Source organism: Marivita lacus (genome assembly GCF_014637725.1).
Lineage (GTDB): Bacteria > Pseudomonadota > Alphaproteobacteria > Rhodobacterales > Rhodobacteraceae > Marivita > Marivita lacus.
This window is the reverse complement of the sequence record NZ_BMFC01000010.1, coordinates 56,410-166,316: the sequence shown is the minus strand read 5'-3', so window position 1 is coordinate 166,316 and position 109,907 is coordinate 56,410. Positions and strand designations below refer to the sequence as shown.

Genomic DNA, 109,907 nt, shown 5'->3' with positions numbered 1-109,907 from the left:
ATGTCAAACGCTGTAGCAGGAAACGCTCGCGCTCCACAGTGGCGGTGAACCGCGCGTGGCTGGACCGTTCGACCCGTTCCTGGTGGTTTGTCGCAACCGCGGAATGCGTGACGATCGCCGGGCGATCCGGCGCGAGGTACGCCGTCACGAAGCGCCGCTGCGCGTCGAGCGCGGTCACGTTATAGCTCATGTGACAGGGGATCCGCTGCAGCACAGCCGCCGCCTCGTCCACGGTCGTGCAGGTTTGCAGGATGTAGCGCAGGATCAACGGGACGCCGAAGCCGTCTCCGATCTCCCTGCGTCCTCCAAAGGTCAGCGACAGCACAAGACCCGAATCGTTGATGCCATCCACCAGACCGAAGAGACCATCGCTGGTGCCGATGACACCCCGCCCGTTCCAGTTGGTTTTGAGCACGATGGCATCGAACGCCGCCGGGTCGTAGTCGTAATTGCGGACCAGCAGCGGCGTGTCGCCCGGCCAGACGGCCTGACTGCAGGCCGACAGGTAGCGCGGCGGGCAATAAAAGCTCAGGAACCGCGCGGCCAGATCGCCACCGCCCGACAGCGCGCACAAGCGGTCGTAGAGCTCTGCGATCTCGGGCATGTGCTGCACCAGCGCGCGTCGGCATTCGAGGTATGTCGGGCGTCCCGACATGCCATCCCGCGACCACCACGCTGCATAGGCGGGCCAGTAGGCTTGGAAGAGCCCGGACCAGACAGGACCGGGTTCATCCTCGGATATTGCGCGTATGACAAGACTCATACCGGTCTACATGATCTTGAATGCCGGCTCCTGCAAGGCCTGCGCCGACGGCAGCGGCCGGGCCGAGAAAGCCGTCTTGATCCCGTCGATCCATTTCTTCGACTTTGCGGTCAGCTGGAACCCCTGGGTCATCGACCGACCCCGTGTGACGAGAATGCCCAGATCCGCGCCTTCGTAGCGATAGTCACCGGGGCTGAGGATGCGCAGGAAAAACGCCTCGTCCTCGGTCTCGACCGCGCGGCGGTGATAGTCGAAACGATCGAACACGACCCGCCCGTCCGGCAACATCTTGTAGATGCCCGATTGCGGCGCATCCGTGATGATATCCACACTGTCATCGGTGTGCTTGATCACCATTTGCGACCAGCTGTCGATCATCTCCGGGTCGGACCAGCGGGAGTTCAGATCCTCGACATCGAGCTTGAACGGCTTCTTGGAAAACTCCAGCAGGTGAAACAGGAAAAGCGGCGCGTCCGCATGGGCAAAGGCGGCATGGTTGGTCATGGAGGACGCGCCCGTGATCCGGGGGTTCAACTCTCCGAGCCAGATATCGCCGGATTTCTTTTCGATCAGGAAATCGAGTTCGAAATAGCCCCGGTAGCCTTCCTTGCGCAACTGCTCGCCGAATTTGAAGGTCAATTCCCGCGCTTGCTGGCGGGTCTTGGGCGGAAAGGCGGTCGAGAAGATCTCGTTGCCGCACCAGCCCCCGCGATAGGGCGTCAGATCGTTGAAACCGACGAGTTCGGTCATCAGAGGTCCGACGATCGTGCCCTCGCTGGTCGCACAGGCCTCGATCGCAGAGCCGCGGCAGTCGATCCGCTTCATGATCTTGATCTCGCCCTCTCCGACGATTTCGTGCTCGTGCTTGCGAAAGTCGGCCTCGGACTTGATGAAGAAGGTGGTGTGACCGCTGTCCCCGAAGGCGGATTGCAGCACGAGGTCATGTCCGATGCCGGCTTTCTCGGTGATTTCGCGCAGATGGTCGTAGCTTCTGACCTCGCTCAGCGTGTTGGGCACCGAGGGCACGCCCGCCTTGTTGCCGATGCGCACGGTCTCGATCTTGTTGTCCATCGACGTGCGGAGTTTCGCCTTCGGAAACCAGACCTCGCCCCCCAGTTCCTTGACGAGGGCTTCGGTCTTTTCGTCGAACATCAGAAAGACGAATTTCGGATTTCCACCGCGCGACTTGACGTAGTCGACAACTTCCTTGTGCTGCAGAAGGTAGTTGTTGATGTCCTCGATGGACTGGAATTCGTCATGCGGCAATTCCGACGGGCACAGCACGTTCGGGTGCCTGCCGTCAAAGCAATCCATGTAGCAGATATACTTGAAATTCTTCACCCATTCGTCGAGCCCCAGCAGATTGAAATTCGTTGCGGAAACGAAATAGACGGGATCCTTGTTCGTGTGGAAATAACGACGGATTTCGGAGATGTTCTTGAGCGTCTTTTTTGGCATGTCTAGTTTCCTCTTCCAGATCCCGATATCAAATTTTCCAAAGCCTTCTGTGTGAAAATCCTGAGCCCGAGATCATGGCGGTATCCATGGATCTCGCTGACATCCAACGCCCCCATGAATTCCATGATCTCTGGGCTGATCACCTGTCCCGGCACAAGAATTGGAAATCCCGGCGGATAGGGAATGATGAAGGACGCGGAAACAAGCTCTTCGCCATTCCGCAGCCGTTCCAGCAAGGCTTCGCCGAGCGTCAGGTAATCGCAATTGTCTTCGTCGTAGGACAGGAAATAGGCAGAGCGGATATCACCCTCGGGCGTGATCGAACTTTCCCGAAACGCATCGTGAAAGCGGCTGAAGTCCGGCAAGGGTGGGACATGTTCCACAAGCGCGGTCACCCGATTTTCAAAAGACCGCCGTTCCATCTTGGATGCATCGTCCAGCAGGTCATCCAGATCATTGGCAATTTCGACAAGAACCTCGATCAGATAGGCGACCGAGGACCGCGTTGTCCCGATATTGGTCATGAACAAGACGGTATTTCGCGATGTCTTGTTGATCTGGATCCCGTATTTATCCATCAGGATCTTGGTCTTGAACGTGTCGCCATCCCAGCCGGTGCCGCCCACGGCAAGAGTGACCCGCGTGGGATCAAGGACGAATTCGTCCTTTGCCCAGATTTCCCAGATATCCGTCCAGCCGCGCCTTGCGTCGAAATAGCTGTTCGCCCCGCTGTCCCGGTATTCGGCCGGGATCATGTCTGCGACGGTCAAGACCCGAAAATACTTCTGCAGAAGCGGATTGCTGGCCACGGCCTTTCGGATCGCCATTGCGCTTTCGATCTGACGCTGGACGAATTCAAAGCCTTCAAGTTCGACCTGACGCCGCCCCACATCCAGCGATGCGATGATCTGGTAATTCGGCGACGTGGAGGTGTGGGTCATGTAGGCTTCGTGGAAGGCCTGTTCGACCTCGCCCTTGAAGTCCTGATCGTTGACGTGGATCATCGAGCCTTGCCGCAGCGACGTGAGCGTCTTGTGTGTCGATTGCGTCGCGTAGGCGCGGACGCGGGCGTCCGGCGGCGGCAAGAGCCGCGTGTTCAGCCAGACCTCCTCGTCGGCATTTTCCAGCTCCTTCTGCTGTTCGGCATAGGCAGCGGCCGCCTCTTCCGTCCTCAATGTCTCGCGCAAAAGATTGGCGACACCCATCGCGGTGCGTTGCCGGTAGGTCGGCGTGAAGCGCGCAAAGGCGAACCACGCCTCGTCCCACAGGAACACGAGGTCCTTCTTGATGGCGAGACATTCCTCCATCACCCGTTGAACGTTGTAGACCAGCCCGTCGAAGGTGCAGTTGGTCAGCAGGACCATGCGCACCTTGTCCAGCTTTCCGTTGGCCTTCAGATTAAGCAGAGTTTTCTTGATCTCTCTGAGCGGCACGGCTCCGTACATCGAGTATTCGTGCAAGGGATAGCTGTCCATGTAGACCACATTGGCGCCGGACAGAACCATTCCGTAATGATGCGACTTGTGACAGTCACGGTCGACCAGAACAATGTCGCCGGGCCGGACCAGCGACTGAACCACGATCTTGTTGCAGGTCGACGTGCCGTTGGTCGCAAAGAACGTCTGCTTGGAGCCGAACGCCCGCGCCGCCATGTCCTGCGCTTCCTTGATGGGACCGCGCGGCTCGAGCAGGCTGTCGAGGCCCCCGGATGTGGCCGATGTCTCGGCAAGAAAGATATTGGGGCCGTAGAACGCGCCCATGTCCTGAATCCAATGCGAGCGGGTGATCGATTTGCCCCGGCTGATCGGCATGGCGTGAAAAACGCCTGTCGGCTGCTTTGAATACTCCTTGAGCGCCGTGAAAAAAGGCGTCTTGTACCGGCGGTTGACGCCGCGCAGGATGTTCAGGTGCAGTTCAAGGAAGTCTTCCTGATTGTAGAAAACCCTGCGGCACCGTCCAAGATCCATGACTGCGATATCTTCGACGGATCGGTCCGTGATCAGATAGGCGTCCAATTCAGGCCGCACCTTGGCGATCAGTCAACAGGCCTCCGGACCGTAATCACCCGGCGTCAAGGCTTCGACATCTTCCTCGTTCCCGATCCGGCTGAGAAACTGCTTCAGGATCGGCAGCGCGTTCTCTGATTTCAGCATAAGCCCGGGGCGCACGATGACAGCCTGCACATTATGGTTGAACAGGATGCCCATAAGCGCGTCTTCGAGGCTGGGCACGATGACGGGCTCGTAGATGAACGGGTCTTCGGTCCGCCGGACCCGGTGCAGATTGTTGCGCAGGAATCGTTCCTGTTGTTCGTTGACACTGTCGACGATCAAGACCTCGAAATAGGGGCGTCCAAGGGCACGGTCCTCGGGGGCAAGCGCGCTTTCGTCCTCGTAATCCTCGTTGTCGTACTCATCACCGCCGATGGGAATGGTCCTGCGACGGTAGGCGCCAGACGTCAGCGCGCGCGCGACGCGCCGCACCGAGGACGAAAGATCCTCGATATTTCGCTGATCGAGCAGACGGCGCAGATGGTCGAACGCATTGGCCCCCGGAAAGGCCCAATAGAGCTCGATCGGGGCCAAGGCGTCGAACAAGGCCTCCGCGGCATGGATGAGCGTCTTTCCGCGACGGCCATCGACCCCCTGAAGCCTGAGCGACTCGGCTGTTTCACGCAGCGCGCTCCACCGGTCGGCCCGAAGTTGCGTGGCACTGTAGTAGTCGCCGATCGATGGCAGCTTGTCGTCTGCGGATTGTACGTTCATTCTTCCGTCCTTTGCTGACGTCGGCACGAAGCGCGCGTGCTGTGACCTGGAATTATTGTGTGCCGGACCTTCCCTTGAACATGGGCACTGCCGATGCGGCCCCTTGATCCGTGCCAAGCGCGGTCCTCGGGTCCAGTGTCTGAACTCCGGCGCGCGAGCCTTGGCCTGGCGTCGTCAGGGGACCGAGCGTCTTGAGATAGGCATCCGCACCGCTGGTCCGGTCATAGATCGAGAATTCCGCCTCTCGGTCGCGGAAGCTCTTGAGAACCTGTCCGAGCCCTTTCAGGCCCGTTTCGCGTTGGCGACGCACCACGTCGAGATCGATCTCGATCGGGAACATGTCTTCCTGCCCCCCGGATTGATGCAGCACCATGGCTGAAGGATCGACCACGATCGACTTGCCGACGCCCCCGGCGGCCAGACCGTTCACGGCAAAAACGTAGCATTGGAACTGGGCTGCGGTCGCGCGGGCGATGGCCAGTTCGGCATCACGGTCGGTGGTGCCGGTCAGCACCGGGTTCAGCAGAACCTCGACCCCCTGGCTGGTGAGCTGCCGTGTCGTTTCCGGGAACCAGATATCGTAGCAGATCGACAGACCGAAACGGCCCACGTCGGGCACATCGAAGATGCAGAACTCGGTTCCGGACGATATGCCCGCCTCGTAGGGCCGGAAGGGAAACATCTTGGAATATTTCGCAACGATCTCGCCCTGCGGATTGATCACGACGGAGGTGTTGAAGATGCGCCCGTCGGGCATTTTCTCGAACATCGACCCGGGGATCAGCCAAATCCCGTAACGCTGCGCATCCTCCTGGAATTGCGTCAGCACATCATTGGGAAACGGCTGCGCAAATTGATCCAGCGGTCCGTAAGGCGCGAGTTCCGAAAACAGGACCATCTGGGTCCAGGGGAACCGAGCCATGAGGATGTCGATCCGGTGTCGCATCGCCTCGACATTCGAATTGAGCGCCGCAACATGCATCTGGATTCCGGCGATTGCAAAAGGTGTCATTCGTCTGAAAACTCCACGTTCGAATACGCTGCCACCTGGCAGCCTGTGCAGGGAAAGATCACCGCACCACCAGCACGGGACGTGTCGCGTGCCGCACGACCTTGTCGGCGTTCGATCCGATCAAGAGCGTCTTGAAGTCGTTCGGCGGATGAGACGACATCACGATCAGGTCGGCGTGCATGTCGCCCGCGATCCGCAGGATCGTCTCGGCGATATGGCCATGGCCGACGTGGAGTTTCGCCTCGGGCACTTCAGATGCCGCGAAGTCGCCCAGTTGCGATTTCAGCTTTTCCATTGCGGTCTTTTCGAAATCCCTGGGCAGATAGGAGGACACCATCGCGGCACCCAGATCGTGCAGGATGGCGAGCAGATGGATTTCTCCGTCCGGTCCAGCGCATCGCTTGGCCATCGGCAGCGCGGTCTTCCAGCTTTCGTCGTGGGTCAGGTCGATGGGCATCAGGATTTTGTCGAACATGGTCTTTCTCCTATGCCGCTGCCGTCTGACGACGCTCGGCCCTGCCCCGCTGGAGCATCACGACCAGCGCAAGCAGGATCAAAGCCGGGATGAACATGAAGTATCGCGAGGGCTGCGAGACCGGTTTGCGCACCAGGTCGATTTCCTGATCCCAGTCCAGACCCGCTTCCGCCGCAGCGCTGCCAAAGGTCACGTTGTCGATGATCACCTCGTCGCCGTTCACGACATATTCCAGCCCGGACGCAATCAATCGGTCTGCGCCCGTTTCACCTTCGCCCACCGGCAGCAACGCGGAGAATGTCACCGGATCGCCAACCGCGTTCAATCCGCTGACCCGAAGCCTCAGGGTCTCGCCCACCTCGATGTCCATCGCGGCCTGTTCGATCTGCGCGGGCGGCAGGTCTTCGAAGGGCGGCGCGATCCTGTCCATCCAGAAACCCGGACGGAACAGGGTGAACGCGATCAGCAAGAGCGCGATGGTCTCGTAAAACCGGCTGCGCACGAGAAACCAGCCCTGAGTGGCGGCTGCAAAAAGCAGCATCGCAATCGTCGCCACGATGAAGACGAGTATCCCCTGCCCCCATCCGACATTGATCAGCAACAGATCGGTGTTGAAGATGAAGAGAAAGGGCAGCGCCGCCGTCCGCAAGGAATAGAAGAACGCCACGACCCCGGTCCGGATTGGATCACCGCCCGACACGGCGGCGGCGGCGAAACTGGCCAGCCCGACGGGCGGCGTCACATCTGCCATGATCCCGAAATAGAACACGAACAGGTGAACCGCGATCAACGGAACGATCAGGCCGTTCTGTTGGCCCAACGTCACGATGACGGGTGCCAGAAGTGCTGACACAACGATATAGTTTGCCGTTGTCGGCAGACCCATCCCGAGGATCAGCGACAGAACCGCCGTCAACAGCAGGATCGCCATGATATTGCCGCCTGACAGCACCTCGACCACATCCGCGAGGGCCGACCCGACACCGGTCTGGCTCACCGCGCCGACGATGATACCCGCCGTCGCCGTGGCGATGCCGATGCCGATCATGTTGCGCGCACCGGCCACCAAGCCTTCCATAAGGTCCGCGAACCCGGCCGAGACAGCCGCCGCGACCTTTCCCTCACCGCGCAAAAGCGCCATGAGCGGGCGTTGCGTGACCAGAATGAAGATCATGAAGGACGCGGCCCAGAAAGCCGACAGGCCGGGTGACAGGCGGTCGATCATCAGCGCCCAGATCAGGACAACAACCGGCAGGATGTAATGCAGACCCGACCGGACCGTCGGACCGGGAAGCGGCAGCGATGTCACCGGCGCGTTCGGGTCCTCCATCTTGAGCGGCTCTTCGCGCGACGCGACCCAGAGCAGCCCGATATAGACCGCGACAAGGCAGGCAAAGACCACGTAGCTCGCCGCGTCGCCGAAGGCCGGGCGCATCCACCCCATCAGGAAATAGACTGCAAAGCTGAGCGCGCAGATCGCCGCGATCATGAACGACGTGCTGATCAGCCAGGCCACCAGCGGCTTGGGCTCGACCGCGCGTGGCAAGCCCTCCATGCCCGCCTTCATCGCCTCGAGATGCACGATGTAGACCAGCGCGATGTAGGAAATCACGGCAGGCACAAAGGCGGCCTTGACCACCTCGAAATAGGGAATGCCCACGTATTCGACCATCAGGAAGGCCGCGGCCCCCATGACCGGAGGCATGATCTGGCCGTTGACGGAACTGGCCACTTCGACCGCGCCCGCCTTTTCCGACGAAAAGCCGACTCGTTTCATGAGCGGAATCGTGAATGTGCCGGTTGTCACCACGTTGGCGATCGAGGACCCGGAAATCAGACCTGTCATCGCAGACGACACGACCGCCGCCTTTGCAGGCCCGCCGCGCATGTGGCCCATCAGCGAAAACGCCACCTGAATGAAGTAATTGCCCGCCCCTGCCTTGTCGAGCAGTGACCCGAAGAGCACGAACAGGAACACGAACGAGGTCGAGACGCCCAGCGCGATGCCGAACACACCTTCGGTGGTGATCCACTGGTGGTTGACGACTTCGGAGAGGTTGTTGCCCTTGTGCGCAATGATACCCGGCATCATGGTACCGAGGAACGTATAGACCAGAAACACCGTGGCCACGATCATCAGCGCCGGCCCGAGCGCGCGGCGCGTCGCTTCCAGCAGCAGCAGGATGCCGATGACGGCAACAACATAGTCTTGCAGGATCGGCGCACCGACCCGCCCGGCGATCGCGTCGTAGAAGAAATAAAGATAAAGTGCAGAAAGTGCGCCAAAGACGGCAAGACCCCATTCCCAAAGCGGAATGCGGTTCTTGGGAGAGCCCAGCAGAATGGCCCCGATCAGGGCAACCGCCGGGATCGGAATCCACCAGATCGGCACACCTTCCTTGGAGCCGTAGATGAACAGGAACGTCAGAACGATCGGCACGCCGACGCCAAGCCCAAGCTGTGCAGGTGTCCGTGCTGCGGGATAGGCCGTGAACGCAAGCAGAAGCGCAAAAGCCAGGTGGAAGGATCGCGCCTCGGTGTCGTTGAAAACGCCAAAGCCGAACATGAAGGGAAACGGGGACGCGATCCAAAGCTGGAAGAGTGACCAGATCAGCGCCACCGCCACCATGAATTTGCCCACACCCCCCGAAGGAGATCGCCCGCCGGTGTCGGAGGATGCGACGAGTTCATCCAACTCCTCCTGATTCAGACCACCTTTTCCGGCTGCTGCGTTTTCGACGGCTGCGGCCCCGAACTGCTTGTCGTCACTCATGGATCGATGTCCTTGTCGTCGCACCGGTCGCGTCGAACGCGTCAGTCCCGAGGGCTGTTCGGCATTGGCCGACAGCCCCGATCAAGCGGGGCCAACTGGTCTCTCAATCGGAAATCATCATTCGATCCAGCCGCGCTCGCGGTAATACTGCTCTGCGCCCGGATGCAACGGTGCGCTGAGACCAGCCGAGATCATGTCCTCTTCGGCGAGTTCGCCAAAGGCCGGATGCAACCTCTTGAAGCGGTCGAAATTGTCGAAGACGGCCTTGACCACGGTGTAGACCACATCATCCGGCACCTCCGCCGAGGTCACGAACGTCGCCTTGACGCCGAAGGTTTCGGTGGCTTCGTCATTGCCGGAATAGAGCCCGCCCGGAATGGTTGCCTTGGCGTAGAAGGGGTTATCTTCAACCAGCGTATCAATCGCGTCGCCGGTCACATCCACCAGCCGCGCATCGACGGTCGAGGTCGCTTCCTGGATTGACCCGTTCGGGTGGCCGACCGTGTAGATGATCGCATCGACCTTGTTGTCGCCAAGGGCCGCCGATTGTTCGGCGGGCTTCAGCTCCGAGGCCAGCGCGAAATCTTCAGTGGAGCGGCCCATCGCGTTTAACACGACATCCATCGTCGCGCGCTGTCCGGATCCGGGATTGCCGACGTTCACCCGCTTGCCGAACAGGTCATCAAATTCGGTGATGTCACTGTCGGCCCGGGCCACGACCGTGAACGGCTCGCCATGTACCGAGAACACGGCACGCAGGTCCTGGAACGCGTCGCCTTCATATTCGGACGACCCGTTATAGGCATGGTACTGCCAGTCGGACTGGGCCACGCCCATGTCCATGTCACCCGCCTTGATCGCGTTGATATTGGCAATGGACCCGCCCGTGGAGGGCGCTGTGCACTTCAGGTTGTGCTCGGACGTGCCACGATTCACCAAGCGGCAAATCGACTGGCCGACGACATAGTACACGCCGGTCTGGCCACCTGTCCCGATGGTGATGAAACGCTCCTGCGCCGTCGCGGCTTGCGCACAAAGCGCCGCCGTTGCCGCCAAGGCGGTTATTTTCAAATTGATCATGTCTTTCTCCCAGTAGGCTCTTGTGTTTTTGTTGTCTCTGTCCGATTGGCCGAACAGGATACTCTTCAACAGGAACAGCTTACGGATGCCTTTCAGTCACTCGTGACGCGTCCGATCTGAGAACTGGTACCAGCGAGGCATCAAAACGACGGTGGTGTACACGCGCTGACCACAACGCACGGGGTGTCGCCAAGGTTCCGAAATCGATGCGGCAACCGGCTGTCGAAAAGATATCCGTCGTTCGGATTGAGCACCTTCACGTGGTCGCCCACCGTAACTTCGATCGCGCCGGAAATGACGATTCCGGCTTCTTCACTCTCGTGAACCAACATGCCGGGCCCTGTATCCGCACCCGGCGGGTATGTTTCGTGCAACATCTGCAACGCATGCAGCGACGCATTGCCAACCTGGCGCAGCGAAACACGTGAAGCACCTTCACTCAGACCGATTTCTTGCGGCGACAACTCGATGAACTCATCGGCACCATAAAAGAACTTGGGTCCGTTCGTTTCCTCGATCTCCGAGAAGAACTCGGACAGTGTCATCGAGACCGCATCGAGAAGCCGTTTCAGCGACGCAACGGACGGGCTCGTCTTGTTCTGCTCGATCAGCGAAATCGCGCCATTTGTCAGACCAGCCCGCAGTGCAAGATCCCGTTGCGAGAGACCCTTGCTTCTTCGAGCTGCCTTCAACTTGCCGCCGACATCCATCCGGTCTGTTACGTTCGCTGTCATCATGTGTTTAGAATTCTAAGCGCGCGCAGACGGGAGGGTCAACCCTTGCATTCCAGTTTTTCTCATGAATACTTCGAATCAAACTGCCACGATTGAAAAAAGCGGCAAACGAAGTACGAAAATACTAATCAAACGCTGGCCACGTACGCGCAGGACATGACCAGGACAAGAAGCAGGTGCGTGAACGGCACCTGCCCAAGAACCGGGCAGCCTTTCGCGATTTTCGGGCTAGGCTGTCAGCGCAAATGCAGAACCGCACTCCAGATCAGGACCCCGCCGAGATGTCGCATATCTTTCCACGTCACTCCAAGCTGAACGCGCCTGTGGCCGTTTCGGGCGACGGATGTTACCTGATCGACAAGTCGGGAAAGCGATATCTTGACGGATCAGGCGGCGCGGCCGTGTCCTGTCTTGGCCATGGAGACAGGGTGGTGATCGACGCGATCAAGGCGCAGCTGGACACGCTGGCCTTTGCGCATACGGGGTTCTTTACCTCCGAACCTGCCGAGGAGCTGGCCGATCTTCTGATCGAGCACGCGCCAGCGGGGCTGGACCGGGTCTATCTGGTGTCGGGCGGATCGGAGGCCGCCGAGGCTGCGATCAAGCTCGCGCGCCAGTATTTCGTCGAAAAGGGCGAACCTGAACGCGGCAAGCTGATCGCCCGCAAGCAAAGCTACCACGGCAACACGATCGGTGCGCTCAGCGCGGGCGGCAATGAATGGCGGCGATCGCAATTCGGCCCCCTGCTGCTGGATGTGAGCCACATCGACCCGTGCTACGAGTACCGCCTGCGCGAAGAGGGTGAGAGCCTTGAGGATTACGGGCAACGCGCGGCGCAAGCCCTGGAGGATGAGATCCTGCGCCTTGGACCGGACACCGTGATGGCCTTCATGGCCGAACCGGTGGTGGGCGCGACCGCCGGTGCTCTGGTCCCCGCGCCGGGGTATTTCGAGCGGATCCGTGCGATCTGTGACCAGTACGGTGTTCTTCTTATCCTCGACGAGGTGATGTGCGGCATGGGTCGGACCGGATCGCTGTTCGCCTGCGAACAGGACGGTGTGGTGCCGGATATCGTGTGCATCGCAAAGGGTCTGGGTGCGGGCTATCAGCCCATCGGCGCCATGCTCTGCACCGCCGAGATTTACGAGACGATCGCGCAGGGCACGGGCTTTTTCCAGCACGGGCACACCTATGTCGGACATCCTGCCGCGGCTGCAGGTGGGCTGGCCGTTGTGACCGCCTTGCTGGAGCGCAACCTGATCCCGCGCGTCCAGACAAAAGGCGAGACATTGCACGAAAGGCTGGTTGAACGGTTCGGCCAGCATCCCCATGTCGGCGATATTCGCGGACGCGGCCTGTTCCGGGGCATCGAACTGGTGCGCGACCGCGAGTCCAAGGCGCCGTTCGATCCGTCGCAAGGCATTGCGGGACAGATCAAGAAGGCGGCGTTCGAGGCCGGTCTGATCTGCTACCCGATGTCCGGCACGATAGATGGCCGGAGGGGCGATCACATCCTGCTGGCCCCACCCTTCATCATCGAGGATGCGCAGATCGACGAGCTGATCGACAAGCTGGACACAGCCATCGCGTCGGTGCTTTGATCACGGGCGCTGGATAGAAAACACCCGCTCACGACCTTGCCTGCCACGATTGTCGCAAAACATTCGCACCGGCATCACACCCTCTTTGCAATCTTGCGCAAGCAAGGCGCGCATGTCCCGCGGCTGTCGTCGGGGCTTTCCCAAGAACACCCCGAGGAATGTGACATGCTGAAGTTTCTGGTCCTGAGCGACCTGCATCTGGTTGACGAAAACGAGACATCCCACGGTCTGGACACGCATCTGCGGATGCAGAAGGCCGTGGACTGGATCAACGCCTATCACAAGGACGCGGATTTCTGCGTTCTGGCGGGCGATCTGGCGGATGTCGGCTTCAAGGGTGCGACCGACCCCTACCACCGGCTCAAGGCGCTGGTCGATCAGTTGGACATGCCCTGTCACATCACTATCGGCAATCACGACAACCGCGACACCTTTGTGTCGATCTTCGGTGAGGATCGCCGTGCCGAGACCGGGTGCATCGACAAGGTCGTCGATGCAAAGGGCTACCGGGTGATCCTGCTCGACAGCGTTGTCGAAGGCGACGATCATTCGCATGGCGGGCAGTTGTCGCAGCGCCAGCTTGACTGGCTCGAGGCGCGGCTGGCCGAACATGACGGGCCGGTTGTCGTGATCCTGCACCACCACGCCAACCCGCTGCACGTACGGGTCGACCGGATCATCCTCGAAGATGGCGAGGCATTCGCCAAGGTGCTCAAGACCCACAAGGATGTGCGGCAGGTGATCGCCGGTCACGTGCATTTCACCTCCTGCGGGCTGTGGCACGGCATTCCGTTCACCACGCTGGCAGGCAACCATTACAATGTGACGGTTCCCCTTGAAGTCAGCGCCAAGGTCGACCGGCTCTGGGGTCCGGCACAGATGGCGGTGGTTCTGGGCAACGCGGACCAGACACTGGTGCATTTCGACAATTACCTCGAAGGCAACGCCGTTCTGGGATGACCTGAAATCCGGCCCATGCCCCTGCGCGGGGCATGGGCCCTGCCCTGTTCGGGCACTGTCATGAATTCGAGTCAAAACTGTCTCGATCCGGATTCGAAATGTTCCGACAACATTCACCGAAGCGTCAGATGGCCGTCGCGTCGCGCTCCTAGATCACATCCGTGCGCCGCGAGCGCGACCCGGATTTCTTTATGGAGCATGTCATGAAATCAACCTTCATCAGCGTCTTTGCTGTTGCAGCCGCCTTTGGTGGCGCTGCCTCCGCACAAGACAGGATCGCGTTTGAATACTGGTACGGCCTTGGCGGGTATCTTGGCGAAGTGGTGGCGCAGACCTGCGACCGCTTCAACGAAAGCCAGGACACCTATCAGATCACCTGCGTGAGCCAGGACGGCTATGCCACCGCCGTGCAGAACACGATCGCCGCCTTCCGCGCGGGCAAGCACCCGACCATCGTGCAGTCTTATGACGCCGGCACCGCCGACCTGATGATGTCGGGCGAGTTTTATCCGGTCCAGCAGATGATGGCCGATTTCAACATCGAGATCGACTGGGACAACTATTTCCCCGGCATTTCCAACTATTATGCCGCGTCGACCGGAGAGCTGATCTCCATGCCGTTCAACTCGTCCACGCCGGTCATGTACTACAATATCGACGATTTCGCAGCTGCGGGCATCGACACGCCTCCGGCCACATGGGAAGCATTCGAAGAAGCGCTGCGCGCCCTCGAATCCGCCCAGCCGGAAAAGTGCAACTACGGTTATGCCCCGTCGACTTGGGTCGACCTGGAGCAGTTCTCGATGGCGCACGGTATTCCGGTCGCCTCCAAGAACAACGGCTATGACGGTCTGGACGCCGAGTACGTCTACAACACGACCCAGCACGTGAAGCACATGGAAGACATCAAGCGCTGGCTGGACGAAGGCCTGCTTGAGATCAAGACAAGCCAGGGCGGCATCAACTCGCGCGACGCCTTCGCTCAGAACCAGTGCTCGATCTATTTCGGCTCCATCGCGTCGCACGCCACCGTGCATGCCTCGGCTGTCGACGGTCTCAACTGGGACGTCGCCATGATCCCGGTCTACGAAGGCTTCGAACGCACAAACACCGTCGTGGGCGGCGCGTCGCTCTGGGTTCTGTCCGGAAAGACCGAGGACGAGTACCGCGGTGCAGCTGAATACCTGAAGTTCCTGGCCACTCCCGAAGAAGAGAAGTTCTGGGTGTCCAACACCGGCTACATCCCTGTGACCAAAGCCGCGTTCGAACAGCTGACCGCCGAAGGCTTCTATGACAACGCACCCTACAAGGGTCGTGAAGTCGCGATGAAGTCGCTGACCTATACCGACCCGACACCGCTGACACGCGGCATCCGTCTGGGTGGCTTCATCCAGGCGCGCGCCGAGTGGGTTGCCGAGGTCGAAGCGGCCCTTGCCGGCCAGAAGACCATGCAGGAAGCGCTCGACACCGCCGTGGCCCGTTCGAACGAGGTGCTGCGTCGCTTCGAGCGCACGTACCGCGGCAAGCAACTGCCCTGATCGCCGACACCCTGCCCGGTTGACGGGCTTTGAACACCGCTCCGTCCCGAATGTTTCGGGGCGGAGATGTCCTAACGGGGTCGAGCCATGCGACGCGCCTATTTCAAGAACAACTGGATCGCCGCGCTGGTCGTGGCTCCGCAGCTTCTGATCATCTTCGTCTTTTTCTACTGGCCCACCACGCAGGCGCTTTACTGGGCATTCACCTTCGAACAGCCCTGGGGCGGCGGCAACGAATGGGCCGGGTTCGAGAATTTCCGAATGATCCTGACGGACGACCGCTACTGGCAATCGATCCGTGTCTCGATCGTCTACGCGGCGGGCGCCACCATCCTGTCGATGGGCATGGCGCTGATCCTCGCGGTCTTTGCCGACCGGCAGTTGCGCGGCTACAAGTATTACCGCATCGGCGCGATCTGGCCCTACGCGGTCGCAGCCCCTGCGGTAGGTCTGGCGTTCCGGTTCATCTTCAACCCGTCCGCCGGGATCATGTCCTACGTGAACGCGGCCTTTCCCGGCTTCTGGGATCCGATCCTGAACGGCGATCACGCGCTCTTGATGGTCATCATCGCAGGTGCGTGGAAACAGGTGGCCTACAACTTCATCTTCTTTCTGGCAGGTCTGCAATCCATCCCCCGATCCCTGATCGAGGCAGGTGCGATGGACGGCGCCACGGTGCTGCGCCGGATGGGCGACATCCAGTTGCCGCTGCTGGCACCCACGTTCTTTTTCGTGCTTGTCATCAACATCACCGACAGCTTCACCGACAGTTTCGGCATCGTCGACACCATGACAGGCGGTGGCCCGGCCCGCGCGACCAACCTGATGGTCTACAAGATCTACGTCGATGGGTTTCAGGGCCTCGACTACTCGGGAGCGGCGGCACAGTCGATCATCCTGATGTTCCTCGTGATCGCGCTGACCGTGATCCAGTTCCGCTACATCGAACGCAAGGTGCATTACACATGACCCAGGCCGATCTTCCCCTTGCGTCTGCCGTGCGCGACCCCGATGCCCGCATCGCCAGCCCTCTGCGCAAACGCCGCGCACCGGGCATGGTGGAAAACACGCCGCTCCTGAACATCCTGACGCACCTGATCCTGCTGTCGGGCATGATCATCCTGCTCTTCCCGATGTATCTGGTGTTCAACGCAGCCACCCTGAGCCTGCAGGAGGTGAACGCCCAGCCTGCGCATCTGCTGCCGGGTGACCAGTTCTGGAACAACATCCGCGAGGCGTGGGTCACGCGGGATTTCGGGCAGAAGTTCCTGAACTCGCTGATCGTGGCCCTGGGTGTCGTGACCGGCAAGATCTTCATCGCCTGCATCACCGCCTTTGGCCTCGTGTTCTTTGACCACAGGCTGCGCATGCCGATTTTCTGGGCGGTGTTCATCACGCTGATGCTGCCGCTCGAAGTGCGGATCGTGCCGACCTACGCGGTGGCCGCCAATGCGCTGCAACCCTTCCAGACGATCCTCGACTGGACAGGCATCAGCTGGCTGATCCGGACCGTGTCGGGGATCGAGGTGGCGCTCGAATGGAACATGCTCAATTCCTACACCGGGTTGATCGTGCCACTGATCGCCACCGCCACGGGCACGTTCCTCTACCGTCAGTTCTTCCTGACCATCCCCGATGAACTGGTCGAGGCGGCCAAGATGGATGGCGCAGGCCCGCTGCGGTTCCTGGCCGAGATCCTCGTGCCGCTGTCGCGCACGAATATCGCGGCACTTGCCACCATCATGTTCGTCTACAGCTGGAACCAGTACCTCTGGCCGCTGCTGATCATCACCGATCCGAGCTACAGCGTCGTCGCGGTCGAGCTGGGCAAGCTGGTGCCCGACACCAACACCACCGGCGGCGCTATTCCCAACTGGCACATCGCCATGGCGGGCACGCTGATCGTGACCGTGCCGCCGGTGATCGTCGTCATCTTCATGCAGCGCTGGTTCGTGCGCGGCCTGATCAACACCGATAAATGAGGGCAACAGACATGGCCAAAATCGACATCCGCCAGGTTCGCAAATCCTATGGCAAGGACGAGGTCATCAGCGGCGTCGACCTGACCGTGAACAACGGCGAATTCGTTGTGATCCTCGGGCCTTCGGGCTGTGGCAAGTCCACGCTCCTGCGCATGATCGCGGGGCTCGAGGACATCTCGGGCGGCGAGATCTCCATCGGCGGCACCGTGGTCAACGACCTCGAACCGCGCCAGCGCGGCTGCGCGATGGTGTTCCAGAACTACGCACTCTACCCGCACATGACGGTGGCCGAAAACATCGGCTACGCGCTCAAGGTGGCGGGCATGAAGAAACCCGAGCGGTTGGAAAAGGTCCGCACGGTGGCAAAGTCCGTGGGCCTTGAGGAGTTCATGGACCGCAAGCCGGGGCAGCTTTCGGGTGGTCAGCGCCAGCGCGTCGCCATGGCCCGCGCCATCATCCGCGAACCAGCGGTGTTCCTGTTCGACGAACCGCTGTCGAACCTCGACGCCAAACTGCGCGTGCAGATGCGCCACGAGATCCGCCGCATCCACAACCGGATCAAGGCGACATCGGTGTTCGTGACGCACGACCAGCACGAAGGCATGACGCTGGCCGACCGTATGGTCATCATGAACAAGGGCACGATCGACCAGGTCGGCACCCCCGAAGAGGTCTACAACCGCCCGGCCACGGTCTATGTCGCGGGTTTCATCGGATCGCCCGCGATGAATTTCCTGTCCGGTCAGATCTCGGCGGAACAAAGCGCCATCGTTCTGGCCGATGACAGCCGCGTCGAGATCGCCAGCGAGCACGCCCGCGCCCATCCGGGCGCGCTGGTGCAGCTTGGGCTACGCCCCGAAGACCTGACACTCTGCGCGCCCGGATCGGGGCACCTGTCTGGCACCTTCGATTTTTACGAGGAGCTGGGATCGGCAGGGCTCTATCACCTGATGATCGAGGACGTGCCCTTCTCCGTCCTGTCCTCGGCCAAGCCGCGCTTTGCCCATGGCGATCCGATCGGCGTGCTGGTCGATACCTCGCGCGTGCACGTCTTTGCTGCCAAGGACGGTCGCCGCATCGACACAGAAGCCAGAATCCCACAACAGATGGAACCCGCGGAATGAAACTCGCCAGCTACAACATCCAGTACGGCAAGGGCAAAGATGACCGGTTCGACCTCGACCGCATCGTGTCCGAACTGGGCGATCCCGACCTGATCGCGCTGCAAGAGGTGGAAACCCACACCGCGCGGTCCGGCATGGTGCATCAGGCCCACGAGATCGCCGCCCGCCTGCCCCACATGCACTGGGTCTACGGCCCCGGCATCGACCTTGACGCGTCAGAAATGGTGGACGGCAAGCCGGTGCACCGCCGCCGTCAGTTCGGCAACATGGTGCTGTCGCGCTGGCCGATCCTGTCGATGATCAACCACACCCTGCCCAAGATCGCGCTGCTCAACACATTCCACCTGCAACGCACGCTGGTGGAATGCGTGATCGACGCGCCCTCGGGTCCGCTGCGGTTCTGTTCGGTGCATCTGGATCACGTCTCGACCGACACGCGCCGCGATCAGGTCGAGTACATGTGCAACCTGCTGCTGCGCGGACATGAACGCGGCGCCAGTGCCGGGGGCATGGTGAAAGACCCCGACTGGAACGACCGCCCGATGCCGCCGCAACCGATGACCGCGATCATCATGGGCGACATGAACTTTGAGCCGGGCGGACCGGAATACACCCGCGTGGTGGGCGACCTGTCGCAGATGCACGGCCGCACGATCCGCGCGCATGGACTTGCCGATGCCTGGACATTGGCCGGTTACCCCGAAGCCGATGGCGACACGATCCCGCGCGAAGGGCGTGGACCGCGCCGCATAGACCATTGTTTTGTCACCACGGATTTGGCACACACAGTGCAGTCGATGGAGATCGGAAACGACGCCCAAGGGTCGGATCACCAGCCGATATTCGTGACACTCGACCTATGAGGATCTGATGCGCGCACATCCGCTCGAAGCCGTCCGTGCGCGCATCGCCGATTTCAAGGCCGTCTTCGCCATCCCCGCCTTCGCCACCTATCAGGCGGGCAACGTGATCATGACCACGGGCTTCTGGATGCAGCGCATCGCGGTGGGCTGGGTCACCTGGGAACTGACAGGATCCGAGGCCTGGCTGGGCACGGTGGCCTTTGCCGAACTGTTCCCGTCGCTGCTGACCGCACTTTGGGGCGGATCACTGGCCGACAAGCATGATGCACCCAAGATCATGTTTTGGGGCCAGATCGCGAGTGCGGCTGTGTCGGTCGCTCTGGCGCTGCTCTATTTCACCGGAACGCTGATGCCCTGGGCGATGGCGGGCATGATGGCGGTGCTTGGGGCTGTGTCGGGCGTGCTCTTGCCTGCGCGCCTGTCGATGGCACGGCATCTTGCGCCACCCAAGCTGCTGTCCTCGGCGCTGGCGGTGAATTCGACCGGGTTCAACCTGTCGCGCTTTCTGGGTCCGGCATTGGCGGCGGGGCTGCTGGTGCTGGGATCGGCCGGGCTTGTGTTCACCGTGTCGGCTGTGGGGTTCCTCGCGCTGTCGATAGCACTTTACCGCATCCGCAACGTGCCCTCGCAGACCCAACGGGTGCCGTCGAGCCAGCCGGTGAACATGGTCGGCGTGATGCGCGACCTGATGCACACGCCACTGATCCTCGGGGTGTTGATGCTGCAACTGGCGCAGGGCCTGCTGATCCGTCCGGCAAGCGAACTTTTCCCAGCCTATGCCGAAGTGGCGTTCGGGCGCGGCGAGGTGGGGCTTGGCTTGCTCAACGCAGCACTTGGGATCGGGGCGATCATTGGCGCGCTGTTGATGGCCAAGGCGCAGGACGGGCGCGCGGCATTGCTGCAGATCCTGACCACCTCGGCTGTCTTCGCGCTGTCGCTGCTGGTCTTTGCGGTCACGTCCATCTTCTGGCTGGCTCTGGCGGTGCTGCTGCTGCACGGCGCGACCATGTCCTCGTCCAACATCGCGGCACTGGCCTATGTGCAGCTCGAGGCACCGCAGGACAGGCTCGGTCGCATCCTGAGCCTGTATACAATCATCTTCCGCGTCGGTCCGGCCCTTGGCGCGTTCCTCTTCGGGATCACTGCCGAGGCAAACGGCCTGATGACCACAGGTGTCGGCTTTGCCCTTGCCGGGTTGCTGGCGACCGGGGGGCTTGCGCTTTTCATCCTCAAACCACGGAATCAGTACCAATGACCGATGCCAGCCGTGCTTTCGCCTACCTGACCGGAGCCCTGAGCGACGGCGTCAGACCCGACGCCGTGGGCCGGAAATTCACACCCGACGGCCAGCCCGTGACCTGCCGGGGCAACACCGCGATCTGCCATGTCGACAAGAAGTCCCACGCATTTGCGGCCCTCGTCGCGGCGCAGGACAGGCTCAAGGGCGGTCCACTGGCGGACGGGTTCACCTTTCTGCCGCCCGAGAGTTTTCACATGACGATCTTCGAGGGGGTCATCGACTACATGCGCAGCGCCAACCGTTGGCCGGGGCATCTGCCGACCGATGCGCCGATTGATACGGTGACCGAAGATTTCTCCGCACGGCTGCGCAATATCGGCCTCGCGCAACGGCTTCAGGCCAGCCCCATAGGTATTTTCGGCGGCTTCAGCGTGCAGATGACAGGTGCCGACGCCAGCGAAGAGGCGTTGCTGCGCCTGACCCGAGACCAGTTGCAGGAAGCGACCAACCTTGTCCGCCCGGACCACGAAACATACCGTTTCCACATCACGCTGGGCTACAACCTGCGCTGGTTCTCAGCCGAGGAAGCAGGAGCGATCATCGCGCTGTCTGATGAGGTGGCGCAGGAGCTGGTGGCGCGCGCCCCGCGGATCACGCTTGGCCCGGTCGAGTTCTGCGCGTTCGACACCATGCACCATTTCGAGACGCTCCATCGGATCGATTAGACATTCAGCGACGCGCAGCCATGCAAAGTGCCCGCGATTTCAGCTTTGCGCGACAAGCTGGTAGCCCGGTGCGGCGACGGATTGCACGGTGGTGATCGGATCGGCCCCGATCCACGTCGTCCGTTCGATGACGAACAGGGCGCTGCCCAGCGGTGCTGCCAGATACTCGGCCGTCGTCCCTTCGGCGGTGATGGCCGAAAACCGTACATCCACACGGGAATAGGGTTTGTTGCGCACCAGCCATTCATTGGCGCTGTGCTGCGCCAGATCGACCTTCAGAATCTCGGGCGTCGAGGTGGTATCGACCCAGCGATCCTCGAGGATATAGGGCCGGTTGTCGGCAAGGTGCAGCGCCCTGACCCGCAGCATCTGCGCCGGGGCCTGAAGCCCGAAGCGTGCCATGACGGCGCGTGGCGTCTGTTCCATCTCGCGGCTGATCAGCTGGTAATTGTACTTGGCGCCACGGTCCTCCACCTCGCGCCGGGTGATCGGAATATCAAAGGTCGCGCGGGTGACGGGGTCGGCCCTGACATGGGTGCCGCCCTTGCGCTTGCGTTCGACCAGCCCGGACAGTGCGAGATCCTGCATCGCCCGGTGCACCGTCGTGCGGGCGCAGCCCAGTTCCTGTGCGATGTCCTCGTCCCGCGGCAGCCGGTCACCGGGCGCATAGGTCCGGTTCAGGATGCGGGCGCGGACCTGATCGCGGACATCTGTCCAGGAAAGGCGCGTGTCGAGGGTCAAATCTCGGTCTCCAGCCGGTTCATCGTTGCCTTGTATCTTGTCACGATGGCGTCGCGACGGACATGGCGACCGTCCTGCACGACATGGCGTCCGGCGCTCCAGACGTCGCGGATACTGGCCGCTCCACCGCCGCCGAACACCAGCGAGTCGAGCAGCGCATCCCCCCGACGGTTGCAGAGCCATTCGGTGTCATCGTCCAACCCGATCAGGTCGGCGAACGCGCCCGCTGCGATCCGGCCACTGTCGCGCCCGCCCGCCTGCGCCGCGCCAGCAGTCGCGGCGTCGAACAGCACCCGCCCGGTTGACCTGTCCCGTGTCGCCAAGGCCGCACGCGAGCGGTCGCGCAAGCGTTGCGAATATTCCAGCGTCTTGAGCTCGTCAAAGAGTGAAATATGGACGTTTGAGTCTGAGCCAAAGCCCAACTGCCCCCCTGCCTCCAGATAGGTCGTGCCGTTGAAGATTCCGTCGCCGAGGTTCGATTCCGTGATTGGGCACAGCCCAACAACTGCACCCGACCGAGCGAGGGTGATCGTCTCTGCATTCGTCATCTGCGTGCAATGGATCAGGCACCAGCGCGCATCGACGCTGTGATTGGCCAGCAGCCATTCGGCCGGGCGCGCCCCCAGATGGGCCAGCACCTCGTCCACCTCGGCCACCTGTTCGGCCAGATGCATGTGGATCGGACCCGTGGCGGCCTGCTCCACAATGGTCCGCAGACCCGCCGGATCGACCGCGCGCAGCGAATGGGGCGCGATGCCTATGACATGATCCGCAGGCCCCTTGGCAATCGCCGCCGCCGCCTCGGCATGCAGCCGCAGGAACCGGTCGGGGTCATTGCCGAACCGGTGCTGACCGCCGTTCAGCGGGCGCAGGTCGCATCCGCCATACTGGTAGAGCACCGGCAAAAGTGTCAGGCCGATGCCTGCAGTCATGGCGGCGGCGATAATCCTGTCCGACATTTCGCTAAGGCTGTCATAAGGCGTCCCGCCAACGGCATGGTGCAGGTAGTGAAACTCGGCGACGGCGCCGTAGCCTGCCTCGAGCATCTCCATGAACACCTGCGCGGCAATCGCCTCCACATCCTCTGGCGTCAACTGGTCGAGGAATGTGTACATCAAGCGCCGCCAGTTCCAGAAGCTGTCTTGCGGGTCGGAGCCGCGCGCTTCGGTCAGACCGGCCATGGCGCGTTGAAAGGCGTGGCTGTGCAGGTTGAGCGGCGCGGAGAGCAAGACCGGCGTCCGATGCGTCGGCGGTTTGGTGAACGGCCCAACGGACCCGATTCGACCGTCAGGAGTGATCGTCACCTGCAGATCAGCGTGCCAGCCTTTTGGGGTAAGAGCCTGATTTGCGTGGATGACCTGCACGCCAATCCCTCCATTGACATTTTTATGTAGCTACATATTAATTTTATGCAGGATGTAACGCAAGAGGAACCGATGGCGACGCATCATGTCATTTGCGGGGGAAGCGCCGCCACCATGACCGGCGCGGGCTATGGTCTTTTGGAAGACGCCGCCATCGTCATCGCCGGTGACAGGATCGCATGGGTCGGGCCTGCCGCCGATCTGCCGACGGAGCATGCCGCGCATCCGCGGCGCGACGTGTCTGGTCGGCTGATCACGCCTTCGCTGATCGACTGTCACACCCATATCGTGCATGGCGGCAACCGTGCGCGCGAGTTCGAGATGCGGCTGAATGGCGCCAGCTACGAAGAGATCGCCCGTGCCGGTGGCGGCATCGTATCGACAGTTGCTGCGACCCGTGCCGCGTCAGAGGACGCTTTGCTGCGCAGCGCCCTGCCCCGGATCGACGCGCTGATCGCGCAAGGTGTCGGTACGGTCGAGATCAAGTCGGGCTATGGTCTGGACCAGCAGACCGAACTCAAGATGCTGCGCGTCGCCCGCGCGTTGGGCAAGGCGCGCCAGATCCGGGTTGTGACCAGTTTCCTTGGCGCGCATGCGGTGCCAGCCGGGATCGAAGCGGATGCGTATATCGACGACATTTGCATTCCGACGCTGCGCGCGGCCCATGCCGAAGGGCTGGTCGATGCAGTGGACGGGTTCTGCGAGGGAATCGCCTTTGACACGGCGCAGATCGCGCGGGTGTTCGACGTGGCCAAGGAACTGGGCCTGCCGGTCAAGCTGCATGCCGAACAGCTGAGCCATCTGGGCGGCACGGCTCTGGCGGCGCGATACGGCACGCTGTCCGCCGACCATGTCGAATACGCGACCGAGGCGGATGCCGCTGCGCTGGCCAAGGCGGGCACGGTCGCGGTGCTCTTGCCCGGCGCGTTCTACACGATCCACGAAACCCAAGCACCCCCGGTGCAGGCGTTCCGCAACCACGGCGTGCCGATGGCGGTGGCGACCGACTGGAACCCCGGATCATCGCCCCTGGGCTCGCTCTTGCTGGCGATGAACATGGCCTGTACGCTCTTCCGCCTGACCCCGGCCGAGGCGCTGGCAGGCACCACGCGCAACGCAGCCCGCGCGCTGGGGCTGACCGATTGCGGCATGATCGCGCCGGGCATGCGCGCCGATCTGGCGATCTGGGACGTGACCGATCCGGCGGAACTCTCCTATGGCATCGGCATCACGCCCCTGCACAGCCGTATCTTCGGAGGCGTCTCATGACCCATATCCTGACCCCCGGCACAACCACGCTGGCGCAGTTGGAATCGGTGTGGCGCGGCGCTGCACCTGTCACGCTCGACCCCATCGCGCGGGCGAGCATCGACGCCTCTGCCGCGCTGATCGCGCAGGCGGCGCAGGGCGATGCGCCGGTCTACGGCGTCAACACGGGCTTCGGCAAGCTTGCCTCGGTGCGGATCGCGCCCGAGGACACCGAGACCCTGCAGCGCAACCTGATCCTGTCGCATTGCTGCGGCGTGGGGGACGCGCTGGAGCCAGCCACAGTGCGCCTGATGATGGCGCTCAAGCTGCTGTCGCTGGGGCGCGGCGCGTCAGGCGTCCGGTGGGAGATTTGCGCCCTGATCGAAGCGATGCTGGCGCGCGGCGTAATGCCGGTGATCCCGGTGCAGGGATCGGTGGGCGCGTCGGGGGATCTCGCGCCGCTGGCGCATATGGCGGCTGTGATGATCGGCGAGGGCGAAGCGGTGTTTGACGACCAGACGATGCCCGGTGGCGCGGCTTTGGAACAGGCCGGGCTGACGCCAGTGGTGCTTGGCCCCAAGGAGGGCCTTGCGCTGATCAACGGCACGCAGTTTTCCACCGCCTGCGCGTTGACGGGCCTCTTCGAGGCGTGGCGCGCGGCGCGGGCGTCGGTTGTGACCTCTTCGCTCTCCACCGACGCGATCATGGGATCCACCGCGCCGCTCAACCCCGCCATTCACGCCCTGCGCGGTCATCAGGGTCAGATCGACGTGGCGACCGGGATGGCGCATCTCCTGGCAGGCAGCGCGATCCGCGAGAGCCACCGGGACGGCGACACCCGCGTGCAGGACCCCTATTGCATCCGCTGTCAGCCGCAGGTCACCGGTGCCGCCATCGACCTGTTGCGCTTTGCCGGGCGCACGCTCGAGATCGAGGCGAACGCGGTCACCGACAATCCGCTGGTGATCGTCGAGACGGGCGAGATCCTGTCGGGCGGCAATTTCCACGCCGAGCCCGTCGCCTTTGCCGCCGACCAGATCGCGCTGGCCGTGGCCGAGATCGGCGCGATCGCCCAGCGCCGCGTCGCCCTGATGGTGGATCCGACATTGTCGTTTGACTTGCCGCCCTTCCTGACCCCGGAGCCGGGGTTGAATTCGGGCCTGATGATCGCCGAAGTGACAACAGCGGCGCTGATGAGCGAGAACAAGCATCTTGCGAACCCCTGTTCGACCGACAGCACGCCAACCTCGGCCAATCAGGAGGACCATGTGAGCATGGCCGCCCATGGCGCACGGCGGTTGGGGCGGATGAATGCGAACCTGTCGGTGATCCTCGGCATCGAGGCGATGTGCGCCGCGCAAGGCATCGAACAGCGCGCGCCTTTGCTCACATCCGAACCCTTGCAGGCGGTCATGGCCAGCCTGCGTGCCGAGGTGCCCAGTTTGCAGCAGGACCGCTATCTCGCGCCCGACATCCGGCGCGCGGCGGCCTGCGTTGCCGACGATACCTTCGCCACAGCCGCCGGATTGGAGCTGTCGCTGTGAGCGGGATCGAGGTCACACGCGGCGACAGCCCGTTGGTGCTGGGCCTGCCCCACACCGGCACGGACATTCCCGACGACTGCCTTGCCCGGTTGAACGACACCGGGCGGGCCATCGCCGACACCGATTGGCATATCGACCGGCTGTATGACGGGTTGGTCGAGGGCGTGACGACGGTGCGCACGCCGGTGCATCGCTATGTGATCGACGTGAACCGCGACCCATCGGGGCAAAGCCTCTATCCCGGTCAGAACACCACGGGGCTCTGCCCGCTTACGGATTTCGACGGGCGGTCGATCTATCTTGAGGGGCAAGAGCCCGATGCGGTCGAGGTGGACCACCGCCGCAAGACCTACCATGCGCCCTACCATGCGGCGCTGGAGGCCGAACTGGACCGGGTCAGGGCGCTCCACGGGTTTGCGGTGCTCTATGATTGCCATTCGATCCGGTCGCGGATCCCGTTCCTCTTCGACGGCACCCTGCCCGATTTCAACATTGGCACCAATCTCGGCAGAACCTGCGATTTGCAAATCGAAGCAAGCGTTTTGCAAATCTGCAAAGCCGCCAATGGCTACAGCAGTACCCTCAACGGGCGCTTCAAGGGCGGCTGGACCACGCGGCACTACGGTCGACCCGCACAGGGCGTTCACGCGATCCAGATGGAGTTGGCGCAGTCCACGTATCTCGCCTCAGAAACCCCGCCCTGGAGTTATGACGACACCCGCGCCGACCGTCTGCGCGCGCATCTGACCACCATCCTGAACACCCTGTCCGACTGGAGGCCCACATGAGCGACCCCCGCAAGAACACCCGCGATATCTACCCGCCGACAGGTCCGGAGTTGAATGCCAAGAGCTGGCAGACCGAGGCCGCGCTGCGGATGCTGATGAACAACCTGCACCCGGACGTGGCCGAGAACCCGCATGAGCTTGTGGTCTATGGCGGCATTGGGCGGGCGGCGCGGACTTGGGCGGATTTCGACTGCATCGTCGCCAGCCTCAAGGATCTGGAGTTGGACGAGACACTGGTGGTGCAATCGGGAAAACCCATCGCCATCGTCAAGACGCACACAGACGCGCCGCGTGTGCTGATCGCCAATTCCAACCTCGTGCCGCATTGGGCGACCTGGGATCATTTCAACGAGTTGGACCGGAAAGGCCTGGCCATGTACGGCCAGATGACCGCCGGGTCGTGGATCTATATCGGCACGCAGGGCATCGTCCAGGGCACGTTCGAGACCTTTGCCGAGGCGGGCCGCCAGCATTATGACGGCGACCTGACCGGCAAGTGGATTCTGACCGGCGGTCTGGGCGGCATGGGCGGCGCGCAGCCCTTGGCGGCGGTGATGGCAGGGGCCTGTTGCCTTGCCGTCGAATGCAACCCCGACAGCATCGCGTTCCGCCTGCGCACCCGCTACGTCGACGAACAGACCGACGATCTGGACGAGGCACTGGCCATGATTGACCGCTGGACCAAGGCGGGCGAGGCGAAATCCGTGGCGCTACTGGGCAATGCGGCGGACGTGTTTCCGGAACTCTACCGGCGCGGTGTGCGCCCCGACATGGTGACCGACCAGACCAGCGCGCATGATCCGATCAACGGCTACCTGCCGCAGGGCTGGAGCATGGCCGAATGGCGAGAAAAGCGCGAAAGCGACCCCAAGGCGGTGGAAAAGGCGGCGCGGGCCAGCATGAAAACCCATGTGGCCGCGATGGTGGATTTCTGGAATGCCGGTGTGCCGACGCTGGATTACGGCAACAACATCCGACAGGTGGCCCTGGACGAAGGGCTGGAGACTGCCTTTGCCTTTCCGGGCTTCGTGCCCGCGTATATTCGCCCGCTCTTCTGTCGCGGGATCGGGCCGTTCCGCTGGGTCGCGCTCTCGGGTGATCCCGAGGACATCTACAAGACCGACGCCAAGATGAAGGAGCTGTTTCCGGACAATGCCCATCTGCACACATGGCTCGACATGGCGCGCGACCGGATCGCGTTTCAGGGATTGCCCGCACGGATCTGCTGGATCGGGCTGGGCGACCGGCATCGCGCGGGGCTTGCCTTCAACGAGATGGTGGCCAGCGGTGAGTTGAAAGCGCCGGTGGTGATCGGGCGCGACCATCTGGATGCAGGGTCCGTGGCAAGTCCCAACCGCGAGACCGAGGCGATGAAGGACGGATCGGACGCGGTGTCGGACTGGCCGCTGCTCAACGCGCTGGTGAACACGGCCAGCGGGGCCACATGGGTCAGCCTGCACCACGGTGGGGGCGTCGGCATGGGCTTCAGCCAGCATGCGGGCGTCGTGATCTGCGCCGATGGCACGCCCGAGGCGGCAAAGCGGCTGGAGCGGGTTCTGTGGAACGATCCGGCCAGCGGCGTCTGGCGTCATGCGGATGCGGGCTATGACGACGCCATCGCCTGCGCCCGCGAACACGGGCTGCGCCTGCCGCGTATCCTTGGCTGAAAACAGGGTGCGTAGAGGGGTTTGTCAGGAAACCTTCACGGAAAACCTGCACGGCTGACACACTCCACGGATAATCATTCGGATGAATGAATGCTCCAAGGGGGTCTTTTGACCGTGACACCGCTCAAGATCGGCGCTTGCCTGAAATCCACCGAGATCGCGACCCACCGCGACTGGTTGTTCGATTCAGCCCGCGACATCGAAATTCAGGATTTCATGTCCCATGAGGCGCTCTCGACCGAGTTCGAGAACCGGATCGCTGCCGCAAAGGCCGCGTTGGACGGTCACTCCGGGCGCATCGGCATTCACGGCCCGTTCGAGGGGCTGGATATCGACAACAAGGACGCGGAACTGCGCCCGCTGATCACCGCGCGGTTCCTCAAGGCGCTCGAGGCGGCGGACCGCATCGGAGCCCGCCAGATGGTCATGCATTCTCCGTTCACGCTCTGGTATCAGAACAACGTGTTCAGCATGCCGGGCTATGCGGAAACCAAGCTGGCACGCATCCATGACATTCTTGGCCCGGTCGTGAAATCGGCCGAAAACATGGGCATCACGCTGGTGATCGAGAACATCCAGGACGTGCGCCCCGAAACGCGCCGCGCGATGGTGGATCGTTTCGATAGCGATGCCATCGCCCTGTCCATCGACACCGGCCACGCGCAATTGGCACGCCGCATGTCGGGCGCGCCGCCCGTCGCGGATTTCGTGCGCGATGCGGGCAACCAGTTGGCCCATGTGCATGTGCAGGACGTTGACGGGCATGCCGACCGCCATTGGGCGCCCGGCGAAGGCGAAATCGAATGGATCGCCGTGTTCCGTGCGCTGGCCGAGTGCGAAGCGGCACCGCATGTCGTTCTGGAACTGCGTGACAAGAGCCACATTCCGGCGGGGTTTGCCCATCTTCAGGGGCTGGGCCTCGTGGTCTGAACCAGTGATCCGCGTCCGGCGCTACAGCCGGACGGTGTAAGTCACGGCATCCGGCATCCAATGGGGAGGGATCGCGGTGTCGTCGCGCTGCGCGCCGATCCGGCTGGCCAACTTCTGCGACCGGATGTTGTCCGGCTCGATGCGGATGAGCAGGTGATCCGCCCCGGTCGCGTCGGCCGCATGCGCCAGATAGGCTTGTGCCGCCTCGAACGCATGGCCCTGCCCCTCGGCGTCGTCGTGCCAGAGTGTCCATGTCATTTCGGGTGGACCCATATCGTCGATCTGCAACGCGCCGACATGGCCGATGGGTTGGCCATTGGTCTTGAGCGTGATGACGTATCGGCCAAACCCGCGCAGGGTCCAATGCCCGGCCATCGAACAGAGCTTGTCGAACGCCTTCATCGCGTCAAACGGCCCGCCGACGAACTGGCTGCGGTCACTGGCGCAATAGTGACGGTAGGCGGCAAGGTGATCTGCCTGCGGTTTCACGAGCAGAAGCCGGTCGGTTTCGAGTGTCATCTCGGTCCTCGTGTCATTGACCCCTGTTAAAGCATGATCCGGTAGAGCGAGTCAGTCACCCCGCCTAAGGCCTCGGGCGTGGTGAAGGTGCCCAAATATGTGGCCCCGGCCTTTTCCATCACGCGGATCGACGCGATGTTGTCCGGATCGGCGGTCAGGTCGACATGGCGCAACCCGATGCTGCGGGCGATGGGCAGGATTTCCAGCACCGCAGCCGTCGCCAGACCTTCGCCCCGCCGCCACGGAACGACGGCATAACCGATATGCCCGAGGCAGGTCGGCGGCAGGTCTTCGGTTCCGGGCTGCCAGCGAATCCCGATGCTGCCGCAGAACCCGTCGGACCAGATCCAACGACGCAGGCTGGGCAATCGCGTTACGAAGGACCCATCCGGCAGAATGACAGGCACACCCTTGGCATCGCGATCTTCCATCCGCGCGAGGAACAGATCCGCATCCGCCGCGATTTCCGCAAGCTCCTCATTCGCCGCTTCGGGCCGCAGGTTGTTCGGTGACCAGCCCGTCCGCAACGCCTCGCGGTATGACTCCAGATGCTGCTGCGCGGGGCGCACCAGCAGGGTCGTGTTGGAGGGGTCGGCAAGGGACATGGTCAAGACCAGGCATGAAGGGGATCAGGGGCGATACTTTTCGATGAAGGCGTCGATGTCCAGCGCCCGTACGTCCGGCAAGGCCGCCTTGTACGCCTCGCGCGTCCAGTCCCAGACGGCAATCTCCATCAGCGCCTCGGATTGTTCCGGCGTGAACCGACGCTTGATCTCGCGGGCGGGCACGCCGCCGACGACCGTATAGGGGTCCACGTCGCGGGTCACCACGGCCCCTGCCCCGATCACCGCACCTGTCCCGATGGTCACACCGGCGGTGATGGTCACGCCATGCCCGATCCAGACATCGTGTCCGATGGTGACCCAGTCGGCCTTGCGCCATGCAAAGAAATCGGCGTCATCCTCGCCCAGGCCATAAGCCTCGGCACGGTAGACGCTGTGGTGCTGCACTGCCCGCCATGTCGGATGGTTGCCGGGGTTGATCCGCGCACCATTGGCGATGGAGCACATCTTGCCGATGCTGGTCCAGACAACGTGACAGTCCTGCGTGATGTAGGACCAGTCGCCCATGGTGGACGCTCGCATCGACGTGCCGCGTCCTACCTCGGTCCAGGCCCCCAGATCGCAATCGACCACATGGGCATCTGGGTGGATATTGGGTTGTTCCGTCAGTTGTTTTTTCGCGCCTGCACCGCTCATGGCGTTCTCCTTATGCAAAACTGTTGCGCAGGGGCCGTAGACATGCCCCATGCATGATGATGACATCCCGTCCGACCCACACCTCGTGCGCGCGCTGATCGTGGATCAGGTGCCGCATCTGGCGGCTTTGCCGGTCACGCCAGTTGTATCGAGTGGCACCGACAATGCGATGTACCGGCTGGGAGATCGGCTGGCCGTGCGGTTGCCCCGACGCCTTGAGGCCGTGCCGCTGATCGCAAAGGAACAGCGTATCCTGCCGGGCCTGTCCGGTCTGCCACTGGCGGTGCCCTTGCCGCGCCATTGCGGCCAGCCGAGCGCGCGGTTCCCCTATCCGTTCTCGGTGGTGGACTGGATCGAGGGCACGCCTGCGGACCTGGCAGGGCTGTCGGATCCGGTCGCGGCGGCGCAAAGCCTTGCGGCGTTCCTGACTGCGCTGCGGGGCTGCGGCACGCAGGATGGCCCCATCGCAGGGGCGGCGAACCACAATCGCGGCGTGCCATTGTCCGAGATGTGTGCGGTGACGCGCCGCTGCATCGACGCGCTGGCCGACGAGGTCGACGCGCCCCGCGCGCATGAGATGTGGCAGGCAGCCCGCGATGCAGCGCCCCATCAGGGCCCGCCGCAATGGCTGCATGGCGATCTCAAGGACGACAACCTGCTCGCCCGCGACGGGCGGCTGGTTGCGGTCATCGACTGGGGGCTTGCGGCGGTTGGTGATCCTGCGATCGATCTGGCTGTCTTCTGGACCTGGCTGGAGGGAGACAGCGCCGCCGCGTTTCGCACAGCCACCGACCTGCCGCCCGAGGCATGGGACCGGGCGCGGGGATGGGCCCTGTACGGTGCGGTGATCGCGCTGGAATATTACCGCGAGACCGCCGACAGGCCATGCCGGAACGCCGCCTTGTGTGCCATTTCGCGCCGGACCTTGGCGCGGCTCGGACTGCGTCATGTGCATCGGCCCAGTCCCGCGACAAAGGCCTCGACCTCGGACACCGAGCGCAGTCGGTAGCGCATCAGGCCGGTTGCGTCGAAAAACGCGCTTTGTGTGCGCCGCCCGCTGCGCGCGGTGGACAGGATGAACCACAGGAAGTCCGGCAGCATCGACAGTCGTTCCGGGCAGTCGCGGGCCATGTCGGCACGGGTCTGGCCGTTTTGCCGGACGCTGCGCCGGATCACCCGGACGAGCCGCAGCCAAAGCGGAACATCAAGCCAGACCAGCATGTCTGCCCGCGCCTCGCGGAGTGAAAAGCTGCTCGAATTGTTGCCCTCGAACACCCAAGCGTCGAGGGCCACGATCCGTTCGATCTGCCGCCGTTGATCGTCCTTGGCGCGTTCCTGCCAGCCCGGCAGCCAGAACACCTCGCGGTCCATGTGATAGACCGGCAGGCCAAGCGCGGCACCCATCCGCGTGGCCAGCGTGCTCTTGCCGGACCCGGGCCCGCCGATGATCATCACCCGTTTGGGGATCACTTCGCGAGGTCCGTCTTTCCGATCAAACGGGTACGGATCAGGCCCGAGAGCCAGTCGATGACATAGACCATGACAATGATCAGGAAGATGATCGACCACGCCTCGTCCCACCTGTAGGCCGAGATCCGGTCAGCCAGCAGGAACCCGATTCCGCCCGCGCCGACGATGCCAAGGATCGTGCCGGACCGGACGTTGGATTCGAAGTTGTAGAGCAAGATCGACAGGATCACGGGATTGACCTGTGGCATCAGACCGTAGCGGATTTGCTGCAGGCGCGATCCGCCCGACGCCTTGACGCCCTCGATCGGCTTTTCCGACGTATTCTCGATCGCCTCGGAGAACAGCTTGGCAAAGGTTCCGATCTCGCTCACCGCGATGGCGAGGATACCGGGCAGTGGGCCAAGACCGAAGGCGCGGATGAAGATCAGCGCGAGGATCAGCGTCTCGAACGCGCGGATGACATCATAGCCGCGCCGCGTGCCGAGGCGCAGGAAATTCAGCCGGTTGATGTTCTTGGCGCCAAGAAAGGACAGCGGAAAGGCGACGACCGCGCCGAGAACCGTACCCAGGAACGCGATGGCGAGCGTTTCGCCCAGCCCGTCGAGGATCGGCAGAAACTCGGCCCAGCTTGTCCAGACATGCGGCGGGAACATGAACCCGATCACCGAACCAAGTCGCCCAAGTCCGATCCAGATGCGCTGTGGCGTGATGTCGAAATCGTAGAGACACCAGACGAACAACCCCGTGAACAATGCCCAGAGCGCATAGCGGCGCAGGCGCACAGGCAGGGGCGCGCGAAAGGCCAGCGGCACCCGCGCACGCGCGGCATCGATGTCGTGTTGTGTCAGGCTCATGGCCGTGCCTCCAATCCGATGACGCGGTGGCGCAGTTTTTCCGACCCGTAATCGATGACCATGACGGTTACGAAGATGATCACGAAGAGCGCCGACAGATCGGTGTATTCCTGCAAGCTCAGCGCAGTGCGAAATTCCTGCCCCAACCCTCCGGCGCCGACATAGCCCACGATGGAGGACGCGCGCACGTTGATCTCGAACCGCAGGAGCGTGTAGCTGATGATGTTGGGCAACACCTGCGGCACCGCGCCATAGCGGATCTGGTCGAACCATGTCCCGCCGGCGGCTTTCACACCTTCCAGCGGGCGCATGTCGATATTCTCGTTCACCTCGGAATAGAGCTTGCCGAGAGACCCGGACGCGCCGAGCCCGATGGCCAGCACACCCGCCATTGGCCCGATGGAAAAGCAGAAGACGAAGATCAGCGCGAAGACCAGTTCCGGCACCGTGCGGGTGATCTCAAGATAGCGGCGGCAGATATGGTAGATCCACGGGTTGGGCGCGAGATTGCGCGCGGCCGGGAAAGACAGGAGAAACCCGCCGACGACCCCCAGAACCGTGGCCATGAAGGCGATCAGGATGGTCTCGACCAAGAGATCGAGCCAGACGCGCCAGCGCCAGAACCATTCGGCCAGATCGCTGCCCAGGCTGTCCCAGCGCAAGGTGGGGATCGTGTTGACGATGTAGTCACCAAGGCGCGGAATTCCCACCGGGATGATCCAGCGCCAGTCGCGCGATCCATCCGGCAGCGTGACCTGCGTGACCTTGAAGAAATCACCAAGCCATGCGGTGAAGAGGAAGACGACGAAAAAGAGGGCGCTTCCGATCATCCACGCCAAGCGGGCGGTGCGGCGCTGCGCGGCGTACTCGGCCTCGAACCGGGTGATGTCGTCCGATACTTGGGTCGGCGCATCTCGAAAATCTGTCGTCGCGGTCATGATATCCCCGAAGCGTGAAGGGGGCGGACCCGTTCAAGGCCCGCCCCTGTCTGGCGGACGTCCAGTTACGACTTGCGGCGCTGCTCGCGCAGCCAGGCGCGCATGTCGATGATCCACTGGTAGCGGTCATGATCGACGCGCACATATCCGACGGTCGGGTTTTCCTCGGCCGGATCGAAGGAGGTGTAGAAGTTCCAGCCTTCGGGATCAGCGGTCGGGAAGGCTTCGACGGCGGCGGCCACGTCCTGCACCATCGCTTCGGGCAGGTTCTTGCGGGTTGTCAGCGGGCCAGAGGTGATTTCCGGGGATTCCCAAATCTTGCAGACCTGGCCTTCCTCGATCATGCCCTTCAGCTCCATGCGCTGATAGACGCCGTTGATGTCGTTGTCCTGCCATGTGGCGGCGGCATCAAAGGTGCCGTTGACGACACCCGACACACCCGCTTCGTGGCTGCCGGAAAACGGCACAGCCCCGAAGAATTCGGTGGGGGTGTAGCCCTGCGCGACAAGGTTGTAATAGGGCACGGCATAGCCGCTGGTGGAATCCGGGTCGGCAAAGGCCAGCGTCTTGCCCGCCAGATCGTCCACCGATGTCAGACCACTGTCGCAGCGCGTGACGAGGATCGAATAATAGCCAGTTGATCCATCCTTGTTCTGCGATGTCAGAAGCGGCACGACATTGCCGTCTGTCGCGGTGTAGGCTGCGGCATAGGCCGACGAGCCAAGGAAGGCGAATTCGATCTGATCGGCCGCCATCGCCTGGATCACGCCGTCATAGCTTCCGGCGAGGAAAATCTCGACATTGACGCCAAGGGTCTCTTCGAGATGCGCCTTGAGAGGCGCGGTGCGGGTCAGGCGGTCCTGTTCGTTTTCGCCCGACAGGAAGCCGATATTGACGGTCTGGTAGTCGTCCTTCCAGCCTTCGGCAAGCGCCGGGGCTGCAATCAGGGCCGCAAGAGCGGTGGCGGTGATGAAACGCATGTTGGTATCCCCCATGGTTGCGTTGTCAGTGGTTTCAAGCCGGTTCGTTCACGCGGCCCGTGGCCCGCGCGGTGGTCGAGGTGACGGCTTCGTTGAATTCGGCAAAGCCATCGAGCCCGTAGATGTCGCGCACGACATCGTCGGTCAGCTGGTGCGCGGTGCCATCGAACATCACGCGGCCGGCCCGCATCGCGACGATGCGGTCGCAATAGGCGCGCGCGGTGTCGAGCGTGTGCAGGTTGACCAGAACGGTCAGGCCGTCTTCGGTGTTGATCTGTTTGAGCCCGTCCATCACGCGGGTCGCGTTGGCCGGATCAAGGCTGGCGATGGGCTCATCCGCCAGCATGATCTTGGGCTGCTGCACCAGCGCCTTGGCAATCGCCACCCGCTGCTGCTGACCACCGGACAAGGTGCCCGCGCGCTGCAGCGCCTGCGGCACCAGATCAAGCCGGTCGAGGGCCTGAATGGCCATGGCGCGTTCTTCTTCGGTGAACCGCATCGCCATCGAACTGAGAAAGCCATGTTCGGCCAGCCGCCCGATCAGCACGTTGGTCAGCACGTCGAGACGGTCGACAAGGTTGAACTGCTGGAAGATCATCGCGCAGTCACGCCGCCAGGCCCGCAGTGCCTTGCCCTTGAGCGCGGTCACTTCGACCCCGTCAAACGAAACCGACCCCGAACCGGGGTCGATCAGGCGATTGATGAGTCGGAGCAGGGTGGACTTGCCCGCGCCGGAGCGTCCGATCACCCCGACGAACTGCCCCGGCTGGATCGACAGCGACACACGGTCGACAGCCGTGGTTTCTCCGAACTGGCGGGTCACGTTTGAAAGGATCAGGTTTCCGGTCATGGCGATTCATCCGAATGAATGTGTCGCCCCGAGTCGTAGTGATGTTCGGTGACAGGAACCTAACTGATATGTGACATTTCTCTAACGGTTGTCAGGCCGGGACCGCTTGGGGAACCGCGCTCAGCGCAAGCGTGCCGTTGGAATGGATCAGCGCACCGCGCCGCAGGCACAGCGCCACGCGGTCCTGCCCGTCGACGATGACCAGATCCGCCATTTTGCCGACCGATATCTCACCGCGATCCGCAAGGCCCAGCGCCTTGGCCGGATTGCGTGTCGCCAGTCGCGTCGCCCCGGCCAGACCGTCGGGATCATTGCCCGCCAGTGCGCGAATGGCCGGCAGGATCGCCGCCGGGTGATAATCGGCGGCAAGGATCGACAGCAGCCCGGCATCATGCGCCTCGCGGGCGGACAGGTTGCCGGAATAGCTTTGACCGCGCATGGCGTTCGGAGCCCCCATCGCCGTCATCAGACCGCGCTGCACCGCGACCTGCGCCGCCTCCATCGTGACCGGGAATTCGGCGATCACGGCTCCAAGGTCTGCCATCAGGTTGGCCTTGGCGCGGGTGTCGTCGTCATGGCTGGCCAGCGGCACGCCGTGATCGCGGCATTTCTGCGACACCGACTGCATGTTGTTCAGCAGCACTTCCTGCGGCCGCGACCGGATGGCGATGGCATTGCTGACCATCTGGCGCGCTTCGGTTTCGGAGATCCCGTGATGCGCGGCCTTGTTCTTGATGTGGATCTCGAGGTTGCGGTACTGGCCCTGCCCCGGCGTGTGATCCATCAGCGACACCAGATCGACACGGCCTTCATCGAGCAGGTGAGACAAGACTTCGACGGCGTTGTCGAAGGTGATGTCGAACCGGGCGTGGATGCGGTGATCGACCCGCGCGGTCTTGCGTGCCTCGGAGAGTTCACGGATCACCCGGCTGGTGTGGTCGAAGGACCGGCGTTCGCCGTCCCGTACCCCGCGCGAGAACGACACGGACGCATAGGCCGTGGTCACTCCCGCCGCCGCAAGCCGGGTATCCAGCGCGTTCAACGCGACCGACATCGGAAAATCCACGCGCGCGCGCGGCTCAAGCTCTTGTTCGATCATGTCGCCATGCATGTCGATGAAGCCGGGGAACAGCGTATGGCCCCGCCCGTCAACACCTTGCCCGACCGGGCCTTCGACGATCTCGGCGATCCGTCCATCCTCGATGCGGACAGAGCCGCGCGGCAGCACACGGTCCGGCAGGACCAGCGAAAAATCAGACAACCACATCATGACGATCCTCAGTTGCAGGGGCGTTGGGGCTCAGATCGACCACGCGGTCGATCAGGTGTTCCACGTCGCCCGGATGGTGAAAGACGCCGATCATGGCGGTGCCCTGCGCCTTGAGATCGGCCAGGCGCTGCACAAGGGCGGCGCGGGCATTGGCATCGAGCGATGCCGTGGGTTCGTCCAGCAAGAGCAGCTTTTGCGGACGGATCAGCGCGCGGGCCAGATTGACCTTCTGCTGTTCGCCGCCCGAAAACGTTGTCGGGTAGGCGGGCCAGAGGTTTTCCTTGACGCCGAATGTCCTGAGCCAGTGGCGTGCCTCGACCAGCGCCTCTTCGGCAGGCACTCCGGCCACACGCAGCGGTTCGGCCACAAGTGCCTCGGCGCTGACCCGCGGGCGCGCGACAAGGAACTGCGTGACAAACCCGATTTCGGTGCGGCGCAGATGGGTGATGTCCACATCGGCCGCGCGGGCAAGGTCGATCAGACCGTGATCGGACTGGAACAGCACCTGCCCGGCCTGTGGCAGGTAGCTGCGATAAAGCGTGCGCAGAAGCGTGGATTTGCCCGCGCCGTTGGCCCCCTTGAGCAGGACGAATTCCCCGGCCGCCACCGCAAACGAGATGTCATCGAAGGCGGCAAAGCCCTGTCCCAGATGATGCATTGTAAAGCCCTTGGTCAGGCCGCGAATGTCCAGAACTGGGGTCATAGTTTTGCGTGCACCAATTGTTGCGTGTAGGCGTGTTGCGGGTCCTGGAAGATCTGGTCAGCCAGCCCGGCCTCGACCACTTCACCCCGACGCATGACCATGACGCGATCCGCGAGCGTGCGGATCACGCCCAGATCGTGGCTGACGATCACCATGGTGATCTTGCGATCCTGCTGCAGACGTTTCAGCGTGTCCAGCACCAACGCCTGCACGCTGACATCCAGCCCCGTCGTCGGTTCGTCCAGAAGCAACAGCGCCGGTTCCAGCGCGATGGCCTTGGCCAGCTGGACGCGCTGCTGCATGCCACCGGACAGTTCGATCGGCGGTGCGTCCAGACGTTCGAGCGGGAACTCGGACGCGGCCAAGGCATCGGTCGCCTTTTCCCGCAGCACCGCAAAGCGGCGTTCCCCGGCGACCAACAGGCGTTCTGCCACGTTGCCCGAACTCGAATGCTTCATCAACAGGCCCAGATGCGGGTTCTGGTAAACGATGCCGATGCGCGTGGCGCAGAGCATGCGGCGGGCAAAGCGGTCCAGCTCGAACAGGTTGCCATCCACATCCGGCAGATCGAGCGTGTAGCTCCCGCTGTCGGGCGTTTCCTCGAGGTTCATCATCCGAAGAAGCGTGGATTTTCCCGACCCGCTTTCGCCGACAATGCCCAGCACTTCGCCGGGAAAGACCGTGGCGTGAACGTTGCGCAGGGCCACGACAGGTCCGTAGGACTTGTTCACGCCGTGCAGTTCCAGCAGCGGATCGACGGTGACGATGCGCGGAGCGTCGAGCGTCAGGGTCATTTCGTCAACTCCCCGTTTGTGTACCATGTGTCGCCCAGATCGACAGGATCACCCTCGGCGCGGCGAATGGATTTCACGCCATATTCGCTGTCCGACAGCTCGAAGGCGGAGGTTCCGTCATCCTGCGGGACCTCGTTCATGAAGAACCCTTTTGCACCCGACCGCGAACAGGTCAGCCCGGCATGATCCTCGACCCGGTAGGGCACATCGTCAAAGACCAGAGGTTCGACCCGGCAATAGGGCGGCACGGCAAAGATGCGTTTCTCGCGCCCCGCCGACAGGATCGTCAGGTGTTTGGCCATATGCAACTTGGGCACGTCCCAGCGCGGGATCGGGGAGGGCGTCATCACGTGGCGGCCATTGACCATCGAGGGATAACTGGCCCCCTGCATGACGCGGCCAGAGCGCACGATCTGTTCGTAAAGCTGCAACCACATCCGCCCGTAATCGGCATCGCCGTGCATCTGGCGCGCGATGGACATGTTGGGCTGCACGGACCGCAGGGGTTCGGGGTTCGGAACCTGAAGCACCAGCACCTGATCCTCGCGCAGGATTTCCTCGGGGATGCGGTGGCGGGACTGGATCAGATCGGCCTGAAGCGTATCCAGCGTGACCGGCGCACCCGACACGCGCGACAGGAACCGCCGGATCGACGCGGCGTTCACGCTGTCATCGGCGCCTTGGTCGATCACCTTGACGCAGGTTTGCGGATTGATCAGCGTCAGCGACACCTGCAACCCGCCTGTGCCCCAGCCGCGCGCCATCGGCACTTCGCGGCTGGCATAGGGCATCTGGCAGCCCGGCACGCAGACCGCCTTGACCATCTTGCGGCGCAATTCGCGCTTGGCCGAGGCATCGAGGAAGCCGTAGCTCATCGGCGCCCAGGGTTTGGTGAGACTGGCAAGGGTCATTCCGCTGGCTCCTGTTCCGCCGCGCGGGTGGCCTTGGCGTCGCGCATGGCGTCCAGCGATGACTGGAAGGTGACGTAATGGGGGAGTTTGAAGTGGATGCAGAAGCCCGACGCCTCGACCCCTTCGGTATGGTACAGGAAGAATTCCTCTTCCGTCGGTGACCCCTTGGGCGCTCCCTTGCTGTTGAGGTCCAATGTGGCCGCCGAGATGCATTTGACCTCGTTCCAGCCAAGGGTCGCGGCAAAGCCAAGGCCCAGCCGTTCGCCCTTTTTCGACACCACCTCGGCTTGCGAAACCTTGACCCGACCGGCTGAAAACTCGGTCCCGTTGGGGTGCTTGACCACGATCTCGGCCTCGGCCAGCCGCAATTCGTTGACAGTCGGGTGGGCCTGTCCATAGCCGCGCATCGCGGCGTATCCCAAGGCCAGAACGCCACCGGTTTCCGCCCGTGCGAGGCTTTGCAGCGTGTGGGCGCGTTTGGACGGGAACAGGAGCGGTTCGCGGGTCAGGTCCGGGATCGCCTCGCCTGTTGCGGCGTCGGGTTTCGGCAGATCGACCAGATCGTTCGCCGCCTGCCACGCGCTGACCGATGGTTGATGCGCCGGGGCCGGGTCTGCGGCGGGCTCGACCGCGGGTGGATCATAGGGCGTGCCGGTCAGCACGTCTGTTGCCAGCACCCGGTGCGAGTAATCCAGCGTCGGCCCCAGAACCTGACCGCCGGGAATGTCCTTGAACGCGGCCGAGATGCGGCGATGGGTGAACAGGTCGTCCTGTTCGATGGGCGCAGCCACCGTCAGGCGCGGCTGCGTCGTGCGCCATGCCCGCAGGACCAGCACCGCCTCGTAAAGCTCTCCGCCGGTCTGCGCCAGCGCCAGCGCGGCCAGGTCTTCGTCATAGAGCGACGCCTCGCCCATCACGCGATCCACGAGATAGGGCAGCGCCTGTTTCACCTCTGCAACGCGGGCCGCATCGATCTGGCCCAACTCGGCGCGAAACAGACGTTCGGATTGTTCGATGGCGCGTTCACCGCCACGGGTTGCGACATAGGCCATCAGAGCACCTCGACCTTGGTGGAGCGCGGCAGACCGATCAGGCGGTCGCCGTCCAGAAACAGAAGATCGAAGCCCATCGGATAACGAATGAGCCGCGCGCGTTCCTGCCAGAACCCTGCGGGCAGACCGTCAAGCTGCAACTCGACCACCCCGTTCACACCCGGCCCGGTCAGGCGCACGGTCGCCCCCTGCCCGATCCGCGCCCGGATGACGAGCGTGGCCCCGTCGTCCGGATAAAGGTCTGAACCGACACGGCATGCGCGCAAGTATTCCGCGTCAAGCAGCCGTCCGAAAAACACGTGATCCGCCTCTGACAGATCAACCAGCCGCGCGCCGCTTTGCGCCAGCACGGGGATCAGCAAAGGGTCTCCCGCATAGGCGGCGCATTCGCGGTCCAGCAGCGCCTCGATCAACGCGGCTTCGCCCGGTTCGGGCAGGTTGCGCGGCAGTCCGGGGCGGCTGAGCGCCCAGAGGATGGCGTCGAACGTGGCATTGGACCGCGTTTCTGCGGCATCCGGAATGGGAGTGGTCAACATCAGAAGGTCTCCATATCGACGCGGGTCGCCTGAACACAGCGCAGGGTGTCGCGGTCAGCCTGCGCCTGTCGGATCGCCTCGTCCGCGCAGAACGCCTCGCAGCGCGCGGTCTCGATCCCGCAAGCCCGCGCAAGATCGACCAGCGCCATCGCCATCGCCGCCTCCAGATCACGCCCGCGCCGCATGCCGTAGCCATCGATCCCGTCGCGGGTCACATGCGCTTCGCTGACCAGAACTTCGCCAAGGTGAAAGGTGGCACCGCCCGCCGTATCGCGCATCGGCAACATCACCAGCCCGGTGCGGCTTTGCAGCACGTCGATCTCACCCAAGGGGGTGATCAGGGTTTCCGCGAAGGACTTGATGCGCGCGGCATCGGCCCGCGCGAGAACCGTCAGCACGTCGCTGTGTGTGGCCTTGGTCTTCATGCGCCGCTCACCACGCTGAACCGGACCCGCGAGGCGGCCCAGATGATTTCGGAAAAGGAAATCGGCTGCCCGTCCGGCAAGGCGTCAATCGCGCGGATGATCGTGACCGACAGGTCCGGGTGCTGATGCAGCATGCGCGCCTCGTCCGGGCGCGCCTGACGCGAGTAGAAGGTGGTTTCCATGCGGATGTAATCGTCGATCCCGTAGGATCTGTAGGTTTCCGTGATCGACCCGAACACCGCACGCCGTTCCTGGAAACAGGGGAACCGATCGACGGAATGATAGATCGAACCAAACGCAATCGGCAGGCCATCGGCAGAGGTCAGGCGGCGGGAATGATGCACCTGCGCCTGCGCGGCGATGTCGAGCGCCTGGGCGACCCGGTTCGGGGCTGCGACCACCTCGGCCTCGAGCAATTCGCGCGAGATATCGACCGTCTGGTCGGCAAGGTTCTGCCGCAGCCGTGTCCGCTTGCCCAACTCGTAATGCAGCATTTTGGGCGCACTGACGAAGGTGCCGCGCCCCTGCTCGACACTCAGTTTGCCTTGCTTGGCCAAAGCTGCGATGGCACGACGCAGACTGTGACGCCCGACGCCGTACTGCTTTACAAGCTCAGGCTCGGTGGGCATGCGATCGCCCGGTGCAAGATGCCCGTCGAGGATGTCCCTCTCGATGGCGTCCCTTACAAAAGTCCAATCCACGGTTGTCATGCGGCCCTCAATTCATTCGAATGAATCTCTGCTACCGCAGTCACCTCACAGCAATATGACAGGTTTCGGGATCAGTGACCTGACCCGCTCGGCTCAGTCGCCCAGCATGTCCTTGAGAGTCAGGTTCGAGGTATCGCCCACGTCGAAGCGCAGCGCCGAATGAAGCTCGACAAGATGGCTGCGCATCAGTTCCTCGGCCTCGGTCGCATCATTGCGTTCCAGCGCGTCGATCAGCGCGTTGTGGCAGCCCTCGTCGCAGCGCGTGCTCGACCGGGTCCAGTACAGGGCGATGATCAGCGATGACCGGGACACGAGGTTTTCGATGATCTCGGCGATCGTGCGCTGGTTCGCGATCTGGGCGATCATCACGTGAAACCGCCCCGACAGCCGAAGCGCGCGGCCGGATTCGTTGTCGCGCATGGCATCGTGCTCTTCCTGCGCATGCAGGCGCAGCGCCCGCACATCGGCACGCCCCGCGCGCATCGCCGCCTCGCGGGCCGACCGGGGTTCGAGCAGTTCGCGCGCCTCGAACACTTCGCGGGCTTCGCGCGGCGACGGGTTGGCGACACTGGCGCCGCGATTCGGGCGCAAGGTGACCAGATGCGAATGGGCCAGCGCCTGAAGCCCCGTGCGCACGATGGTGCGCGAGACGCCGTAGAATTCCGCCAGATCGGTCTCGGCAAGGCGCATTCCCGGCGGAAGCCGCTGTTCGAGAATGGCGCGCTCAACGCCAGTATAGACAGGGTTCTGCACCATATCCGCCTGAAGCCCGCGGATGAAACTCGCCTCTTGCTGCGTGATGCTCATGTTTGGACTGCTCACGTTTGTATACAGTTTTCGCATGCCCTTTTCCCCTGTTTGGGCCGGAATGTCATCCCCAGTTTCCCCGCTTTCCGCGCGGTCCTCTTTTATGCCTATAAATCAGGCATTTGCGTTGGGAGTGAGTGAAATTCAAGCTATTGTGAACTTTTTTAATTGATAACGTATACAATCTGATACTCACTTGTCGACGTGAGTTGGCGACTTCTCATTCTCACCTTCAAGGACACGGCCGGACTGAGTGGCTTGGTCCAGACGTTCAACAGGAGTAATGAAATGAGGAATACCTTGTACCGATCCTCTGCGATCGCACTGATGACAGCCATGCTGGCTGCAGGTCCGGTCTGGGCCGAAAAGACACTGACCATCGGCATGACTGCTGCGGATATTCCGCGCACGTCCGGCCAGCCGGATCAGGGCTTTGAAGGCAACCGCTTTACCGGCATCCCGATGTACGATGCGCTGACGCATTGGGACCTGTCGTCGGAAACCGAACCGAGCGGCATCGTCCCCGGCCTTGCCACGGCCTGGGCGGTGAACCCGGACGACACGACCAAATGGACCTTCACGCTGCGCGAAGGCGTGACCTTCCATGACGGATCGCCCTTCAACGCCGAAGCCGTGGTCTGGAACGTGCAGAAGGTGATGGACGAGGCCGCACCGCATTTTGCCCCCGATCAGGTGGGCGCCACAAAGTCGCGCATGCCGACGCTGGTCTCGGCCCGCGCCATCGATGATCTGACCGTCGAGCTGACGACCACACAGCCCGACAGCTTCCTGCCGCTCAACATGACGATGCTCTTGATGGCGTCGCCGACCCATTGGCAGTCGCTTTACGATGCCGTCGATGCGGCGGTCACCGACCCCAAGGAACGCGCCGCCGCGGCATGGAGCGCCTTCGCGTTCGATCCGTCGGGCACAGGCCCGTTCGAAGGCGATCTGTTTGTGCCGCGTGAACGGTTCGAGATGGTCAAGAACGAAAACTATTGGGATCCGGCCCGTACCCCGACCATCGACCGCGTGGTTCTTGTGCCGCTGCCCGATTCCAACGCCCGTACCGCAGCCCTGCTGTCGGGTCAGGTCGACTGGATCGAAGCCCCTGCCCCGGACGCGATCCCGCGCATTCAGGCCGAAGGCAACGTGATCTATTCCAACCCGCAGCCGCATGTCTGGCCGTGGCAGCTGTCGTTCCACGAGGGCTCGCCCTGGCTGGACAAGCGGGTGCGCCATGCAGCCAACCTCTGCGTCAACCGCGAAGAACTCCAGGTTCTGCTGGGCGGCTACATGGGCATCCCCAAGGGGTCGGTCGAGCCGGGTCACCCGTGGTGGGGCAACCCGTCCTTCGATATTCGCTACGATCCCGATGCGGCACGTGCGCTGATGACCGAAGCGGGATTCTCGACGGACAACCCCGTCAAGGTCAAGGTCCAGACCTCGGCATCGGGTTCGGGTCAGATGCAGCCGGTCACGATGAACGAATACGTGCAGCAGTCGCTGGCGGATTGCTTCTTCGACGTGGAGCTGGACGTTCTGGAATGGAACACCGTGTTCACCAACTGGCGCAAGGGTGCGGCGGATGAAAGCGCACGGGGCGCCCATGCGATCAACGTGTCCTTCGCCACGATGGACCCGTTCTTTGCGATGGTCCGCTTCGTGTCGACCGAAACCTTCCCACCGGTGTCCAACAACTGGGGCCTTTTCGGGAATGACGAGTTCGATGCCCTGATCGCCGATGCCCGCACGTCCTTTGCGGATGCGGATCGCGACGCGGCATTGGCCCGCCTGCACACCCGGATCGTCGAGGAGGCACCGTTCGTCTGGATCGCCCATGACGTGGGTCCGCGCGCGATGTCGTCCAAGGTCGGCAACGTGACCCAGCCAAAGAACTGGTTCATCGACATCGCCCCGATGACGATCGAAGAGTAAACTACAGCAACCTTTGGGGTCGCCCCGGTTTCGGGACGACCCCTTTTTTGACAGGCCACCCCGCCCATGATTTCGTTCATCCTGCGCCGCATTCTCTATACCGTGCCGATCATGCTTGGCGTGTCGCTGGTGTGTTTCGCGCTGGTCCACATTTCCCCCGGTGATCCGCTCGTGTCGATCCTGCCGCCGGACGCGTCGGTGGAATTGCAGCAGCAGATGATGGCGATCTATGGCTTCGACCGCTCCTATCCCGAACAGTTCCTGCGCTGGCTGGGTCGCGCGGTTCAGGGCGATCTGGGAAATTCAATCGCGACAGGGCGGCCCGTGGCATCCGAAGTGTTCAACGCGGTGGGCAACACGCTTATCCTTGCGGTCACGGCGACAATCATCGGGTTCACGCTAGGCGGGCTCTTCGGCTTTGTCGCGGGGTATTTCCGCGACAGCTGGATCGACAAGCTGGCCACTGCGATCTCGGTGATCGGCGTGTCGGTGCCACATTACTGGCTGGGCATGGTCATGGTCATCATCTTTTCGGTCGAGCTGCGCTGGCTGCCCGCAACAGGCGCCGGCCCCGGTGGATCAAGCCAGTGGATCTGGGATTGGGAGCACATGCAGTACCTGATCCTGCCCGCCATCACGATGTCGGTGATCCCCATGGGCATCGTCGCGCGCACCGTCCGCGCGCTTGTCGCCGACATCCTGCAACAGGAATTCGTGTCCGGCCTGCGCGCCAAGGGCCTGCTGGATCGCGGCGTGCTGGCGCATGTCATCAAGAACGCCGCCCCCACCGCGCTGGCCGTAATGGGGTTGCAACTGGGCTACCTCCTGGGCGGGTCGATCCTGATCGAAACCGTGTTTTCGTGGCCGGGAACAGGGTTCCTGCTGGGACAGGCGATCTTTCAGCGCGACCTGCCACTGCTGCAGGGCACCATCCTCGTACTCGCGATGTTCTTCGTCATCCTCAACCTGCTGGTCGACGTGGCGCAGACCTCGCTCGATCCGCGCTTGCAAAGGGGCTGAGACATGGCTGTCACCGCAGAAACCATCGCGCCTTTGGCCACCATCGAGAAATCACAAGGCTACTGGCGCTCGGTCTGGACACGATTCCTGCGCGACAAGGTGGCGGTCTGCGCTGGACTTGTCGCGGCCGGTCTGGTGCTGATGGCGATCTTCACGCCGTGGATCGCGCCTGCCGATCCGTTGCAAGGCAGCATGATCAAGCGCCTCTCGCCCATCGGAACCGAAGGCTATCCACTGGGGGCCGACGAGTTGGGCCGCGACATGCTGAGCCGTCTGATCTATGGCGCGCGCCTCTCGCTGTTTATGGGGGTCGTGCCGGTGCTGATCGCCTTTGCCATCGGGTCGACCATCGGCATCGCCGCCGGATACCTGGGCGGTTGGGTCAACACGATCACCATGCGCGTTCTCGACGTGCTCTACGCCTTTCCGTCGGTGCTGCTGGCAATCGCGATTTCCGGCGCGCTGGGTGCGGGCATCCTCAACGGGCTCTTGTCGCTGACGGTCGTCTTCATTCCACCCATTGCCCGCGTGGCCGAAAGCGTCACCACATCGGTGCGCAAGCTTGAATATATAGAAGCGGCACAGGCCAGCGGAGCATCGAGCCTGCAGATCGTGCGCGATCATGTGCTGGGCAACGTGCTTGGCCCGATCTTCGTCTATTCCACCAGCCTGATCTCGGTGTCGATGATCCTTGCCGCGGGCCTGTCCTTCCTTGGCCTCGGGGTGAGCCCACCCAATGCGGAATGGGGATTGATGCTGAACACGCTACGCAACGCGATCTATGTCCAGCCCTGGCTGGCCGCCCTGCCCGGCGTGATGATCTTTCTCACCTCGATCTCGTTCAACATGCTGAGCGACGGGTTGCGGTCTGCCATGGATGTCAAGCAATGAGCGCGCCGATCCTGTCCGCCCACAACCTCGTCAAGCATTTCAACGCCGGTGGCTTTGGTGCGGCCCGCAAGGTGGTGCGCGCGGTCGATGACGTGAGTTTCGAACTGGCCCCCGGCGAAACGCTGGGCGTCGTCGGCGAAAGCGGATGTGGCAAGTCCACGACCGCCCGCCTGCTGGTGCAATTGCTGACACCCGACAGCGGCAGCGTCCGCTTCGATGGCAAGGTTGTTGGCCCGGAACTGCCGCTCAAGGCGTTCCGCAGCAAGGTGCAGATGGTGTTTCAGGACAGTTTCGCCTCGTTGAACCCGCGCATGACGATGATCGACGCGGTGGCCTTTGGCCCGATGGTGCATGGCGCTTCACGCGGTGAAGCCACGCGCAAGGCGCAGGACCTGCTCGACAGGGTCGGGCTGGACCCTGCCCGCTTTGGTGGGCGCTATGCGCATGAGCTGTCCGGCGGGCAGCGGCAGCGGGTCAACATCGCCCGCGCGCTGGCCTTTGATCCGCAGGTGATCGTGCTCGACGAGGCTGTGTCTGCGCTGGACAAGTCGGTCGAGGCGCAGGTGCTGAACCTGCTGATGGACCTGCGGCGCGAACGCGGTCTGACCTATGTCTTCATCAGCCACGACCTCAACGTGGTGCGCCATATCTCGGATCGGGTGATGGTCATGTATCTGGGCGAAGTGGCCGAGATCGGACCCGCGGAAAGCCTCTACAGCGCGCCGCGTCACCCCTATACCGAAGCGTTGCTGGCGGCGATGCCCTCGCTTGATCCGGACCGGCGCACGCTGGAGGCACCGCTGGCAGGTGATCCGCCCAATCCGATCGACCCACCGCCGGGATGCCGCTTCCACACCCGCTGCGCCCACGCCTTTGGCCCCTGTTCGACGCAGGTTCCGGTATCCTACAAGGTCGGCAAAAGCCATGTCGCCGCCTGTCATCTCAACACCTCCAAGGAGCAGGTCGCATGACACCGCTTCCGTCGCAGTCCGACACGCCGCTTGTCCGGGTCCATGACCTGTCTGTCCGGTTCGCTGGCACGCCGCCCGTTCATGCGGTGAACAATGTCAGTTTCGATCTGGCGCCAGGCGAGGTTCTGGGCATCCTCGGGGAAAGCGGGTCGGGCAAGAGCGTGACGCTCAAGACCCTGCTGCGCCTTTTGCCTGAACGGAAGACGCGGATCACCGGCACCATCGAGGTGGATGGTCAGGACGTTCTGTCCCTGCAAGGCCGTGCGCTGGCCGATCATCGGGGCGGTGTTGCGTCGATGATCTTTCAGGACCCTTCGCTGGCACTTGATCCGGTCTACACCATCGGTCAGCAGATCGCGGAAACCGTCATCCGCCACGAGGGTGCATCCAAGACCGACGCGATGGCGCGTGCGCTGGAAATGCTGGAACTGGTCCGCATCCCGTCGGCCAGGCGGCGGCTGGACAATTACCCGCACGAGATGTCCGGCGGCATGCGCCAGCGCGCGATGATCGCGCTTGCCCTTGCCTGCCGCCCAAAGCTGCTTCTGGCGGACGAGCCGACAACGGCGCTGGATGCGACAGTCCAGATCCAGATCCTGCTTCTGCTGCGCGACTTGCAGCAGGAACTGGGCATGGGCGTGATCTTTGTCACTCATGACATCGGGGTGGCGGTCGAAGTGTCCGACAGGCTGGCCGTGATGTATGCGGGCAGCTTTGTCGAAACCGGGTCGGTCCGGGACGTGATCCGCGATGCGCGCCATCCCTATTCCAAGGGGCTTCTGGCGGCCAATCTGGTGGGGGCTGTGCCGGGAACGCGGCTCGATGCGGTGCCCGGTGCGCCGCCAGCGCTGAGCGCATTGCCCGAAGGCTGTTCCTTTGCGCCGCGCTGCGCCCATGCCGAGGCGGCCTGCTCTGCAAGCCCCATTCCGGTCTGGACCGGTGGTGACGGGCGTTGGGCCCGCTGTGTTCAGGCAAGCCGCGCCGAGGCGATGGCGGGTGCAGGGGGCCGTTCGTGACCACACGCGCAAAACCGAGGATTGCCATCCTCAACCCCAATTCGACCGAACGGATGACCACCGAAATGGTGACAGTCGCGCACGCTGCTGTGGGTGCACTGGCCGAAGTCGTCGGCATGACCAACCATCGCGGCCCGGCTTCCATCCAGGGCCCCGAGGATGCGGAGCTGTGTCTGGACGGGCTGTTTGCCCTCTTCGACGAGGCGCGCCATCAGGGCGCGGATGCGGTTGTGATCGGGTGCTTTGACGACACGGGCATTGCCACATTGCGCGCAAAAGGCGGCCTGCCGGTGATCGGCCTCGGAGAGGCGGGATGCATCGCGGGCAGCCTTGCCTCGGCACGGTTCGCGGTCATCACCAGCCTCGATGTGTCGGTGCCGGTGATCGCGGAAAACATCCGGGCCATGCGGTTGGATGACCGCTGCGCCGGGGTTCACGCGTCGGGCGTGCCTGTGCTCGAGCTGAACACCGGAGCGGACAGCCTCCGGCGTGTGCAGGTGGCGCTCGATCGGATCGCCGCCATCCATCCCGGCAGCAGCCTTGTTCTGGGGTGCGGCGGCATGACGGCCATGGCCGCGCATTTCACCGCGCCCGAGGGCAGCATCATCGTCGATCCGGTGGCCGCCTCTGCGCATATGTGCCTCGCAGCGCTGTCGTAGTCTCACGCGCTCGGGAGAGCCGTGCGCGCCCAGCGCGACGCGTATCTTTGGATACCCGACGTTTGAAAATAACTTATATATTCTAGAGCTTTACACCTGAATTCCCACGCCAGAACACTCTGACCGACCCCCTCGGGCGTGCCGCCCCCTAAAAGGATGCGGCACCTGTTCGTTAAACCTCGCAACAGGGGTGACGACGAGGGAACCTTGCACAGTGTCCATTCCAACATACGACCTGCCGACCAAAGCCACGATGTCCGAATGCGCGCAGGTTCAGGCATCGCTGCGGCAGATGATCGAAGACCATGACGCAATTGTCGTCACCTGTGGCCAGGTCACGCAGATCGATCTTGCGATGCTTCAACTTCTGATCAGCGCCCGGAAGACCGCAGACCGCGATGCCAAGTCGTTTTCCGTCCTGTCCCAAGGGAATGGCACGTTTGATGCACGGCTCGCGGAGTTCGGTATCTGTTTTTCCCGAAAACCTGACCGGATCTGATCAACAAGGATAACATGACATGGCAAAAACCGTTCTCGTCGTAGACGACTCTCCGTCTGTTCGCATGATGGTCCGAATGACGCTTGAAGCCGCCGGGTATGGCATCATCGAAGCGGTGGACGGTCAGGACGCGCTCGAAAAGGCGACCTCGGTTCATGTCGATGCGGTTCTGACCGACCAGAACATGCCGCGGCTCGACGGTCTGGGCTTTATCCGCAAGTACCGCGAAACGCCGCACTCCGTGGGTGTGCCGGTCGTATTCCTGTCCACGGACAGCGACGCGGCGCTGAAAGCGCAGGCCAAGGAGGCGGGTGCGACGGGATGGATGGTCAAACCGTTCGACCAGACCCAGATCCTTGCCGTTGTGAAAAAGATCGTCGGCGCATGAGCGAAGTTGACGATATCGGGGCCGAGATCTTCAGGCAGGAGGCCACGGAGCTTCTGCACTCCATCGAGAAAGGCCTGATGGATCTTGAAGCCCGGCCCTCGGATACGGAGCTGATCAATTCGATTTTCCGCAGCATGCACACGATCAAGGGATCGGGTGCGATGTTCGGGTTTACCGAGCTTTCGCAGTTCGTGCATGAATTCGAAACGGCCTTTGACGACCTGCGCAATGGGCGCGCGGTGGTGACTTACGACCTGATTGGCCTGTCGCTTCAGGCCTGTGACCAGATCGGCAAGCTGATGCAGAGCACCGAAGGCACCGAGGCGGAAAACCGGCGCATCCTTGCCAACCTTGGCCGTCTGATGCCCACCGTTGAAGCGGATGCTCCTACCGCCACGCAAGACACCGCGCAGAGCCCGCAACCGGTCGAAAACGGCCCCTCTGGCAATGTCATGACGATTGTCCGCTTCTGGCTGGGCACGGATGCCTTGCGACTTGGCACCAACCCCGCCCTGCTGATCGACGAACTGCGCGGGTTCGGCGACACCACCATACGCGCGCTTGAGGACCGGGTTCCGACGCTGGGCGATCTTGACCCGACCGATTGCCATGTCGGGTGGGAGATCGAAATCGCTGCCGATCTGTCCGACGCCGATATCGACATGGTGTTCATCTTCGTGCGCGATGACATGGACCTGACCGTCGAACGCCGTGTTGAACAGCTGTCCTTTGCTCCGGAGGCACCGCAATCCCTGCAAGCCCCGATCGCGGACCCTGGGACCGAGCTGCCCGCACTGCCGAAGGCCCAACCAGCGAGTCCACCGAGTGCGGGCGAAACCATGCGGGTCGCCACCGAACGGCTGGACGAATTGATGGACCGTGTTGGAGAGCTGGTCATCGCCGACGCGCGGTTGCAGGCCCTGACCGAGGCGACAAGCGACCCCGCGATGATGGCCGTGGCCGAAGACATTCAGCGCCTTGTCGCCGGTCTGCGGGATGCCACGATGTCGATGCGCATGGTGCCCATCGGAAGCATTCTGGGACGGTTCCGGCGCCTGATGCGCGATCTGTCGGCGTCGCTGGGCAAACCGCTCGACTTTGTCACGGTTGGTGAAGACACCGAACTGGACAAGACTGTCATCGAACTGCTGGCCGACCCGCTGGTGCATATCCTGCGCAATGCTGTTGATCACGGGCTGGAACGCCCGGAGGAGCGGCGCGCGGCGGGAAAACCGGAAACCGGGATGATCGAACTCGGCGCGCGCTATTCGGGTGCCGAAGTTCTGATCACCGTGCGCGACGATGGCCGCGGTCTGAACCCCGGGAAAATCCGGGAACGGGCGATCAGCCGCGGTCTGATCTCGGCCAAGGACGATCTGAGCGAAAGCGAGATCTTCCGCATGATCTTTCAACCGGGGTTTTCCACGGTGGACAAGGTCACCGAACTGTCGGGGCGCGGTGTCGGGATGGATGTGGTCATGCGCACCATCGGGTCGTTGCGCGGCGAGATCGACCTTGCCTCCGAACCGGGGCAAGGCACGACGCTGACCCTGCGCCTGCCGCTGACCCTTGCGATCATCGACGGCATGCTGATCGACGTGGGCGGCGAACGCTACACCATCCCGCTGGCCGCAGTCGAGGAATGCGTGGAGCTTCCGGCGCAGCATGTGGTGAGCAGTGGCGGATCGTCCTACCTGAACATTCGCGGCGACCTTGTGCCCTTCCTGCGCTTGCGGCACTTGTTCGACATCGACGGTGCACCGCCCGAATTCCAGAAGGTCGTTGTGGTCTCTTCGACCGGGGGACGCGTCGGACTGGTCGTTGATCGCATCATCGGCAATTACCAGACCGTCATCAAACAGCTGTCGCAGTTCCATGCCGGTCTGAAGTTCTTTTCCGGGGCCACGATCCTTGGCGATGGCACGGTCGCGCTGATCCTCGACGCCAACCAGCTTGTCATGCTTGGCCGAGACCTGGAATTGCGCGCCAGACGCGGGGTCGCCGCATGAAACGCGATTGCCAAATCGACATCCTCACCTTTCGGCTTGGCAGCGAGAAGCTGGCCATTCCGGCAGAATACCTGCGCGAAATCCTCGAGATGGTACCGATCACCCGCGTGCCGCAATCGGGCAGTTTTGCCACTGCCCTGATCAATGTGCGCGGTGTGGTGGTTCCGCTGACCGATCTGCGGGTCGCGCTGCGCATTCCCCACAGCGCGGCGACCGAGGACACCCGCGTGCTGGTACTCGATCTGCGCAACGGGGACGAAAAAACGACCGTGGCCGTTCTGGCGGATCAGGTCGAAGAGGTTACGATCATGAACACGGCCGATATCGGCGATGTCCCCCCTGTCGGATCTCCATGGCCACCGGAATTCGTTCTGGGCATCGGCCGGCACAGGGGTGCTTTCGTGATGTTCCCCGACCTCGACATGATTTTCAAAACATACAGTGCCGCAGACGCGGTGAATGAAAAGGTATCCGCGTGATGACACTGCAAACCTCCGCCCCGAAAGGCTTTTTTCGCAGCCTTTCGTCCAAGATCATCGCCCTGCAGGCATTGACCTTTGTCGCCATGATCGTCGTCGGAGTGGCGGGGCTGTTCGGCATGGAGAGAATCCTGGACCGCATGGAGACGATCTTTGCCGATCGCATCGTTCCGGTGCAGCAACTCAAGGAAATCAACGACCTTTACGTCTCCGAGTCCCGCATCATCGTCGACGCGGTCTGGGCCGGCGAGATCAGCTGGCAGGACGCATCGACGATTGTCGATCGCAAGCAGGCCCGCATCGAAGAACTCTGGGGCGCGTACCTCCTGACCTACCTGACACCGGAAGAGGTGATCCTGAAGGATGCCGTTGCCGCCAACAAGGGCGCTGCCGACCGCGCGTTGGAGCAGTTAGCGACCCTCATCGAAACCGAAAACCGGGGTATTGTCCGCGATTACATGCGGGAGTCCTTCTATATCGCCATTGACCCGATCTACCAGTCGCTGGGCGATCTGACCCAGTACCAGCTTGGCGAAGCAGACCGCCAGACCGTTGCGGGCCAGACAATCGCCCGCCAGACGCAGATCGTGATCAGCGTCATCAGCCTGCTCGTGATACTCACCTCGCTTGTGATCGTCTGGGTGTTCACAAACCGCATGAAACGCGCGCTTGCGTCGGCCGTTCGTCTGGCCGAGGGCGTTGCGAATGGCGACCTGGCAAAACCATCGATAAACGAAGCAATGACGAAATCGGCGACTTGCTGTCGGTTCTAAACACCATGGTCCTGCGTTTGCGCGATGTGGTGGCTAACGTATCGACCGCATCGCGCGACGTGGCCTCTGGCGCGGCGGAAATGTCTTCGACCTCCGAAGCGCTCAGCCAGGGTGCCACCGAACAGGCCAGCGCGACCGAAGAAGCCTCTGCGTCGATGGAACAGATGGCCGCCAACATCAAGCAAAGCGCGAAGAACGCCTCTGACACCGAGAAAATGGCGCTCAAATCCGCTGCGGATGCACGCGAGAGCGGAGAAGCGGTGGCCCGTGCCGTCACGGCCATGCAGACCATCGCCGAGAAAATCCTGGTGGTGCAGGAAATCGCGCGCCAGACCGATCTGCTGGCTCTCAACGCGGCGGTCGAAGCAGCCCGCGCCGGTGAACATGGGCGCGGGTTCGCGGTTGTGGCCTCCGAAGTGCGCAAGCTGGCCGAACGCAGCCAATCCGCAGCAGGCGAGATTTCCAACCTCTCGGGCAACACGGTGCGGGCGGCACGCGAAGCGGGCGATATGCTCCAGGACCTGGTGCCCGATATCGAACGCACATCGCATCTCGTGGCCGAGATTTCCCGTGCCAGCCAGGAACAGGATGCCGGCGCCACGCAGGTCAACATCGCCATCCAGCAGCTTGACAAGGTGACCCAGGAAAACACCTCGGCGGCAGACGAGATGTCCACCACCGCCGAAGCGCTGGCCAGCCAGGCCGAACAGCTGCAGGCCGCGATCAAGTTCTTCCTTGTCTCGGACGACGTGCAAACCGAAGCGCCTGCCTTCATGCGTGCCCCGGCCAAGACCGCGATCCGCCTTGTTGCCAGCAAGGACCGGAAGGCTCAGGGCGGGTTCGATTTCGACCTGCGCAACACCGAAGATGATCTGGACAGCAATTTCCGCCCCCGGAGTGCCCGTTGATGTCCACGCTCGGTTCCGTTCTGACACTGGCCTGTGACGACGAGATGTTCGCGCTGCCAGTCGAACGGGTTCAGGAAATCCTCGATCTGCGTCCCATCACCCGGCTGCCGAACGCGCCGCCGCACCTTCTGGGGATGATTGATGTGAGAGGCAGTGGCGTCGCGGTCGCCGATCTGCGGGCAATGTTGGGCATGGCACCAACAGCCGACACCGAGATGTCGCGCATCGTCGTCCTCTGGGTTCAAACCGAAGGGCGTCGCACCGTGGTTTCGTTCCGCGCCGACCGCGTGATCGAGGTCACGGCGCTGGACAATGACGATCTGGAGGAACTCCCGGTCGCCGGGCTCTTCAACTGGCGGGACCGCATGATCGCGGGCATCGGCCGTCGTCACGGCGCCATTGTCACCGTGCTCGACATGGACCGGATCTTTGCCGGTCTGGCCCCCGAGCTCAGTGTGGCATGACCTTATCATGAACCCGACAGCAAACACGAAGGCGCAGCAGGGCTTCGACAGTTTCACGCGCATGGTGCACGACACGATCGGAATCTGCATTCCACAAACCAAGCGCAACATGATCGAGGCGCGGTTGGGCAGCCGTGTGCAGGCACTTGGGCTGCGGGACATTCAGGACTATTTCCGCCACCTTTTCGTGGAGGGCGGGCTGAGATCCGAGATGGTCCATATCGAAGAGACAGTCACGACCAACAAGACCGATTTCTTTCGGGAGAAAGACCATTTTCAATACCTGCGGGACACCATTCTTGGGGGCCGGACGCAGCAAAACGGCACCGCGATGTTCAGGGCATGGAGTGCCGCATCCTCGACCGGGGCAGAACCCTACAGCATGGCTATGCTGTTTGCCGAACACGCGCTGGTCTCGCCCGATTTCAACTGGAGGGTTCTCGGCACGGATATCTCGGGCCGGGTCCTCGAACATGCGCGCCGGGGCATCTACTCCGGAACGGTGATCGACCCGGTGCCGGATGCGTTGCGCGCGCGCTACCTGTTCGAGGGGCAGAAGGAATGGCAGGGCAAGTGGCGCATCGCGCCGCTTCTGCGCAACCGCGTCCATTTCAAGAAGCTGAACCTGATGAACGACGAGTACGAGGTCGACGCCAATCTTGATGTCATCTTCCTGCGCAACGTCCTGATCTATTTCGATCCCGAGGATCAGCTTGCCGTGCTGCGCAAGGTCGCTCGGCATGTTGCGCCGGGCGGGCACCTCTTTGTCGGTAATTCCGAAAGCATGATCGTACGTATGTCACATTTCCGCCAGGTCGCACCGGCGATCTATCGCAAGGAACCATAGATATGACAAAACCCATCAGCGTTCTGATCGTCGATGACAGCGTTGCCGTCAGAACGGCCTTTTCGGCGATCATCAACGCCGATCCCGGCCTGACGCTGTTCGGCACCGCCAGCGATCCGTTCGTCGCCGTCGAGCGCATGCGCGACGATCTGCCGGACGCGATCCTGCTGGACATCGAGATGCCCCGGATGGACGGGCTGACCTTCCTGAAAAAGATCATGGCGCAATGCCCCGTGCCGGTCATCGTCTGCTCCAGCCACTCGCAGACGGGGTCGATCGCCGCGATGACCGCGCTCGACCTTGGCGCGGCCGAGGTTCTGGCAAAGCCCGATCTCACCACAATCGACGCGCGTGCCCGGGCGGGGTTGCGGATCGGTCAGGCGGTGCGCACGGCGGTCGGCGGGAAACCCGGCGTGACACATCGTGGCAACAACACAGATGAGGGCCGCAGCGACGGGCGGCTGTCACCCGACAAAATTCTGACCCGGCAACCGGCCATCCGGAAGGCTGCGCCAACGCCTCTGGTCGTGATCGGATCGTCAACCGGCGGACCGGACGCGCTGCGGCAGGTCCTGACGGGGCTTCCGGAGAACGCTCCGGCCATTGCCATCGTCCAGCACATGCCTGCGGAATTCACCGGTCCGCTGGCCCGGCGGCTCGACGGGCGCAGCAAGATCGACGTGACCGAGGCGCGCTCGGGGGATGTGCTGCAAGCTGGCTGTGCCCTGATCGCGCCAGGCGATCAGCACCTCGTGGTGCACCGCGAGGGCCGTGGCTACGTGGTCGAGGTCGTTGGCGGGCCATACGTGTCGCGCCACCGGCCTTCGGTCGATGTGCTGTTCCGCTCTGCCGCACAGGCCGCTGGCGAGAATGCCATGGGCGTGTTGCTGACCGGCATGGGCGACGATGGTGCGACCTGTCTTGCAGAAATCCAGCAATGTGGCGGCTATACCGTGGCGCAGGACGAGGCAAGCTGCGTGGTCTTCGGCATGCCGCGCTCTGCCATCGAGGCCGGGGTTGTCGACAAGATTGCCCCCCTGTCGGACATGCCCGGAGAAATCATGGGCTGGTTCGGTGGCAAACTTCGCAAGGCGAGCTGATCCGATGAAGGACATGTGGTCCGATCCGCGTCTGACCCCGGGTGGGTCAGCGACCGGCATTGCGGATAGCGCGGCACGTGACCGGGCGGTTGCAGAGCTGTGCCGGAAGACCGAGGACGTGTTCCTTGAAGCAGGTGATCACCTTGTGGCCATCTCGGGTGCCTTGGGTCAGACGCAGAGCGTGCTTGCCCTCTTTGACGAAATGAACGCGAAGGGCACTCTGACCGAACTGCGACAGCACAGCCAGTGGCATGACAGCGAAATGCGGGCGCTGTCGGACGAGGTCTTCAAGGCGCTCGGGATCCTGCCGGCGCTGATGGAGCGTGCGCGCGGTGTTGACGGTCAGGTGCGCGACCTGCGTGACAGCCTCAAGATGATGAACATCGTCGTTCTGAATGCGAGGATCACCGTTGCCACGACTTCGGTCGGACATCGGGACAGCCGGTCCAACCTGACCGGCTTCACCGAGGACGCCACCCGCCTTGTCGCCGAACTGGGAACCATCCTCGGCGGGCTGGACGAGGCGATGCAACGGATCAAGGCAGGCAGCGGAGATGCGCTGGACCATGCACGCCTTCTGGGTGATCTGCTGACCTCCAGCCTCAAGGGCCCGGTCGCATCTCTGAACACCGCGCTTGGCACGTTCGAGTCCCATATCACGAAACTGGGATCAGCCAGCGCGGACATCGCTGACCGCTCCAAGGCGCTGATGGGCGCGTCTGCCATCGCCGTCTCGGGTTTGCAGATCGGCGACACCACGCGGCAGCGGCTGGAACATGTTCAGGTCATTCTCGAACATATCCCCGGCGCACCGGACGAGGCCGACGCGCTGACTGCCTTGGCTGCGCGTCAGATGCAGGACATCGCAGCGGCGCATGTCGATGCGGTGGAGGCTGTCCGCGACGGATCAACGGCGCTGCAGGATGGCATCCTGATGCTGCTGCGCGACCACCTGATGATCTTCGAACAGCGCAACGGGTCGCGCCGACTGAAGTCCGGCCTCGAAGACATCGAGGACAGGATTGGGCAAGCCGTCGGTATACAGGGCGTGCTCATGGAGTTCGCGCGGTCCCTGTCACGGGAATTCGACGCCCTGACCAAGGTCATCGCGGCGGGCGAACTTTTCGAGACGCACATGCGGATGATCGGCATCAACGCCGTGATCGCCTGCGCCCGGCTGGGTCGGCGCGGTCTTGCTTTGCGCGAAATTGCCGGGCAGTTGCAGCAGCTTGCCCGCGACGTCTCGGATCGCCTGCCTGTCGTCAAAACCGAACTCGCCGAAATGACGATTCTGGCAAGCGAGGCGATCGGCCTGCTCGAGGCGGCCTGCCAACGGGCAAACGCACTCCCGCAAGGTGCGGTCCGTCACGTGTCGGACGGTGTCCGCGAGATCGGTGATGCCGCCTACCGGAGTGCCGAAATCGTCTCCGCGATCCGAAAGACACTCGACGGATCGCGCGGATGGCTCGGCCCGGTGACGGATCACGCGCATCTCATCGAAAGAACCGCCCGGCATTTTGCGGTCGATCTTCAGGATGACGGTTTCCCGGAAAAGACGGGCGGCGTCGCGGCCGAGATGTTCAACACGTACACGATGGAGCGCGAGCGCCTGATCCATCGCAAGCTGTTGCGTGCCTCCGTGGAGATCCCAGAGACCGCAGAACCCGGGCCCGAGGACACACAGGCACAGACGGATGGCGAGATCTTGGACGATATCTTCTTCTGAAGCGGCCGCATCCAAACCGATCTTGTCGCAGATCAGGGATGTGCCATGCCCGCAGGCGTGACGTCCGCCTCCAGCATCTGCCGAAAGAACGCGTCCCGCTCCTGCTCTCCATCCGGAAGGTCGATATAACCCGACAGGATCAAGTCAGCCAAACCATGCGCGCGAGTCCAGCAGGCCAGAACAAGGATGCGTTCCTGCGGGTGCTGCATCGGGTCGCAGCCGCGCAGCGCGCCGACCGCCTTGGCAAGATGCAGGAAAGCTCCCAGTGCAGCGGCCTGCAGATCGGACCCGTCCTTCGGCGGTTCGCGCGAGCCGAAGAGCAGCCGGAACATGGCCGAATTGGACAGGGCGAAATCCAGATAGCCCTGCCCGGTGGCAATCAGCTGTTCATAGGGGGCCTCAGCCGTGCGATCCTGCCGCGCCTGCATGCAGTCGATCAGCCGCAGGAATCCTCGTTCTGCCAAGGCATCCAACAGGCCCGCTGTATCACCGAAATGATGCGCAGGGGCCGTATGGCTGACCCCCACGCGGGTCGCGACATGGCGCAGCGAAAACCCAATAACGCCTTTCTCGGACAGTTCCGCCTCACCCGCGTCCAGAATGGCGCGGCGCAAATCGCCGTGGTGATAGGGTTTCGGAGGAACCGGACCGCGCATGTCACAAAACTTTCGTGCAGGTGGGGAAACAAATCTTGACAGTGGAAAGATAGAAACTAAAGATGCCAAGTTGAAAAGTAAAGATTGCCCCAGGGCGAGTAAGGTGTCCGAGACCGTGTTTTCCGCCGCAAATGACGCCCTGCTCGGATCGGTGAAAGCGCCACGCTACGATGGCCGCGTTCTTACCACCTTTTTGCAAGGCCCCATGACGGGTGATTCCAGTGATGAAACGGCCCCTCCCCTGACCTGCGACACCCGATCCGCGACAGGTCTCGCTGAGCCTGTCGCCAATCGTTTCCTGGGCTACGGATGCCACGGGACCATGGCGCATGAGACCCGACGGAACTGCTCTCGAGGTCCCGGGCTGCAGGCTCTGGATCTTTCAGGCACAGACACGGCGGCGGGTGCAATGATCCCCTGACCGCTTCGGAATCCCTGTCCTTGATTGGTTTGTCAGTATGAGTGTGACAGGGAGCCCTGCTCCGCGTAGCAACGCGGGGCAGGGTTTTTTCATCACCGGATCGGCGGTAAGCAACCTCAGTTTGTCGGAGCGTTCGGAAAGAACAACTGCTGATCGGCGACCGTGTATGCGGCGATCGCCTCCTGACCTTCGGCAGACACCAACCAGTCGGCAAGAGTCTGCGCCGCGTCGATATTCACGTTCGGGCATTTTTCCGGGCTGACCGGGATCACACCATACTGGTTGAACAGGTCGTCATCACCCTGAACGCTGATCTGGTAATCCTGCTTGTTGCCAAAGCTGATCCATGTGGCGCGGTCGGTGAGAACATAAGCCCCCATGCCGATCCCCGCGTTCAGCGTGGCACCCATGCCCGATCCGGTCTCGCGATACCACCCACCGCTTGACGCGGTCGGATCGACATCCGTGCTGGCCCAGAGAGACAGCTCTTTCTTGTGCGTGCCGCTATCGTCACCGCGCGACGCGAACATGACACCCTGTTCGGCGATCTGGGTCAATGCAGCCTGCACATCGGTCATTCCGACCACACCCGCCGGATCAGAGGCCGGGCCGACGACAACGAAATCGTTGTACATCAGGTCAATCCGTTCCGTACCGAAGCCGTCGGCGACGAACTTTTCCTCGGACGCCTTGGCATGGACCAGAAGCACGTCGCCATCGCAATTCTCGGCATTCTTGATCGCCTGCCCGGTGCCCACGGCAACCACGTTCACCTGGATGCCGGTTTCCGCCTGAAAGAGCGGCAGAAGGTAGTCATAGAGTCCCGAATTGGCCGTGGAGGTGGTGGATTGCACGATGATCGACGTGTCCTGTGCCGAAGCGGCACCGGCAAGGATCATCGCGATAGCGGTCGCGGCAAAGCGGTTTGAAGACATGGGGGGGTCCTCCTTCATTTATTGGCAAAAGTCAGACGACAATTCTGCCGTTCACGTAATCCCGAGCCGCCGCGCAGCGCGGTTCCGGGAAAAAGTCGGATGCCGGGCTGTGCTCCGCGATGCGGCCCCGGTGCAGGAACACAACATCATCCGCCATGCGCCGCGCCTGTCCCACGTCATGCGTCACCAGAACAACCCGAACGCCGCGCTGCCGAGCGTCGGACATGATCCGTTCGATGGCCAGCACCGATGCGGGATCGAGACTGGCGGTGGGTTCGTCGAGAAACAGAACCTCCGGATCGGTGGCCAGCGCGCGCGCCAGCGCCAGACGCTGTGCCTCGCCGCCCGACAAAAGACGCGCGGGCTGATCCGCCTTGTGCAGCAATCCGACATGCTCCAGCAGCGCGGTGCGCCGTGACCTGTCCTTGCGCCGCGCCTTGAGCACGAAGTCGATATTCGCCGCCACAGAGCGCCGCAAAAGAACCGGCTTCTGAAACACCAGCGCCTGCCGCGACATCACTTCGGACGGGCGGGCGCCACCCCACAGGATGTCGCCCGACCCCGGCGCGATCAATCCGTGCATCAGCTTGAGCAACAGGCTTTTTCCGGCCCCGTTCGGCCCCATGATGACGGTGCACCCACGGGAGCCAAGATCCAGCGACACCCCGTCCAGCACCGTCGCACCGCCAAACCGCAGCACCACGTCCCGCATCGTCAAAGGCAGGATCGGTGACACCTGCGTCGCGCGGCTCTCGGGGGCGGTTCGCATCATCGACGCATCAAACATAGGCTTGCCGCGCGGCCGTCATGCGCACGGATTGCACCGCCGCATTCACACCCAGTGCAATCGCCAGAAGGATCATGCCAAGCGCCAGCGCCAGACCAAGTTCGCCCTTGGATGTCTCGAGCGCAATCGCCGTCGTCATCACCCGCGTCAGATGGTCGATATTGCCGCCCACGATGATCACCGCACCCACCTCTGCCACGGCGCGCCCGAACCCCGCCAGACCCACGGTCAAGAGCGAATAGCGGGCATCCCACAGCAATGCCTGTACCGTCTGCAGCCGCGTCAGGCAAAAGGACCGAAACTGGTCGGCGTATTCGGTGTGCAAATCTTCGAGAACCTGCCGCGACAGGGCCGCAATGATCGGGGCGATCAGGATCGTCTGGGCAATGATCATCGCGGTCGGCGTATAGAGCAGCCCCAGAAATCCAAGCGGCCCGGAGCGCGACAGGTGCAGATAGACCAAAAGCCCCACCACGACGGGCGGCAATCCCATCAGCGCGTTCATCAGGATCAGCACTGCATTGCGTCCGCGAAACCGCCCAATCGCGACAAGCGCGCCAATCGGCAGGCCGATCATGCAGGCAAGCACGGTGGCGGTGAGGCTGACCTGCAACGACAGCAGCACGATTTCCAGCAGGTCGGGATCACCGGACAGCACCAGCGCGACAGCAAGGCCAAGAGCGTCTCCGATGCTTTGCAAGATTTCCCCTGACTTGCAGAATTTACGGTGCCTGCGAAGTTATGCAGTTTGGCCCGAAGAGTTCAAGACCAGCAGGTCATGAAAGATATGTACAAATGATACCCTTGGGGTCAGGGAACATCGCGCCTTGCATCATCTTGGAGAATTTCCCAAATCTGAAGGTACATTCCGCCGGACCGCGCCGCCCTAGGCTGGTCTTCACCCTGCCCTATGCGCGCCTGACCTGATAGGATCGCGCCAAACCCACGGATGAACACAGGAAACCGACCCGATGTACCTTGCCATGAACCGCTTTACCGTCCCGCTTGAAAACGCGTCAGAGTTCGAAAACCTGTGGCTGTCGCGCGAAAGCCGCCTGCAGGAGATGGACGGCTTTGTCTCGTTCAACATGCTCCGGGGACCGGAAGAGGCGGGCAGCGTGCTCTTTGCCTCACACACGATCTGGGCCACCGAAGCGCATTTCCGGGCCTGGACCACAAGCGCGGAATTCCGCGCGTCCCACGCCCGTGCAGGCGACACACGCACGCTCTATGTGGGCACTCCGAAATTCGAAGGGTTCACCTCGATTCAGGAAATCAACGCGCTTCAGGCGACCTGACGCCTGCAAACCCCTCTAAACCTGCGGAAGCAGCACCTTTGACCCCTGCCGGGGTTGCAGGCGACTGCGCCGTTTTGATGTCGCTCTTTTTTCTTGACTAAAAAAGTCGGATAACGATAGTGGGATTATATCCGACTTAATTGCTCGGCTTTATATCACGCGCAAACGCGCACCCATCCCAGCCACCGCCGCGGCAGCCCGGATGTCAGAGAAAGGAGTGACCCATGACGACACCCGAGCCGAAAACCCCGACCGGGCCGGCGCAGCAAAGCGCTCTCGGATGGTGCGACCTGATCCAGTCCAACAGCGACCACGGCACCATCGAAGGCTTCGCGCTTGAACAGCTGATCGACATGCAGCGCGACCGCAGCCTTCGGTCGGGAGAGGCACGATGAGCCTGATGCAGAACCTCCCGCACCCGCGCAACATCGACGATATCGACGGCACCGCCAGTTATGACGCGCGCGACCTGATCGTGAACGGACTCAAGGCGGAAATCGTGCTGGACGGGCAGACCTATACCCTGCGCATCACGCGCGCCGGAAAGCTGATCCTGACCAAATGAAGGATACGCTGGACATAGCAGGCAGCACCGTTGTCGGTCAGCTGACCGATATCGCGCCATGGGAAGCCAAGCTGATCCTGTCGATGCGCCTCTGGATGGACGGGCCCGACGGGCAAGCCGAGGTCTGGGGTCAGTTCGCGCGCTGCTTTGGCACGCGACAGGGCCGGACAGAACTGCGCCAGTTCGAAACCTTCCTTACGCGACTTGTGACCTGCGCCCGCAGACCTCTGGTGCGTCATGGCCTGAGCTGCAGCTGCATCGGATCGGACGAAGCTGTTCTGCGCACATTGGTGAGCGAGGCCGAACGTGGCGACCTTGCCGAAGCCGCCCTGATCGCAAGCCTGATCGCGCCCGCCCATCACGCGGAACCCTTGGCCCTGATGGCCGCGCGCGTAGGTGCTGCAATGAAAGACATCACCCGGCACGTCCCGCAGGTGCCGCGCCAGACCCCCATCTCTTCAAACCGCAGGCTCCACTGACCCTGCCCCAGCCAGACAAAGACAGCCGTCTTTTTTCAAGCGAGGACACCATGGCCAAAGTACCCAGCCCATGCATCGGCGTTTGCAAATTCAAACGCGAAGGCCATTGCATCGGATGTTCGATGACGAAACCACAGAAATCGTCGTTCAAGGCGCTCAAGAAGAATTCGCATCGCGAAGCGTTTGTCGAACTCGTCATTGCGCAACAGACCTGCATGGGCCGTTACAAGCACTGGGAAGACGCCTATGCCAAACGATGCGGCAAGAAGAAAGTGAAGCTCGAACTTCTGAAGGGCGGCAAGGCGGCGTGATCCGGGCCGCAGCCAATCAACCCCCGTCCGACACTCAAAGTCCAAAAGGCACGCAATGACCGCAGCGCAACGCGATATTTCAAAACTCCAGACCAGCGATCCGGGCATCCGCACGGATATAGAGCCTTTTCTGGATCACCTGCGACTCACCGCAAGCGCGGCGCGCTGCAAAAGCTATGTCGATCTCTTTGGTGCCTGCGCGTCGCTGTCCCGCGAGCGCCATGTCGCCTTTCAGGCAGCCTCGGATCTGCTGATGCGGTGCCTGTCGCAGGCACTCGGGCAACGCCCCGTCTGGTTCCGTCCCGGCGAGGCGGAAACATCGTTTGACGAGGACTGGCTGCTGGCCCTTGCCCGCGCCCTCAAGCGCGAGGACCTGTCCAGCGCCACCTTTCTGCTGCACTCGCGGGTGCCCATACATGCCCGGCGTACGCTGATTGCATTGCTGCGCAACGTGGTCGACAATTTTGATTGGATTTAGAAAGATTCTAAAACAACTTGTTGTCCCCGAACCGGGGACTTATCTTGATGGTGCAAGCCAGCCCGCCGCCAGCCAGCACCCGATTCATTCATGCAGGAGGTGAACAATGACACAAACGGCACAATCCCTATCGACCGACGCATCGACGCAGATCGCGGACGCCCTCAACCAGTGTGTGGCGGAAACCGCGGTGACCACGATGCTGGCCCAGAATTTCCATTGGAACGTGACTGGCATGGCCTTTGGCCCGCTGCATGACCTGTTCCAGAAGATTTACGAAGACCATTTCGTCGCGCAGGACGATCTGGCGGAACGGATCAAGGCGCTCGATGCCCATGCCGAAGGCACGCTGGCCGGGATGCTCAAACGCTCCAAGGTGACCGAGACCGACGGCGCACCATCCGCAGAGGACATGATCCGCCTGATGAAAGAAGCTCAGGAAACGCTTGCCGAAACCATCGCGGGTGCGGGCGAACTGGCCGCAAAGCATGGTGACACGCTGACCGAAGACTTGTGCATCGCGCGCGGCCAGACCCACGAGAAATTCGCCTGGATGCTGCGCTCGCATCTTGCGTGATGCATAAGGCCGCGTCCGGTTTTCGGAGGCGGCCTTGTCTGAACGTGGCTGTTCCTGACCGGGTTCAGCGGGAACGACGAAACACCGACCAGCCCGGCCCGGCCACGCCGTCTGACTTGAAGCCCGCTTTTTCCAACACGCGCCGCGATGCCATGTTGCCGTCTTTGACCCGCGCGATAAGCGTGCTCAGGGATGGGTCCTCCACAAAGCTCTGATTGACGAACGCAACGACGGCGGCACCGGCCATGCCCTGCCCCCAATACGCGCGCCCGATCCAGTAGCTGAGTTCCGACAGGCCCGAATCCGTACCACCCGGATCACGGTGCAACCGCACTTGCCCGACAGGCAGATCGTCGTGAAGAACGGCGTAGACCTCATGATGAGGGCCGTCATTCGCGATCTCGATCAGCGTTTCGGCAAGATCCACGGTGAACGGGTCGGGATACGGCTCTGGCAGGGTGTCCCAAAGCACCGCGTCGTCAAGAAGGTCGGTCAGACGCTGCGCGTCGCTGGCCTCCCACGGACGCAGATGCAGGTGAAGTGCAATATCCGGGTGGTCCCGACTGGACCGGGGATGACGCGGATCGATCACCTCTTTCGGATTGAGATCGTCGATCCCGTCGGCCAAAATCCACCCGCTTTGCAGCGGATCAAACGCGACAGGAATGGCTTCCGATTTGCAGTACGCCAATTCCTCGGGGGTCAGGATGCCGTCGGATCGCAACCGGTCCAACCGCAACAGGCGACCGCTTGGCAGGGTGCGTACCTTGTCGGTTGGCGACATCACTTATCCTCCCGATGTTCGGCGGTATGTGGGGACAATTTTCGGAGTTGCAACAAACGCGCCGGTTGGAAAATGTACGTAGTGGCCGTCACAATGTCGCAGACCGTCCGATCTGCACCTCAGCGCATCACGAACGGATTGGCCATCGGCGTGTCCGACGTGCTGATCCAGACCGTCTTGGTGCGGGTGTAATCATGGATCGCCTCGGTGCCCGCCTCGCGCCCGTAGCCCGATTGGTTGAACCCGCCGAAGGGCGCGATGGGCGACACCGCGCGGTACGTGTTGACCCAGCAAATCCCAGCCTTGATCCGGGCCGACACGCGATGCGCGCGGGCGATGTTCTGTGTGAACACGCCCGACCCAAGCCCGAACTCCGTGGCATTGGCCAAGGCGATGGCCTCGTCCTCGGTGTCGAACGGCAAGAGCGACATGACGGGGCCGAACATCTCGACCTTCAGCGTTGCGCTCTCGGCATCGGCGCATTCAACCAGTGTGGGCGCCATGTAGTTGCCCGGCCGGTCGATCCGCGCGCCGCCGAAGCGCAGGCGCGCACCGCCCTCGACAGCGGCGGCCAGAGTGGCCTCGATCCGGCTGACCTGCGCCTCGGTGCATAAAGGGCCGACATGGGTTGTGGCTTCCAAAGGATCACCGATGACGACATGGGTCATCTTTTCCTCGATCCGCGCGATCAATGCCTCCAGCACAGACCGATGCACCAGCCCACGACTGCCCGCGACGCAGCTTTGCCCGGACGCGCCGAAATTACCCGCGATCAATCCGTTCGCGGCACCGTCGAGATCGGCATCCTCGAACACCAGGATCGGGGATTTCCCACCCAATTCCAGCGTCGTCACCGCGAAATTCTCGGCCGAATTGCGGACCACGTGGCGTGCCGTTTCAGGCCCGCCGGTAAAGGCGATCCGGTCCACATCCAGGTGGCGCGTCAGCGGGATGGCGCAGTTCTGGGCGTCGCCGGTGATCACGGACACCACACCCGGCGGAAAGCCCGCCTCTTCGATCAGCCGCGCGAATTCAAGCATCGGTGCGGGGGCGATTTCCGACGCCTTGAGCACCACGCTGCATCCCGCCGCCAACGCCGGTCCCAGCTTGGTGGCCGTCAGGAACATCTGCGCGTTCCACGGCACGATGGCCACGACCACCCCGATCGGTTCGCGGCGGGTGAAGACATGCATGTCCGGCTTGTCGATGGGCAGGACCGCGCCTTCGATCTTGTCGGCGAGCCCCGCGTAATAGCGGTAATAATCCGCGACATAGGCGGTCTGGCTGGCGGTCTCGGCCAAGAGCTTGCCGCTGTCCGTGGTCTCGACCCGGCCGATCCGTTCGGCGTTTTCCTCGATCAGGTCAGCCAGCCGGTAGAGCAGCTTGCCGCGCCGGGTCTGTGTCATGTCCCGCCATTGCGGATCGTCCAGCGCCCGCCGCGCCGCCGTGATCGCACGATCCACGTCAGAGGCATCGGCGCAGGCGAACGTCGCCCAATCCTCGCCCGTCGCCGGGTTCTGCGACGTCATCACCTGCCCGCTGCCCCCTTCGGTCCAGGTGCCGTCAATGAAAAGCGGGTAGTGCGGAAGCTGGGTCATTGGATCACTCACTGAAAGGCCGGCATCACGTCGTCGATGAAGCGCTGCAAGGAGGCGCGCTTGCGGTCGAAACTCATGCCACTGTCGATCCAGAAGGAATATTCATCATAGCCCAGATCGGCATAGCGCCTGATCCGGTCGATCACCTGATCCGCCGTCCCGATGGTCAGGTCTCGCGCCATGTTCTCAGGTGCCATCAACGTGTTCGCCGCCATCTCATCCTCGGTCAGCGGCGCGATCAGGCCTTGCGAAACCGGCCGCTTGTTCTGGAACCATGCCCCGAAATAGCAATAAAAGCGCGACAATTCCTGTGCCGCAACCGCCACGTCAGCCTCATCCGCGCCGACATAGGTGTGATGCAGCAGCATGATCTTGGGGCGCGGCCCGTCATGGCTGGCGCAGGCGTCGTCGAAGCGGCCCATCAGGGTCTCGATCTCGCTCATCCCCATCCAAAGCGGCGTGACCTGAATGTTGAACCCGTTATGGACGCCGAACTCGTGGCTGTTCGGATCGCGTGCCGCAATCCAGATCGGTGGGCCATCGGGCTGCACCGGCTTGGGGGCCGAGGTGGTGGCGGGGAACTGGAAATATTCGCCCTCATGCGCGCAATCCCCTGCCCAGAGCTTGCGCAGAAGCGGCGTGATCTCCCTCATCCGCTGTCCCGCCTCCCAGGCATCCATGCCGGGGCGCAGCCGTTCGTATTCATAGGAATAGGCGCCCCGCGCAATGCCAAGCTCGATCCGCCCGCCAGTCAACAAGTCCGCCGACGCCGCCTCGCCCGCCAGCTTGATCGGGTGCCAGAAGGGCGCAATCACGGTGCCAGTGCCAAGCCGCACATTCTTGGTATGATGTGCGATATTCACCAAGGACATCAGGGGGTTGGGTGCGATGGTGAATTCCATCCCGTGATGCTCGCCGGTCCAGATCGCCCGCATCCCGGCCTCGTCCGCCATCTTGCACAGTGCAATGAACTCTTCGTTCAACTGGTCATGCGGCTGGTCCGGCGTCAGCCGTTCCATGTGCACGAAGAGCGAGAACTCCATGGCTTAGTTCCTTTCCAACAAGAAATCGAAATCACCGTTTGTCTTGGTCACGACAGCACCTCGGCAGCAAAGGCCAGCAGTGCCGCATTGACTGCCTCGGCGTGGGTCATCGGCATCATATGCGCGGCGTCCGGTACGATGATCGCACGCCCGTTCGGAGCCAGCGCCGCCATCGCTTGTGACATGGCTGGTGTCGAATTCGGCTCCTGCGCGCCGGTCATGAACAGCGCCGGGCAGGACAGGTGCTCCAAGTCCGCACGACGCGGCCCCCGATCATGGGCAAAGACGGTATACGCCCCTTTGTAACCTGCGGGCGTCACGGAGCAGAGCCAGTCGCGGCAGGCCTCGCGTTCAGGTGACGCCTCTTTACCGAACCAACGGTCCAAAGCTCCAGTCGGATCAGCGATAGAGACACCGTCCAGCTCCGCTGCACGCCGCTGCACGGCACGCGCCGCGTCGGTGCTGCGTTCGAACACCGCGTTCAGCGCCACGACACCCCGCACGCGGTCAGGCGCGCGCGACGCCAGATCAAGCGCGATCATCGCTCCCATCGAATGACCGACCACCAGCACAGGCTCGGTCAGGTCGGCAAGCACTGCGTCGGCATAGTCGGACACGCAAGTCATCTCCGGGCGCACCGGGCTGCCTCCATGTCCGGGCATGTCAAAGGCCGTCACGTGATACGACCCGGCCAGCGCGTCGATCTGGCGGCTCAACGCCTCGGCCCGCAGCCCGACGCCGTGCAGCAGCACGATCCGCGTGCCTGCGCCTGCCTCTATCGCGGCCAGCCCGGACCGCTCAGACCGCCGCCGGGTTGTCCAGGTCATGCCCAAGGTCCTTGAGATCCTGATACCGGTCCCCGATGCGGTGATGCGGACGGCCCGACATGGCAGCACCCAGCACGACGACGATCTCGTCCGCCCGGGGTGCGTCGGGAATCGCGAACTGGATGGTCAGGTAATGCGACCGCCGACCTGCATCGTTCTTGTCCATCAATGGCACCATGATCGGCGCATTGGCCGGACCGCGCGTGTTGGTGAAGGCGAGATAAGACTTGGCCCCGACCGCCTGTCTGTAGTGATTGCCGAACCGCAGCGTGTGGATCAGTCCAGAGGCGTGTTCCACTTCGCCGTCCAGCCCGACGACGGCCGCCTTGCCATAGGCTTCGATCGCCTCGCCACTTCCGGCCAGCCGCAGCATCCGGTCGGTCAGCATCTCGCCCAGCAGAGGGCCATACGCGCGGATCTCGGGTGTCAGGTCATCGACATAGCGCCCGGCCCACGGGTTGCGCACGACAGCAGCCACCGCGAACATCCGCCACGGGGTTTCGGCCACGCGAAATCCCTCGATCAGAACCTCTTCGTCATAGGTCACGATCTTGCGGATTTCTGGCGTCATGTCGGTCTCCTTTCAGCTGAGCGAGACCGTAGGAACCGACAAAATTTTTGACAAATGAATGTATTTCGGACTCAGGTATTAAAAACAGTAATGGCTGATTTGATCCATGGCGAAATCGCTTCCCCCGCTGACCTGGTTCCGCTCGTTCGAGGCGGCAGCCCGGCATCTGAGCTTCACCGCCGCCGCCGAGGAAATCGGCCTGACGCAATCGGCGGTCAGCCAGCAGGTCAAATCGCTCGAGATGCGAATGGGTGTGCCCCTGTTCGTCCGCCAGGCGCGCGGCTTGGCACTCACAGATGACGGGCGGCGGCTTCTGCCGGAAATCAGCGGCGCGCTGGGATCGCTGGCCGCGGCTGCCAGCCGGTTCGATGCGGGGCCGGTGACAAACATGCTGACCGTCGCCACCTCGGTCAGCGTGGCCCAATGGGTCATCGCGCCCCGCCTGCCCGACTTCACCGCGCGCCATCCCGACATTCGCCTGCGCTTCCTGAGCGCGATCTGGCCCGACGATTTCCAGTCCGCCCGCGCCGATGTCGAGATCCGGTTCGGATCGGTCAGACAGGCCGGTCCCAATGCCGATGCCCTGATCCCCAGCAACCTTGTCGCGATGAAATCCACCGGCCTTGACGGCACACTCGACACGCTGCCCCTGATCGAAGCGGTCGGCACATCAAGCGGCTGGCGCGCCTGGTCGGAAACCCATGGCGGCACGCGCATCCCGCAGCTTTACGCGGACACCTTCGGCATGGCGCTGCAACTCGCTGCCCACGGCAACGGGATTGCCCTTGTCAGCGAAGTGCTGACCGCCCAGGCGATCCAGTCCGGCTTGGTCGAACGGGCACATCCCGCGTCCATTCCAAGCCAGGAAGGCTTCTACCTGTCGATCACCGAACACAGCGAAGCGGCATCGCGTTTCAGGTCATGGCTGCTCGACCAGCTGCCCAAGTGATCATTCTATATCGAAAGGCACATTCAGGACGGCTTGCGCGACCGACATGATCCAACTAACCCTGCGCAATCAACGATCACGATCCGTCCGAAGTCGTTGTTGCTGCGATGCGGTTGATCCTTTGGAGGAATGGCTTGGACGCATTTGATTTCGTGATCGTCGGAGCGGGGTCCAGCGGATCCGTTCTGGCAAACCGGCTGTCCGCATCGGGCAAACACCGGGTGCTTGTTCTGGAGGCGGGCGGGTCCGACAGGTCCCCGTGGATTCACCTTCCCATAGGCTATGGCAAGGTGTTCTACGACGCCGGGGTCAACTGGAAATACGTCACAGAACCCGATCCCAACCTCGACGGTCGCCCGATCTACTGGCCGCGCGGCAAGGTGCTGGGCGGGTCCAGTTCGATCAACGCGATGGTCTATGTGCGCGGCCACCACAACGATTACGCCGAATGGAACGCCGCCGCCCCCGGCTGGGGCTGGAGCGACGTAGAGCCGATCTTTCGCCGGATGGAAGACTGGGACGGACCGGCGCATCCGGGGCGTGGAAAAGGTGGCCCGCTTGCCGTGCACGACGTGTCGAACGATGTCCATCCGCTGACACGGGTCTACCTTGCAGCGGCGGCAGAAGCGGGGTTTCCGACAAACCCCGATTACAATGGCCCCGAGATGGAAGGCGCATCGCTCTACCAGATCACCACCAAGGGCGGGTATCGCGCGTCGGCCGCGCGCTGCTACCTCGCCCCCGCACGACGCCGTGCCAACCTCGAAGTGCGCACCGGCGCGCAGGCCACCCGCATCCTGTTCGAGGGCAGGCGCGCGGTTGGCGTTGAATACCGCCACAAGGGCAGGATCAGGACCGTGCGTGCCCGCGCCGAGGTGATCCTGTCCGGCGGAGCGATCAACTCGCCGCAGCTGTTGCAACTGTCCGGCATCGGGCCGGGCCAGGTCTTGCAGGATCACGGGATCGAAACGCTGCTGGATGCGCCTCAGGTCGGTCGCAACCTGCAGGACCATCTGGGCAGCGACAACCACTATGTGTCGCGGGTGGCCAGCCTGAACCAGCAGCTTGGCCCGCTTCTGGGCAAGGTGAAGGTTGCCCTGAATTACGCGTATAATCGCAAGGGGCCGCTGTCGCTCAGCCTCAACCAGGGGGGCGGTTTCGTCAAACTGTCGGACCAATCGCCCGGCCCGGACCTGCAGCTTTATTTCTCGCCGGTCAGCTATACCCGCGCGCCGGTGGGTGTGCGCCCGCTGATGAGCCCGGACCCCTTTCCGGGCATGCTGATGGGGTTCAACCCGTGCAAGCCGACCAGCGTTGGCCATCTGCAAATCCGCTCGCCCGACCCTTTTGTCGCGCCGGAACTGCACCCCAACTATCTGTCGACCGACCATGACCGCGCCATGATGCTCGCAGGCACGAAACTGATGCGCCGCATCGCGAACACCTCGGCCATGCGCGCGGTCATCGACCAGGAACTGCATCCCGGCCCCGAGATCGACAGCGACGAGGACATCGCGGCCTATGCCCGCAAGACCGGCTGGACGGTGTTTCACCAGTGCTCGACCTGCCGCATGGGCAGCGACCCGGCCAGTTCGGTTGTGGACCCGCGCCTGCGGGTGCGCGGCATCGATGGTTTGCGGGTGGCGGATGCGTCGATCTTTCCGACCATCCCGACCGGGAACACGAATGCCCCCGCGATCATGGTGGGGGAAAAAGCCTCTGACCTCATTCTCGAAGACACCCTTGGCTGAAAGGACAGCGCATGAAGCTGAAATCCATCGAGACCTTCACCAACGAGGCGGTCGGCTTCGTACGTGTCACAGCCGAGGACGGGACGCAGGGATGGGGACAGGTGTCGACCTACCATTCCGACATCACCTGTCAGGTCCTGCACCGGCAGGTGGCCCCGTGGACGCTGGGGCAGGACACCACCGATCTGGATGACCTTCTGGATATCGTCACCGAGCGCGAGCACAAGTTCCCCGGATCCTACCTGCGCCGCGCGATGGCGGGGCTCGACACCGCGATCTGGGATTTGCGCGGCAAGCAGCAGGGCAAGCCGGTTGTCGAACTTCTGGGAGGCACTCCCGGCCTGATCCGGGCCTATGCGTCTTCGATGAAGCGCGACATCACCCCCGCCGATGAGGCCACCCGCCTCAAGCATCTGCGCGACACCCAAGGGTTTGACGCGTTCAAGGTGCGTGCCGGTGCCGAGGTCGGCCGCAACAGGGACGAATGGCCCGGTCGCACAGAAGAGATCATCCCGACCATGCGCCGTGAATTGGGGCCTGATGTCGCGCTGCTGATCGACGCGAACAGCTGCTATTCCCCGGACCGCGCCATCGAAGTCGGCCACATGCTTCAGGATCACGGTTTCTGCCATTTCGAAGAACCCTGCCCCTATTGGGAACTGGAACAGACCAAACACGTCACCGATGCCTTGCTGATCGACGTGACCGGCGGCGAACAGGATTGCGACCTGCCCACCTGGAAACGGATGATCGACATGCGCGCGGTGGACATCGTGCAGCCCGATATCCTCTATCTTGGCGGCATTTGCCGGACCTTGCGCGTCGTCCGCATGGCCGAGGCGGCGGGCCTGCCCGTCACACCCCATTGCGCCAACTGGTCGATGGTGACGCTTTTCACCATGCACCTTCTGCGGGCGATCCCGAATGCGGGCAAGTACCTCGAATTCTCGATCGAAGGCCCGGATTATTACCCGTGGCAATACGGCCTGTTTGTCGAGTCGCCGTACACCATCGAAAACGGGCAGGCCCGTGTCACCGATGCGCCCGGCTGGGGTGTCGAGATCAGGCCCGAATGGCTGGCGCGGTCAAGCTATCAGATCAGCGAGGTCTGACACCCCGCAAAGGCCCTTGCTTTCTCTCGGCCGGCCTGCCGATACTCGCGACAGCCCACAGCGAACCAAGGAGCCTGCAATGACCGCATGGATCGAAATGATCTCGGACGAAGACGCCTCACCTCGTCTGAAGCAACTGCTGGATCAGGCCCGCACCCCGCACGGGACCGTGGATACCGTGATGCGTGTGCATTCGCTGCGCCCCGAAACCATGCACGGGCATGTGGCGCTCTACCGGTCGGTGCTGCACTCGGACGACAATAAGCTGCCGTTCTGGTTTCTCGAAGTGGTGGCGAGCTATACGTCGATCCTGAACGACTGCACCTATTCGCTGACGCATCATTTCATGAACGTGCGCAACCTGCTCAAGGATCAGCCCCGGTCCGACCGCATCTTCACCGCGCTCAAGGCACACCGCCCCGAAGACGAATTCGACGGCAAGGAACTGGCCCTGCTGCGCTATGCGGCCAAACTGACCGTGTCGGTGGGCAAGATGGTCAAGTCGGATTTCGAGGCGCTCAAGATCGCCGGTTGCGATGACGGAGAGATCCTGGAGGTCAATCAGGTCTGTGCGTATTTCAACTATTCCAACCGCTTGCTGAACGGTCTTGGCGCAACGACTGAAGGTGACGTGGTAGGCTATTACAAGGCCTGATCGACGTCCTGAACCACAAGCAATAGCATCTCGCCCCGTTTGACGAAGCCCCGGTTTGTATGCGCAAGGATCATGCCATCCCGTGGAACCGTCAGGCGCACCGACGCCCGCTCGGGTTCCGTGACGTGATGAAACCACCCGGCGAAATCACCGGCTTTCACGTTCTCCCCGGCCCCAAGCGCGCGGTCGAACAGGCCTTCGGATGTTGCATAAAGCGACGCACCGGGATCGCGGATCTCGACCACACGAGGGGCTTTTGCGCGCGTCACATCGCCGTCGATCATGCCCAGATGGCGCAGAATGTTCAGGATGCCCGCTTCGGCCTGATCGGTGATCGCGGGGGCGACGCCACCACCGCCGCCCAGTTCGGTGGCGATCATCGGCACGCCAGCGCGTTCAGCCGCCGCGTTGACAGACCGGTTGTCGTTATGCGCGCCCAGACGCCAGATCAGCGGCAAGCCGAAGACCTGCGCCAGATCCATGTTGCGCGCCGCAAGACCGCCGTCAGCGGTATGCGTCGGCAGCGCACAGGGCTGAAAGAACGACGCCTTGCCGCCGGAATGCAGATCAATCGCCGCATCGCAGCGCGGCAGGATGTCGGACTCGAGGAACTGCGCGATCATCGCGGTCGGGTTGCCGTCCCGATCCCCCGGAAACGCCCGGTTGAGGTTGCCCCCGTCCAGCGGCGACACCCGCGAGGATGCTGCAAATGCAGGCATGTTGAGCGCCGGAAAGGCGATGACCTGCCCGCGCAAACTCGCGGCATCCAACGCTCCGATCACCCGCATGATCGCGGCTGGCCCCTCGAATTCGTCGCCATGCGTGCCGCCCGTCATCAAAAGCACCGGCCCGTCCGCCCCTTTGACGGACACAACTGGGATCGGGTGATACCCCAGCGGATTGGTGTTGTCGGACCAGCGCAGCATGGCGTCCCCCACGTGACGGCCGGGCTGCGACAGGTCGATCGTCAGGGATATTCTGCTGGCCTTGCTCATCTGCGGGTCTTGCCTCTGCCTGTCATACCTCTAACTGCAACGTGAACGAAGCAAACCGCAACACCTCTTGCGCCCTCCAACGTCCAGTTTTGCGGCACTCCCGTCGGGACAGCACATCTCGGCCAAACGAAACAAAACTTTGCCTTGCGCCCACAAGGGCTTTCTTGGTCTGATGGGCGCGACCCAAGGGATGACAGATACATGACTTTTTCGCATGTCGCGTGACAGGCCGATCATCACGTTCGACAATGTCGACAAGTTCTACGGCGATTTTCACGCCTTGAAGAACATTTCGATCCATGTGCGCGAGGGCGAACGCATGGTGGTGTGCGGCCCGTCGGGGTCGGGCAAATCCACACTGATCCGCTGCATCAACGGGCTGGAGTTTCACAATTCCGGTGTTCTGACCGTGGACGGGGTCGAGGTGTACGCGGATTCAAAGCACATCTTCCGGTTGCGGCAGGAGGTCGGGATGGTGTTCCAGCAGTTCAACCTGTTCCCGCACCTGACGGTTCTGGAAAACCTGACCATCGGACCGATCAAGGTGCGCAAGGTGTCCCCCTCCGAGGCCGAACGCACGGCGCGAAAATACCTCGAACGGGTGCGCATCCCGGAACAGGCCGACAAGTACCCCTCTGCCCTGTCCGGCGGCCAGCAGCAGCGCGTGGCGATTGCCCGGTCACTCTGCATGGAAAGCCGGATCATGCTGTTCGACGAGCCGACATCCGCACTCGATCCCGAGATGATCAACGAAGTGCTCGACGTGATGGTCGAACTGGCAGACACCGGCATGACCATGGTCGTGGTCACGCACGAGATGGGCTTTGCCCGCAAGGTCGCCGACACGATGGTGTTCATGGACGAGGGCGAGATCGTCGAGACAGCACCGCCCGAGACCTTTTTCACCAATCCCGCCAGCAGCCGCTGCCGCGCGTTCCTCGACCAGATCCTGGACCACTAGATGAGCGTGGCAGACACCTCTTATACCCCCAAGGGCCGCGCCCTGCCGCAGCGACAGCCGCTGGCCAAGGTGATCGATTCCGTCACGTTTTCGGTGATCGTCTACGCGGTCATCGTGGGCGGCATCGTGTGGCTGTCCTACAGCGGGGCGCAGGCGATGGGCTATAACTGGCAATGGTACCGCATCCCCAAATATTTCTACACCGTGACCGAGGACGGGTTTCAATGGGGTGAAATCAGCATCGGTCTGGTCAAGACGCTGACCCTGTCGTCGCTCGCCTTTGCGCTGGCGGTCATCATGGGGCTGATCGTGGCGTTGCTGCGCCTGTCGGGGCTGGTCATCTGCACCGCCGTGTCGATCGGGTTCCTTGAACTGGTGCGCAACATCCCGCTTCTGGTGCTGCTCTACCTTTTTTACTACGTGCTGGGTCCGATCTTCGGCTTTGACCGCTACTGGGCCAGCATCCTGTGCCTTGCCGTATTCCATTCGGTCCTGATTTCCGAGATTCTCCGCGCCGCGATCAACGCCGTTGCCAAGGGCCAGTGGGAGGCCGCGACCTCGATCGGGATGTCGCGGGGACAGGCCTATCGCTACATCATCCTGCCTCAATCGGTGCGCTTCATGCTGCCGCCGATGACCGGCGAGGCCGTGCACATGGTCAAATCCTCTGCCATCGTCAGCGTGATCGCTGTGGCCGAGCTGACCACGATCGGCAGGAACATCATCTCGGACACCTACATGAGTTTCGAGATCTGGTTCACCATCGCCGCCGTCTACATGGCGGTGACACTGATACTGTCCGTCGGCGTGTCCTTCGTCGAAAAACGCTATGCCGTCGACACTTAACCCGCGTGGCACCCGCCGCGCATTCACTGGAAGAGGGAAATCTCAAATGACCATCACCAGACGATTCGTCGGGGCCGCGCTTGGCCTCGCGCTTGCGGCAACAGCGGGTCTGCCCGCGTTTGCTCAAAACACCGCGCAAGAGGTCGCGCAGGCCAGCGTGATCGAAACCATCAAGGAACGCGGTGTCATCAAGATCGGCCTGTCGCTGTTCAAGCCTTGGTCGATGCGCGACCTGAACGGCGAACTGATCGGTTTTGAACTCGACGTGGGCCGCCAGCTTGCCGAGGACATGGGCGTCGAGGTCGAGTTCGTGCCGACCTCGTGGGACGGCATCATCCCTGCCCTCGTGTCGGGCAATTTCGACACGATCATCAGCGGCATGACGGTCACACCGCAGCGCAACCTGACGGTCAACTTCACCGTGCCTTACGCCTATTCCGGTATGACCATCCTTGCCAACACGGCGATGACCGAAGGCTTCACACTTGAGGATTACAACAGCCCCGATGTGACATTCGCAGCCCGCCGTGGCGCGACACCCGCCACCGTGATCGCAGACATGTTCCCCGAAGCGACCCTTCTGCTGTTCGATGAGGACGGTGCCGCCACGCAGGAAGTTCTGAACGGCAATGCGCACGCCACGATGGCGTCCGAGCCGACCCCGTCAAGCGAAGCGCGCCGCTATCCCGATGTTCTCAGCGTGCCGTTCGACCAAGCGTTCCAGGCCGGCGGCGAAGGCTTTGCAGTACGCAAGGGCGACCCCGATGCGCTCGCGTTCTTCAACAGCTGGATCACCGCCAAGGCCAACACCGGCTGGCTCAAGGAACGTCACGACTACTGGTTCCGCGGTGATGACTGGGCCGATCAGGTTCCGGAATAACAACTGCCCTGCCCCCTGGTGACACACCGGGGGGCAGCCACCTCGAAAGGCTGGCATGTGCTCAAAAGACTGAAAAAACTCCACTGGCTCGACTGGCTTGTGCTGGCCGTTGTTATGGGTTTTTTCGGCTATATCTGGTGGAAGATCGAAGGCACGCTGAACTACAACTGGCGCTGGCATCTGATCCCGAACTACATTTTCCGCTACCACACCGAGCGCGAGGAATGGTTCGCCAACGTGCTCATGCAGGGTCTCATCACCACCATCCGCATTTCCATCTACGCCAGCATCCTTGCCGTGATCCTCGGCACGGTCCTCGGCATCGCGCGCTGTTCCAAGAACCTGACCGTCCGCATGCTGGCGCGCACCTATCTCGAAGTGCTCCGCAACATCCCGCCTGTCGTGGTGATCTTCATCTTCTTTTTCTTCCTGTCGCAGCAATTGATCACCGCGCTCAACATCGAAAGCTGGGCGCGCGAGATCGCCCGCTCCGACAATCGCGCGGTCTGGGAATTCTTCTTCGGCGACATGCGTCGCTTTCCGTCGCTGGTGTCGGGCGTGATCGTGCTGGCGCTGTTCGAAAGCGCCTTCGTGGGCGAGATTGTCCGCGCGGGCATCCAGTCCATCCCCAAGGGCCAGCGCGAGGCGGCGCGGTCCATCGGCATGAACCGGACGCAGGAAATGCGCTACATCGTGCTGCCACAGGCGCTGCAAAAGGTCATGCCGCCGATGGCCAACCAGTTCATCACCCTGATCAAGGACAGCGCGATCATCTCGCTGATCTCGGTTCAGGAACTGACCTTCAAGACAGTCGAACTGGTCGCGTCCACGCGCCTGATCTTCGAGGCATGGATCACCACGGCGGCGTTCTATTTCGTCATCTGTTTCGGGTTGTCGATGCTGTTCCGCAGGCTGGAAAACCGCAAGTCCTAGGGTAAGACCGGAAGGGCGACCGTCGCTGCATGGGCAGCGCACCAGTCCGGCAACCCCACATGTGCATCCGGGTGCGCAAAGATGCGCGCGGCGTCGGGATAGCGCCGCAGCACCGCCTGCCCGCCCTTGAGCCGCGAGGGGTGAAAAACGCCGTTTTCCCACACAGCCACTCCGTCGATCCAGATGGTGGGGTCCAGCACGTTCCACGAAATCTCGCCGGGCGCATAGGCACCACAGGTGTGGAAATGCAGGATGCGCGGATTGCCAAAGGCCGCCCCGCCCCAACGCTCGTAATTGCTGCGCGCCTCCTGCAAATAGCCGCAGCCCGGATGAATGCCCGCATGCCACGAATGCACGCAGTTCCGGTCGATCCCCAAGATCGAGGAAATCCTGTCGTAATGCGCATTCGCCGCCGTCACATCCCGCGCGGCCCCGTCGAACCCGACCAGCCGCCCCTGTTCGAGACAGGCCATCACCGGCCCGTCGAATTCGAGCGTGTAGCCATCGTAATACCGCGATCCCGTGCCGGTCAGGAATCCACACAGGGCCACGCACCCGGAAAAGCTGTGCGCGGGAACCGGTTTGAACACGGACATTGGAAACCGCTGCACCCGCGCGTCACCTTGATCCGCATGGGGCATGTCGGGTCTGCCGCTGAAATCCGTACCATTCGGACAGGTCACCCGTACGCTTGCGGCAGTGGCAAAGGTGTCGGTGATCAGGTCCTTAAGCTCGACAAAAGCGCCATAGGACGTGGTACCGAACCCGGATCCAAGCAAGCCTTCATCCAGCGCGAAGCAGACGATGATGCGCTTGTCCTCGGGCATGTCGCAAAACCGCAACTGGTCGCCCAGCCGTGCGAGAAAGACAACGATGTCGGCCTCGTCGAACCGCTGGCGGAGGTCGTCGGGCAACCGGGTCGCATAAGGACTGAACCCCACGTTCACCGCGCTGATCTGCAGCCCCAGTTCCTGCGCCGTCGCAATGACAGCATTCAGCACATGCGCGTCGAAATACCCGTATTCCGAAGGCTCGTACGCCACCAGCAGACGGTCGCCACGCCGCGCCCCCCCGCAATTCACCAACATGTTCCGAGCACCTGCCAAAGCCGTCATGACCGCGCCTCCTGTTCCCAAAAGGTTATTTTCCGCAGCCGCGTTCCACCAATTGAAAGGAAGCATGAATGGCATTAGTCTGACTAATATGATCCTGAACCTGCCCTTTGCCGCGCTCAGAGCCTTCGAAGCGGTTGCCCGCCATGGCAGCTTTTCCGAAGCGGCAGACGAACTCGGCGTCGGTCAAAGCGCGGTCAGCCAGCATGTCAAATCGCTCGAGGAATGGCTGGGTCATGACCTTATCACCCGCGGGCCGAAACGGTCGCTGCCAACGCGCGACGGATCAAGGCTCGCGCTGAGCATCGCGGACGGGCTGGGGCAGATTTCGGAAGTCTGCGAAGACATCCGCGACAAGCACCGCGACGACAAAACCATCGTGATCAGCTGCGACCCCGGCTTTGCCTTCATCTGGCTGTTCCCCCGGCTTCTGAACTTTGACCAGGCGCATCCCGAATTCGCCATCTCGATCACCACCGATACCGGGTTGCGCGGTGTCGCCCGCGCCGAGGCAGATATCGCCATTCGCTATGGCACCGGCGATTTTCACGGCGTCACGGTTGTGCCGCTGATCCGCGAAACGCTGTCTCCAGTCTGTGCGCCACAACTGCTCAAAGGCCCGAAACCCTTGCGCAGCATCGCGGATCTGGCCTTTCACACCCAGATCCGGGACGATTTCGCCCCCACCACAACCGAACTTCCGACATGGGAATACTGGGCGCGCGAGACCGGCCAGAGCCTGCCGACGCCTGTGCGCATCCGCAGTTTCAGCCAGTCCAACATGGTCGTGCAATCAACCCTTCAAGGCGACGGGATCGCCATGGGGCGCAGCCCGCTGGTGATGGACGCGCTACGGGATGGGCGTCTGGTCCAACCCTTTCCGCAAAACGTGCCGTCACCGCTGAATTACTGGCTGGTCTATCCCGACGATCAACGCCGGGTTCGCAAGATCGCACTGTTTCTGAACTGGATCACGACCGAAGCCCGCCAACAGGCGCGCCAACATGCCCTGACGCAATCGGGCCCACAGGACGATTAGCCTGGGTAATCCGGTCAATCAGTTGTTCTCACTGGTACCTTTGCACGAACCGGTGCAGTCTTGCGCTGGCAGCTTCCGAAGACCGAAAGGCAGCACATGTTCATCAAGAATGCGTGGTACGTGGCAGGGTGGTCGAAAGACTATGGCAGATCGTTGTCTGCCGAAACTTACTTGGGTGAAAACATCGTCATCTACCGCACCGAGGCCGGGGATCCCGTCGCGTTGGAGGATGCCTGCCCGCATCGCAAGCTGCCGCTGTCCGAGGGCAATCTCAAGGGCGACACGGTGGAATGCGGCTATCACGGCCTGACCTTTGACTGTTCCGGGACATGCGTCGATGCCCCGACCCAGCGCGGGCAAATCCCGCGCCGCGCGGTGGTCAGATCCTACCCGGTGGTCGACCGCTACCGCCTGCTCTGGATCTGGATGGGCGATCCCGCCAAGGCCGATCCCGACCTCATCTTTCCGATCGAGAATTTCGACAGTCCCGACTGGGGTTACACCGATGGCGGCGTTCTGGACATCGACTGCCATTACCTGTGGATCTGCGACAACCTGCTCGACCCAAGCCATGTGGCCTGGGTGCACGTGACCTCGTTTGCGGGGGCCGGCACCGATGACGGCTTGCTCGACGTGAGCAAGACCGACACTGGCGTGATCGTCGCGCGCTGGATCTATGGCCAGCCGCCCTCGCCCTATTACGCAAGCCTGGTGAAGTTCGACGGCATCTGCGACCGGCTCCAGCATTACGAGATGTGCCTGCCGGGGATAGCGCTGAACAAGTCGATCTACACTCCTCCGGGCACCGGCGGGCCGGACAGCACACCTGTGGACAAGACCCTGATCAACATTTCCTACAACTTCATGACCCCGATCACCGAGGACAAGACGCGGTATTTCTGGTTCCAGCACCGCAACACCGATCCGCATGACAAGACGGTGTCAGAGCGCATGAACGCAGGCGCGCGCATGGCGTTCGAAGAGGACCGCGCGGTTCTGGAAAAGGTCCATGCGGGCATGAAGAACCCGGCCACGCCCCATATCGACCTTGGGCTGGATGCAGGGGCCAAGCTGTTCCGGCAGATGGTGTCCCGCAGCATTGAGGCAGAACGGACCGCCTGACCTCAGATCAGGATCTGCACCATTCCGTCCACCACCCGCGCCTCGAACATCCGCAGCGGCACGCGGGCAGGTGCCGCCTTGGGCGCCCCGGTACGGACATCGAACAACCCCTGATGCAGTGGGCATTCGATATGAGTGCCATCGAAATGCCCGTCACACAGGTTGGCCGCGCCGTGGGTGCAGCGGGCAAGGCTGACGAAGACACCCTCTGCCGCATCGAATACTGCCAGTTCGCGCGAACCAAGCGTGACAGACGTCGCGTCGCCCGGTTCCAGATCGCAAACGGCGATCACATCCGTCCAGGCCTTGTCCCGCGCCGTCACGCCTTGCGGGCCTCGCCGTCGCTGCGGGGTTTGCGGCCGATCAACTGGCTGACGATATCGACATGCGCGCCAAGATAGCCGCGCTCCTCGACATGGACATAGCCGCGCAATTTCTCGTGCAGCTTGGGCAACGCGTGAAACGGAACCGACGCCGCGTAATGGTGTTCGGCATGGTAGTTCATGTTCCAGCACAAAAACCGCATCGGCGCCGATACCAGCGAGGTGCGGGTGTTTTCGGTCATGTCGTCCACGTTGGGCCTGCCCACATGCTCGGTCAGGCGGATCGCCCGCATCACCGGTTCGCCCAGAAACAGCGGAATGATCCAGTACCAGAGCGGCGCGGTCCAGCCCATCGTCACCGAAACCACCGCCACGGCGGCGTAAAACCCCAGCATCAGCCGCGCTTCGCGGATGATGATCGGCGCTTCGTGTTTGGTCAGGAAGGTACGATCTTCGTCGTTCAACCGCCCCGCCGCGTTGCGCAGGATCTGGGAAAACTTGCTGCGCCAATAGGGCACGGACGAGATGTACCACAGGTATTTCCAGACCGAGATCGGCAATTCGATCAATTCGGGATCCTGCCCCTTGAGCTGCGTGTAGGTGTGGTGATTGCAGTGTTCGTAGCGGAATTGCTGAAATGGCAGGATGATCGCATAACCGCAGAGATTGCCGAAGATATCGTTGAGTTTGCGCGTCTTGAACACGGTGTAATGCACGCATTCATGCTGGAGCGAAAAGAGGTGCACGATCACCACGCCCTGTACGAACATCGCGGGCCAGATCCAGCCGCTGCCCTGCGCGAGCGAGATCAGCCAGGACGTGATGCCCAGCAGAAACGCGAAAGCCGCGACCCTGACAAGGGCCGGACCATCGGACCGGACCATCAACGCCTTGAGTTCGCGGCGCGTCAACGCGCGTTCCTGCATGGCTTGGGTGATCGGGGTGCGCACGTCTGTCATGAATGCTCCAAGGATGAGTGAAGCCAAACTATGCCCCCAAGGCGGGCTTCGCAATTCCCGAAGGTGCCACGCAGGGTCAAAGCCACTTGATCCGCCTTCAAACCGGGCACAGACGCAAAAACGCGCGGCAGAAAACGTCCTGCCGCGCGTCTTGATTGGTCATGAAAAGCAGATCAGACCTTGTCGAGAATCCGGTCAACCGTCTGGCGAACCTCTTCTTTCGACTTGCCCAGCTTCTGCTGCAGCACGCCTTCCATCTGTTCGCGCGACCCTTTCGCTTCTTCCAGATCATTGTCAGTCAATTCGCCATAGCTTTCGCGCAGTTGACCTTTGATTTCGGTCCATTTGCCTTCGATCATGTCACGGTCCATGAGAGCCTCCTGTGGTTTCTTCGATTGGTTTCGTTCAATTCGACGCGGTTTCGTCCTCTCCGGGCGGCTCGACGCCAGATGCCACCACACCGATCAGCAAGGCACCCGCGACGATCTTTTCGAACGTCATGGCGATATCGCCTGTTATCAAAGAGTTAACGAAGACATCGCCAGATTGGTTTCAAACCGCCCTCAGCTGTTGGCCATTTCCTTGCTCAGCAGGGTCTCGATCTCGTCGATCGGATGATTGGTCAGAACCTTGGGCACATCCAGCCGCACGCAGTTTGCTACCTCGGGGTGCATTTCCTTGCGCAATTCGCTCAGGACCGGGCGGCTGGCGATGATGATCAGGTCCTTGAACCGACCCTTGTGCACGTCTTCGTAAAGCTGGTCCGCCAGATCCTTGGCAAAGCGCTCTTTCTCAAGCTCGTGCCAATCCGTGTCATCGACGGCGGATCTCTGTACGAACGGGCCCTTGTTGTAGCGCCCCGGTTTGTTCGCGGCCCATTCCTGCGCCTGCGGGTTGTCCTGTTCTTCCTTGCCGCGGACGACCAGGTTCATGTCCATGTCGTCGCCCTTGTTGACCAGATAGAGTGCTTTTTCGCCATCGGCGATCAGCACCCATGCGTCCTGCGGTACACCTGATTTACGCGTCACTGTCGCTCTCCTCGTCTTCCAGGCTTTGCGTCACCCGCGTCGCACCGGCCGGACGCTCGGTGCTGCGTTTCTCTTCGTCCTTGGTGCCGACGTTGCGCGACAGCCGTCCGCCGCTGCGCCCCTTCTGGCCGATGTCATCGGACGTGCCGAACACGTCTTCGGTTTCGCGGCGTCCGTCTTTCGATCTGTGTCGTTCAGCCATGTGCCACCTCCTGAGAGCTTGCGTGAATGGTCCTTGGCTGCGGGGTGGTCCCGATCAGCGCGCGGATCGTTTGCGTGAGATTTGAAGGCGATACCGGGTGCTCATCAGGCTATGATGTGGCCGGTTTGATCCTTCCTCACATGTGCAAAGGATCAACGTCCGGTCAGCGTGACAGTTCCGTCATTTCCTCGCCGCGTGCAGGGCCGAGGTTGTCCGCCTTGACCGCGCCGCGTTCGCCCATCGGGCGGTCTTCGCCGATGGTGCTGTCACGTTCTGTCTGCGCTTCAAGCTCTGCATCCAGCAATGCGCCCAGCAGCACGATGAAGGCCGAAAGCCACAGCCACGTCAGCAGGATGATCACCCCGCCCAGCGCGCCGAAGGTTTCGTTGTACGAACCGAAGGATTGCACATAGAGGCTGAAGCCGAAGCTGCCCGAGACCCAAAGCGCGCACGCGATGAACGCGCCGGGCGTCAGCCAGCGCCATTTGGCCGACCGCCGGTTCGGCCCCAATCGGTAAAGCACCGCAATTCCGAACGCCCCCATGAGGAACAGGAACGGCCAGCGCAGGAACATCACGAGGTCATCGACCAGCCCGAAATCCCCGAAAATCGCAGCAACCACCGGGATCGCGGCAACGACGATGATCGCGATCAAGAGCCCCATGATCAGAAAGGCGGTCAGCAGGATGGTGAGCGCCTTGACCAGGAAAAAGTTCCGGGTCTCCTTTTCTTCGTAAATGAAATTCAAACCGGCGATGAAGTTGGCCACCGCCTTGGACGCGGAATACAGCGCGATGCCCAGACTGAAGAGCGCGGCAAAACTAAGCGTTGAACTGTCGGCATTGGCGACATCGCGCAGCTGGCCCATGACGATGGTCCGCGCCGCGTCTGGCAACAATGTGGTGATTTCGTCGCTGTTCTCGACCAGCATCTCGGGGTCAAGGAATGTCCCGGCAAAGGCGACGGCTGCCGTTATCCCCGGAAACAGGGACAACAGCCCGTAAAACGCGATGCCCGCCGCGATCAGGCCAAGATTCAGGTGCGCCTGCCGGTGCCACATCCGCACGAGCACATCCAACCCCCCCGTGAGCGGGATACGCGTCGGACGAAGGGCAGACCGTCCGCGGCTCACGCTCCCACCGCGCTGCTGGTGAAAGGCCGCTCCCCACTCGCGAAAACACGCTCCTTTGCGGGGCAAAGAAGCGTTTCAAGCCGCATGACCGGATCGGCCTGTGACGCGTGAAGGGACTCGGAAACAGGAACGAACAGGGCGGTGCCTTTCTGCCGTCCAACGGATCGGCGTTGGATCAGGCGACGTTTTTCTGGTTGCTCACGATGCCGGTGGTGACGAGATCGGTTGCCTCCATGACCTCGTCATCGCTCATCTGGAGCAATTCGACCAGTTGCTTGCGCGCGCGGTTCACGCGGCTCTTGATGGTGCCAACGGCCACGCCACAGGTCTCTGCGGCCTCTTCGTAGGAAAAGCCACCCGCACCGACCAGCACCAGCGCCTCGCGCTGTTCGTCGTTCAACTTGTCAAAGGCACGGTTGAAGTCGCGCATCTGCAAACGGCCGTCATGATCGGGTTTCTGGGCCAGTGACGCAGCCATCTCGCCGTCGACATCCGCGACTTCGCGACGCGCCTTGCGGTGATGCGAATAATACGTGTTGCGCAGGATCGTGAAGAGCCACGCCCGCATGTTGGTGCCTGGCTGGTAGGAATCGATCTTGGTCCACGCTTTGACCAAGGCATCCTGCACCATGTCATCGGCCAACGCGGAATTGCGCGTCAAACTCATGGCAAACGCGCGCATTGCGCTCAGGTGTTCAACGATTTCGTCTTTTGGATCAACCATTGGACGCCTCCGGCGAAGGCTTGTCAGCCTCGCGGAGTTGTTCGAGAAGTTGGGTAAATCGATCCGGCACCTCTTGTCCTGCGACGTCCTCGTAAACGCGCTTGAGGTTGGCTTCGATTTCCTGCTCAAGGCTTGATAGTTTCCGATCCTGTTTCATGTAGCCCTTCAGATCATTTTTCAATTAAGTCGCGCGTTGGCCGGAACCTAACGCAATTTAGGGCGTTCGGTTCCCATAATGTCCAAAAAAAGTGGGAGCTTTTCCATATGTCGACCGACCAACCCCAGGATCTCACCTCGAAGATCGGATCGAACCTGCCGTTCTTGCGCCGATACGCGAGAGCTCTGACCGGGTCGCAGGTCGAAGGCGACAAATACGCGGTCGCCACGCTCGAAGCGATCCTGAGCGACACTTCCATCTTCGATCATGAAGCGTCCAATAAGGTGGCGCTGTTCAAGGTGTTCCACACGATCTGGTCCACATCGGGCGCCACGTTCAGCGCGGGTGAAACCGGTGTTGCAGCAAAAGCACAGAAACACCTGTCGCGCCTCACCTCTGACACGCGCGAGGCGCTGTTGCTGCACACGGTCGAGGAGCTGCCGTTCGAAGACGTGGCAAGCGTGCTCGATATCTCGGCGCATGAGGCGGAAAACCTTGTCGATATCGCTTATACCGAGATGGCCAAGTCGCTTGCCGGCCGGGTGATGATCATCGAAGACGAAGCGATCATCGCCATGGACCTCGAAGCGATCGTGTCGGATATGGGCCACGCAGTGACCGGGATCGCCCGGACGGCTGATGCGGCGGTGCATCTTTACAACACCGAAAAGCCACACCTCATCATGTCGGATATCCAGCTGGCCGATGGATCAAGCGGAGTGGATGCCGTGAACAAGATCGTCGAGGACGATCCGGATATTCCCGTCATCTTCATCACCGCGTTCCCCGAACGGCTGCTGACGGGCGAAGGGCCGGAACCGGCATTTCTTATTTCCAAACCCTATACCGAGGAACAGGTCCGCTCTGCGGTCAGCCAGGCGATGTTCTTTTCATCCACCGAAACGCTGAAAGCCTGACAGGCAGACCCAAGAAACCGGAGCGCCCCCGCTCCGGTTTTCTGTCACGACCGCACCGCCCGCATGATGAGCGTTGCGATGAAAAGAACAAGGAATACCACAAACAGGATTTGTGCGATTCCCGCCGATGCCGACGCGATGCCGCCAAATCCGAACACAGCGGCGATCAGCGCGATCACCAGAAAGATGGCTGCCCAGTAAAGCATATCTAAGTCCTTCCATTGTTGGCTGTAACTGCTTGAACAACCACCATTCCCACCGATGGTTCCGAGGAACTTTGACCCGGTCGCAGCGTTGGGTGTGAGATAGAAGGAGACAAACAATGGCATCAACATCCACAGCCCGTCACTCAAAATCAGACGACAATGCAGGCCTCGAAGGCCGCGCCGCAGAGAAGCTGCGCGACGCTGTTTCATACGCACAGGACAACGTGCAGGACGCGGCAGACAGTGTGCGCGACACCGCCGTCCAAGCCGTTGAACGCACTGCGGATCAGGCGCAGAACATGCAGGGCGAATTCGACAGCGCCGTGCGCCGCAATCCGACCCTCGCGGTTCTGGGAGCCTTGGGTGTGGGAATGGTCCTGGGTCTTGCCCTCACCCGTCGGACCTAGTCCGGCAAGCCAAGACGTGACAGGGCGGCCATGACATCCCGAGTCGAGAAGGGGCGCAGCAAAACGCCCGCCCCTTCCCTCTCGGAGAATTCCTCGGGGCCGTCGATCACGACAAGCGACATCCCGGGCAAATCGATCTCGGCCAGAAATTCGTTGACCTCGTGCAGATGCAAAGACAAGCCGCACATCATCAATCGCAGATTGCCTCCGGCTTCGGTCAGCACCCGCGACGCATCATTCAGATCGCGCGCGTGCATCACCGGACCCAGACCTTGGTCGGTCAACATTTCGGTCAGATCATCCGCTTCGATCATGTTGTTCGAGACGATCAAGGTCTTTGGAACGGATGTCATCATGTCGGTCATGTCGCAAGGCCCCCACAGCGTTTCACCATGTATGACATCCCCCGATTTTTCCTGCATTAATCTATGACATAGCGAGGTGCCATGACAACGATGTGCGAGAAGTGTCCACTTCGGCAGCTCGATCTTTTCGAGGACATGTCGAACGACGAAGTTCAGTTCATGTCGAGGTTCAAAACCGGCGAATTCGTCGCGCAACCGGGCTCCGAAATCCTGGCCGAAGGGGCATCGTCGACGCAGCTCTACACCGCGCTCGAAGGCATGGGCCTGCGCTACAAGACGCTTGAGGACGGACGCCGACAGGTTGTCGGGTTCATTTTGCCGGGTGATTTCATCGGTCTGCAAAGCGGGGTGATGGGCGAGATGAAACATTCCGTCGAGGCTACGACCCGCATGACGATGTGTGTGTTCAACCGCTCCGAGTTGTGGGACCTTTTCAAAAATCACCCGCGCCGGTCCTTCGGCCTCACACATCTGGCCGCCAGCGAGGAATTCCTGCTGGGCGAGATGCTCTCCGCCGTGGGCCAGATGGACGGAATTGCAAAAATCGCTTGGGTGTTGAACCGGTTTTACAAACGCCTGACGGCTCTCGGGCTCAACGAAAACGACCAGGTTCCCATGCCCTATCGGCAGCAGGATATCGCCGATGCCATGGGTCTGTCGCTTGTTCATACCAACAAGACGCTGGCCAAGCTGCGTGTCGAGGGGTTCGCGACCTGGTCGGGTGATACCCTGACGGTACATCGACCCGAAGAACTTGCGGAACTGGGTTATGCCAAGGGCGTGAAGCCGCTGAAACGCCCGCTGATCTGACGATGTGTCCTGAAAAACTTGAGACCACAGATCCGGGCGTATCAATGACATCGCACGTTTCACACTGTCTGATGTCATGCCTGAAAGCACCGAGACTGTTGAGGTAAAGTGGCAACATCCGCCCAAGTGCGGCACCCGAATCCCCATTCGGGAACTCTGTCCCCTCCCGCGCGTTCTATCCACAACCGGGGAGGCCAGAATGCCCATCACATCATCACACACGCTGCAAGATCGTGTGCAGGCCTTGCTCGACCGATTGGTCGATATCGGCCATGGGTATGATCTGATTGTCGACCGGGCGCCCGCGTCGATCCGCAGGCTTGTGGCCGAGATCGCGGAACAGCACCTCAGGGATATCGAAGAACTCGACCGCCTCGCTTCTGACCGGGACATCCCTCTCGATCGGGACTGCACGGATATGATTGCGGGCGACCAGATCGCGGCCCGTCTGCGGGACGTCTTCGCGGACGATGATCGAAACGCGCTCGATGCCATCGTCATCGGCGAAGAGATCGTGGTGAAACGCTACGATGAGGTCATCGCGTGTCTGGCGCCGGACGATGATCTGCACGGCGTCTTGCTGGGCCATCGCGACGGGCTGCGCAACAAGGTCGCTCAGATTTTCGAAGCCGTGTGAACTGTTAATATCAAGGAGGCTGACATGAGCACCAATCCAAAGGCATTGCATGCCGCCAGCGAAAGCTCCCCCGACATGGCGCACGATGCGCGTATGCGGCTTGCAGCGTCGGCCCGCGACCAGGCCGAAACCGCGCGCCAGCGGACCGTAGGTACTGAAGAGGCGGAAACCGCAGGTCAGGACAGCCACCCTGACACGCTTCAGGATGCGGCCCTTGCGCAGCTTGGCGCGCAGATCAACGTCATTGCCGCGCGTTTCCAGGACACTTCCGTTGACGAGATGGTCGATGATGTCGCCGTCTTTGCCCGCAGGAATCCACTGCTCTTCCTCGGTGGCGCGGCGCTTGCCGGATTCGCCGCCGCGCGGTTTCTGAAATCGGGGGGCGGCTCGCAGACATCCGAAGAGGACGCGTTTGACCCGTGGTCCGGACACCTCCAGCCATCCAAGGAGGCGCAGCAGTGACACAGCCGAACCCCGGACCCGGCGATCTGCCCAGCCTGATCGGCAGCATCGTGGCCGAAGCGCGCGCGCTTTTGCGGACGGAATTGCAACTGGCCCGCCGCGAACTCTCCGACAGTGCCAGCCGTGCAGGCTCCGGGCTTCTGTTGTTCGGCCTTGCGGCCCTTGTCGCCTTTGTCGGCCTCAGCGCGCTGGCCGTGGCCGCTGTTCTGAGCGTCGCGGCATTGGGAGTGGACCATCACTGGGCGGCCCTGATCGTGGCCGTGGCCTTTCTCGTCATCGCCCTGATCCTTGCCCTGATCGGCAAATCACATCTGTCGGCAACTTCACTGGCCCCCAAACGAGCGATCAAACAGGTCAAGACCGACATCGACACCATAAAGGAGGCCGCGCGTGCCTGACGCAGAAGAACTCGAACGCAACGCCGAAACACACCGCGCGCAGCTGACCGACCGGATCAGTGCATTGTCGGCGTTGGTCAATCCGCAGGCTGCAGCACAGCGCACCATGGGCCAGACCGCCGATCTTGGCCAGACCCTCACCAAGGCTTTGTTCGACGGGGCCAAAAACGCGCCCTCGGGCTTTGTGCTGGTCGGCATCGGCGCGGCGATGATCGCCCTCAACAGCAGCCGGAACGGCAAAACACCGCCCACAGAACGCGACCAGATGGACGCGCAGCAGGACCGCACTGCCCGTCTGACACGTCCTGTGCAACAAGGTGCCAAGGCACAATCCGCCTCGGTGCTGCGCAAGTCGCTGGACAAGGGGCTGGACAAGCTGCCGCCGGACGCGCGCGCCCGTGTGACCGAGGCGCGGCTCAAGGTGATCGAGGCGCAGGAAAAGCTGGACCGTCAAGCCCGGCGCAGCGCTGAACAGGCGCGCAAGACGCATCAGGGCCAGCCCTTTCTGACCGGGGTGATTGCGGCCGGGATCGGCGCACTGATCGGCGCCCTTCTGCCCTCGACCAAGGCCGAGGCCGACCTGATGGGTGCGGCGCGCGACAGGATGATGCGCGATGCCGAGGCGCTGTTGCAGGCCGAGCTTGCGCAGCTTGAGCGTCAGGGCAAGGACGCCGTCGAAACCGGCCTGCGCAAGGCCAGCGCGGAAATGTCCGAACCGTCCCATGCGGCCAGATGATCACACCCCCTGAAACCCTTGCCCGCGTACAGACCGTCTGCATCGCCCTCGTGGCGCTTGTGACCGTGGTGGCGGCCATGCAGCTGGCCAAGGGGTTGCTTGCCCCGGTGGCGCTTGGCCTAGTCGTGGCGATTATCGCCGCTCCGGGGATGCGCCTGCTGGCCCGTCTGGGTATTCCCCGTGCGGTCAGCGCCAGCATCAGCCTTGTCTGCGTCGGCGCGGTCACAGTGCTGCTGATCGCCGGTCTTGGCCCCATCGTCATGGACCTGATCGCGCAGGTACCCCGGATCGAAGACGAGATCCGCTGGTGGGTGATCGAGGCCAGCCGCGCCATCCGGGGGCTGGAGACCATGCAAACCGAGATCGCGGAGCGTCTGGCCAAGGAAGGCGATGCCGTGGAAGACGCGATGCCGACACTGCTCGACGCGCTTTGGGTGGCGCCAAACTTTGCAGCACAACTGCTCACCTTTGCCGGCACATTCTTCTTTTTCACCCTGACCCAGAACGAGATCTACGGCACCTTCAAAAAACAGTCAGAGGCATTGCGACACGCAGACAAGGCGGTGTCGCATTATTTTTTGACCGTAACCGCGATCAATGGCGGGCTTGGCCTCGCCGTGTTTGCCGCGATGACCCTGATCGGGGTGCCCAACCCGATCCTCTGGGCCACGGCGGCGTTCATTCTGAACTTCGTGCTCTATCTCGGGCCGGTTCTGCTTTTGCTGGCACTTGGCGTTGTCGGCATTTCCGAATTTGGCGGTGCCTATTCGCTTTTGCCGGGCCTGAGCTATCTTTTGTTGAACATGACTGAAGCTCAATTCGTGACGCCGACCCTTGTGGGACAACGGCTGCAACTGAACCCGCTTGTGGTGTTCCTCGCGATCCTGTTCGGCCTGTGGCTCTGGGGGCCGATCGGTGGGATCATCTCTCTGCCAATGCTGGTTTGGCTGATAGCCTACCTTGCGCACCGACCGCAGCCGCAACCGCAACCCGACACCGATTTGGCACCAACACAGGCGTGACATGATCCAGACCAGACCCACCTTTCCTGCCCTGCCGATGGAACAGACCGCAGATGGCGAGGAACGTCTTTGCGGCATCGAGATCGAATTTGCCGGACCGACGGAACTGGAGACCGGCAGCCTGATCGCCAAGGAATTCGGCGGCACCGTAGAGGATCGCGGCGATCACAGCGTCGTGGTCAGCGGCACCCGCTTTGGCGACATCGAGGTGGAACTGGACATATCGCTGCGCAAACGCGACGACCTGCCCTTTCTCAAAGAGGGACTGGACGCCGTGCGCGGCCTGATCCCGGTCGAGGTCGTGACCCCGCCTCTGAGGCGGGAGCAGCTGGAGGAGTTCAACACCATCTGCACAGGGCTGCGGCGCATCGGAGCCATGGGCTCACGCAGCGGCGTCCTGCTGGGTTTTGGCGTGCACCTCAATCCCGAGGTCGTGGCCTCCGACCACCGCTTCACCCTCGACACGATCACCGCCTACGCGCTGCTTGAGCGGTGGCTGCGCGACAAGGAACAGGTCGACACGACCCGCCGGATGATGCCCTTCATCGGAGCATGGCCCAAGGCGATGATCTCGGATCTGGTGAACAACCGCAATGACAGCCTTGCCGACGTGATGCGCATGAGTGCCGTACATATCAAAAGCCGCAATCTGAGCCTTGATCTGCTGCCGCTCTTCAAACATGCGGAACCCGATCTCTTTGCCGACCTGTTCGACATAGACGACAAGACGACCGCGCGGCCGACCTTTCATTTCCGCCTGCCCGACAGCCGCATCGACGAGGCCGACTGGTCGCTGTGGCAACCCTGGCAGCTCTGGCGGCAGGTCGAGCTGGTGGCCGCGAACCGCACCTTGCTGGCCGCTCTGCAGGACGCATGGAAGGCCCATGATGCCGCGTGGTTCGAACGCGGCTCGGTCTGGATCAACACGATCGACACGCTGCTGCAGGACCACGATGCGAGGGCCGATATATGAGCCGTCCGATGATCGCCGTCACGACCTCGTCCCGCAGCGGGTGGCGCGTCTACCCGCTGGTCAACCTGAACCTGTGGATCACCGGCGGGCGCGGTGTCCGCTGGGGTGTCGGGCGCGTTGCCGATCTCGAAGATGTGGACGGGTTGATCATTGGCGGCGGTGACGATATCGGCCCCGATCTCTATGGCGGCAAGCTGGGCATTTCGCTGCGGCTCGACCACGCGCGCGACGACTTGGAACGCGGCTTGGCCGAAGCCGCGCTGGAGCGCAACATCCCCGTGCTGGGCATCTGCCGGGGGTCGCAGATGCTCAACGTGGCGCTTGGCGGTACGCTCGATCAGGACGCTTGGGCAACTTTCGGTGTCGAAGGCAAGATCAAGACCATCCTGCCCAAGCGCGAAATCTGCGTCGAGGACGACACCCACCTGTCGCTGATCAGCGGCGATGAGCCGATGAAGGTCAACGCGCTGCACACACAGGCGGTCGACCGTCTGGGGCAAGGGTTGCGGGTTTCGGCACGGGACACGAGCGGCATGGTGCAGGCGATCGAACGGGTGCGCGATCCCTTTGCACTGGGCGTGCAATGGCACCCCGAACACCTGTTCTACGCGCACCGACAACGCGCCATTTTCCGCGCGCTGGTGAGTGCCGCAAACGCCTATCGCAGCGAACGCAACCAGACCCGCGCCATGCGCGACGAACTGGCCTGAGCGGCGCGGCGCCACCCGACAGAGGACCGGGCTCCCGAAAAGGGGAACCCCTGCCCGATCCATGCGTTAAGCAGATGAACCTGTCATTATTAGAGGTATGGTATGTCCGCTCCATCAACAAACGTCGAAAAACAGAAGAAACGCCATCGCCCAGCCATCTGGGGAATGATCGCGGGCGGTATCTTTGCGGCGGCCCTGTTCCTCGCCTACCTCGCGAATCTCGCCGCCCAAGGCAATGAGCCGGGCGAGGGAACCGCTGATGAACCGGCGGCAGAGGCTGCGACCGACGGGTAAAATGTCTGGGGCCAGGTCGCGCAGATCATCACCGGAACAGCAACGTGACGACAGCGCCGCATCCGGCGCCGCAAGGAGTTCGCCATGGGTATTGAAATCACGGGCGTCGGAGGCCTGATCCTTCTTGTCCTCAACATTTGGGCCTTCGTGTCGATCATCGGCTCGAACAATTCCACCGGATCAAAGGTGCTGTGGTGCCTGCTGGTCCTGTTGCTGCCGATTATCGGCTTCATCATCTGGCTGATCGCGGGCCCCCGCTCGGCCTCGGCCAAGGCCTGAGCCAGACAAGCCAAAGCCCCACGCCAGCGTGCGCGGGGCTTCTTCGTGCATCAGTGCAACGGCCTAGCGCGCGGCCTGAATGCTCTCGATATATTCGACAAGAGCCACCAGCTTGCGCGGCGTCGGTGTCAGGACTCCGTCGCCGGTGTCCAACGGCACCAGATCCCCCTCCAGCAGCGCGCCGAATTCCGGCATGTTCGGCCCCGACAGGCTTGCCTTGGTATAGCCGTCGATGGTCGACAGCACCTCGACCGTGGGAAAGGTGCCGCCATTGCGCTGCGCGATCAGGGTAAGATCAGCCGGTGCCGTTTCCATAACGCGCGCCATCGGGCCGTTGCCCTTGGCATCGGCACCGTGACACACCGCGCAGTTTTCCATGAACAACGCCCGGCCATCGCTGGCCTCGGGCATCTCTTCGGGGGTACAGGCCGCCATCAGACCAACGGCCATGGCACCGATGGTGAGGCTGACTAGGGTTGGGCGCATTCCGGCCTCCTTGCTCGATTGTGCTTAGAGTGCCTGTCTTTGCGCGCCCACGCAACCATCCGAAACGCGCCGCACGGCTGTGGCCGTGACAATCGACCAAACACGGCGCAGTCTGCATGCGAATCGCGTCACAAAAAGGTCCCCCATGCCGATCTATGCCCTGACCATGCTGGCCGCCGGGATCGGCATTCCGCTTCTGGCTGCCCTGAATTCCGCCCTTGGCGTGCGGATCGGATCACCGGCAGCGGCAGCGCTGGTCCTCTTCTGCGTGGCGCTTCTGGCGACCAGCGCGGTGACGCTGATCACCGGGCCAAGGGCGCTTCTGAATATGCATCTGGCGCCCCGGCACCTGTTTCTGGCAGGGCTCTTCGTGGCGTTCTACGTGCTGTCGGTGACCTATATCGCACCGCATTTCGGCGTGGGCAACGCGGTGTTCTTCGTGCTTCTCGGACAGCTCATCTCGGCGGCGCTGATCGATCATTTCGGGCTGTTCGGCGCACGGGTCAGCCCGCTGACCCTGACCCGCAGCACCGGCATCGCGGTGATGGCGCTCGGTGTCTGGATCACGCAGCGGGCCTGAGCGGCAGCGAACCCGTCCTCAGTTGATGTTCAAGTCACTGATCGATGCGCGGATGCTGGTATCCGTGTCATCACTGTCACCCGAAAGCGCGAGGCCCACCAGCGCCGCGCCACCCCCGCCAAACGCATTGGCGTAATCACGCGAAAGGTTGACGTTTTCGTTGGCGTTGCCCGTGCCCGACCCGCGCAGCACGATCGTCCTGCCACGATCGCCCAGATACGGGCTGCCCAGAACGGCACCACGGTCATGCGCGCCGCCCCAGACATAGACCAGCACCCGCGCCGCGTCATTCGTCAGCAATTGCCGCACGCTGGCCCCCTTGAGAGCCTGCGCCTCGGCTGCGGGCAGGAACACGAAATAGAGCGCGAGGTTGCGGTCATCCCCGCCTTTCTGGCGCAGATCGGTGGGCGGCACACCTTCCTCAACGCTCCACGACCATGTCGCCGAGGACGCATCCCAAAAGCTTTCGGGCAAGGGGCGATAGGCCAGCGACACCGATCCGTTCGAGGCCACGCTCACCGATCCGCCATTGAACCCGTAGGTGTTCGACGAGAACAGCGAGAATTTCTGCGTCTTCCAGGTTCCGTCAAACGACACCGGCGCGGCCACAACAGGCGCGCTGGTCAGGCAAAGCAAAGTGGCAGCGGTGGCAATCAAACGCATCATGGGACACCCTTTCCAAGTTTCCCTGTGCCTATCAGCCCCACCTCCTCACCTGCATCAAACGTTCGCGTGATGTGGCTCTGCGTGAGACCGTGATCGTCAGGCGGGCAGGACCCTGCCCTGCTCAAGCCGCACCTGCCGGTCCATGCGCGCGGCAAGCTGCATGTTGTGCGTGGCGATCAACGCCGACATCCCGGTTTCGCGCACCAGCGTCATCAGTGCCTCGAACACCGTGTCCGATGTCGCAGGATCGAGGTTTCCCGTCGGCTCGTCCGCCAACAGCACAGACGGGCTGTTCGCGAGCGCCCGGCAGAACGCAACCCGCTGCTGTTCGCCACCCGACAGCGCGGCAGGACGGTGATGCGCACGCGGCGTGATGCCGACGATCCCCAGAAGATCCCGCGCCCGTGCATCAGCCTGCGCGCGGGGAACCCCGGCGGCCAGCTGCGGCAGCACGATGTTCTCCTGCGCGCTGAACTCGGGCAGCAGGTGGTGAAACTGGTAGACGAACCCCACCTCGTCGCGCCGCATCACCGTGCGCCTGTGGTCGGACGCGCCGGTCATGTCCGCCCCGGCGATCTCGACCCGGCCCCCATCCGGTGTGTCGAGCAGCCCGGCGATGTGCAGCAGCGTGGACTTGCCCGCACCCGATGGGGCCACAAGCGCCACCACTTCGCCCTTGGTCAGCGCAAGGTCGAGCCCGCGCAGCACCTCGACCGCCGCCGGAGTGCCCGCGTTGTAGGTCTTGGTGACCCCGGTCAATCGCAGCGTGACCTCACTCATACCGCAACGCCTCGACGGGGTTCATGCGTGCCGCCCGCCGCGCCGGAAAGATCGTCACGACGAAACTCAGCCCCAGCGACAGGGCCATGGCGCTCAGCACATCGCCCAAGCGCAATTGCGCGGGCAGTTCGTATATCCCGCGCACCGCCGGATCCCAGACGCCGCCCCCCGCGACATAGTTCACGAAGGAAAAGATCGGGTCGATATAGAGCGCGAAGAGACAGCCCAACACCACACCCGCCACCGTGCCGAGGATACCGGTGAACGCGCCGCAGATGAAGAACACCCGCAGCACCGCGCCCTCGGTGAGGCCCATGGTGCGCAGGATGCCGATGTCCCGGCCCTTGTTCTTGACCAGCATGATGAGCCCCGAAACGATGTTCATCGCCGCGATCAGAACGAGGATCGATAGGATGATGAACATCACGTTGTCCTCGATTTCCAAGGCCCGCAAGAACCCGCCACTTGCGTCCTGCCAGGTCCAGACCAGCGCACGCTGGCCCCCGGCCTCCAGGATCGGCACAGTCATGCGCTCCACCCGGTCGGGATCGGCGACCATCACCTCGATCTCGTCGGCAACGCCTTCGCGGTTGAAATACAGCTGTGCCTCGTCAAAGGGCATGTAGACCCGCGTGCGGTCGATATCGTAGCGTCCGGCGGTGAAGACATAGACCACCTCGTAGGCCTTGACCCGCGGGCTGGTGCCAAAGGCGGTGCGCACCCCGTCCGGCGAGATCAGCCTGACGCGATCGCCCAGCGCGACCCCCAGTTCGCGCGCCACGCCGGAGCCGATGGCGATGCCCTCGGAAAAGCGCTCCAGATCACCCTGCGCCGTCTCGGGATCGGCGATGCGCGGGATGGTGGCGAGGTCCTCGGGCGAGATGCCGAACACCTCGACCCCGGCATTGCGGCCGTTGGCCGTGGCCATGACCTGACCTTTGACCAATGGTGCGGCGCGAGTGACGCCGGGAACGGCGGTCAGACTTTTCGCCAGCGTCTCGTAGTCGGGAATGGCGCGCGAGGACCGGCCGGACTCATCAGCCTCCTGGGTGTAATAGACCGTGACATGGGCATTGGAGCCAAGGATCGTGTCGACGAATTCGGCGCGAAACCCAGAGCGCACGGCAAGTGTCGCGATCAGCGCGAAGACGGCAAGGGTGATGCCGATCAGGCTGATCCAGGTCATCACGCTGACTCCGCCCTCGGCACGGCGCGCGCGCAGGTAGCGCCACGCGATCATCCATTCGAACGGGGCAAAGGGTGGTGGGGTATGGGCCATGTCGGTCTCTTGCTGCTCTGGGGGATAAGTGGCCGTTTGACCCCGCAGGGTCAAGCCGCGCGGGGCAGGTCGGGTTGGGGTACGGTGGGTGGGGCGCGGATGATCAGGTCAGGCGGGCTGACCTGCCCTGTCTCGATCAGCTTTGCACGTCACTTGCAATCCCACCGATTTTTTTCACGCAACACATGGTTTCTTAACCCTTTCCCAGAATTTTATGACCGGGGGCAAAGATTTTTCGTACGAAAAATCTGACGACCCTGATTCTTCGTCGGAACAATCTTCGTGGCTTGTCCAAAAGCCGCGCGCTTGGCATAGACAAGGGATGACCGGACCCAGATATCCCGACCTGATCGCCAAGCTGCCCTCCACCGTGCCCTTCGTCGGCCCCGAAGTGCAGGAGCGCCAACGCGGTGCGCCGTTCCGCGCGCGGCTCGGGGCCAATGAAAGCGTCTTTGGCCCCTCACCCTTTGCCGTGGCCGCGATGCAGGATGCCGCGGGCCTCTGCTGGCAATATGCCGATGCCACCAATCACGACCTGATCCGCGCCATCGCCGAGCGCATGGAGGTCCGCCCGGACAACATCATCATCGGCGAAGGCATCGACGGTCTTCTGGGTTATCTTGTGCGCCTTCTGGTTGCCCCCGGCGATCCCGTGGTCACCTCGGACGGCGCGTATCCTACGTTCAACTACCATGTGGTGGGCTTCGGCGGCACTCTGCACAAGGTGCCATTTCACAAGGATCACGAAGACATCGACGCGCTCATGGCCAAGGCGGCCGAGGTTGAGGCAAAGCTGGTCTACCTGTCCAACCCCGACAACCCGATGGGCAGCTGGCACAGTGGCGCCAAGATCGAAAAGGCGCTTGATGCCCTGCCCGACGGCACGCTGCTGCTGCTGGACGAGGCCTATATCGAATTCGCCCCCGAGGGCACCGCGCCCAATATCGACGCGGACGATCCCCGCGTGATCCGCATGCGCACCTTTTCCAAGGCGATGGGCATGGCGGGCGCGCGGGTGGGCTACGGCATCGGCGCGCCCGCGCTGATCAAGAGCTTCGACAAGGTGCGCAACCATTTCGGCATGTCCCGGATCTCGCAGGCTGGTGCCCTGGCCGCGTTCGAGGACACCGCCTGGCTGGACGAGGTCGTCACGCTGGTGGCCGACGCGCGCAGCCGCATCGCCTCGATCGCGCGGGCCAATCGCCTGACGCCCCTGCCTTCGGCCACGAATTTCGTCACCGTGGATTGCGGCCGCGACGGGGATTTCGCCAAGGCGGTGCTCGCAGGCCTGATCGACGAGGGCGTGTTCGTGCGGATGCCGTTTGTCTCGCCCGGAAACCGCGCGATTCGCATCAGCGCAGGCCGACCCGCTGATCTCGACATCCTCGAAGAGGCGCTGCCACGGGCGTTGGAAACGGCGCGCGGTTAGGTGCAGCACCTGCATCTTCACGAAAAATTTGCCGCTTTGCCCCAAATTGACGCTGACTGCATGCCGATCTGCGCTATTCTGCCGCGGATAGGGTACAACACAGGCGTGGAGAGGCAGATGGACGAGCATCACCCCAAACAGGTCGCGGATTACACGATCGCAGCGCTGGTCCTGATCTTCATCAATCTTTTGTGGATTTTCGGGGTGATCTGGGTTCAGTTCGGGCTGGCAGCCGTAATCCTCACCGGCTGGGCGCTGAACCAGGGAATCCACTGGCTGGCCCGGTTCAAGGCCAGCCGCGCGATCCAATGGCCACGGGAATCAGACGCCTGAGATCACCTTGGCCGCGGCACTGGCCCCACCCGCCCGGTGCGGAATGTCCAGCGCACCAAGACCTGCCTCGACCACGCCCAGCAGACCGAGGATCATGTGAACGTTCACATGGCCCATATGCCCGAACCGGAAGAACCCGTCGCTCTTTGGGTCGTCCTCGCTGGCCATGCCCAGCCCGATGCCCAGCGTCACGCCGGCCTCATCGGCGCACCAACGGCGCAGTCGGGTGCCGTTGGGTTTGCCGATGGACATCGCGGTCACCGCATGGCTGCGCACCGCCGGATCGGCGATATTGAGTCGCAGCGGCCCGTCCTGCCCCCAATGCTCCACCGCCGCCCAGATCGCCCGCGCCAGCGTTTCGTGCCGTTGCCAGATCGCCTCCATCCCCTCGGCATGGATGATGTCGAGCGCGGCGCGCAATCCGTAGATGTGATGCGTGGGCGCGGTGCCGCTGAAATACTGGTAGAACGCCTCGGGCGCGGCGCGCTGGGTCCAGTCCCAATAGGTGCTGACATGGCGGAGCCGCCGACGCCCCTCTGCCGCCTTGTCGTTGAAGAACAGGAACGCCAGACCCGGCGGGCACATCAGCCCCTTCTGCGACCCGGTGAGCGCAACGTCGACCCCCCAGCCATCCATCTCGAACCTGTCGCAGCCCATCGCGGCAATACAATCGGCCATCAACAGCGCCGGATGGCCCAGATCGTCGAGGATCTTCCGCAGCGGGGCAAATTCGTTCCGGTTCGAGCTTGACGTATCGACATGCACAGCCATCACCGCCTTGTAGGCATGCCCGTTGTCGGCCCGCAGCGCCGCCTCCGCCCGCTCCAGATCGAACGTCCCGCCATTCGGGAACTCGAGCAGATCGACCTCGATCCCGCGCGCCTCGGCGATGCGGGCCCAGCCGATGGCAAAGTGCCCCGTGGACAGAACCAGCACCTTTTCACCAACCGCCACCGTGTTGGCGAGCGCCGCCTCCCATGCGCCGTGACCATTGCTGATATAGATCGCCACATGCCCGTCGGTGCGCGCCACGCGCTTCAGGTCGGTCACAAGTCCCGGCATCATGTCGGGCAATTCGCCCTCGTAGATGTTGGGCGACGCGCGGTGCATGGCCCGCAGAACGGCGTCCGGAACCACGGAGGGACCGGGAATGGCAAGATAGGTGCGACCATTGGCAAGCGACATGAGCAACCTCGGCAGGATGGGGAACGCCTGCCGAACCGACAGGTCGGCGCACTCTAGCCTGCCCAGCCGCACCGTCAATGACCCACGGTGCTTGCCACCGCGGCCTGCAGTCTCTACATCCGCGCCTGACGCGAAAGGGACCGGATGCTGGGACGACTTTGGACAAAGATCGAAGATGCAGAACGCAAGCTGCGTCGGTCCTTTGGCAAGGACATCACCGATCCGCAGGCGCGGCGCTGGTCGTCCTTTCACTACCACGTGTTCGACCACGCGTTCCTGCGCACCTTCTGGACCAATTTCTTTGAAATCGCACCGGGCGTCTACCGATCGAACCAGCCGACCCATGCGCGGTTCGAGAAATACAAGGCGATGGGCATCAAGACCGTCGTGAACCTGCGCGGTGAAGACAAGTACGCACATTACCTCTTCGAGGTGGAAACCTGCGAGGCCTTGGGCCTGCAGCTCCTGAACGCCAAGCTGCAAGCGCGCAACGCGGTCAGCCGCAAGAAGATCGAGCACGTGATCGACACGCTCCGAATGGCCGAAAAGCCCTTTGTCTTCCATTGCAAATCCGGCGCGGATCGGGCCGGCTTCGTCGCGGCTCTCTACCTGATGGTGTTCGAGAACCAGCCGGTCGAAGTGGCGCGCAAGCAATTGTCGCTGAAATACATCCATCTCGATTTCACCGCGACCGGCGTGCAGGACTACATCCTCGCGGTCTATGCCGCGCGCAATGCCCGCCAGCCCATCGGGTTCGAGGACTGGATCCGCACCGAATACGACGCCACCGCCATTCAGGCGGGGTTTGACGGCAAGACACCCGCCGACAGGCTGACCCTGCCCGCGGCGCTTGTGACGTGACCGAAGCCGCGGTCAATCCGCGGGGCCTGCTGATCTGGGTCTGGCGCGGTTATCTTGCCAAGCACTGGCGGCTGCTGGTCGTGGCAATGGTTTTCATGGCGCTCGAGGGCGGCATGTTCGGTGCGCTGTCCTACATGATGAAGCCGATGTTCGACAATGTGTTCGTCGGCGGCGATGCGGACGCGATTGTCTGGGTCGGGCTGGTGTTTCTGGGCATTTTCGTGACCCGCGCCGTGGCCAGCATTGTGCAGAAAGTGCTTCTGACCCGCATTTCGCAACTGTCGGTGGCCGATATCCGACAGGATCTGCTGGCTCATCTGATGGTGCTCGACACGGCCTATCACCAGACTCATTCTCCGGGCTACCTGATGCAGCGCGTCGAAGGCGATGTGGACGCGATTTCAAAGGTCTGGCGCACGATCATCACGGGCGCTGGACGTGACGTGATCGCGCTGATCTCGCTGTTCGCAGTGGCGATTTCCGTCGATTGGCGCTGGACGGCCATCGCGCTTCTGGGTGCGCCGATCCTGATTGCGCCCTCGCTGTTCCTGCAACGCTATGTCCGCAAGGAAGCCCGCCGCGCCCGTGACGTGGCCGCGAAACTGTCGGTCCGCCTCAACGAGGCATTCCACGGCATCGTTCCGGTCAAGCTCAACGCGCTCGAACGCTACCAATCCGACCGCTATCGGACGCTGACCGAAGAACGCGTGAGCGTTGAAACCCGCAGCGCGCTGGGTCAGGCGACGATTCCGGGGCTGATCGACATCATGGCCGGTCTCGGCTTCATGGGAGTGCTGTTCTACGGCGGCAACGAAATCCTGTCGGGCGAGAAAACAGTGGGCGATTTCATGGCCTTCTTCACCGCTCTTGGCCTGGCCTTCGAACCGCTGCGGCGACTGGGCAACGTCGCGGGCGTCTGGCAGGTGGCGGCTGCCGGGATCGAACGCATCCGGCAGATCCTCGATACCGAACCCGCCCTGCGCAGCCCTGCACAGCCAAAGCCCGCGCCCGCCGATGTGCCTCGGATCGTGCTTGAGAATGTGTCACTAACCTACGGTGATACAGATATTTTGAACGGGTGCAGCTTTACCGCCGAGGCTGGGCAGACCACGGCATTGGTCGGGCCGTCCGGTGCGGGAAAATCCACGATTTTCAACGTCCTGACCCGCCTTGTTGATCCATCACATGGACAAGTCGCCATAGGGGGCGTGCCTGTTACGGAAATGGCGCTTGGCGATCTGCGCGGGCTCTTTTCCGTCGTGTCGCAGGAGGCGCTGCTGTTCGATGACACGGTGCTGGAAAACATCCTGCTCGGTCAGGCCGATGTCTCCAAAGCCGATCTGAACCGCGCGCTCGACGCGGCGCATGTGTCGGATTTCCTGCCTCAACTTTCGGACGGGCTGAACACACCCGTTGGCCCGCGCGGATCGGCCCTGTCGGGGGGCCAGCGGCAACGCGTGGCGATTGCCCGCGCGCTGCTGCGCAACCGGCCCATCCTGCTGCTGGACGAGGCGACCTCCGCGCTCGACACCGGGTCCGAGGCCAAGGTGCAGGCCGCGCTGGAAGAATTGTCCAAGGGCCGCACCACGCTCGTGATCGCGCACCGCCTGTCTACCATTCGCGATGCCCACAAGATCGTCGTGATGGACCGGGGCCGCGTGATCGAAGAGGGCACCCATGACGCATTGCTGGCGCGTTCGGGCACCTATGCCGCGCTGCACCAGATGCAGATGCGCGACTAGGCCGACAGCGCTGCCTGCGTATCCGCACCCCAGCCCAGGTAAAGCGCCTCACCATCCGCGATCAGCGGGCGTTTCATCAGCTTGGGATGTGCGATCAGCAGCGCCTTGGGGTCATTTTCCCGCTCTGCCGCATCCAGACCGCGCCATGTCGTGGACTTGGTGTTGAGGATTTTGTCACCAAACTGCGCCAATGCGCGGTCCAGCACGGCATCCGGCACCGGCGTGACCGACACATCCACCAATTCAACGTTTGGTAACGCTTTCAAGGCCTTGCGGCACGTATCGCAGTTTTTCAGTCCATAGAGGATCATATCGTCTTTCCTTTGCCAGCGTGCCGCGTCCCCGGCCATCGCCCTAAAATATACACCACAGACTTGTCTTTGGGTTCGGAAGGTCAATCTTTTATTGTCTGGACGGGTGTTGCAGATCGCACCCCCGGCCACACCTGAAGCGGCCCGCAGAGGCCATACATGACGACAGAAGGAGACACGGGATCATGCCGAACGGTACCGTGAAATGGTTCAACGCCACCAAGGGTTATGGTTTCATTTCCCCCGAAGACGGCGGCAAGGATGTGTTCGTTCACATTTCTGCCGTGCAGCAATCCGGGATGGACAGCCTCAGCGACAACCAGAAGGTCAGTTTCGACATGACCGAAGGGCGCGATGGCCGGATGATGGCATCGAACATCACCGCTCAATAGCCGCTCAGGCCGATTGCAGCCGCTGCGCCTCTTGCCGCGCCAGCCGGATCAATTCGGCAACGAAAGGCTTCTCTGTGTCCACTGTGCGCGTGGCGGCATAAAGCCGTCGCGTCACGCCTGACGCGGTCAACGGTCGGGTCACGTAGTCCGAACTGTACTTGACCTCGCGCACCACCCAGTCGGGCAGGACCGAGACGCCCCGGTTGGACGCGACCAGAAGCAGGATCACTGCCGTCAGTTCCACCTGCCGGACAGCAGCCGGCTCGACCTTGGCCGGGATCAGCAACTGGCTGAACACATCCAGCCGCGACCGTTCCACCGGGTAGGTGATCAGCGTCTGCCCCCGGAAATCCTCGGCATCCACATAGGGTTTTCCGGCCAGAGGATGCGCCGCAGAAGCGACGAAAACCGCATTGTAATCAAAGAGCTCCGTGAAAGTGACGCCGGGAATATCCTCGGGGTCGGACGACACGACCAGATCCACATCTTCCTTCTGCAGCGCGGGAAGCGCGTCAAAGGCCAGACCGGGACGGATATCCACGTCCACATCCGGCCATGTCTTGCGGAATGCCTCCAGCACCGGAAAAAGCCATTCGAAACAGGCGTGGCATTCAATGGCGATGTGCATCCGCCCGGTCGATCCGCCGCGCAGCCCCTCGAATTCCGCCGCCAGCGCCTCGACCTGCGGCAGCACCTGATTGGCCAGCCGCAAGAGCCGCATCCCCGCCGCCGACAGCCGCATCGGCTTTGACCGCCGCACAAACAGCTCGACCCCCGCCTGATCCTCCAGCGCCTTGATCTGGTGGCTGAGCGCGGATTGCGTGATGTTCAACTGATCCGCAGCCTTGGCCACGCCGCCGTAGTCATGGATGGCCTTGACGGTCCGAAGGTGACGAAACTCGATGTGCATTATCAACTGGTCTCATGTTGAAGATTAGATTTATGAGTTTGTCTCACAATGCATCACATGCGACAAGAGGTTCAACGCCATCAAGGATCATGACGATGACAACTCCGTCCGTATCATTCGAATTCTTTCCGCCCCAGTCGCTCGAGGCCTCGTTCCGCCTGTGGGACACCGTTCAGGTGCTTGCCCCGCTTCAGCCGCGTTTCGTGTCGGTGACCTACGGCGCAGGCGGCACAACCCGCGACCTGACCCGCGAGGCGGTGGCGACATTGCACAAATCCTCCGGCCTGCCGGTCGCGGCGCATCTGACCTGCGTGAACGCCACCCGCGCGGAAACCCTTGCCATCGCACAGGATTTCGCTGCTGCAGGCGTGACCGACATCGTGGCCCTGCGCGGTGATCCGCCCAAGGGATCGAACGGCTTCGTGCCCCACGCGGATGGTTTTGCGTCAAGCGTCGACCTGATCGAAGGGCTGCGCGAGGCGGGCGATTTCAACATCCGCGTCGGTGCCTATCCCGACACCCATCCCGAGGCAGCGGATGCAACGGCCGATGTGTCCTACCTCAAACGCAAGTTCGATGCAGGCGCGTCCGAAGCGCTGACGCAGTTCTTCTTCGAGGCCGACACGTTCTTCCGCTTCCGCGATGCCTGTGAAAAGGCCGGGATCGACAAGCCGGTCACACCGGGCATCCTGCCGATCGAAAACTGGAAAGGTGCGGCGCGGTTCGCAAAGAAATGCGGCACACAAATCCCGTCCTGGGTGGTCGATGCCTTCGAAAAGGCCGAGCGTGACGGCCGCGAAGACCTGCTCGCCACCGCGATCTGCGCCGAGCTCTGCTCTGACCTGATCGACGGCGGGGTCGATACGCTGCATTTCTACACGCTCAACCGCCCCGAACTGACGCGCGACGTGTGCCATGCGCTTGGCGTCACGCCCAAGCTGAAGCTCAAGAACGTCGCTTAACGCGGCGCTCCCCCCAAGGCGGCGGTCAGTTTGGCCGCCGTATCCCTCACTGCGGCTCCCAGACCCTCGATCCGGTCATCTGGAATGCGCGCAGACGGCCCCGAGATCGACACACCCGCGATGGGTTCGCCATGCATGTCGAACACGGCCGCCGCGATGCAGCGCATCCCGTCGTTTTTCTCTTCGGCATCAAAAGCATATCCCCGCGTCCGGGTCGCCTCCAGATCGGCGGCGAGCGCCTCGGGCGTGACCAGCGTGTGATCGGTAAAGGCGGTCAGCTTGTGCTTGCGGATGATTGCCCCGACTTCCTTGTCGTCCATCTGCGCCAACAGCGCCTTGCCGATCCCCGACGAGTGCATCGGAGACATGGTGCCCGGCGGGAAAAACGCGCGGATGTTGTGATGGGTCTCGACCTGGCTCAGGAACAGAACCAGCCCGTCACGCGACACGCCCAGGTTGGCGGTTTCTTCGGTCTGTTGCATCAAGGACCGCAGGAACGGCCGGGCGCGTTCGACCAGCGATGTGCGCCGCAGGAAGCGCGAGCCGATGTGAAACGCCCCTGCACCGATATGCCAGGTCTGCGCCACGGGATCGAAATCCACCATGCCGCGCCCCTCGAACGTGGACAGCACCCGGTACACCGTCGCGGGCGATTGCTTGAGGTCTTCGGACAGATCGGTCAGGGTAGCTCCGCCCCACTCGCTGAGCCGTTCAAGTATGACGAGCGCGCGATCAAGCGATTTGATCTTGTTCTGCTCGGTTGTATCGCCCCATGAGCGAGGCCGTCCCCGTGCCCGCCGCTCTGGCCCCGTCTCTGCGTTCATGGCTGTTCCCGCGCCCTTTATTGTCTCGATACAAAAAACATTTTTACAATGTGAAAAAATCAGAGTTGAAATGCAAGCGATAACGCTCAGGTTTGGCGTGAACGGATAAAGGACAGTCTCATGCGCATCGTCATCCACGGGTTTGGGCGGATCGGCCGCGTCATCCTGCGGCAGATCCTCACCAATCCGGCCCATACGGATATCGATGTGGTGGCGGTCAATGACCTCGCCCAGCCGGACACCTGCGCGTATCTGTTCAAATATGACAGCGTGTTCGGCCCTCTGCCCGGCGGTGTGACGCTGGAAAACGGACGCCTGCATGCCGGGGGCCGGTCTATTCCGCTGCTGACCGGGGTCAAGATGGCGGAGCTGCCGCTGGACGGCGTCGATCTGCTGCTCGACTGCACCGGTGCCACCAAGGACCGCGCCACAGCCGAGACCGCTCTGACCGCAGGCGCGCGGGCAGTCCTAATCTCGGGTCCTTCCGACATCGCCGACATCACCATCGTCAAGGGGGCCAACGAAGACCGGATCGACGATCATCGCATCGTGTCCAACGCCTCCTGTACCACCAACGCGCTGGCGCCGCTGCTGCGCGATCTGGACGCGAGATACGGACTGATCCAGGGCCACATGACCACGATCCATTGCTACACCGGCAGCCAGCCGATGGTGGACGCACCGCGCGGGCCGGACCTTGCCCGCAACCGCGCGGGCGCCGTCAGCATGGTGCCCACCACCACCAGTGCTGCCAAGCTGATCGACCGCGTCCTGCCCGATCTGGCCGGTCGCGTCACCGGGGCCGCCGTGCGCGTGCCCGCCATCAGCGTGTCGGCGGTGGACCTTGTCGTGCGCCTGACCACGCCACCCAAGGATGCCGCAAACGCGTTGCGCCGCCTGGCGGACGAAAATCCGGTGCTGGGTCTGGTCGAAGACCCCTGCGTGTCTGTGGATCTGCGGGCGCGCACGGAATCGCTGGTGATCGCGCCGAACGAGACGCTGGAAACAGGTGACCAGATCCGCATTTTCGGCTGGTACGACAACGAATGGGGCTTTTCCGCCCGCATGCTGGATGTCGCGCGAATGATGCACAAACGCGGCATGTGACGCGGAATTCTTGCCAGATCGCCGCGTTTGGCCTCTAATGCCCTGCAAAGAACAGGCAGACATGCCGACCCGAGGCCATCGGAGCAGCAGATGGGCGCAGAGACCGACATAACCGTCAGCGACGGCGTTTCGCAGATCGCGCTGACAGCCGGACCATCGGCGCGGCTCACCGTTGCGATGCTGATCGCCATAGGCGCAGCGCTGGATCAACTCGCCCAGGACGACGCGGTTGAGATCATTGTCCTGCGCGGCAAGAGCAATGTCTTTCCCTCGGGCATCACGGTTCCCCGAGGCGGCGGTGACGACCGCGACAACATGCTGACGGACCTCTGCCGCCGGATCGAGAACTATCCCAAACCCGTGATCATCGTCCTGACCGGGGCCGTGGTCGGCGCTGGGGTGGAGCTGGCGCTGGCAGCGCATTACCGGCTGATCCACCGCCTGACCCGGATCGGCTTTCCCAACGCGCGCCTTGGCCTTGTCCCCAGCGCCG

General features: G+C 62.5%; 124 protein-coding genes and 1 pseudogene (2 of these 125 only partly in view). 69 read left to right on the top strand and 56 right to left on the bottom strand.

Features of this window, described 5'->3' with window-relative positions:
• From IEV82_RS17205 to IEV82_RS17170, 8 genes and pseudogenes are all read right to left on the bottom strand, one after another.
• On the bottom strand, positions 1 to 763 hold the 5' portion of the coding sequence (locus IEV82_RS17205) for a C45 family autoproteolytic acyltransferase/hydrolase (protein ID WP_188483254.1). It extends 236 nt beyond the left edge of the window; only the first 763 of its 999 coding nucleotides appear in the window; the start codon lies at positions 761 to 763; the stop codon falls past the left edge of the window.
• Between the two features lie 6 nt (positions 764 to 769).
• Entirely contained in the window at positions 770 to 2,221 is a 1,452-nt protein-coding gene (locus IEV82_RS17200) for a biotin carboxylase (RefSeq protein WP_188483253.1), read from the bottom strand.
• A 2-nt stretch (positions 2,222 to 2,223) separates the two neighbouring features.
• Positions 2,224 to 4,986: pseudogene (locus IEV82_RS17195) on the bottom strand (aminotransferase class I/II-fold pyridoxal phosphate-dependent enzyme).
• Positions 4,987 to 5,038: 52 nt separating this feature from the next.
• A complete protein-coding gene (locus IEV82_RS17190) occupies positions 5,039 to 5,998 on the bottom strand; it encodes a carbon-nitrogen hydrolase family protein (protein ID WP_188483252.1) in 960 nt (319 codons plus the stop codon).
• Positions 5,999 to 6,056: 58 nt separating this feature from the next.
• Positions 6,057 to 6,473, bottom strand: a complete 417-nt coding sequence (locus tag IEV82_RS17185; protein WP_188483251.1) for a universal stress protein — start codon at positions 6,471 to 6,473, stop codon at positions 6,057 to 6,059.
• 10 nt (positions 6,474 to 6,483) lie between these two features.
• Positions 6,484 to 9,246 (bottom strand): TRAP transporter permease, encoded by a 2,763-nt coding sequence (locus tag IEV82_RS17180; RefSeq protein ID WP_188483250.1) that lies wholly within the window; start codon positions 9,244 to 9,246, stop codon positions 6,484 to 6,486.
• Positions 9,247 to 9,363: 117 nt separating this feature from the next.
• The gene (locus tag IEV82_RS17175) at positions 9,364 to 10,326 is read right to left on the bottom strand and encodes a TAXI family TRAP transporter solute-binding subunit (RefSeq protein ID WP_188483249.1); all 963 of its coding nucleotides are present in this window, start codon (positions 10,324 to 10,326) and stop codon (positions 9,364 to 9,366) included.
• Between the two features lie 140 nt (positions 10,327 to 10,466).
• Positions 10,467 to 11,036, bottom strand: coding sequence for a cupin domain-containing protein (locus IEV82_RS17170; RefSeq protein ID WP_188483274.1), 570 nt, complete (start codon positions 11,034 to 11,036; stop codon positions 10,467 to 10,469).
• A 305-nt stretch (positions 11,037 to 11,341) separates the two neighbouring features.
• Here IEV82_RS17170 and IEV82_RS17165 point away from each other — a divergent pair, with 305 nt between their 5' ends.
• From IEV82_RS17165 to IEV82_RS17125, 9 genes are all read left to right on the top strand, one after another.
• Positions 11,342 to 12,661 carry an aspartate aminotransferase family protein gene (locus tag IEV82_RS17165; RefSeq protein ID WP_188483273.1) on the top strand — a complete coding sequence of 440 codons (1,320 nt, stop codon included), beginning with the start codon at positions 11,342 to 11,344 and terminating at the stop codon, positions 12,659 to 12,661.
• A 165-nt stretch (positions 12,662 to 12,826) separates the two neighbouring features.
• Positions 12,827 to 13,621 carry a metallophosphoesterase gene (locus tag IEV82_RS17160; protein WP_188483248.1) on the top strand — a complete coding sequence of 265 codons (795 nt, stop codon included), beginning with the start codon at positions 12,827 to 12,829 and terminating at the stop codon, positions 13,619 to 13,621.
• A 203-nt stretch (positions 13,622 to 13,824) separates the two neighbouring features.
• Positions 13,825 to 15,159: an extracellular solute-binding protein gene (locus IEV82_RS17155; protein WP_229747889.1), complete on the top strand. Its 1,335-nt coding sequence runs from the start codon at positions 13,825 to 13,827 to the stop codon at positions 15,157 to 15,159.
• Positions 15,160 to 15,246: 87 nt separating this feature from the next.
• The gene (locus tag IEV82_RS17150; RefSeq protein ID WP_188483247.1) at positions 15,247 to 16,128 is read left to right on the top strand and encodes a carbohydrate ABC transporter permease; all 882 of its coding nucleotides are present in this window, start codon (positions 15,247 to 15,249) and stop codon (positions 16,126 to 16,128) included.
• Positions 16,129 to 16,214: 86 nt separating this feature from the next.
• Complete coding sequence (locus tag IEV82_RS17145; RefSeq protein WP_188483271.1) at positions 16,215 to 17,141, top strand: ABC transporter permease subunit; 927 nt, start codon at positions 16,215 to 16,217, stop codon at positions 17,139 to 17,141.
• An 11-nt stretch (positions 17,142 to 17,152) separates the two neighbouring features.
• Positions 17,153 to 18,265: an ABC transporter ATP-binding protein gene (locus IEV82_RS17140; protein WP_188483246.1), complete on the top strand. Its 1,113-nt coding sequence runs from the start codon at positions 17,153 to 17,155 to the stop codon at positions 18,263 to 18,265.
• On the top strand, positions 18,262 to 19,128 hold the full coding sequence (locus tag IEV82_RS17135) for an endonuclease/exonuclease/phosphatase family protein (protein WP_188483245.1): 867 nt from the start codon (positions 18,262 to 18,264) through the stop codon (positions 19,126 to 19,128). Before IEV82_RS17140 ends, IEV82_RS17135 begins: the two co-directional genes overlap by 4 nt.
• Before the next feature lie 7 nt (positions 19,129 to 19,135).
• Positions 19,136 to 20,383 (top strand): MFS transporter, encoded by a 1,248-nt coding sequence (locus tag IEV82_RS17130; RefSeq protein ID WP_188483244.1) that lies wholly within the window; start codon positions 19,136 to 19,138, stop codon positions 20,381 to 20,383.
• Positions 20,380 to 21,093 (top strand): DUF1868 domain-containing protein, encoded by a 714-nt coding sequence (locus tag IEV82_RS17125; protein ID WP_188483243.1) that lies wholly within the window; start codon positions 20,380 to 20,382, stop codon positions 21,091 to 21,093. Before IEV82_RS17130 ends, IEV82_RS17125 begins: the two co-directional genes overlap by 4 nt.
• A 39-nt stretch (positions 21,094 to 21,132) precedes the next feature.
• Here the strand turns inward: IEV82_RS17125 and hutC are convergent, their stop codons facing one another.
• Complete coding sequence (gene hutC / locus IEV82_RS17120; RefSeq protein WP_188483242.1) at positions 21,133 to 21,834, bottom strand: histidine utilization transcriptional repressor HutC; 702 nt, start codon at positions 21,832 to 21,834, stop codon at positions 21,133 to 21,135.
• Positions 21,831 to 23,198, bottom strand: a complete 1,368-nt coding sequence (locus IEV82_RS17115) for a formimidoylglutamate deiminase (protein ID WP_188483241.1) — start codon at positions 23,196 to 23,198, stop codon at positions 21,831 to 21,833. The genes hutC and IEV82_RS17115 overlap by 4 nt, the downstream gene beginning before the upstream one ends.
• Positions 23,199 to 23,312: 114 nt before the next feature.
• Here IEV82_RS17115 and hutI point away from each other — a divergent pair, with 114 nt between their 5' ends.
• The 5 genes from hutI (at position 23,313) to IEV82_RS17090 (ending at position 29,375) form a co-directional block, all read left to right on the top strand.
• Positions 23,313 to 24,467 carry an imidazolonepropionase gene (gene hutI, locus IEV82_RS17110; protein WP_373285245.1) on the top strand — a complete coding sequence of 385 codons (1,155 nt, stop codon included), beginning with the start codon at positions 23,313 to 23,315 and terminating at the stop codon, positions 24,465 to 24,467.
• Positions 24,464 to 25,990, top strand: a complete 1,527-nt coding sequence (hutH, locus tag IEV82_RS17105) for a histidine ammonia-lyase (RefSeq protein WP_188483239.1) — start codon at positions 24,464 to 24,466, stop codon at positions 25,988 to 25,990. Before hutI ends, hutH begins: the two co-directional genes overlap by 4 nt.
• On the top strand, positions 25,987 to 26,778 hold the full coding sequence (hutG, locus tag IEV82_RS17100) for an N-formylglutamate deformylase (protein WP_188483238.1): 792 nt from the start codon (positions 25,987 to 25,989) through the stop codon (positions 26,776 to 26,778). The genes hutH and hutG overlap by 4 nt, the downstream gene beginning before the upstream one ends.
• A complete protein-coding gene (hutU, locus tag IEV82_RS17095; protein WP_188483237.1) occupies positions 26,775 to 28,445 on the top strand; it encodes a urocanate hydratase in 1,671 nt (556 codons plus the stop codon). The genes hutG and hutU overlap by 4 nt, the downstream gene beginning before the upstream one ends.
• Before the next feature lie 90 nt (positions 28,446 to 28,535).
• Complete coding sequence (locus IEV82_RS17090) at positions 28,536 to 29,375, top strand: sugar phosphate isomerase/epimerase family protein (RefSeq protein ID WP_229747888.1); 840 nt, start codon at positions 28,536 to 28,538, stop codon at positions 29,373 to 29,375.
• A 21-nt stretch (positions 29,376 to 29,396) separates the two neighbouring features.
• On the opposite strand, the gene IEV82_RS17085 is transcribed toward IEV82_RS17090, so the two are convergent.
• Genes IEV82_RS17085 through IEV82_RS17075 form a run of 3 tightly spaced genes read right to left on the bottom strand, consistent with a single transcriptional unit; the run spans position 29,397 to position 31,153 of the window.
• Positions 29,397 to 29,894 (bottom strand): GNAT family N-acetyltransferase, encoded by a 498-nt coding sequence (locus IEV82_RS17085; RefSeq protein ID WP_188483236.1) that lies wholly within the window; start codon positions 29,892 to 29,894, stop codon positions 29,397 to 29,399.
• A 26-nt stretch (positions 29,895 to 29,920) separates the two neighbouring features.
• Complete coding sequence (locus IEV82_RS17080) at positions 29,921 to 30,499, bottom strand: GNAT family N-acetyltransferase (protein ID WP_229747887.1); 579 nt, start codon at positions 30,497 to 30,499, stop codon at positions 29,921 to 29,923.
• A 24-nt stretch (positions 30,500 to 30,523) separates the two neighbouring features.
• Entirely contained in the window at positions 30,524 to 31,153 is a 630-nt protein-coding gene (locus IEV82_RS17075; RefSeq protein ID WP_188483235.1) for a DapH/DapD/GlmU-related protein, read from the bottom strand.
• 49 nt (positions 31,154 to 31,202) lie between these two features.
• Between IEV82_RS17075 and IEV82_RS17070 the strand changes: the two genes are divergently transcribed.
• Positions 31,203 to 32,162: an aminoglycoside phosphotransferase family protein gene (locus IEV82_RS17070; RefSeq protein WP_188483234.1), complete on the top strand. Its 960-nt coding sequence runs from the start codon at positions 31,203 to 31,205 to the stop codon at positions 32,160 to 32,162.
• Here the strand turns inward: IEV82_RS17070 and IEV82_RS17065 are convergent.
• From IEV82_RS17065 to IEV82_RS17000, 14 genes are all read right to left on the bottom strand, one after another.
• Complete coding sequence (locus IEV82_RS17065) at positions 32,099 to 32,623, bottom strand: P-loop NTPase family protein (RefSeq protein ID WP_188483233.1); 525 nt, start codon at positions 32,621 to 32,623, stop codon at positions 32,099 to 32,101. The two genes, IEV82_RS17070 and IEV82_RS17065, sit on opposite strands and share 64 nt — an antisense overlap.
• A complete protein-coding gene (gene phnE / locus IEV82_RS17060) occupies positions 32,620 to 33,477 on the bottom strand; it encodes a phosphonate ABC transporter, permease protein PhnE (protein WP_188483232.1) in 858 nt (285 codons plus the stop codon). The genes IEV82_RS17065 and phnE (IEV82_RS17060) overlap by 4 nt, the downstream gene beginning before the upstream one ends.
• Entirely contained in the window at positions 33,474 to 34,415 is a 942-nt protein-coding gene (phnE, locus tag IEV82_RS17055) for a phosphonate ABC transporter, permease protein PhnE (RefSeq protein ID WP_188483231.1), read from the bottom strand. Before phnE (IEV82_RS17055) ends, phnE (IEV82_RS17060) begins: the two co-directional genes overlap by 4 nt.
• Before the next feature lie 65 nt (positions 34,416 to 34,480).
• A complete protein-coding gene (gene phnD / locus IEV82_RS17050; protein ID WP_188483230.1) occupies positions 34,481 to 35,395 on the bottom strand; it encodes a phosphonate ABC transporter substrate-binding protein in 915 nt (304 codons plus the stop codon).
• A gap of 34 nt (positions 35,396 to 35,429) precedes the next feature.
• Entirely contained in the window at positions 35,430 to 36,245 is an 816-nt protein-coding gene (phnC, locus tag IEV82_RS17045) for a phosphonate ABC transporter ATP-binding protein (protein ID WP_188483229.1), read from the bottom strand.
• 91 nt (positions 36,246 to 36,336) lie between these two features.
• Positions 36,337 to 37,515: an alpha-D-ribose 1-methylphosphonate 5-triphosphate diphosphatase gene (locus IEV82_RS17040; RefSeq protein ID WP_229747886.1), complete on the bottom strand. Its 1,179-nt coding sequence runs from the start codon at positions 37,513 to 37,515 to the stop codon at positions 36,337 to 36,339.
• Positions 37,499 to 38,218: a phosphonate C-P lyase system protein PhnL gene (locus IEV82_RS17035; protein ID WP_188483228.1), complete on the bottom strand. Its 720-nt coding sequence runs from the start codon at positions 38,216 to 38,218 to the stop codon at positions 37,499 to 37,501. The genes IEV82_RS17040 and IEV82_RS17035 overlap by 17 nt, the downstream gene beginning before the upstream one ends.
• Positions 38,215 to 39,012 (bottom strand): ATP-binding cassette domain-containing protein, encoded by a 798-nt coding sequence (locus IEV82_RS17030; RefSeq protein ID WP_188483227.1) that lies wholly within the window; start codon positions 39,010 to 39,012, stop codon positions 38,215 to 38,217. Before IEV82_RS17030 ends, IEV82_RS17035 begins: the two co-directional genes overlap by 4 nt.
• Positions 39,009 to 39,923 carry an alpha-D-ribose 1-methylphosphonate 5-phosphate C-P-lyase PhnJ gene (locus tag IEV82_RS17025; protein WP_188483226.1) on the bottom strand — a complete coding sequence of 305 codons (915 nt, stop codon included), beginning with the start codon at positions 39,921 to 39,923 and terminating at the stop codon, positions 39,009 to 39,011. The genes IEV82_RS17030 and IEV82_RS17025 overlap by 4 nt, the downstream gene beginning before the upstream one ends.
• A complete protein-coding gene (locus IEV82_RS17020) occupies positions 39,920 to 40,975 on the bottom strand; it encodes a carbon-phosphorus lyase complex subunit PhnI (protein ID WP_188483225.1) in 1,056 nt (351 codons plus the stop codon). Before IEV82_RS17020 ends, IEV82_RS17025 begins: the two co-directional genes overlap by 4 nt.
• A complete protein-coding gene (gene phnH / locus IEV82_RS17015) occupies positions 40,975 to 41,511 on the bottom strand; it encodes a phosphonate C-P lyase system protein PhnH (RefSeq protein WP_188483224.1) in 537 nt (178 codons plus the stop codon). The genes IEV82_RS17020 and phnH overlap by 1 nt, the downstream gene beginning before the upstream one ends.
• Entirely contained in the window at positions 41,511 to 41,936 is a 426-nt protein-coding gene (locus IEV82_RS17010) for a phosphonate C-P lyase system protein PhnG (RefSeq protein WP_188483223.1), read from the bottom strand. Before IEV82_RS17010 ends, phnH begins: the two co-directional genes overlap by 1 nt.
• Positions 41,933 to 42,646 carry a phosphonate metabolism transcriptional regulator PhnF gene (gene phnF / locus IEV82_RS17005; RefSeq protein ID WP_188483222.1) on the bottom strand — a complete coding sequence of 238 codons (714 nt, stop codon included), beginning with the start codon at positions 42,644 to 42,646 and terminating at the stop codon, positions 41,933 to 41,935. Before phnF ends, IEV82_RS17010 begins: the two co-directional genes overlap by 4 nt.
• A gap of 93 nt (positions 42,647 to 42,739) precedes the next feature.
• The gene (locus tag IEV82_RS17000) at positions 42,740 to 43,453 is read right to left on the bottom strand and encodes a GntR family transcriptional regulator (protein WP_188483221.1); all 714 of its coding nucleotides are present in this window, start codon (positions 43,451 to 43,453) and stop codon (positions 42,740 to 42,742) included.
• Positions 43,454 to 43,741: 288 nt separating this feature from the next.
• Between IEV82_RS17000 and IEV82_RS16995 the strand changes: the two genes are divergently transcribed.
• From IEV82_RS16995 to IEV82_RS16925, 16 genes are all read left to right on the top strand, one after another.
• A complete protein-coding gene (locus IEV82_RS16995; protein WP_188483220.1) occupies positions 43,742 to 45,391 on the top strand; it encodes an ABC transporter substrate-binding protein in 1,650 nt (549 codons plus the stop codon).
• A 66-nt stretch (positions 45,392 to 45,457) separates the two neighbouring features.
• Positions 45,458 to 46,411 (top strand): ABC transporter permease, encoded by a 954-nt coding sequence (locus tag IEV82_RS16990; protein ID WP_188483219.1) that lies wholly within the window; start codon positions 45,458 to 45,460, stop codon positions 46,409 to 46,411.
• A 3-nt stretch (positions 46,412 to 46,414) separates the two neighbouring features.
• A complete protein-coding gene (locus tag IEV82_RS16985) occupies positions 46,415 to 47,302 on the top strand; it encodes an ABC transporter permease (RefSeq protein WP_188483218.1) in 888 nt (295 codons plus the stop codon).
• Complete coding sequence (locus IEV82_RS16980) at positions 47,299 to 48,273, top strand: ABC transporter ATP-binding protein (RefSeq protein WP_188483217.1); 975 nt, start codon at positions 47,299 to 47,301, stop codon at positions 48,271 to 48,273. The genes IEV82_RS16985 and IEV82_RS16980 overlap by 4 nt, the downstream gene beginning before the upstream one ends.
• On the top strand, positions 48,270 to 49,289 hold the full coding sequence (locus tag IEV82_RS16975) for an ABC transporter ATP-binding protein (RefSeq protein WP_188483216.1): 1,020 nt from the start codon (positions 48,270 to 48,272) through the stop codon (positions 49,287 to 49,289). Before IEV82_RS16980 ends, IEV82_RS16975 begins: the two co-directional genes overlap by 4 nt.
• On the top strand, positions 49,286 to 49,948 hold the full coding sequence (locus IEV82_RS16970) for an aspartate/glutamate racemase family protein (protein ID WP_229747885.1): 663 nt from the start codon (positions 49,286 to 49,288) through the stop codon (positions 49,946 to 49,948). The genes IEV82_RS16975 and IEV82_RS16970 overlap by 4 nt, the downstream gene beginning before the upstream one ends.
• A 214-nt stretch (positions 49,949 to 50,162) precedes the next feature.
• Entirely contained in the window at positions 50,163 to 50,447 is a 285-nt protein-coding gene (locus IEV82_RS16965; RefSeq protein WP_188483215.1) for an STAS domain-containing protein, read from the top strand.
• Positions 50,448 to 50,466: 19 nt separating this feature from the next.
• On the top strand, positions 50,467 to 50,835 hold the full coding sequence (locus IEV82_RS16960; protein WP_188483214.1) for a response regulator: 369 nt from the start codon (positions 50,467 to 50,469) through the stop codon (positions 50,833 to 50,835).
• The gene (locus tag IEV82_RS16955; RefSeq protein WP_188483213.1) at positions 50,832 to 52,844 is read left to right on the top strand and encodes a chemotaxis protein CheA; all 2,013 of its coding nucleotides are present in this window, start codon (positions 50,832 to 50,834) and stop codon (positions 52,842 to 52,844) included. The genes IEV82_RS16960 and IEV82_RS16955 overlap by 4 nt, the downstream gene beginning before the upstream one ends.
• Positions 52,841 to 53,323 carry a chemotaxis protein CheW gene (locus tag IEV82_RS16950; RefSeq protein WP_188483212.1) on the top strand — a complete coding sequence of 161 codons (483 nt, stop codon included), beginning with the start codon at positions 52,841 to 52,843 and terminating at the stop codon, positions 53,321 to 53,323. The genes IEV82_RS16955 and IEV82_RS16950 overlap by 4 nt, the downstream gene beginning before the upstream one ends.
• Positions 53,323 to 54,096, top strand: a complete 774-nt coding sequence (locus IEV82_RS23695; RefSeq protein ID WP_229747884.1) for an MCP four helix bundle domain-containing protein — start codon at positions 53,323 to 53,325, stop codon at positions 54,094 to 54,096. Before IEV82_RS16950 ends, IEV82_RS23695 begins: the two co-directional genes overlap by 1 nt.
• Before the next feature lie 5 nt (positions 54,097 to 54,101).
• A complete protein-coding gene (locus IEV82_RS23690) occupies positions 54,102 to 55,004 on the top strand; it encodes a methyl-accepting chemotaxis protein (RefSeq protein ID WP_373285243.1) in 903 nt (300 codons plus the stop codon).
• Complete coding sequence (locus IEV82_RS16940; protein ID WP_188483211.1) at positions 55,004 to 55,468, top strand: chemotaxis protein CheW; 465 nt, start codon at positions 55,004 to 55,006, stop codon at positions 55,466 to 55,468. Before IEV82_RS23690 ends, IEV82_RS16940 begins: the two co-directional genes overlap by 1 nt.
• A 7-nt stretch (positions 55,469 to 55,475) precedes the next feature.
• A complete protein-coding gene (locus IEV82_RS16935) occupies positions 55,476 to 56,315 on the top strand; it encodes a CheR family methyltransferase (protein ID WP_188483210.1) in 840 nt (279 codons plus the stop codon).
• A 2-nt stretch (positions 56,316 to 56,317) separates the two neighbouring features.
• Positions 56,318 to 57,415: a protein-glutamate methylesterase/protein-glutamine glutaminase gene (locus tag IEV82_RS16930; protein WP_188483209.1), complete on the top strand. Its 1,098-nt coding sequence runs from the start codon at positions 56,318 to 56,320 to the stop codon at positions 57,413 to 57,415.
• 4 nt (positions 57,416 to 57,419) lie between these two features.
• Entirely contained in the window at positions 57,420 to 59,141 is a 1,722-nt protein-coding gene (locus IEV82_RS16925) for a hypothetical protein (protein ID WP_188483208.1), read from the top strand.
• 32 nt (positions 59,142 to 59,173) lie between these two features.
• On the opposite strand, the gene IEV82_RS16920 is transcribed toward IEV82_RS16925, so the two are convergent.
• From IEV82_RS16920 to IEV82_RS16905, 4 genes are all read right to left on the bottom strand, one after another.
• Entirely contained in the window at positions 59,174 to 59,797 is a 624-nt protein-coding gene (locus tag IEV82_RS16920; RefSeq protein ID WP_188483207.1) for a TetR/AcrR family transcriptional regulator, read from the bottom strand.
• A gap of 537 nt (positions 59,798 to 60,334) precedes the next feature.
• On the bottom strand, positions 60,335 to 61,153 hold the full coding sequence (locus tag IEV82_RS16915) for an ABC transporter substrate-binding protein (protein WP_229747883.1): 819 nt from the start codon (positions 61,151 to 61,153) through the stop codon (positions 60,335 to 60,337).
• A gap of 31 nt (positions 61,154 to 61,184) precedes the next feature.
• A complete protein-coding gene (locus IEV82_RS16910; protein ID WP_229747882.1) occupies positions 61,185 to 61,925 on the bottom strand; it encodes an ATP-binding cassette domain-containing protein in 741 nt (246 codons plus the stop codon).
• A gap of 7 nt (positions 61,926 to 61,932) precedes the next feature.
• Positions 61,933 to 62,640: an ABC transporter permease gene (locus IEV82_RS16905; RefSeq protein ID WP_188483205.1), complete on the bottom strand. Its 708-nt coding sequence runs from the start codon at positions 62,638 to 62,640 to the stop codon at positions 61,933 to 61,935.
• 271 nt (positions 62,641 to 62,911) lie between these two features.
• On the opposite strand from IEV82_RS16905, the gene hmuQ reads away from it, so the two are divergent.
• From hmuQ to IEV82_RS16870, 7 genes are all read left to right on the top strand, one after another.
• Positions 62,912 to 63,238 carry a heme-degrading protein HmuQ gene (gene hmuQ, locus IEV82_RS16900; protein WP_188483204.1) on the top strand — a complete coding sequence of 109 codons (327 nt, stop codon included), beginning with the start codon at positions 62,912 to 62,914 and terminating at the stop codon, positions 63,236 to 63,238.
• Between the two features lie 224 nt (positions 63,239 to 63,462).
• Positions 63,463 to 63,633: a hypothetical protein gene (locus tag IEV82_RS16895; RefSeq protein WP_188483203.1), complete on the top strand. Its 171-nt coding sequence runs from the start codon at positions 63,463 to 63,465 to the stop codon at positions 63,631 to 63,633.
• A 5-nt stretch (positions 63,634 to 63,638) separates the two neighbouring features.
• Positions 63,639 to 63,803, top strand: a complete 165-nt coding sequence (gene hemP, locus IEV82_RS16890; RefSeq protein WP_229747890.1) for a hemin uptake protein HemP — start codon at positions 63,639 to 63,641, stop codon at positions 63,801 to 63,803.
• Complete coding sequence (locus tag IEV82_RS16885; protein WP_188483201.1) at positions 63,800 to 64,282, top strand: hypothetical protein; 483 nt, start codon at positions 63,800 to 63,802, stop codon at positions 64,280 to 64,282. Before hemP ends, IEV82_RS16885 begins: the two co-directional genes overlap by 4 nt.
• Before the next feature lie 50 nt (positions 64,283 to 64,332).
• Positions 64,333 to 64,593 carry a DUF1289 domain-containing protein gene (locus tag IEV82_RS16880; RefSeq protein ID WP_188483200.1) on the top strand — a complete coding sequence of 87 codons (261 nt, stop codon included), beginning with the start codon at positions 64,333 to 64,335 and terminating at the stop codon, positions 64,591 to 64,593.
• A gap of 55 nt (positions 64,594 to 64,648) precedes the next feature.
• Complete coding sequence (locus tag IEV82_RS16875; protein ID WP_188483199.1) at positions 64,649 to 65,071, top strand: hypothetical protein; 423 nt, start codon at positions 64,649 to 64,651, stop codon at positions 65,069 to 65,071.
• A 106-nt stretch (positions 65,072 to 65,177) separates the two neighbouring features.
• Entirely contained in the window at positions 65,178 to 65,648 is a 471-nt protein-coding gene (locus tag IEV82_RS16870) for a Dps family protein (RefSeq protein WP_188483198.1), read from the top strand.
• Between the two features lie 64 nt (positions 65,649 to 65,712).
• Here IEV82_RS16870 and IEV82_RS16865 read toward each other — a convergent pair whose 3' ends face one another.
• The 5 genes from IEV82_RS16865 to IEV82_RS16845 form a co-directional block, all read right to left on the bottom strand.
• Positions 65,713 to 66,432, bottom strand: a complete 720-nt coding sequence (locus tag IEV82_RS16865) for a GNAT family N-acetyltransferase (RefSeq protein WP_188483197.1) — start codon at positions 66,430 to 66,432, stop codon at positions 65,713 to 65,715.
• A gap of 119 nt (positions 66,433 to 66,551) precedes the next feature.
• Positions 66,552 to 68,030 (bottom strand): aldehyde dehydrogenase, encoded by a 1,479-nt coding sequence (locus IEV82_RS16860; RefSeq protein ID WP_188483196.1) that lies wholly within the window; start codon positions 68,028 to 68,030, stop codon positions 66,552 to 66,554.
• Positions 68,031 to 68,038: 8 nt separating this feature from the next.
• Complete coding sequence (locus tag IEV82_RS16855) at positions 68,039 to 69,073, bottom strand: LLM class flavin-dependent oxidoreductase (protein ID WP_188483195.1); 1,035 nt, start codon at positions 69,071 to 69,073, stop codon at positions 68,039 to 68,041.
• Between the two features lie 47 nt (positions 69,074 to 69,120).
• The gene (locus IEV82_RS16850; protein WP_188483194.1) at positions 69,121 to 69,900 is read right to left on the bottom strand and encodes an alpha/beta fold hydrolase; all 780 of its coding nucleotides are present in this window, start codon (positions 69,898 to 69,900) and stop codon (positions 69,121 to 69,123) included.
• Positions 69,872 to 70,471: an amino acid synthesis family protein gene (locus tag IEV82_RS16845; RefSeq protein ID WP_188483193.1), complete on the bottom strand. Its 600-nt coding sequence runs from the start codon at positions 70,469 to 70,471 to the stop codon at positions 69,872 to 69,874. The genes IEV82_RS16850 and IEV82_RS16845 overlap by 29 nt, the downstream gene beginning before the upstream one ends.
• Before the next feature lie 106 nt (positions 70,472 to 70,577).
• On the opposite strand from IEV82_RS16845, the gene IEV82_RS16840 reads away from it, so the two are divergent.
• The 4 genes from IEV82_RS16840 to IEV82_RS16825 all read left to right on the top strand — a co-directional run bounded on the left by IEV82_RS16840 (position 70,578) and on the right by IEV82_RS16825 (position 74,938).
• Positions 70,578 to 71,420, top strand: a complete 843-nt coding sequence (locus tag IEV82_RS16840; RefSeq protein WP_188483192.1) for a LysR family transcriptional regulator — start codon at positions 70,578 to 70,580, stop codon at positions 71,418 to 71,420.
• A 134-nt stretch (positions 71,421 to 71,554) separates the two neighbouring features.
• The gene (locus IEV82_RS16835; protein ID WP_188483191.1) at positions 71,555 to 73,171 is read left to right on the top strand and encodes a GMC family oxidoreductase; all 1,617 of its coding nucleotides are present in this window, start codon (positions 71,555 to 71,557) and stop codon (positions 73,169 to 73,171) included.
• Between the two features lie 11 nt (positions 73,172 to 73,182).
• Positions 73,183 to 74,283: a mandelate racemase/muconate lactonizing enzyme family protein gene (locus IEV82_RS16830; RefSeq protein ID WP_188483190.1), complete on the top strand. Its 1,101-nt coding sequence runs from the start codon at positions 73,183 to 73,185 to the stop codon at positions 74,281 to 74,283.
• A gap of 79 nt (positions 74,284 to 74,362) precedes the next feature.
• Positions 74,363 to 74,938, top strand: coding sequence for a carboxymuconolactone decarboxylase family protein (locus IEV82_RS16825; RefSeq protein WP_188483189.1), 576 nt, complete (start codon positions 74,363 to 74,365; stop codon positions 74,936 to 74,938).
• Here the strand turns inward: IEV82_RS16825 and IEV82_RS16820 are convergent.
• Positions 74,926 to 75,933, bottom strand: a complete 1,008-nt coding sequence (locus IEV82_RS16820; protein WP_188483188.1) for a succinylglutamate desuccinylase/aspartoacylase family protein — start codon at positions 75,931 to 75,933, stop codon at positions 74,926 to 74,928. The two genes, IEV82_RS16825 and IEV82_RS16820, sit on opposite strands and share 13 nt — an antisense overlap.
• A 214-nt stretch (positions 75,934 to 76,147) precedes the next feature.
• Here IEV82_RS16820 and IEV82_RS16815 point away from each other — a divergent pair, with 214 nt between their 5' ends.
• The 4 genes from IEV82_RS16815 to IEV82_RS16800 are packed head-to-tail and all read left to right on the top strand — an operon-like array spanning position 76,148 to position 79,553.
• Positions 76,148 to 76,894 (top strand): amino acid ABC transporter ATP-binding protein, encoded by a 747-nt coding sequence (locus IEV82_RS16815; RefSeq protein ID WP_188483187.1) that lies wholly within the window; start codon positions 76,148 to 76,150, stop codon positions 76,892 to 76,894.
• Positions 76,895 to 77,740: an amino acid ABC transporter permease gene (locus tag IEV82_RS16810; RefSeq protein WP_188483186.1), complete on the top strand. Its 846-nt coding sequence runs from the start codon at positions 76,895 to 76,897 to the stop codon at positions 77,738 to 77,740.
• Positions 77,741 to 77,786: 46 nt separating this feature from the next.
• Positions 77,787 to 78,620 carry a transporter substrate-binding domain-containing protein gene (locus IEV82_RS16805; protein ID WP_188483185.1) on the top strand — a complete coding sequence of 278 codons (834 nt, stop codon included), beginning with the start codon at positions 77,787 to 77,789 and terminating at the stop codon, positions 78,618 to 78,620.
• A 57-nt stretch (positions 78,621 to 78,677) separates the two neighbouring features.
• Positions 78,678 to 79,553, top strand: coding sequence for an amino acid ABC transporter permease (locus IEV82_RS16800; RefSeq protein WP_188483184.1), 876 nt, complete (start codon positions 78,678 to 78,680; stop codon positions 79,551 to 79,553).
• Here IEV82_RS16800 and IEV82_RS16795 read toward each other — a convergent pair.
• Positions 79,550 to 80,668 (bottom strand): hypothetical protein, encoded by a 1,119-nt coding sequence (locus tag IEV82_RS16795; RefSeq protein WP_188483183.1) that lies wholly within the window; start codon positions 80,666 to 80,668, stop codon positions 79,550 to 79,552. The genes IEV82_RS16800 and IEV82_RS16795 overlap by 4 nt on opposite strands.
• A 64-nt stretch (positions 80,669 to 80,732) precedes the next feature.
• Between IEV82_RS16795 and IEV82_RS16790 the strand changes: the two genes are divergently transcribed.
• The gene (locus IEV82_RS16790) at positions 80,733 to 81,704 is read left to right on the top strand and encodes a LysR substrate-binding domain-containing protein (RefSeq protein WP_229747881.1); all 972 of its coding nucleotides are present in this window, start codon (positions 80,733 to 80,735) and stop codon (positions 81,702 to 81,704) included.
• 96 nt (positions 81,705 to 81,800) lie between these two features.
• Positions 81,801 to 82,826, top strand: coding sequence for a Rieske 2Fe-2S domain-containing protein (locus IEV82_RS16785; RefSeq protein WP_188483182.1), 1,026 nt, complete (start codon positions 81,801 to 81,803; stop codon positions 82,824 to 82,826).
• 2 nt (positions 82,827 to 82,828) lie between these two features.
• On the opposite strand, the gene IEV82_RS16780 is transcribed toward IEV82_RS16785, so the two are convergent.
• From IEV82_RS16780 to IEV82_RS16745, 8 genes are all read right to left on the bottom strand, one after another.
• Entirely contained in the window at positions 82,829 to 83,149 is a 321-nt protein-coding gene (locus IEV82_RS16780; RefSeq protein ID WP_188483181.1) for a non-heme iron oxygenase ferredoxin subunit, read from the bottom strand.
• Positions 83,146 to 84,108, bottom strand: a complete 963-nt coding sequence (locus IEV82_RS16775; RefSeq protein WP_188483180.1) for a fatty acid desaturase family protein — start codon at positions 84,106 to 84,108, stop codon at positions 83,146 to 83,148. Before IEV82_RS16775 ends, IEV82_RS16780 begins: the two co-directional genes overlap by 4 nt.
• Positions 84,109 to 84,281: 173 nt before the next feature.
• Positions 84,282 to 84,479 (bottom strand): CsbD family protein, encoded by a 198-nt coding sequence (locus tag IEV82_RS16770; RefSeq protein WP_188483179.1) that lies wholly within the window; start codon positions 84,477 to 84,479, stop codon positions 84,282 to 84,284.
• Positions 84,480 to 84,671: 192 nt separating this feature from the next.
• Positions 84,672 to 85,136, bottom strand: coding sequence for a baeRF12 domain-containing protein (locus tag IEV82_RS16765; protein ID WP_188483178.1), 465 nt, complete (start codon positions 85,134 to 85,136; stop codon positions 84,672 to 84,674).
• Positions 85,126 to 85,338, bottom strand: coding sequence for a hypothetical protein (locus tag IEV82_RS16760; RefSeq protein WP_188483177.1), 213 nt, complete (start codon positions 85,336 to 85,338; stop codon positions 85,126 to 85,128). Before IEV82_RS16760 ends, IEV82_RS16765 begins: the two co-directional genes overlap by 11 nt.
• A 163-nt stretch (positions 85,339 to 85,501) precedes the next feature.
• Positions 85,502 to 86,470: a YihY/virulence factor BrkB family protein gene (locus tag IEV82_RS16755; protein ID WP_188483176.1), complete on the bottom strand. Its 969-nt coding sequence runs from the start codon at positions 86,468 to 86,470 to the stop codon at positions 85,502 to 85,504.
• A gap of 175 nt (positions 86,471 to 86,645) precedes the next feature.
• Positions 86,646 to 87,194: an RNA polymerase sigma factor gene (locus IEV82_RS16750; protein WP_188483175.1), complete on the bottom strand. Its 549-nt coding sequence runs from the start codon at positions 87,192 to 87,194 to the stop codon at positions 86,646 to 86,648.
• Positions 87,187 to 87,351, bottom strand: coding sequence for a NepR family anti-sigma factor (locus tag IEV82_RS16745; RefSeq protein ID WP_188483174.1), 165 nt, complete (start codon positions 87,349 to 87,351; stop codon positions 87,187 to 87,189). Before IEV82_RS16745 ends, IEV82_RS16750 begins: the two co-directional genes overlap by 8 nt.
• Positions 87,352 to 87,458: 107 nt before the next feature.
• Here IEV82_RS16745 and IEV82_RS16740 point away from each other — a divergent pair, with 107 nt between their 5' ends.
• On the top strand, positions 87,459 to 88,268 hold the full coding sequence (locus tag IEV82_RS16740; protein WP_188483173.1) for a response regulator: 810 nt from the start codon (positions 87,459 to 87,461) through the stop codon (positions 88,266 to 88,268).
• A 44-nt stretch (positions 88,269 to 88,312) separates the two neighbouring features.
• Here IEV82_RS16740 and IEV82_RS16735 read toward each other — a convergent pair whose 3' ends face one another.
• Entirely contained in the window at positions 88,313 to 88,474 is a 162-nt protein-coding gene (locus IEV82_RS16735) for a DUF1328 domain-containing protein (protein WP_188483172.1), read from the bottom strand.
• Between the two features lie 116 nt (positions 88,475 to 88,590).
• On the opposite strand from IEV82_RS16735, the gene IEV82_RS16730 reads away from it, so the two are divergent.
• Entirely contained in the window at positions 88,591 to 88,881 is a 291-nt protein-coding gene (locus IEV82_RS16730) for a hypothetical protein (RefSeq protein ID WP_188483171.1), read from the top strand.
• On the opposite strand, the gene IEV82_RS16725 is transcribed toward IEV82_RS16730, so the two are convergent.
• Positions 88,878 to 89,246 (bottom strand): hypothetical protein, encoded by a 369-nt coding sequence (locus IEV82_RS16725; protein WP_188483170.1) that lies wholly within the window; start codon positions 89,244 to 89,246, stop codon positions 88,878 to 88,880. The two genes, IEV82_RS16730 and IEV82_RS16725, sit on opposite strands and share 4 nt — an antisense overlap.
• Positions 89,247 to 89,327: 81 nt before the next feature.
• Here IEV82_RS16725 and IEV82_RS16720 point away from each other — a divergent pair, with 81 nt between their 5' ends.
• The 10 genes from IEV82_RS16720 (at position 89,328) to IEV82_RS16675 (ending at position 95,567) form a co-directional block, all read left to right on the top strand.
• Positions 89,328 to 90,056, top strand: a complete 729-nt coding sequence (locus IEV82_RS16720) for a Crp/Fnr family transcriptional regulator (protein ID WP_188483169.1) — start codon at positions 89,328 to 89,330, stop codon at positions 90,054 to 90,056.
• Between the two features lie 199 nt (positions 90,057 to 90,255).
• Positions 90,256 to 90,693: a ferritin family protein gene (locus IEV82_RS16715; protein ID WP_188483168.1), complete on the top strand. Its 438-nt coding sequence runs from the start codon at positions 90,256 to 90,258 to the stop codon at positions 90,691 to 90,693.
• 24 nt (positions 90,694 to 90,717) lie between these two features.
• Positions 90,718 to 91,155: a hypothetical protein gene (locus IEV82_RS16710; protein ID WP_188483167.1), complete on the top strand. Its 438-nt coding sequence runs from the start codon at positions 90,718 to 90,720 to the stop codon at positions 91,153 to 91,155.
• A complete protein-coding gene (locus IEV82_RS16705) occupies positions 91,152 to 91,553 on the top strand; it encodes a phage holin family protein (protein ID WP_188483166.1) in 402 nt (133 codons plus the stop codon). The genes IEV82_RS16710 and IEV82_RS16705 overlap by 4 nt, the downstream gene beginning before the upstream one ends.
• Positions 91,546 to 92,289: a DUF3618 domain-containing protein gene (locus IEV82_RS16700; RefSeq protein WP_188483165.1), complete on the top strand. Its 744-nt coding sequence runs from the start codon at positions 91,546 to 91,548 to the stop codon at positions 92,287 to 92,289. The genes IEV82_RS16705 and IEV82_RS16700 overlap by 8 nt, the downstream gene beginning before the upstream one ends.
• Positions 92,286 to 93,311 carry an AI-2E family transporter gene (locus IEV82_RS16695; protein WP_188483164.1) on the top strand — a complete coding sequence of 342 codons (1,026 nt, stop codon included), beginning with the start codon at positions 92,286 to 92,288 and terminating at the stop codon, positions 93,309 to 93,311. Before IEV82_RS16700 ends, IEV82_RS16695 begins: the two co-directional genes overlap by 4 nt.
• A gap of 1 nt (position 93,312) precedes the next feature.
• On the top strand, positions 93,313 to 94,284 hold the full coding sequence (locus IEV82_RS16690) for an amidoligase family protein (RefSeq protein WP_188483163.1): 972 nt from the start codon (positions 93,313 to 93,315) through the stop codon (positions 94,282 to 94,284).
• Positions 94,281 to 94,994 carry a gamma-glutamyl-gamma-aminobutyrate hydrolase family protein gene (locus IEV82_RS16685; protein WP_188483162.1) on the top strand — a complete coding sequence of 238 codons (714 nt, stop codon included), beginning with the start codon at positions 94,281 to 94,283 and terminating at the stop codon, positions 94,992 to 94,994. The genes IEV82_RS16690 and IEV82_RS16685 overlap by 4 nt, the downstream gene beginning before the upstream one ends.
• A 102-nt stretch (positions 94,995 to 95,096) precedes the next feature.
• On the top strand, positions 95,097 to 95,288 hold the full coding sequence (locus IEV82_RS16680; RefSeq protein ID WP_188483161.1) for a hypothetical protein: 192 nt from the start codon (positions 95,097 to 95,099) through the stop codon (positions 95,286 to 95,288).
• 84 nt (positions 95,289 to 95,372) lie between these two features.
• Positions 95,373 to 95,567: a PLDc N-terminal domain-containing protein gene (locus IEV82_RS16675; RefSeq protein WP_188483160.1), complete on the top strand. Its 195-nt coding sequence runs from the start codon at positions 95,373 to 95,375 to the stop codon at positions 95,565 to 95,567.
• A 63-nt stretch (positions 95,568 to 95,630) separates the two neighbouring features.
• Here IEV82_RS16675 and IEV82_RS16670 read toward each other — a convergent pair whose 3' ends face one another.
• A complete protein-coding gene (locus tag IEV82_RS16670; protein ID WP_188483159.1) occupies positions 95,631 to 96,053 on the bottom strand; it encodes a c-type cytochrome in 423 nt (140 codons plus the stop codon).
• A 145-nt stretch (positions 96,054 to 96,198) separates the two neighbouring features.
• Here IEV82_RS16670 and IEV82_RS16665 point away from each other — a divergent pair, with 145 nt between their 5' ends.
• A complete protein-coding gene (locus IEV82_RS16665; protein ID WP_188483158.1) occupies positions 96,199 to 96,633 on the top strand; it encodes a DMT family transporter in 435 nt (144 codons plus the stop codon).
• Between the two features lie 18 nt (positions 96,634 to 96,651).
• On the opposite strand, the gene IEV82_RS16660 is transcribed toward IEV82_RS16665, so the two are convergent.
• From IEV82_RS16660 to IEV82_RS16650, 3 genes are all read right to left on the bottom strand, one after another.
• Positions 96,652 to 97,299: a DUF3047 domain-containing protein gene (locus tag IEV82_RS16660; protein ID WP_308420451.1), complete on the bottom strand. Its 648-nt coding sequence runs from the start codon at positions 97,297 to 97,299 to the stop codon at positions 96,652 to 96,654.
• A gap of 96 nt (positions 97,300 to 97,395) precedes the next feature.
• Positions 97,396 to 98,079, bottom strand: coding sequence for an ABC transporter ATP-binding protein (locus IEV82_RS16655; RefSeq protein ID WP_188483157.1), 684 nt, complete (start codon positions 98,077 to 98,079; stop codon positions 97,396 to 97,398).
• A complete protein-coding gene (locus IEV82_RS16650; protein WP_188483156.1) occupies positions 98,072 to 99,358 on the bottom strand; it encodes a lipoprotein-releasing ABC transporter permease subunit in 1,287 nt (428 codons plus the stop codon). The genes IEV82_RS16655 and IEV82_RS16650 overlap by 8 nt, the downstream gene beginning before the upstream one ends.
• A gap of 322 nt (positions 99,359 to 99,680) precedes the next feature.
• Here IEV82_RS16650 and IEV82_RS16645 point away from each other — a divergent pair, with 322 nt between their 5' ends.
• Together IEV82_RS16645 and IEV82_RS16640 are read left to right on the top strand one after the other, a co-directional pair.
• The gene (locus tag IEV82_RS16645; RefSeq protein ID WP_188483155.1) at positions 99,681 to 100,787 is read left to right on the top strand and encodes a pyridoxal phosphate-dependent aminotransferase; all 1,107 of its coding nucleotides are present in this window, start codon (positions 99,681 to 99,683) and stop codon (positions 100,785 to 100,787) included.
• A 117-nt stretch (positions 100,788 to 100,904) separates the two neighbouring features.
• Positions 100,905 to 101,120 (top strand): hypothetical protein, encoded by a 216-nt coding sequence (locus tag IEV82_RS16640; RefSeq protein ID WP_188483154.1) that lies wholly within the window; start codon positions 100,905 to 100,907, stop codon positions 101,118 to 101,120.
• Here the strand turns inward: IEV82_RS16640 and IEV82_RS16635 are convergent.
• Positions 101,109 to 102,305, bottom strand: a complete 1,197-nt coding sequence (locus tag IEV82_RS16635; RefSeq protein WP_188483153.1) for a pyridoxal-phosphate-dependent aminotransferase family protein — start codon at positions 102,303 to 102,305, stop codon at positions 101,109 to 101,111. The genes IEV82_RS16640 and IEV82_RS16635 overlap by 12 nt on opposite strands.
• A gap of 144 nt (positions 102,306 to 102,449) precedes the next feature.
• Here IEV82_RS16635 and IEV82_RS16630 point away from each other — a divergent pair, with 144 nt between their 5' ends.
• Together IEV82_RS16630 and IEV82_RS16625 are read left to right on the top strand one after the other, a co-directional pair.
• Entirely contained in the window at positions 102,450 to 103,166 is a 717-nt protein-coding gene (locus IEV82_RS16630; protein WP_188483152.1) for a phosphatase domain-containing protein, read from the top strand.
• Positions 103,163 to 104,908, top strand: coding sequence for an ABC transporter ATP-binding protein (locus tag IEV82_RS16625; RefSeq protein WP_229747880.1), 1,746 nt, complete (start codon positions 103,163 to 103,165; stop codon positions 104,906 to 104,908). Before IEV82_RS16630 ends, IEV82_RS16625 begins: the two co-directional genes overlap by 4 nt.
• Here IEV82_RS16625 and IEV82_RS16620 read toward each other — a convergent pair.
• Positions 104,905 to 105,219 carry an arsenate reductase family protein gene (locus IEV82_RS16620; protein ID WP_188483151.1) on the bottom strand — a complete coding sequence of 105 codons (315 nt, stop codon included), beginning with the start codon at positions 105,217 to 105,219 and terminating at the stop codon, positions 104,905 to 104,907. The two genes, IEV82_RS16625 and IEV82_RS16620, sit on opposite strands and share 4 nt — an antisense overlap.
• Before the next feature lie 185 nt (positions 105,220 to 105,404).
• Between IEV82_RS16620 and IEV82_RS16615 the strand changes: the two genes are divergently transcribed.
• Positions 105,405 to 105,611 carry a cold-shock protein gene (locus IEV82_RS16615; RefSeq protein ID WP_188483150.1) on the top strand — a complete coding sequence of 69 codons (207 nt, stop codon included), beginning with the start codon at positions 105,405 to 105,407 and terminating at the stop codon, positions 105,609 to 105,611.
• Between the two features lie 4 nt (positions 105,612 to 105,615).
• On the opposite strand, the gene IEV82_RS16610 is transcribed toward IEV82_RS16615, so the two are convergent.
• Positions 105,616 to 106,521, bottom strand: a complete 906-nt coding sequence (locus tag IEV82_RS16610) for a LysR family transcriptional regulator (RefSeq protein ID WP_188483149.1) — start codon at positions 106,519 to 106,521, stop codon at positions 105,616 to 105,618.
• Positions 106,522 to 106,616: 95 nt separating this feature from the next.
• Here IEV82_RS16610 and metF point away from each other — a divergent pair, with 95 nt between their 5' ends.
• Positions 106,617 to 107,483 (top strand): methylenetetrahydrofolate reductase [NAD(P)H], encoded by an 867-nt coding sequence (gene metF / locus IEV82_RS16605; protein WP_188483148.1) that lies wholly within the window; start codon positions 106,617 to 106,619, stop codon positions 107,481 to 107,483.
• Here metF and bhcR read toward each other — a convergent pair.
• Positions 107,480 to 108,307, bottom strand: a complete 828-nt coding sequence (gene bhcR, locus IEV82_RS16600; RefSeq protein ID WP_188483147.1) for an HTH-type transcriptional regulator BhcR — start codon at positions 108,305 to 108,307, stop codon at positions 107,480 to 107,482. The genes metF and bhcR overlap by 4 nt on opposite strands.
• 120 nt (positions 108,308 to 108,427) lie before the next feature.
• Between bhcR and IEV82_RS16595 the strand changes: the two genes are divergently transcribed.
• Together IEV82_RS16595 and IEV82_RS16590 are read left to right on the top strand one after the other, a co-directional pair.
• Positions 108,428 to 109,414 carry a type I glyceraldehyde-3-phosphate dehydrogenase gene (locus IEV82_RS16595; protein WP_188483146.1) on the top strand — a complete coding sequence of 329 codons (987 nt, stop codon included), beginning with the start codon at positions 108,428 to 108,430 and terminating at the stop codon, positions 109,412 to 109,414.
• 90 nt (positions 109,415 to 109,504) lie between these two features.
• On the top strand, positions 109,505 to 109,907 hold the start of the coding sequence (locus IEV82_RS16590) for an enoyl-CoA hydratase-related protein (RefSeq protein WP_188483145.1). Its footprint extends 1,571 nt past the window's final position; only the first 403 of its 1,974 coding nucleotides appear in the window; its start codon is at positions 109,505 to 109,507; its stop codon lies off the right edge, out of view.

Bases quoted from the DNA above. Each gene is read 5' to 3' on its own strand.
- IEV82_RS17200 (WP_188483253.1), bottom strand. From the start codon at position 2,221: ATGCCAAAAAAGACGCTCAAGAACATCTCCGAAATCCGTCGTTATTTC.
- IEV82_RS17190 (WP_188483252.1), bottom strand. From the start codon at position 5,998: ATGACACCTTTTGCAATCGCCGGAATCCAGATGCATGTTGCGGCGCTC.
- IEV82_RS17185 (WP_188483251.1), bottom strand. From the start codon at position 6,473: ATGTTCGACAAAATCCTGATGCCCATCGACCTGACCCACGACGAAAGC.
- IEV82_RS17180 (WP_188483250.1), bottom strand. From the start codon at position 9,246: ATGAGTGACGACAAGCAGTTCGGGGCCGCAGCCGTCGAAAACGCAGCA.
- IEV82_RS17175 (WP_188483249.1), bottom strand. From the start codon at position 10,326: ATGATCAATTTGAAAATAACCGCCTTGGCGGCAACGGCGGCGCTTTGT.
- IEV82_RS17170 (WP_188483274.1), bottom strand. From the start codon at position 11,036: ATGGATGTCGGCGGCAAGTTGAAGGCAGCTCGAAGAAGCAAGGGTCTC.
- IEV82_RS17165 (WP_188483273.1), top strand. From the start codon at position 11,342: ATGTCGCATATCTTTCCACGTCACTCCAAGCTGAACGCGCCTGTGGCC.
- IEV82_RS17160 (WP_188483248.1), top strand. From the start codon at position 12,827: ATGCTGAAGTTTCTGGTCCTGAGCGACCTGCATCTGGTTGACGAAAAC.
- IEV82_RS17155 (WP_229747889.1), top strand. From the start codon at position 13,825: ATGAAATCAACCTTCATCAGCGTCTTTGCTGTTGCAGCCGCCTTTGGT.
- IEV82_RS17150 (WP_188483247.1), top strand. From the start codon at position 15,247: ATGCGACGCGCCTATTTCAAGAACAACTGGATCGCCGCGCTGGTCGTG.
- IEV82_RS17145 (WP_188483271.1), top strand. From the start codon at position 16,215: ATGGTGGAAAACACGCCGCTCCTGAACATCCTGACGCACCTGATCCTG.
- IEV82_RS17140 (WP_188483246.1), top strand. From the start codon at position 17,153: ATGGCCAAAATCGACATCCGCCAGGTTCGCAAATCCTATGGCAAGGAC.
- IEV82_RS17135 (WP_188483245.1), top strand. From the start codon at position 18,262: ATGAAACTCGCCAGCTACAACATCCAGTACGGCAAGGGCAAAGATGAC.
- IEV82_RS17130 (WP_188483244.1), top strand. From the start codon at position 19,136: ATGCGCGCACATCCGCTCGAAGCCGTCCGTGCGCGCATCGCCGATTTC.
- IEV82_RS17125 (WP_188483243.1), top strand. From the start codon at position 20,380: ATGACCGATGCCAGCCGTGCTTTCGCCTACCTGACCGGAGCCCTGAGC.
- hutI (WP_373285245.1), top strand. From the start codon at position 23,313: ATGACCGGCGCGGGCTATGGTCTTTTGGAAGACGCCGCCATCGTCATC.
- hutH (WP_188483239.1), top strand. From the start codon at position 24,464: ATGACCCATATCCTGACCCCCGGCACAACCACGCTGGCGCAGTTGGAA.
- hutU (WP_188483237.1), top strand. From the start codon at position 26,775: ATGAGCGACCCCCGCAAGAACACCCGCGATATCTACCCGCCGACAGGT.
- IEV82_RS17090 (WP_229747888.1), top strand. From the start codon at position 28,536: ATGCTCCAAGGGGGTCTTTTGACCGTGACACCGCTCAAGATCGGCGCT.
- IEV82_RS17085 (WP_188483236.1), bottom strand. From the start codon at position 29,894: ATGACACTCGAAACCGACCGGCTTCTGCTCGTGAAACCGCAGGCAGAT.
- IEV82_RS17080 (WP_229747887.1), bottom strand. From the start codon at position 30,499: ATGTCCCTTGCCGACCCCTCCAACACGACCCTGCTGGTGCGCCCCGCG.
- IEV82_RS17075 (WP_188483235.1), bottom strand. From the start codon at position 31,153: ATGAGCGGTGCAGGCGCGAAAAAACAACTGACGGAACAACCCAATATC.
- IEV82_RS17070 (WP_188483234.1), top strand. From the start codon at position 31,203: ATGCATGATGATGACATCCCGTCCGACCCACACCTCGTGCGCGCGCTG.
- phnE (WP_188483232.1), bottom strand. From the start codon at position 33,477: ATGAGCCTGACACAACACGACATCGATGCCGCGCGTGCGCGGGTGCCG.
- phnE (WP_188483231.1), bottom strand. From the start codon at position 34,415: ATGACCGCGACGACAGATTTTCGAGATGCGCCGACCCAAGTATCGGAC.
- phnD (WP_188483230.1), bottom strand. From the start codon at position 35,395: ATGCGTTTCATCACCGCCACCGCTCTTGCGGCCCTGATTGCAGCCCCG.
- phnC (WP_188483229.1), bottom strand. From the start codon at position 36,245: ATGACCGGAAACCTGATCCTTTCAAACGTGACCCGCCAGTTCGGAGAA.
- IEV82_RS17040 (WP_229747886.1), bottom strand. From the start codon at position 37,515: ATGATGTGGTTGTCTGATTTTTCGCTGGTCCTGCCGGACCGTGTGCTG.
- IEV82_RS17035 (WP_188483228.1), bottom strand. From the start codon at position 38,218: ATGACCCCAGTTCTGGACATTCGCGGCCTGACCAAGGGCTTTACAATG.
- IEV82_RS17030 (WP_188483227.1), bottom strand. From the start codon at position 39,012: ATGACCCTGACGCTCGACGCTCCGCGCATCGTCACCGTCGATCCGCTG.
- IEV82_RS17025 (WP_188483226.1), bottom strand. From the start codon at position 39,923: ATGACCCTTGCCAGTCTCACCAAACCCTGGGCGCCGATGAGCTACGGC.
- IEV82_RS17020 (WP_188483225.1), bottom strand. From the start codon at position 40,975: ATGGCCTATGTCGCAACCCGTGGCGGTGAACGCGCCATCGAACAATCC.
- phnH (WP_188483224.1), bottom strand. From the start codon at position 41,511: ATGTTGACCACTCCCATTCCGGATGCCGCAGAAACGCGGTCCAATGCC.
- IEV82_RS17010 (WP_188483223.1), bottom strand. From the start codon at position 41,936: ATGAAGACCAAGGCCACACACAGCGACGTGCTGACGGTTCTCGCGCGG.
- phnF (WP_188483222.1), bottom strand. From the start codon at position 42,646: ATGACAACCGTGGATTGGACTTTTGTAAGGGACGCCATCGAGAGGGAC.
- IEV82_RS17000 (WP_188483221.1), bottom strand. From the start codon at position 43,453: ATGAGCATCACGCAGCAAGAGGCGAGTTTCATCCGCGGGCTTCAGGCG.
- IEV82_RS16995 (WP_188483220.1), top strand. From the start codon at position 43,742: ATGAGGAATACCTTGTACCGATCCTCTGCGATCGCACTGATGACAGCC.
- IEV82_RS16990 (WP_188483219.1), top strand. From the start codon at position 45,458: ATGATTTCGTTCATCCTGCGCCGCATTCTCTATACCGTGCCGATCATG.
- IEV82_RS16985 (WP_188483218.1), top strand. From the start codon at position 46,415: ATGGCTGTCACCGCAGAAACCATCGCGCCTTTGGCCACCATCGAGAAA.
- IEV82_RS16980 (WP_188483217.1), top strand. From the start codon at position 47,299: ATGAGCGCGCCGATCCTGTCCGCCCACAACCTCGTCAAGCATTTCAAC.
- IEV82_RS16975 (WP_188483216.1), top strand. From the start codon at position 48,270: ATGACACCGCTTCCGTCGCAGTCCGACACGCCGCTTGTCCGGGTCCAT.
- IEV82_RS16960 (WP_188483214.1), top strand. From the start codon at position 50,467: ATGGCAAAAACCGTTCTCGTCGTAGACGACTCTCCGTCTGTTCGCATG.
- IEV82_RS16955 (WP_188483213.1), top strand. From the start codon at position 50,832: ATGAGCGAAGTTGACGATATCGGGGCCGAGATCTTCAGGCAGGAGGCC.
- IEV82_RS16950 (WP_188483212.1), top strand. From the start codon at position 52,841: ATGAAACGCGATTGCCAAATCGACATCCTCACCTTTCGGCTTGGCAGC.
- IEV82_RS23695 (WP_229747884.1), top strand. From the start codon at position 53,323: ATGACACTGCAAACCTCCGCCCCGAAAGGCTTTTTTCGCAGCCTTTCG.
- IEV82_RS23690 (WP_373285243.1), top strand. From the start codon at position 54,102: ATGGTCCTGCGTTTGCGCGATGTGGTGGCTAACGTATCGACCGCATCG.
- IEV82_RS16940 (WP_188483211.1), top strand. From the start codon at position 55,004: ATGTCCACGCTCGGTTCCGTTCTGACACTGGCCTGTGACGACGAGATG.
- IEV82_RS16935 (WP_188483210.1), top strand. From the start codon at position 55,476: ATGAACCCGACAGCAAACACGAAGGCGCAGCAGGGCTTCGACAGTTTC.
- IEV82_RS16930 (WP_188483209.1), top strand. From the start codon at position 56,318: ATGACAAAACCCATCAGCGTTCTGATCGTCGATGACAGCGTTGCCGTC.
- IEV82_RS16925 (WP_188483208.1), top strand. From the start codon at position 57,420: ATGAAGGACATGTGGTCCGATCCGCGTCTGACCCCGGGTGGGTCAGCG.
- IEV82_RS16920 (WP_188483207.1), bottom strand. From the start codon at position 59,797: ATGCGCGGTCCGGTTCCTCCGAAACCCTATCACCACGGCGATTTGCGC.
- IEV82_RS16915 (WP_229747883.1), bottom strand. From the start codon at position 61,153: ATGTCTTCAAACCGCTTTGCCGCGACCGCTATCGCGATGATCCTTGCC.
- IEV82_RS16910 (WP_229747882.1), bottom strand. From the start codon at position 61,925: ATGATGCGAACCGCCCCCGAGAGCCGCGCGACGCAGGTGTCACCGATC.
- hmuQ (WP_188483204.1), top strand. From the start codon at position 62,912: ATGTACCTTGCCATGAACCGCTTTACCGTCCCGCTTGAAAACGCGTCA.
- IEV82_RS16895 (WP_188483203.1), top strand. From the start codon at position 63,463: ATGACGACACCCGAGCCGAAAACCCCGACCGGGCCGGCGCAGCAAAGC.
- hemP (WP_229747890.1), top strand. From the start codon at position 63,639: ATGCAGAACCTCCCGCACCCGCGCAACATCGACGATATCGACGGCACC.
- IEV82_RS16885 (WP_188483201.1), top strand. From the start codon at position 63,800: ATGAAGGATACGCTGGACATAGCAGGCAGCACCGTTGTCGGTCAGCTG.
- IEV82_RS16880 (WP_188483200.1), top strand. From the start codon at position 64,333: ATGGCCAAAGTACCCAGCCCATGCATCGGCGTTTGCAAATTCAAACGC.
- IEV82_RS16875 (WP_188483199.1), top strand. From the start codon at position 64,649: ATGACCGCAGCGCAACGCGATATTTCAAAACTCCAGACCAGCGATCCG.
- IEV82_RS16870 (WP_188483198.1), top strand. From the start codon at position 65,178: ATGACACAAACGGCACAATCCCTATCGACCGACGCATCGACGCAGATC.
- IEV82_RS16865 (WP_188483197.1), bottom strand. From the start codon at position 66,432: ATGTCGCCAACCGACAAGGTACGCACCCTGCCAAGCGGTCGCCTGTTG.
- IEV82_RS16860 (WP_188483196.1), bottom strand. From the start codon at position 68,030: ATGACCCAGCTTCCGCACTACCCGCTTTTCATTGACGGCACCTGGACC.
- IEV82_RS16855 (WP_188483195.1), bottom strand. From the start codon at position 69,073: ATGGAGTTCTCGCTCTTCGTGCACATGGAACGGCTGACGCCGGACCAG.
- IEV82_RS16850 (WP_188483194.1), bottom strand. From the start codon at position 69,900: ATGACCTGGACAACCCGGCGGCGGTCTGAGCGGTCCGGGCTGGCCGCG.
- IEV82_RS16845 (WP_188483193.1), bottom strand. From the start codon at position 70,471: ATGACGCCAGAAATCCGCAAGATCGTGACCTATGACGAAGAGGTTCTG.
- IEV82_RS16840 (WP_188483192.1), top strand. From the start codon at position 70,578: ATGGCGAAATCGCTTCCCCCGCTGACCTGGTTCCGCTCGTTCGAGGCG.
- IEV82_RS16830 (WP_188483190.1), top strand. From the start codon at position 73,183: ATGAAGCTGAAATCCATCGAGACCTTCACCAACGAGGCGGTCGGCTTC.
- IEV82_RS16825 (WP_188483189.1), top strand. From the start codon at position 74,363: ATGACCGCATGGATCGAAATGATCTCGGACGAAGACGCCTCACCTCGT.
- IEV82_RS16820 (WP_188483188.1), bottom strand. From the start codon at position 75,933: ATGAGCAAGGCCAGCAGAATATCCCTGACGATCGACCTGTCGCAGCCC.
- IEV82_RS16815 (WP_188483187.1), top strand. From the start codon at position 76,148: ATGTCGCGTGACAGGCCGATCATCACGTTCGACAATGTCGACAAGTTC.
- IEV82_RS16810 (WP_188483186.1), top strand. From the start codon at position 76,895: ATGAGCGTGGCAGACACCTCTTATACCCCCAAGGGCCGCGCCCTGCCG.
- IEV82_RS16805 (WP_188483185.1), top strand. From the start codon at position 77,787: ATGACCATCACCAGACGATTCGTCGGGGCCGCGCTTGGCCTCGCGCTT.
- IEV82_RS16795 (WP_188483183.1), bottom strand. From the start codon at position 80,668: ATGACGGCTTTGGCAGGTGCTCGGAACATGTTGGTGAATTGCGGGGGG.
- IEV82_RS16790 (WP_229747881.1), top strand. From the start codon at position 80,733: ATGAATGGCATTAGTCTGACTAATATGATCCTGAACCTGCCCTTTGCC.
- IEV82_RS16785 (WP_188483182.1), top strand. From the start codon at position 81,801: ATGTTCATCAAGAATGCGTGGTACGTGGCAGGGTGGTCGAAAGACTAT.
- IEV82_RS16775 (WP_188483180.1), bottom strand. From the start codon at position 84,108: ATGACAGACGTGCGCACCCCGATCACCCAAGCCATGCAGGAACGCGCG.
- IEV82_RS16770 (WP_188483179.1), bottom strand. From the start codon at position 84,479: ATGGACCGTGACATGATCGAAGGCAAATGGACCGAAATCAAAGGTCAA.
- IEV82_RS16760 (WP_188483177.1), bottom strand. From the start codon at position 85,338: ATGGCTGAACGACACAGATCGAAAGACGGACGCCGCGAAACCGAAGAC.
- IEV82_RS16750 (WP_188483175.1), bottom strand. From the start codon at position 87,194: ATGGTTGATCCAAAAGACGAAATCGTTGAACACCTGAGCGCAATGCGC.
- IEV82_RS16745 (WP_188483174.1), bottom strand. From the start codon at position 87,351: ATGAAACAGGATCGGAAACTATCAAGCCTTGAGCAGGAAATCGAAGCC.
- IEV82_RS16740 (WP_188483173.1), top strand. From the start codon at position 87,459: ATGTCGACCGACCAACCCCAGGATCTCACCTCGAAGATCGGATCGAAC.
- IEV82_RS16735 (WP_188483172.1), bottom strand. From the start codon at position 88,474: ATGCTTTACTGGGCAGCCATCTTTCTGGTGATCGCGCTGATCGCCGCT.
- IEV82_RS16730 (WP_188483171.1), top strand. From the start codon at position 88,591: ATGGCATCAACATCCACAGCCCGTCACTCAAAATCAGACGACAATGCA.
- IEV82_RS16725 (WP_188483170.1), bottom strand. From the start codon at position 89,246: ATGACCGACATGATGACATCCGTTCCAAAGACCTTGATCGTCTCGAAC.
- IEV82_RS16720 (WP_188483169.1), top strand. From the start codon at position 89,328: ATGACAACGATGTGCGAGAAGTGTCCACTTCGGCAGCTCGATCTTTTC.
- IEV82_RS16715 (WP_188483168.1), top strand. From the start codon at position 90,256: ATGCCCATCACATCATCACACACGCTGCAAGATCGTGTGCAGGCCTTG.
- IEV82_RS16710 (WP_188483167.1), top strand. From the start codon at position 90,718: ATGAGCACCAATCCAAAGGCATTGCATGCCGCCAGCGAAAGCTCCCCC.
- IEV82_RS16695 (WP_188483164.1), top strand. From the start codon at position 92,286: ATGATCACACCCCCTGAAACCCTTGCCCGCGTACAGACCGTCTGCATC.
- IEV82_RS16690 (WP_188483163.1), top strand. From the start codon at position 93,313: ATGATCCAGACCAGACCCACCTTTCCTGCCCTGCCGATGGAACAGACC.
- IEV82_RS16685 (WP_188483162.1), top strand. From the start codon at position 94,281: ATGAGCCGTCCGATGATCGCCGTCACGACCTCGTCCCGCAGCGGGTGG.
- IEV82_RS16680 (WP_188483161.1), top strand. From the start codon at position 95,097: ATGTCCGCTCCATCAACAAACGTCGAAAAACAGAAGAAACGCCATCGC.
- IEV82_RS16675 (WP_188483160.1), top strand. From the start codon at position 95,373: ATGGGTATTGAAATCACGGGCGTCGGAGGCCTGATCCTTCTTGTCCTC.
- IEV82_RS16670 (WP_188483159.1), bottom strand. From the start codon at position 96,053: ATGCGCCCAACCCTAGTCAGCCTCACCATCGGTGCCATGGCCGTTGGT.
- IEV82_RS16665 (WP_188483158.1), top strand. From the start codon at position 96,199: ATGCCGATCTATGCCCTGACCATGCTGGCCGCCGGGATCGGCATTCCG.
- IEV82_RS16660 (WP_308420451.1), bottom strand. From the start codon at position 97,299: ATGATGCGTTTGATTGCCACCGCTGCCACTTTGCTTTGCCTGACCAGC.
- IEV82_RS16655 (WP_188483157.1), bottom strand. From the start codon at position 98,079: ATGAGTGAGGTCACGCTGCGATTGACCGGGGTCACCAAGACCTACAAC.
- IEV82_RS16650 (WP_188483156.1), bottom strand. From the start codon at position 99,358: ATGGCCCATACCCCACCACCCTTTGCCCCGTTCGAATGGATGATCGCG.
- IEV82_RS16645 (WP_188483155.1), top strand. From the start codon at position 99,681: ATGACCGGACCCAGATATCCCGACCTGATCGCCAAGCTGCCCTCCACC.
- IEV82_RS16640 (WP_188483154.1), top strand. From the start codon at position 100,905: ATGGACGAGCATCACCCCAAACAGGTCGCGGATTACACGATCGCAGCG.
- IEV82_RS16635 (WP_188483153.1), bottom strand. From the start codon at position 102,305: ATGTCGCTTGCCAATGGTCGCACCTATCTTGCCATTCCCGGTCCCTCC.
- IEV82_RS16630 (WP_188483152.1), top strand. From the start codon at position 102,450: ATGCTGGGACGACTTTGGACAAAGATCGAAGATGCAGAACGCAAGCTG.
- IEV82_RS16620 (WP_188483151.1), bottom strand. From the start codon at position 105,219: ATGATCCTCTATGGACTGAAAAACTGCGATACGTGCCGCAAGGCCTTG.
- IEV82_RS16615 (WP_188483150.1), top strand. From the start codon at position 105,405: ATGCCGAACGGTACCGTGAAATGGTTCAACGCCACCAAGGGTTATGGT.
- IEV82_RS16610 (WP_188483149.1), bottom strand. From the start codon at position 106,521: ATGCACATCGAGTTTCGTCACCTTCGGACCGTCAAGGCCATCCATGAC.
- metF (WP_188483148.1), top strand. From the start codon at position 106,617: ATGACAACTCCGTCCGTATCATTCGAATTCTTTCCGCCCCAGTCGCTC.
- bhcR (WP_188483147.1), bottom strand. From the start codon at position 108,307: ATGAACGCAGAGACGGGGCCAGAGCGGCGGGCACGGGGACGGCCTCGC.
- IEV82_RS16595 (WP_188483146.1), top strand. From the start codon at position 108,428: ATGCGCATCGTCATCCACGGGTTTGGGCGGATCGGCCGCGTCATCCTG.